This window comes from Nocardia sp. NPDC052112 (assembly GCF_040680135.1).
Classification (GTDB): Bacteria; Actinomycetota; Actinomycetes; order Mycobacteriales; family Mycobacteriaceae; genus Nocardia.
Genome location: NZ_JBFAWD010000006.1, coordinates 133,185 through 248,527 on the forward strand (window position 1 = coordinate 133,185; position 115,343 = coordinate 248,527).

A 115,343-nucleotide genomic window follows, 5' to 3' on the forward strand; every position below is an offset into this window, starting at 1 on the left:
GCGATCCGATGACTCGGCAACGCGCCGCACACATCCCCGTCGACATGCTCTGGAGGTACACCCGATGTCAGCCGAACTTTCCGCCCCCGCCTCGGGAGGGCGGACGCCGACCGTCATCCGGGTGCTGGTACTCGCGACCTTCGTGGTGATCCTGAACGAGACCATCATGATCAACGCTATCCCGCGTCTGATGGCGGACCTCGAGGTCACCGAGCGGGCGGCCCAGTGGGTGTCCACCGCATTCATGCTGACGATGGCCGCCGTCATCCCGACCACCGGCTGGTTCCTGCAACGGGTTTCGACCAGACGGGCCTATGCGGTGGCGATGGTGGTGTTCCTGGTCGGTACCGCGTTGTCGGCCGTCGCGCCGTCGTTCGCGGTACTGCTGCTCGGCCGGATCATTCAGGCCGGTGGTACCGCGGTCATGATGCCGCTGCTGATGACCACGCTGATGACCGTGGTGCCCGAGCAGGATCGGGGCCGGGTGATGGGCAATGTCACCCTGGCTATTTCGGTGGCGCCCGCCCTCGGTCCGGTGGTCTCCGGGATGGTGCTGCAGATCGGTTCGTGGCGTTGGCTTTTCGCGCTGGTACTGCCGATCACGGCGGTCGTCACCTGGCTGGGCCTGCGTCAGCTGGAGAATGTCGGTGAACCACAAGCCGGGGCGATCGACTGGTCGAGTGTGGTACTCGCCGCGCTCGGATTCGGTGGTCTGGTGTTCGGACTCAGCCGGTTCGAGAGCGACAACCTCACCAGCCCGGCCCTGATTGTCGCCGCGGGTTCGGCCCTCATCGCTGTCTTCGTATTCCGTCAGCTGCGCCTGCAGCGCACCGGCACCCCGCTGCTGGATCTGCGGGTCCTGCTGTCCGGCACCTACACGAAGGCGCTGGTGCTGATGTCGGTCGCGTTCATGGCCATGCTCGGCTCGATGATCCTGCTGCCGCTGTATCTGCAGAACCTGCGTGGCCTGAGCCCGTTGCAGACCGGCCTGCTTGTGATGCCGGGCGGCCTGGCGATGGGTCTGCTCGGACCGACGGTCGGCCGCCTGTTCGACCGGTTCGGTGGACGCGTCCTGGTGATTCCCGGATCGGTCGGGATCGCCGCCGCGCTGGCCGGATTCACCCGGATCTCGATGTCCATGCCGTACTGGCAACTGCTGGCTCTGCACATCCTGCTGATGGTGTCGCTGGCGACCACCTTCACCCCGGTCTTCACCCTCGGCCTCGGTGCGCTGCCGCAGCATCTGTACTCGCACGGCAGCTCCATGCTCGGCACCCTGCAGCAGGTCGCCGCAGCCTTCGGCACCGCCCTGGTGGTAACGGTGATGTCGGCCCGCAGCACCGGACTGGTCGCCGACGGCACCGATCCGATCACCGCTCACCTAGACGGCATGCGCCTGGCCTTCCTGGTCTCCGCCGCCCTCGCTCTGATCGTGATCGCCATGGCAGTACTCCTGCCGAGCCGGGCGGTCGCCGCCCCGGAGCAGGCCGACGAGCTCGACGCCACTATCCCCGAATTGGTCAAGAGCTGACCGCGATTCGGCACACCGAACCCGGCCCATTTGAGGGCCGGGTTTGGTGTCTCCAAGCCAGCTAGAACTGAAATCGTAACGGTATCAGCCCATTACGCGTCGAACTGCGGGAGTTCACAATCCGATCCGGCGCCGCGTGACAGTGCGGCCGAGGCGGCAGTATCCTCCGACCGGCACGAGTTCCGTCGGACCAAGAGGATGCATCGATGTCGTCACCGATACCGGCAGTCGTGGCCTGGGCGGTGATCGGCTACGTCACGGTTCTCCTGTCGGTTCGGATATGGCTCGGCGGCGGCACGGTTATGGATCGGCTCGTAAACCACACGGGCCTGTGGAGCATCGCGACCCTGCTGATATACCGGTGCGCATCGACCCCCACCATCGATGACCCGGCGAATCAGCTTGCCCTGGGCTGCATTTTCCTGACCGCCACATACCAGTACAGCATCGGCCGGCTCACCAGAGCCGATTCCGAGCCGGATACCGTATGGCGCCACCAGTGCAACGCCGCTCGCCTCGCCTTGGCGGCGACGGCCTCGATAGTCCTGGCCACGGCATCGGCGAGATACTCGGGACGATCGGTCGACCTGCGCCTCGCGGGGGTTGCCCTGGGCATCGGCTGCGCGTTCGCCGTCACCTACAACACGTTTGTGCTCACTCGCAGATGCCTTGGCGCGCTCCGCGACGTCGACACCCCGCGCGCGGCGCGGATCGTTTGTATCGTCCTGATCGGCAGCAATGCCGTTATCTCGGGTGCGCATGCACTCTGGCTCTGCCAGCTGGCCACCGGATGGCCCAACTGCCCACAACTGTCGCTGGTCCAGGCTGCGTTCACGCTGTGGGTCGCGATCAATGCGACACTGCACGCGATGCCACTGGTCGCGGAGTTGGTGCTGCGGGCGGGTATGGATCGCGCCACCAGAACCTGTCGTCGACTGTTGCCGCTGTGGCGTGATCTGACCGCGGCGGTCCCGGAGGTCGTCATGCCCGTCGATGCGCGGCCCGGCTCAGATCCAGCCACCCGTCTGCTGCGGATGACTGTGGAGATCCGCGACGCAATGCTCCACCTGGGCGCTTACCTCCCGGCCGATAACAATGAGACGCAACGTAATACCGTACGAGAGCCCGAATCGGACGGGGGGATTACCGATTACGCCCATCGGCTGATACGGGCCGCGCAGGCCAGAAAGGCGGGCCTACCGCCCGCCGGCACCGGCACACCACCGCAATCACCTTTGGTCGCACACGATTTCGACGCCGAGCTCGCGCACCTGATCGAGCTGGCCCGGGTCTGGCCGCAAGCCAAGGCCGCGATGGAATGAGCCGATCGCGCGGCGATCGCGGGTCGCCATAGGAGTATCCCCAACGCGTTTCAGATCATTCCGCGACAGTTCGACCTGGACATAGCAGGTTCGCCGATGACCGGCTACCTGGCTCGACCGGAACAGGCCGAGCCATTTCCCGCGGCGTTGGTCGGCGCCGATTTGTGGGTTTGACCAACTGCCCTGGTGCGAGCAACTTCGCATCGGGTCGATGACGGTCGTTCGCCGGCAGCCCGCGGGATCCGTGCGCCGACCAGTCTCCCCCCAGATCAGCGAATCACGAATGGATTTCCCACCGGCGCACCGGAATTGATCCACACCGTCTTGGTTTCGAGATACTCGCGGATCGCGTCCGCACCGTTTTCGCGCCCGATGCCGGAATCCTTGACTCCGCCGAACGGTGCCATGAAACTGACGGCGCGGTAGGTGTTGACCCATACGGTGCCGGAGCGGATGCGTTCGGCCATGCGGAGGGCGCGGGCGATATCGCTGGTCCATACGCCGGCGCCGAGGCCGAAGCGGACGTCGTTGGCCAGGGTGACGGCGTCGTCTTCGGTGTGGAACGGTATGACGGCGAGTACCGGGCCGAAGATCTCCTCCTGGGCGATCCGCATGCGATTGTGGACGCCGGTGAAGATGGTCGGTTCGATGAACCAGCCGCTACCGCATTCCGGGCGGGTCGCGACGGCACCGCCCAAAGCCAGTGTGGCGCCTTCCTGTTCGGCGATCCGAAGGTAGTCGAGCACCTTCGTGTACTGCGCCGGTGTGGTGATCGGGCCGACCTGGGTGTCCTCGGACATGGGGTCGCCCATGCGGGCCGTGCGGGCGAGTTCCACTACGCGTGTGACGAATTCGTCGTGGATGCTGTCCTGGACCAGCAGTCGCGATCCGGCGATACAGGTTTGTCCGGTGGCGGCGAAGATGCCGGAGACGGCGCCGTTGACGGCGGCGTCGAGATCGGCGTCGGCGAATACGATATTCGGCGATTTACCGCCCAGTTCGAGGCTCACATGTTTGAGGTCGCGGGCCGCGGCCTCGTTGATCCGGCGCCCGGTGGGATCGGATCCGGTGAAGGTGATCTTGCGCACCAGTGGATGCTCGACGAGGGGCGTGCCGACATCCGCGCCGAAGCCGGTCACCACATTGATTACGCCCGGTGGCAGCCCGGCCTCATGGAACAGTTCGACCAGCTCGAGCGTGGAGGCCGAGGTGAATTCCGATGGTTTGATCACCACGGTGCAGCCCGCGGCGAGGGCCGGGGCGAGTTTCCAGGTGAGCAGCATCAGCGGTGAATTCCATGGCGTGATGATGCCGACGACACCGACAGGCTCATGGCGCGTGTAGGCGAAGTAGCCTTTCTTGTCCATCGGGAGCACCGCCCCCTCGATCTTGTCGGCCAGTCCGCCGTAGTAGTAGAACCACTGCGGCAGATAGCTGAGCTGGCCGTACATTTCGGCGAACAATTTGCCGTTGTCGCGGACCTCCGATTCGGCCAGTCGGTGGCCGTGTTCGGCAATGGTGTCGCCGAGGCGGCGCAGCAGTGCGCCGCGAGCGCTGGCGGTGAGTTCCGGCCAGGGGCCGGAGGTGAAGGCACGGTGTGCGGCCTGGACCGCGACGTCGACATCGTCGGCGCCGCCTTTGGCGATCCGTGCCCATGCTTCGCCCAGATACGGGTTGTCGGTGGGGAACCACTCGCCGCCGATAGGCTGATGGTCCTGACCGTCGATGAACATCGGATACTGCTGCATGGCTGACCTCGGTGTCAGAAGGGGGCGTAACCGTGCGCAGCCCGGAATCGGATCGGCTGTGCGACCCATCGTGGGCGATGATGAACAGTGTTGGAAAATAGAAAAATTTGATGCCCGTATTTCCGGACGTCATACGACGCTGGTCCCGGACCTGATGGCGCACCGGAAGGACCCGGTCGAAATCAAGTCAATCGGCAGCGATTCCACTGCGGTCGACGAGCCGGGCCGACGGCCAGCGCCCCTCGGTCACGCCGCTACGCACCTGGCGAATCAGTTCGGCCGCAACGACTTCGGCGGCAGCGGGTACCCGACCGGTGCGCGGCATGCCGAGGACGATCAGTCGCCACACCTCCGGTTCGCACAGCGGGGCGGCGCTGAGCGTCCCATTCGCGACATCGTCGGCGATGCCGACGCCGGGCAGGATCGTCCAGCCGTGGCCGCCGAGCACGAGTAGTTTCTGCAGACGCAATGAATTGGTCTGGACGGTCACCTGGAAACTCACCTCCGTCTGCGCGGCTGCGCCATCGATGAGTGCCCGCAGCGCATGCCCCGGTGCAGGCATCACCATGGGATGGGTAGCGACCTCGTCCAACGTGATGGGACGGTCGGCATGCAGGTCGTCGCTGGGTGGTGCAACCACCCAGAGCCGTTCCCGCGCAAGCGGTTCGACATTGAGTGACGGTGTGCTGGTCAGGTTGTACAGCAGGCTCAGATCGAGATCGCCGTCGTCGAGCCAGCGCTGCAAATGTCCGGAATAGCCGGTGAGCACACGCAATTCGATACCGGGATGATCGTGGGCCAGCGCCGAAACCAGGGACTCGGCCAGTAGGTCGGCAGCGCTCTCCAACAAGCCGACGGTGATCACCCCGGTGACGACGCCGGGTGCCGGGCGGAGCTCGGCGCGGGCGCGATCCAGTTCGTGTAGCGCCCGCCGCGCCCGCTCGACCATGACGGTGCCGGCCTCGGTCGGGCGCATGCCCTGCCGGGTGCGCTCGAACAGTGCGACACCGAGCTCCTGCTCGAGCATGCGGATCTGCCGGGTGACGGCCGGCTGGACCAGATGCAGCAACTCCGCCGCTTTGGTGACGCTGCCGACCTCGGCCACCGTGACCATGGCCTTCAACTGCTTGAAGTCCATCCGCACCTCCTGTACATCGCGAACCGGCATGGTGATATCAGAACTCGGCATTTCACTCATGTCGGTATTAGCTCTCATGATGGTAGTGCCGTGCGCGTATCGCCGAAGGCCGAGAGGAAGTGGTCATGGACGAGCTCAACGAGGAAGAAACCGCGATCGTCGCGGTGGTGCGCGAATTCGTGGATCGGGAGGTCAAACCGGTCGCGCAGGAACTCGACCATACGAATGCCTATCCGGAGAAGCTGATCGACCAGATGAAGCAGCTCGGGATTTACGGGCTGGCCATCCCGGAACCGTGGGGCGAAGCCAAGGTGTCGACACCGTGCTACGCCGCCGTCACCGAAGAGCTCGCGCGCGGCTGGATGAGCCTGGCGGGGGCGATGGGCGGACATACTGTAGTCGCAAAACTGTTGCTGGACTACGGAACTCAGGAGCAAAAGGACAGCTATCTGCCCCGGATGGCTACCGGCGAGCTGCGTGCGACCATGGCGCTGACCGAACCGGGCGGTGGATCGGATCTGCAGGCGATGCGAACGACCGCCCGTCGGGTGGGCGCGGACTACGTTGTCAACGGGTCCAAGACCTGGATCAGCAATGCCCGCCGGTCGGATCTGGTCGCACTGCTGTGCAAGACCGATCCGGCCGCGGAACCCGCGCATCGGGGGATCAGCATTCTGCTGGTGGAAAAGGGGCCCGGATTCACCGTGTCGCGCGACCTGCCCAAACTCGGCTACAAGGGTGTCGAGAGCTGCGAGCTCTCCTTCAGCGATATGCGGGTGCCCGCGTCGGCGCTGCTCGGGGGAGTCGAGGGGGCGGGATTCGCGCAGATGATGCGCGGTCTGGAGGTCGGGCGGATCCAAGTCGCGGCCCGCGCGCTCGGTGTCGGCCAGGCCGCGCTGACGGATTCGATTCGGTATGCGCAGCAGCGGGAAAGCTTCGGCAAACCCATCTGGCAGCACCAGTCCGTGGGCAACTACCTGGCCGATATGGCGACGAAACTCACCGCCGCCCGCCAGTTGGTGCACTATGCGGCGCGTCGCTACGACTCGGGTGAGCGTGCCGATATGGAGGCCGGGATGGCGAAACTGTTCGCCTCCGAGACCGCCATGGAGATCGCGCTGAATGCCGTGCGCGTGCACGGCGGCTACGGGTATTCGACCGAATTCGATGTGGAACGCTATTTCCGCGACGCACCGCTGATGATCGTCGGCGAGGGCACCAACGAGATTCAGCGCGGTGTGATCGCTCGCCAGCTGATCAGCCGCAATCGGATCAATTGACTTTGTCCGGCACCGACTTTCCCGGAAGGCACCGCATGCGCCGCCCTCTCGAAGACATCACCGTCGTCGCGGTCGAACAGGCCGTCGCGGCGCCGTTCGCCACCCGTCAGCTCGCGGACCTCGGCGCCAGGGTGATCAAGATCGAACGCCATGGTGGCGGCGATTTCGCCCGCGGCTACGACCGAACCGTCTACGGCGAGTCGAGCTATTTCGTATGGCTCAACCGGGGCAAGGAGAGCGTCGAACTCGACGTCAAAGACCCGGCCGACCGTCGGCTGCTCGATGCGATGATCGCCGGGGCCGATGTATTCGTGCAGAACCTGGTCCCCGGTGCGGCCGAACGGCTCGCACTCGACGCCGAGACGCTGCGCGCTACCCGACCAGAGCTGATCCACTGCTCGATCTCCGGTTATGGACCCACCGGCCCGTACCGGTCGAAGAAGGCCTACGACTTGTTGTTGCAGTGCGAAACCGGGCTGGTAATGGCAACAGGTACATCGGACGTGCCTGCCAAGGCAGGATTCTCGATCGCCGATATCGCCACCGGCATGTATGCCTACAGCGGCATTCTCACCGCGCTCTACGACCGGGCGCGCACCGGTGCCGGCGCGAGTCTGCATGTCGCGATGATCGATGCGCTCGGGGAGTGGATGAGCCAGCCCGTCTACTTCTCCCGCTACGGTGACGAACCGCCGCGTCGCACCGCGGCGAAACATCCGTCTATTTCGCCATACGGCCCCTATCGCACCGCCGACGGAACCGTATTCCTCGGTATCCAGAACCAGCGCGAGTGGGCCGCGCTGTGCGAGGCGGTGCTGCGACGCACCGACCTGACCGCGGATCCGCGGTTCGCGACCAATACCGATCGAGTGCAACACGACCGCGAGTTGACCGAGCTGCTCGAGCAGGCGTTTGCCGCATCCGGCACCGACGAGGTCATCGAGCTGCTGGAACGAGCCGGTATCGCGAACGCGCGGCTGCGTACACCAGCCGAATTCACCGAGCACCCGCAGCTCGCGGCCCGCGATCGCTGGCGACCGGTGGACACACCCGGTGGGATGATGCGGGCACTGCTTCCGCCGGTGGTGGGGGACTGGGAACCGGCGATGGGAGCGGTGCCCCGGCTGGGACAGCACACTGCGGCCCTGCGCACGGAATTCACACCGGCAGAACATGTTTCGAAGGAGACGCGGGCATGAGCGAAGTGTTCGAACGCACCGAAGTGCTGGTGCCCGGTCCGGCGGAGGCGCTGAGCGGGCTGCTCGGTGTCCCCGTGCCCGATCTCGCGGCGGGACTTCCGCTGCTGTGGCACTGGATCTATCTGCTCGAACGCCCCGCACAGGCGGATCTGGGGCCCGATGGTCATCCGATTCGCAACACCGTTCCGGAGCCGCCGGGGCCCGGTCGACGCCGGATGTGGGCCGGTGGCAGCGTGCGCACCCGCGGGGCGCTGATATGTGGCGAACCGGCGACGAAGCGAACGAAAGTGCTGTCCACAGCGGAGAAACAAGGGCGCACCGGTGCGCTGACCTTCCTCGTTGTCGGCCATCAGATTCTGCAGGGTGACCGGATCGTCGTAGACGAACGGCAGGATATCGTCTATCGCGACGCTGTCGAGCCGAGCGGACGATCCGGCGAACCGGAACCGGTCCTGGACCCGAAAGTCCCACCCGCCGAGGATGAATGGGCCATCGACACGTCGCCGACCCTGCTGTTCCGATACTCCGCGCTCACCTACAACGGCCACCGCATCCACTACGACCGCGACTACGCCCGAGATGTCGAGGGCTATCCGGGTCTGCTCGTGCACGGGCCGTTGCAGGCGCTGGCCATGGCCGAGGCGGCTCGGGCGGTGCACCGATACACCGGTGACCAGGTCTTCGACTATCGACTCCGGTCACCGCTGTTCGACTACCAAGGGCTGGTTGTCTCGGCGACTCGGCGTGACGGTGTGCTGGTGACCGTCGCACGGGATGGTTTCGGACGGCAAACCGCCACCGGAACATTGCATCCCGCCGACTGACGATGCCCGGTCGACCCCGCACCGGTATCGCTCGCGAATCCCTCGATTCGCTGGCAGTGCTCCGATGAGCGGTGCGGGGCCTCCCTCTCCGGCGTCGCGAACGCGGTCAGGCGTTGGCCTTCTCGTACGCCTGGGCTACTTCTGCCGAAATCCGTCCGCGGGCCGATACCGCGATGCCTTTCGCGCGGGCCCAGTCGCGGATGGCGACGGTGCGGGCGCGATCGTTCGCCGTGCGCGAGGCGTGGCTCTTACCCCGGGATGCGCGGCCGACTTTGCGAGCGCTCGAGGTCCAGGGCTCGAAGATGTCGCGCAGCTGGCCGGCATTGTGGGTGGATAGGTCGATTTCGTATTCGACGCCGTCGAGGGCGAAGGCCACTGTTTCCTCGGCAGGGGATTTGCCATCGTAGTCATCGACGAGCGTCACAACGACCTTGCGTGCCATGGGCATTCCTTTTCGTGGGTGGACAGCGGGCAAAGGATCGTGAGCAGAGGATGGTGATCATAACGAGCGTCCGGACAACGATCGAAGCTGCCCCGAATCGGCGATCACGAACCGGTTCGCGGATGTCCTCGCGGTTGTGCCAGTTGGGCATGGGTTTCCGGCGGTGACGGACAAACCACCCGAACCGGATGGACGCACCCCGGGATTCGTTCCAGGCGATACGGTTTCGACCAAGCGGTCGGTTCAGTGAATTGTCAGCGATCCGCACTCTGATCCCAGATATGCGAGGAATCATCCGTGTTTGTTGCTCGATTCCGAGGGTGACCGGCTAGCCTGGCGACATGGTGGCAAACGACCTGCGGCGAGTTGACCTGCCTGGCAATCGGAGTGGCTCAGGGATGGGTACGAGCCGAAGCGTTCGAGAATCGTGAGTGCGGTCGAAGTCGCCGAACGCTCGGCGCCCCGCAGTGAAGCGCAGATCATCGCTCTGTGCAATCAGAAAGGCGGCGTCGGCAAGACCACCTCGACCATCAACCTGGGCGCCGCGCTCGCGGAATGCGGGCGGCGGGTGCTGCTGGTCGACCTCGATCCGCAGGGGGCGTTGTCCGCGGGTTTGGGCGCGGTGCTGAACGACTTGCGATCGACGGTATACGACCTGCTCGGGGGATCCGCATCGGTGATCGACGAGGTGCTGATGAAAACTCGCGTCGACAACGTCGATCTCCTACCGAGCAATATCGACCTGTCCGCGGCCGAGATTCGGTTGGTGCACGAGGTCGGCCGGGAACATTCGCTGCGGCGGGCACTCGACCCGATCCGGGACCGCTACGACTACATACTCATCGACTGTCAGCCATCGTTGAGCCTGCTCACCGTGAACGCGCTGGCCTGCGCGGACGGCGTGATCATCCCGATGGAGTGCGAGTTCTTCTCGCTGCGTGGGGTCGCGCTGCTCACCGACACCATGGACAAGGTCCGGGACCGGCTGAATCCGCGGCTGAGCCTGTTAGGCATCGTGGTCACGATGTTCGATCAGCGCCTGCTGCATTCGCGTCAGGTATTGGCCAGGGTTACCGAGGTTTTCGGCGACCAGGTCTACGACACGGTGATTTCGCGGACGGTCCGCTTTCCCGACGCAACTGTTGCCGGTGAACCCATCACCACCTGGGCACCCCGATCCGCCGGCGCCGAGCAATACCGGGCCTTGGCCCGCGAGGTCATCCAGCGATCCGGCCGCTGACGCCGCAGCTGCGAGGTGCACGACCATGCCGCATCGGGGTAGGGTCGGCTGCTCGGCCGGTGATCGACCGATTTCGGACGGCGCCGGCGCCGTCGCACCCGACGAGGAGGACCCGGTGAGTCAGAGGGGTGCCCGCCGCGCCGGTGACCATGCGGTGGTACTCGGTGGCGGAATCGCGGGTCTGTTCGCGGCTCGTATTCTGGCTGACCACTATGCGGCGGTGACCGTCATCGAGCGAGATCGGTTGTCGGCGGCGGAAGCCAAACGCCGTGGCACCCCGCAATCGCGGCATTCGCACGGCCTGCTGATGCGCGCGGCGGATATCGCCGAATCGCGGTTTCCGGGCCTGATCGACGAGTTGATCACCGATGGCGCGAAGGCCGTCAGCGCATTCGACGATTTCCGTGCGATTTTCTTCGGAAACGTCCTGCACCGCGCCGATTTGGGCAGAACGTCCGTCGCCGCCAGCCGACCGTTTCTGGAATCCCATGTGCGTGTGCGCGTATCCGCGCTGCCGACTGTGACGATATGCGATGACGTGGTCGTAGCCGGCCTGGTCGCCGCCGAGACCGGCGTCGGCGGAGTTCAGGTGCTGCGCCGGGAGGCCAACGGCGAACCGGAATCTATCCATGCCGATCTGGTGGTCGATGCGATGGGTCGGGGTTCGCGCGCCGGTGTCTGGCTCGAGTTGCTGGGGTACCCGCGGCCACGCGAAGATCAAGTGCCGGTCGATATCGGCTACGCCACTTGCCATTTCCGGCTGCCGCTGGATGCCGTCGGCGGTGATCGGATCGTGCTGGTCGGCCCGATGCCGAGCCGGCCGCGTGGGTTCGGATTCGCGGCACAGGAAGGGGACTCGTGGGTGCTCTCGGCGTTCGGCGTCGGGAAGGACAATCACCCCCCGGCGAGTCCCGACGCGCTGCTCGACTACGCCGCGGAGTTCGCCCCCGACGATGTCGCTGCCGTGCTGCGCCGGTCGAGTCCAGTCGACGACATTGCGACCTACCGGTTCCGAACAGCGGTCTGGCGCCGATACGAACTGCTGGACCGTGTTCCGGGCGGAATACTGTCGATCGGCGATGCGGTGTGCAGCTTCAATCCGATCTACGGCAGCGGAATGACCGTCGCGGCCATCGCGGCCGACCTACTCGATGAGGTACTCCAGCAGGGGACCGACGATCTGCCACGCCGCTACTATCGCCGCATCGGCCGTATGCTGCGCACCCCATGGTGGTTGACGAAGGTCAGCGATATGACGATGCCCCCGGTCGCGCTCGGGTCACCAGCGGTGAAATCACTTGCGCATTCGGGTTTGAACCGGATGTTCCGGGCCGCCGCGGACGATCGGGCGACAGCGGCAAAATTCCTCGATGTGCTGAATATGACGAAATCCCCACTGCACATGTTCGATCCACGCGTCGCCGCCGCGACGATAGGACTGCGGCGCATTCGTGGACGCCGGTCGTCGCCGACCTCGGCTGGGTGACGCGACGAAAAATATCGCGTGACATGCCGAGGCCGGACGACGCGGCCCGCTCGGCCGCGATCACCTCACTCGGCCAAGGCGCGGCGCAGCGCTCCCGCCAGTTCGGCATTCTGCCGCTGTGACACCTCGGCCGACAGAATCGCCTGCGAGCCATGGAATGTGCCCGGCCACTGGTGCAACTCGACCGGCACCCCGGCCGCCATCAGGCGCAGTGCGTAATCGATATCCTCGTCGCGATTCGGGCAGAACTCCGCAGCGGCGATGTAGGCGGGTGGCAGCCCGGACAGATCGGTCGCACGCGCCGGGGCGGAGTACGGCGTGGCAGGCATGGCGCCCAGATAGTGCCCCCACATTTGCGCGACCTTGTCGCGAGTCACGAACGGCGTATCGGTGAAATTCCGCTGCGACCAGGTCTGCTGCCGGTCATCGAGCCCGGCCTGGTGGAGCAGTTGGAAACGGATCGGCGGCCCCTGCTCGTCGCGCGCCCGCAATGCCACTGCGGCCGCGAGGCCGGCGCCGGCGCTGTGGCCACCGATCGCGATGCGCGTCGGGTCGATGCCGAGTTCGGATGCGTGCTCGGCGGTCCAGATCAGCACCGCGTAGATGTCATCGTGCGCGGCGGGGAAAGGATTTTCCGGGGCAAGGCGGTAACCCACCGAGATGACGGTCGCGCCGGAGCCGTTGGCCAGCATGGTGGCCCACGGGTGTTCGGTGTCGAGATCACCCATCACGAATCCGCCGCCGTGCAGCCAGACGATTGCGCCCTGGGCATGCTGTGGGCGATAGATCCGCACCGGCACCTCGGGATCGGCCGGGACCGTGCGATTTTCGATCGCCAGGTTCGCGGTATCGGTAACCGGTACCGCGGCGGCCAGTTCGGCGAGCTGTTTACGCGCCGTGGGTGGGTCGGACAGATCGGACGGTGGGAACAGCGAGACGAATGGTTCGAGTTCGGGATCCATGACAGTTATCCTCGCGAGCCGTCACGTGGAGGTCATCCGCCAACTGTCGGGCATTCCGGCCTAGCTCCGCGACGAGCGCCGCATATCCTCGGGACGTGGATGCCTTGGTGGTTCGATTGTCGCAGTTGGATGTCGAAGCGGAAGGCGCGCTGCGCGTCGTGATGTTCTACGACACTCTGATGCGCCGACGGGTGGATCTCCCGGCGCTCGCTCGTGCTTCTGCGGTCCTGGCCGAGTGTGTGACCGGGATTCGGCTGCACGGCACGGGGCGAGTGATCCGATTCGCACCCGACGGGCGGGAAGCGTCGGGGCCGCCGCCGACCGCGTCCACCACGACGCCGATCACCTTGGACGAGGAGGAGATCGGCACGGTGTGGCTGGAACGCACCGACATGTCCCGCTCGCTCGACGAACTGCTGTTGGAGCGGCTCGCCATCGCCGCGGCGGCGGTGGTCGAGCGGTACGGTCCGGCGCGCACGACCATGGCCGACCCCGCCTTGGTCGAGCTGGTTGTCAGCGCCGACAGTGATGAGGCGGCCAGGGCTCGGGCGTTGCGGCTCTTGGGTTTTGCCGCCGACCTGCCGGTGCGCGTTGTGGCCGTCCGGTCGCCGCTTCCGCTCGATCAGGTGGGCGGTCTGATCTGCCCGGCCCGCCCGGTGAAGGCGGCGCCACTGGCCGATGTGGGCGTCATCCTGGCCACCACCGTGGACCCGGACCGCTTTCCGGCGAGCGTACGCGCGGGCATCGGCGCGGCTGATCGGCCCGACCGGTCCTGGCGAGCAGCCCGCACGGCGTTGCGCTTCGCAACCGTGCGCAGCCCGATCGTCCACTACGACGACCTCGGGGCATTGGCGCTGCTCGCCCAGGTACCACCGGATGCCGTGCGCGAGAACGCCGATGTGGCCGCGATCGCTCGAATGGCAAGCAACCCGGAAGATCTCGCGACCCTCGACGCCTACTGTGCCACCGGCTCCCTGCGGCGCGCGGCCGAGCTGCTGCACCTGCACCACAGCAGCGTCGCTCGGCGCCTCGAACAGATCGGAAGGTTGACGGGTATCGATCTCGCCGCGCCGGCCGGGTTGTTGCGGGCAAGGCTCGCGCTCACCGCATGGCGGCTGCTCGACGACTGACGTCGACCACCGTCTGCTGATGCGGCTGTGCGGATCAGTGCCGATCAGGCGTTCGACGTCCGCATTCCCAGCAGCGAGAAGTTTGCGCTCACGATGCCGGGCATCGGCGAACTACGGTGTGGCGGTGGTAGTGGAACCGAATGACCGGTTTGCTGGATTCGTTGTGCAGGCTCAGCTTGGTCATGGCGGTAGCAGTGATGTGTATCTGGCCGAGGATCCGGAACGGGCGCGGCCGGTCTCGCTGAAGATTCTCGGGCCGGAGGACAGCCGGTCACCCGAGGCGCGTGCGCGATTCGTGCACGAGTTCGATATCCTGTCCGTGCTGCGGCATCCCAATGTCGTGCGTATGTACACGCACGGTGAAACCGACGGCAGGCTGTGGTCGGCGCACGAGTACGTGGCCGGTGCGACGGGAGCGAGGTTGGTACCAGCGCCGCACCGAGATCCGGACCTGCGGCGGGTGCTGCATGTGCTGGCTCGGGTCGCGGCGGGGTTGGATTTCGTACACGCCAACGACATAGTCCATCTCGACGTCAAACCGGCGAATCTGTTGGTGGGTTCGGATGAGCCCGCGACGGTGAAACTTTCGGATTTCGACCAGGCCCGCTGGCTGCACCGACCCGAACCACCCTTGGCCACCAACGGTTTCGTCGTCGTCTCGGTGCCATATGCCGCGCCCGAGCTGCTGCAGGCGGGCGCGGTATGCCCGGCGACGGACCAGTACGCGCTGATCTCCACGGCCATCGAACTGCTCACCGGCCGCCCGCCGTTCCCCCGCGGAAATCTCATGGCGACCGCGCAGGCCCATCTGCACGACCCGGCCCCCGATATCTCCGCGCGTCGCCACTGGATCCCATCCGAGGTCGACACGATCGTGCACCGTTCGCTGGCCAAGGATCCGAGCGCCCGCTACGCCACCTGCTCCGAACCCATCGCCCTACTCACCGAGGCCCTGCACGAAGCCGACCCCCGCCCGCACGTTCCATTTCTGAACCGCTTGAACGCTGCGTTCACCCGATCGCCGCTGGGGCGAACGCCCTTCGGGCGCAATGCCTTCGGCCACGATTTCCGCAGGATTGATCGACACTGACGGAATTCGGTCCACAATCATTGTTGGAATGCGAAGTCACGAATGAGTGCCGCGAGTTCGACGGGGCGGTCGCCCTGGACCGAATGTCCGGCGCCGTCGACGATCACGACCCGTGCGCCGGGCTGGCGGCGGAGCAGTTCCGCGACGTCGGCATCGTCGACGACCGGTGAGCGTGCGCCGCGCACGAGCAGCAGGGGTGCCGGTACGGCGGATACGTCGTCCCATAGCGGGGTGAGGTCGAACGAGCCGTCGGCGGTGGGGCGGAGCCGGTCGTAGCGCCAGATCCAGCGGCCGTCGTCCCGTTGGCGCGCATTGTGCAGTACTCCGCGTCGCAGCGACTGGACCGACCGGCTCGGATTGTGTGCGACGGTACGTTCCAGGATCTCTTCGAAGGAGCCGAAGTCGGTGGGGCCACTGACGAATGCGACTATCGCCGCGGTCTTGTGCGGGCTATCGCCGGTACCCGGGGTGACATCCACCACGATCAGGCGGTGCACCAGATCCGGGTGGCGCGCGGCCAGTCGCAGTGCGGTCAACCCGCCGAGGGACATGCCGACCACCGCCCGCGCCTGCGGCGCCACCGATTCGACGGCGATGGCGACCGCATCGGCCAGCCGATGCGGTGTGTACAGATGATCGGGCCACCAATCGGAATGGCCGTGGCCGGGCAGATCGAGCGCGATGAGTGGGCGGTTCAGCGCCAGCGCCACGGTGTCCCAGGTGTGCGCGTTCTGTGCGCCACCGTGCAGGAGCACCAGCTCCGGCTCGCCCTCACCCCAGCGCAGGCCGCTGATATGGCGACCGGAGCCGATGTCTGTCGAGAACCGTTGCACCTGTGGCGGACCGGACCAGGGCAGTCCGGCCTCGGCTGCGTTCTCGGCGAACAGTCCGAATTCGTCATAGGCCGGTGTTGTCATCTGAGATCGAAACCCTGTGTGTCGAAGATTTCAGCTGAAGTGGACGATCGAGAACAGTCCGACGATCAGTGAGTACGTCGCGAACGGTAGCAGGGTCCGAGTTTGGAAGTGCCGCTCCAGGTAGCGCACAGCAAGCCAGGACGATGTTCCGGACACGATGGCACCGACGAGTACCGGCCCGCGGATGCCGTCGGTTTCCGGTCCGAACAGTTCCGGTATTTCCACGATCCCGGCACCCAGGATTGCCGGAGTGGCAAGCAGGAAGGCGAATTTGGCCGCGTGGGTGTGCTCGAGACCGCGCCACAATCCGCCGACCATGGTCAGGCCCGCGCGGCTGAATCCGGTCAGTAGGGCACCGGCTTGGGCGAAACCGATGCCAACGGCGTCGCGCTTCCCGAGGGCGGCCAGCCGCCGGTCGGTTTGGCGGGACGGATGCGATGCGGCGGTGAGGGCGAAACGTCGCCCGTATTCCGCCAGCGTCGGCTCGTTGCGTCGGCGCAGCACCTCGCCGATTACCAGCACGACGCCATTGAGGGTCAGGAAGATGGCCGCGTCGATGGGCCCCTCGAACAGTGCGTGCAGCGGATGCACGAGCAGCGGTCCGAGGATGGCGACCGGAGTGGAGGCGATCACTATCAGCCACGCCAATCGCTGTGGAACGGTTTCGAGCCGCCTGGTGCGCAGTGTTGTGACGAAACCGATGATTATCGCGTACCAGTCGCGCCAGTAATACCCGAGCAACGCAACGGCTGTCGCCACGTGGAGCGCGACCACGAACGCCAGGTAGGGATTGCCCGCGCCGGAGTCGTTCTGGACCAACAACTTCCGCCAATCACCTCCCACCCACGCGGCGATCAGCACGGAGTGACCGAGGCTGGAGATCGGGAACAGCTCGGTGACCCCCTGCACCGCACCGATAACAGTCGCTTCGAGATAGGTGATCATCGCGACGATTCTTGCACGTGCGCGATAGTCCTTCCGGCTGGGAGTAGCTGATGTCGATTTGTCCGAATCCCGGTTGTCGCACCACCTTTCGGGAGTGGCTTCCGCCCGGGCCGCCGCTGCGACATCGTCGGGTGCCGCTCGCCCGACGGCATGCTGTGCCGTCGGCGGCCGGCACGACTGGAGTCCGCTGCGTCGTGCCGGCGGAGCCCGCCGGTGAGATACGGCGCGGAAAGGCCTGCGGTGCTCAGCAATTCGTCGGCGTGTGTCGGGCGAACTTCGTCCACTGGTTCATGGATCGAGGTGTTCTCCGGGAGTGCAGGTTTCGAATTACCGCGGCCCGCAAGGAATGCCGTGACATAGCAGCGCCGCTGGGCGGGAAAAAGACCATGTGGTGGGCATTTGTTGACCTGCCCGGCGACACTGTGTCTCGCCGGGCAGGTCCCTTCCCCGTTCGCTGCGCATACGCCGCCACGTCGCGCAGCGCTGCCATGCTAGCCCAACCGGCCCGTAGCGCTACGTCGCCACGCCGGGGCAGTAGTGATCGAGTGCGGCCGGAACCAGCTGATCCCGTCCGGATCGCGGTTCTCACGGCAGGATCGCCGACTGGTCACCGCACCATGAGCGGCACGTCGTCCCAGGTATCGATGAGCTGATACCAGTCCTGCGCATCCATTTCGACCAGGACACCATATCGACCGAACTTCGCGTCGGTGCCGAAACCGCTCCAGAGGAATTTGTTGCCGGAGTGGGTGAATTCGCTGTCCGGAGTGACCCAGATCGGCAGGAATGACGCGAATCCGCGGTGCAGGGTGTTCGCCTGGTGCCAGTTCACCCCGAATGGCCGTGCATAGAGATAATCGGCGGCTCCCGAGGCGTCACCGAAGTCGTAGACGGACAGGGTGAACGCGTCGCCGGCACAGGTGATGCCGGCCTTACCGACCGGATGCTCGGACCCGGCCACCGGGGTGCAAGCCGTGCCGCGCCAGTCCCTGCGGTTGTCCGGATCGGAAAACACCTTCGGAAAGGCCTGGATGATCGCTCGCTCGCCGTCACTCCAGCCGCCCGGGTTCGGTGTGGTGCCGGTTCCCGGGGGCGGCTCGATACTTTCCGCGACCGCGTTCGTGTGCCCGGTCCGAATCGCATAGGTCACCCCCGCACCGATCATCAGCAGCACGGCGAGTACTGCCGCCGCTACCGCGATGATTCGACCCCGGCCGTGCCGTGGCGGTGTCATCGACCACGCCGCCATTTCCCGGTCCGGCCATGGTGGCCGCGACTGCCGCAGGACGGGCCGCCGATCCGGCTCGGGTTGGGAAAAGTCCGGGTACACAATGGTTTTGGATGACAGAGATATCGCGGCGGGTTTCCCGGACACCGCGGCGCGCACAGTCGACGCGAATTCGCCGCAGCTGTCGAATCGTTGCTCACGATCCTTGGCCATGGCTCGGGCGAGAACCGCATCCAGCTGGACCGGCAGATCTGGCCGGAGCGGGGCCAGCGCGGGCACCGGTGCACCGAGGTGGCCCGCCACCACCTGCCCGGGATTGTCCGCCGCGAACGGTGATCGGCCGACCAACAGCGCGAACAGGGTGCAGGCGAGCGAGTACTGGTCGGCCCGGTGATCGAGGGGCTGACCGGTCAGCTGTTCAGGTGCCGCGAACGCGAGTGTCGCGGTGAAGGTACCGGTTTCGGTGAGCTTGGTGGCCGCGTCGAGCAGTCGTGCGATACCGAAATCGGTCAGTACGGCGCGTTCCTCGCGACCTGCGTCGGGTGCGGCGAGCAGAATATTGGCCGGTTTGATGTCGCGGTGTAGCACACCGTGGGCGTGCGCGTAGTCCAGCGCGGCGGCGGTGTCGGTGACAATCCGCACGGCGCGGTCGCGGGTCATCGACCTGGCATCGAAAGCACCGACGTCGCCGCCTTGGATGTACTGCATGGCGACCCACAGGTAACCGTCGTTGTTGCCGCGGTCGTATATGCCGACGATATTCGGATGCTCCAGTCGCGCAACGATGCCCGCCTCCCGCTCGAACCGCCGACGCAGTTCCGGAACGCCGGACACCTCACGGTTCAACAACTTGAGCGCGACCGATCTGGGCAGCCGAGGATGCCGAGCGAGATAGACCGTCCCCATGCCGCCCTGCCCCAGTACGCCGTCGATCAGGTAGTCCGCGAACGTCGAACCGATACCGGGATGAACCACGATCCCCCTCGTACTGCAGTGGCGATAGCCACGCCAGCATAGCGAGGGTGTCCGAAAAGGCCGATTCGCTATTCGTGACAGGTAACTTCGGCCACTCGATATCGGCCTGCCGCGACAACTACTGTGCCGCAGCAGGTTCGGTTGCCGGGCGGGGCAGTCCGGCGAGGCGGTGCGGTGCAAGTAGGGATTTCACGGTTTCGGCGGGCAGCAGGCCGAGTTCGATGGCGATTTCTTCGACCGGGCGTCCGGTGTGTAAGGCCTGCTTCGCGATTCGTGCACTGGCGGCGTAGCCGATGTGCGGGGTGAGGGCGGTGACGATCCCGATGGAGCCGTGCACGCCCTGTGCGAGGTGGTCGCGGTGCGCGGTGATACCCGCGACGCATCTGGTCGCCAGGGTGTCGATGGCGGCGGTGAGGTGTGCGGTGGTGCGGAGCAGACTGTAGGCGATGATCGGCTCGAAGGCATTGAGCTGGAGTTGGCCCGCCTCGGCGGCCATGGTGACGGTCATATCGTTGCCGACGGCCGCGAAGGCGACCTGGTTGACGACCTCCGGGATGACCGGATTGACTTTGCCGGGCATGATCGATGATCCGGCTTGCACTGGGGGAAGGGAGATTTCCCCCAGACCGGTCGTCGGACCGGAGGACATGAGCCGCAGGTCGTTGCAGATCTTGGACAGTTTGACCGCGACGCGTTTGACGATGCCGGAGATCTGCACGAACGCGCCGCAGTCCTGGGTGGCCTCGATGAGGTCGGCGGCCGGGGTCACCGGAATCCCGGTGATGTCAGCGAGATGGGTGCAGGCCAGTGCCGGATAGTCCGGATGGCCGTTGATCCCGGTGCCGATCGCGGTGCCGCCGAGATTGCATTCGCGCAGCAGGGCGGTGCCCTCGTCGAGGCGGGCGCGGTCCTCGCGCACCATGATTGCGAAGGTGCCGAATTCCTGCCCGAGTGTCATGGGCACGGCATCCTGGAGCTGGGTGCGGCCCATCTTGATGACATCGCCGAATTCGATTGCCTTGCCATCGAATTCGGTTGCCAGTCGACCCAGCGCGGCGATCAGATCGTGGATGTGGTGCACGATGGCGAGTTTCACCGCGGTCGGGTAGACGTCGTTGGTCGACTGGCCCAGATTCACATGGTCGAGCGGGTCCAGTTCGGCGTAGCCGCCGCGGCCGTGGCCGAGCAGCTCCAGCGCACGGTTGGCGATGACCTCGTTGGCGTTCATATTGGTCGAGGTACCGGCCCCGCCCTGGATCGGGTCGATGGGGAACTGGTCGTGCAGTGCGCCACCGCGGATCTCCTCGCAGGACGCGTCGATGGCGTCGGCACGGCGCGTATCGAGCAGCCCGAGATCCCGGTTGGCGCGGCAGGCGGCCTGTTTGACCGCGGCGAGCGCGGTGATCAGAGCCGGGTAATTGCCGATGCGGTCGCCCGTGATGGCGAAATTGTCCAGCGCGCGGGCGGTGTGGGCGCCCCAGTAGGCCGCGCGTGGTACCGCGCGGGTGCCGAGGGAATCGCGTTCGGTACGAGTGCTTTCGGTCATCGGGTTTCCTGTTCAGTTGGGTGTGTGCGGGATCGGCTGTGGCACGGGATGATTCGATAGCTCTCCGAGCAGGTTCGTGGTCATCCACCGGCGCAGCTCGCTACCGGGCAGGCCGCGGTGGACCAGGTAGCCGAGTTTCGCGAGCGCGGCCTCCCTGGTCATATCGCCGCCACTGATGGCACCGGCATCGCGTAGGGCCCGGCCGGGTTGATAGCGGTCCAGATCGACCGCGCCGCTGTCACAGTGGGTGATGACGACCACCGGTGTCCCACGCGAGGTGGCGGCGCGGATTGCCTCGACCGTTGCCGAACCGTGCAGCGGTAGCGTGCCGGAGCCGTAGCACTCGAGCACGAGCCCGCCCCGGTAGTGACGCAGCGCCGCGTGGAGCAGGTCCGGCTGCATTCCGGGAAAGACGGTGAAGAGTCCGACCGGTGGGCTGTCGACATGCGGCCGCGTTTCGGGGAGTCGGGGCGCTGCGGGCGGTGGTGTGCAGTCCCGGACCGTGGTGAAACCGTCGTAGTCGTCGCAGGCCCGTTTACTGGCGCGCACGGCCGGATGCAGCGAATTACCGAAGGCGATGAAGGTTCCCGTAACCGATTGGGCGCCAATGCTGTTCAGTGTGAGCGTGAGATTGCTCCGGGCGTCGCTACCAGGAAGACCCAGCGGGATCTGCGCGCCGGTGAGCGCGACCGGCACATCGACATCGCGTAGCTCGAATGCCATCCGGGCGCCCACATAGGCCATCGTGTCGGTGCCGTGCACGACGACGACCCCGTCCGGCCGGCGCTGCGCAATTCCGGACCGGACCCGTTCGGCGATCCGCCTGGCGGTATCGGGCCCGGCATCGGCACTGTCGATGACCTGCTCGAGTTCGGCATAGTCGAACCGAACCGCGATGCCGTTCTCGCGCTCGAATCGTGCGATGACATCGGTGATTTCGCTACCGAGACCCCGGCGCGGCCGCAGTCCGTCACCGTGATCGACCATCCCGAACGTGCCACCGGTGTAGAGAATATCGACGGTGATCTGCGAAAGATGTCGGGGCGCACTGGCGACCGAGGTCACGGGAGCTCCGCACCGCTGTCGGAGCCCGCTACCGGAGCGAGCACATCCGGATCCAGCCGTCCGCGCACCCGGAACCAACCCGCCACCATCGCCGCGACGACCAGCAGGAATGCCGCCAGTGTGATGCGCCCGATCTCATCGTCGAAGAACATCAGCACAATCACCGCGAGCAAGAAGCCGAGCGTGAGGATATTGAGCACCGGCGCGAAGGGCAGTCGGAAGGCGGGCCTGCGATGGTGCCCTTGCGCGGCTCGGCGGACGAAGATCCAGTGACAGATCATGATCGACGCCCAGGTGCCGACGATGCCGAGTCCGGCCAGGTTCAGCACGATCTCAAAGGCCTTCTGCGGCATGACCAGATTGAGCACCACGCCCGCGATGCCGACCACGCTGGTGATCAGAATGCCGCCGTACGGTGCGCCATTACGGTTGAGGCGCTGGGCGAAACGCGGTGCGGCGCCGGCCACCGCCATCGAGCGCAGGGTGCGCCCGGTCGCGTAGAGCCCGGCGTTCAGGCTCGACATCGCGGCGGTGAGCACCACCAGATTCATGACATCACCGGCGTGCGGAATACCGATCGAACTCATCACGGTGACGAACGGACTTTCGCTGGAGGAGTAGGCCGTCCACGGCAGCAGCAGTGTGAACAGGATGACCGAGCCCGCGTAGAACAGGATGATCCGCCACATGATGGAGTTCACCGCACGCGGCACCACGAGTCTCGGATTGTCGGCCTCGCCCGCCGCGACGCCGATCATCTCGGTGCCGCCGAAGGCGAACACCACACCGAGCGCGATGGTCAGCATCGGCGCCAGACCGCGGGGGAACAGTCCGCCGTTATCAGTGATCGTCTCGATCCCGGGGGTGTGCCCGCCGACCGAGGTGCCGGTGACGATGAATCCGATGGCCAGCGCCATGAATACGACAATGGTGCCGACCTTGACCAGCGCGAACCAGAATTCGAGTTCGCCGAACAGTCGCACCGACATCACATTGAGCGCCACAACGACCGTCAGCGCGATGAGCGCGAGCACCCACTGTGGCACCGGCACGAAGAACGACCAGAAGTGCGCGTACAACGCGACCGCCGTGATGTCGGCGACGAGCGTCGTGGACCAGTTCAGGAAGTACAGCCAGCCCACCGAATACGCGCCGCGTTCACCGAGGAATTCACGGGCATAGGACACGAACGCCCCGGACGAAGGCCGGTACATGACCAGTTCGCCGAGCGCGCGCACCACCATGAACGTGAAGATTCCGCACACGATGTAGACCAGGGCGAGGGAGGGGCCGGCCAGCGACATCCGGCCGCTGGCTCCCAGGAACAGCCCGGTGCCGATCGATCCGCCGATCGCGATCATCTGCATATGGCGCTTGCGCAACCGCTTCTGGTAGCCGAGGTCCCCGATATCGATCCGCGGTGCGGGCGTGGGGGTGGCGATCGACTGGTGGTCGTGGTGTTGCATCGAAAACCTTCCATGGGCCGAATCCAGCCCCTGAGAAGTAAGGCTGTCAGGCTGTAAGACAGGTTGACTGTAATGGGGGTCACAGCGGCTGTCAATGCCATACTGGGTCGCGTGACGGTCGAGGAAGGGTATGTGCAGCGCATCGGTGCCACCGAAGCGGTCTTTCGTCGGCTTAAGAGCCTCATCCAGAGCGACGATTACGCGGTGGGCGATCGCCTGCCCGCGGAGTTGGCACTGGCAAAGCAGTTCGGGGTGAGTCGGCCGGTGGTCCGCGAGGCGCTACATGCCTGTGCCATCCTCGGACTCACCGAAACCCACACCGGCCGAGGCACTTTCATCGTCTCCAAGAACGCCGATACCCAGCCGACCTTCGCGGGTGTCGGCGCCGGTGACCTGATCGAGGCGCGTCGGCTCGTCGAAATACCGGCCGCCGGATTCGCCGCCGAACGCCGCACATCGGAGCAGGTGCACCAGCTGTTCGAAATCCTGGACAAGCTGGCGGCGGCCCCGGATGCCCACGAGTGGGTGCGCTACGACGGCGAATTGCACACCGCGATCGCCGCCGCGAGCGGCAATACGATGCTGACCGCCATGGTCGCCGATACCCGGCGCGCCCTGGACCTGCAATCGGAGTTCTTGAATCTGACGCAGGATCGCCGCACCGATTCCGATCGCGAACACGAGGCCATCGTGCGGGCCATCGAGGCCGGTGCGCCGGAGACCGCGCGTGCGGCGATGGCCGATCACCTGGAGCGAGTCGCCGAAACGGTTGCCCGCATCGGCGCTTGAGCGGCCTAACGGCCTACCGTCGCGGTTCGGCGGGTTGGTGGGTGCGCTGGATGGTCAGTGATGCGGCGAGCAGGCGCGAGTTGTTCGGGTCGGTGGGATCGATGCCGGTGAGTTCGGCGATCCGGCGCAGTCGATAGCTGAAGGTGTTGGGGTGCACGTGAAGTCGTGCGGCCGCGGCTTTGCGGTCGGAGCCGTGGCGCAGATGTGCTTCCAATGCCTCCAGCAGATGCGGGTTGGTCAGCAGTGGGGTGATCCGTTCGGCCAGTCGGTCGCGGGCGTGGCCCGGTCGGGTGAGTTGGTACTCGAGCAGCAGATCGTCGAGTCGGTAGGTCCCGGTCGGGCGGCCGAGCAGGCGTGCGAGCGTGGCGAGTTCGGCGACCTCGGCCGCGGCATCGGGCAGTTCGGTGCGCGGGACCGCCAGGCATTCCGCGAGATGTGCGGCCGCGCCGAACTGTTCGGCCAGATCCGTCGCCAGCCCGACGTAACGGGTCAGCTCGGGTTCCTCGGAATACGCCGGGAGCAAGGCGATTCCGGTGGATCCGTCGAATGTCACCAGGGCGGTGCCATTGCTCATCGTGTCGAGGGTGCGGTGCAGGATCCGTATCCGTCGTCGGGCCAGTAGATCGGCGACGGAGGAGGGCTGGTCTTCGGATGCGATCTGGATGCCGAGCACCGTATATCGGTCACTGAGCGGGGTGTCGGCGCGGGCGGCTTGGTCGTCGGCTGATTGGCCGCGCAGCAGCGCCGAACACAGTTCGCGACGGGCTTCCCGCTCGGCGTTGTAGATGGATTGTTCGACCGCCGTGTAGGTCTCGACGACGATGATATTGATGTGCTTGAGCAGATCGAGCAGTCGGGAGCCGACCTGGACCAGATCGGCCATTTCTTCGGGCGTCGCCAGTGCGGCGGCCTCGGCCAGGACCGACTGCGCCGAACCGTGGATCGCCTCGATCAGGATCGACAGCGGAAAGCGGTCTTCGGCATGGCGCTCGGCAACCGGTGCCACGAAGGTCGCGACTTCGGGGCCGGTGAATTCACGGCGTTCTCCTATGGCCTGCAGGACGGCGCGGCCGCAGGCGTAGATGGCGGGCAGCACCTCCGCGGTGAAATGTCCTTCGGGCAGATCGGGCGCAGTCGCACCGAGGCCATCGGCGAGCATCCGCTCGGAGATCTGCGGCCAACGGGTCAGTAGCCGGGTCACCAAGGGAGCGTCTCGGGTGGCCGAGGTCGTAGCGATTGCCATGGGCCGATTGTTACCGACGACAGTGGTCGGTTCAACGTTTCGGTTTTATCAACCAGAACTTTGTCGTCGAGGACAAAACAGTGCGGAGTTTATTCGTCATGGCGTGTAGTGACGTCGACTAATGAGCCGACCTACATTTCGAATACCGCGTAATCACAATGGCGGCCATCACATTTCGTGCGATCTGTGACCTGTGGCATAGCGACCGGCGTGGGGCGGAACCGATCGGAATGGGAAGTACGAAATGTTTGCAATGAAGCAACGCGGCTGCCGCGCCTTCGCGGGTGCCGCCCTCATCGCCGGACTGGCGGTGGCACATGGGCTCGGAGTCGGGGTGGCGGGCGCGGACCCCAGCGAATCCGATCAGCAATTCCTCGTCGAACAGATCAACGCGGGGTTGGCGCCGGCTCCGGACGGGCGGCAGCCACAGGCGATCGTGGACACTGGAAGCGGCTCTGGCTGGGCGAAGAGCATCGCATCCAACACCGTCGGTGAAGGGCCCGAAATGTCGGTTGCCCTTGCGGCTTTCGCGTACGGCCTCACGCACCCGGACGCCGCGCCCGCGGGCGCGAATCGGTGGGATTGCAAGCCGAGTTCCGAACATCCGAACCCGGTGGTGTTGCTGCACGGCACCTGGCTCAATGCCTTCGACACCTTTGCCTATCTCTCGCCACAGTTGGCGCGGGCGGGATTCTGCGTGTTCGCCTTCAATTTCGGGCGATCGGGGTTGATGGACGGCGGCGGGATCGGTGCGGTGCTGCCCGGTCGCTACGGAGTCGGGCCGATGGCCGAATCCTCGCGGCAGCTGGCGGATTTCGTGGAGCGGGTGCGGGTGGCCACGGGGGCGGAGAAGGTCGATATCGTTGGTCATTCGCAGGGTGGCACGGTGGCCGATCAGTATCTGAAATTCGACGGGGGTGCCGATAAGGTCGGCAAGCTGGTCACCTTCGGTGCGACACACCACGGGACCTCGTTGATGGGCATCGCGTCGCTGGGGCGGGCCATCAATAACCTCGGTGTGAATATCCTCGGTTTCTACGAGCCGATCGTCGGGCTGTCGAATATCGAACAGGCCGTGGGGTCTTCGTTCTATGCGCGGCTCAATGCGAACGGCGACACCGTGCCCGGTGTCGAATACACCGTTGTCGGGTCACGATACGACGAGGTCACCAATCCGTACAACTGGACATTCCTGCAGGCTGGGCCGGATGCCACGGTGGACAACATCACGCTGCAGGACGGCTGCGAACAGGATCTGTCCGACCACCTGACCATGATGTACTCACCCCGTTCGGCGTCCATCGCGTTGGAGGCCCTCGATCCCGCACACCGTTCGAACCTGGACTGCAGCTTCAACCCATGGTTGATCGGAGGTGCCAGCTGAATCGATCGTTGAACCCTGCACGAATCGTTCGAGCCGGGCAAGGTGTGGACTTCCCAATCTCGGGAGGTTTGGCGATCTGAGTGAAAATTGACTGTGCCACTGTCCGTGCTCGGGTCCATGCGAAGCGGACCGTGGTTACGGGTCAGCACACCCGGTTGCACCTGACCGCGGTAACGACACAGCAGGAGACCTCGGTGAATCAGCGGTCGCGGTTCGACCCGGTCGAACTGCGGGCGATGGTCACGAGGCTCGAACGCCTCATCGCCGAAGCAAACCGATCCGTCATAGAGCTGAAGGCCGCGATCGAATTCGCGGAGGGGCAGTCGATCGACGTCTCCGGAGAGGTGCGCTCGGACGTGGCATCCGCGCCGGCGCATTCGGTCGGTGGATCCGTAGAAGTGCAGTCAGATGGCGGATCTGCGCAGGTGCGTCCGGTCCGCGCATCTGCGGGGGTGCAATCGTTCCGCGGGTCAGCGGGGGTGCGGTCGAGCGACGTATCCGCGGAGGGGCGGTCAGGGGTATCCGCAGCGGCGCATTCGAACGTCCCGTCCTCGGCGGTGCATTCGGATATCACGGCTCCAGTGGTGCGGTCGAATATCGCGTCGGATCAGTCGGCAGCAGAGCAACCCACTGCGAGACAAATCCGCCCGCTTGTGCGCGAGCCCGCACCGACTCCATGGTCCCGTCGCCGAGTCGACACTCCATGGTCACAACGCACAGTCCGGCCGCGCCCGGCACGATCGAACGGATCCGCCCAAGCCCCCACATCCCCGGCGCCGGAACAGATCCCACTCGCGGCGTCACCCCCGCCGACCAGCCAGCGACCCCAGCCTCGACAACCCACCGTGGCCTTCGCCGGCCACGACGCGGTATCGGCGCCAACTGATCCGCCGCGCTACGCCGCGAAGCCGATCGCACCGCCGACGGATATTCGAGCACCAGAGGCAGTTTCGCCATCGGTGGATGTTCGGCCGCCAGATCGTCTGCCATTTTCGGCGGATGCGGGGCCGGTGGCGGCCGCGGTGCCGGTGGATGTGGGCGAGCCTGCCTCAGCGCCGTTACCAGTCACTGTTCCGGACCTCGATTCCCTACACCCGCCGGTGAATATCGAGGCACCCGAAGCGGGGCTGCTACCAGCGCCGCCCGCGGCCGCGCCGTTACCGGCCGGTGTTCGGGAATTGGACGCTGTATCGGCACCGACTGGTCCGCCGCGTGATGCCGCGGCCACGGAGGCGATCCTGCCGCCGACGAATGTTGAAGTGCCGGAGCTGGTTTCGTCATCGGTGGACGTTCGGCGACCGGGTCCTCCGCGGCTGTCGGCGGATGCTGCGGAGTTGGCGACGTCGCTGGATGTTGGCGCACGGCCGCTGCCCGACGATGCTCGGGAACCCGAACCGGTACGACAGCAGGCCTCGGATGTCCGTGCGTCGGAGGTGGCGCCGCCGTCGGTGGATGTTGCCGAAGCTGCAGTCACGCCGCAACCGATGGAGCTACGGGAGCCCGACTCACCGCTGTCACCAGCCGATGTTTCGGAACCCGAGACGATGCGCCCGCCGGTGGAGACGAAGCCGCCCGCGGCTGCGCTGTTACCCGCAGGTGTTCGGGAACCGAAAGCTGTATCGATATCGACCGGTCCACTGGACGATGCCGCGAACGCGGAGGCAATCCAACCGACGATGGATGTTGAAGCGCCGGAGTTGGTTTCGTCACCGGTGGATGTTCGGCGACCAGACGATGTGCCGCTGTCGACAGATGCTGCGGAGCCCAGGGTGCTGGATGCTGCAGCAGGCCAGGCTTCACCCATGCCGGTCGACGCTCGGAAACCCGAAGCGGTACCACAGCGGCCCGCGGATGTCCGTGCGCCGGAAGCGGCGCCGCAATCGGTGGATGTTGCGGAGCTCGAGGCGATGCGTCGGCCGGTGGAGACGGAGCCGCCTGCGGCTGTGCCGTTGTTGACAGATCCTGCCGAGACCGCAGCAGTCGCGCCGTCGGCAGAGGTTCCTGAACCCGAGACGGTAGAGCTGCCGGCGGCCGTTGGTTCGCCCGAGGGGGTGTCCTCGCCAGCGGATGTTGCGGAGCCCACGCCACTTGCGCAATCGGCTGATGCTCGACAACCGCGGACAGTGCCGCCGTCGGCGGATGCTCGGGGATCCCGGACCGTTGAGTTGCCGGCGGACGTCGTAGTGCGGAATGCGGTACCGGGATCGGTGGATGTTGCGCCGCCTGCGGATGTTGCGGGGTGCACGGCCGTGGTGTCACTGGCAGCCGCTTGTGAGCCGGATGCAGCGCCGGTGCCGGCGCGTATTCAGGAACCCGAGGCGGAAGAACCGCCAGTGGGTGTCGGAGCGCCGCAGGGGGCTGTCACGACGTCCACGGCGGGGGCGCTACCGGCAGATTCTCCGGAAACAAAGGATCTACACCGACCGGCGAATATCCGTGATCCGGAGGCAGTGTCGGCGCTGGCGGATGTTCGAGCGCCCGAGACGGTGCAACTGCCAGAGGTTGTCGCAGTGCCGCAAGGGGGGTCTGTATCGGCGGATGTGGCGGAGCCCGCGGCCGCGGCGCGCCCGGCCGATGTTCAACAATCACAGGCAGTGCCGCCATCGGCGCATGCTCAGGAACCTGAGACCGTAGAGCTGCCAGTCGATGTCGGACTGCTGGACGCGGTGCCGGTATCGGCGGGTGTTGTGGCGCCCACAGCGGTGGCGCTACCGGCGGATGTCGGGGACCTCGGGACAGTGTCGCAACCGGTCGATGTTCCGGCACCCGAGACGGCATGCCCGCCGGTAGATGTTGGAGTGCCGGAGGGGGTGGCACTGCCTACCGATGTTTCGGGATACGACACGGTTCGGCCGCCGATGGAGATCGGTGTGTCCGTGGCGCAGCAACCGAATAGTGCGGGGCCCGCGGTGCTACCGGCCGATGTTCGGGGGCCGGAGGCGGTGCCGGTATCGGCGGACGTCCACGAGCCCGACGCGGCGTCGCCGGCGGTCTACGGGCCGGGACCCGATTCGGCGCCGCTCTATGTTCGAGAGCCTGAGGTGCTGTGGCCGCCGGTGCAGGAACTGGAGCCGGAGACAGTAGGGCTTTCGGCCTATCCCGATGTCGAGATGCCGCGCTCGCGTGGGGATTCCGCGGATTCGTCGGCACCGCGGACGGCCGTCGAGTTGGCGGCACAGCATGGTCTGGACATCATCGGGTTCGACGGGCCGAACGTCGACACATATGTTGTCCAGGAGGTCACGGCGGCGGTCGACGATATGCTCACCAGGTATCCGATCGCCTTGCGCGGCATACGGATTACCGACCCGGACGAAAGCGCGGCCGCTGTGCGCGGGCGGTCTCCGGCGCTACCGCAATCGGAGGCGTCGGCGATCTGGATGGTGCTCGACGGCGGGGCTTTGGCCACCCTGGTCCCGGCGGCCGGGAACGCGCGGCCGCGCAGGTGGTTGCGCCGTCGGCGCAATACCGAGCGTCCGGTGTACGCCGCGGTCGTGCGCGAATACGCTTGTGCCCTCGATGTCGCGGGTGACTTTCGCGCCCGGCACGAGGCACAGCGCCGACTGATCACCGAATCCCTGCGTGGCAGTGCGGATCTCGCCTACAACCCGCTGGATCCGAGCCTCGCACTGCTCGATGCCTTCACCGATGTCGCGCTGCGCGGGGATCGTGCGGGAAAGCTGGCAAAGGAGTTGCACGACATGCTGGTGAAAATGGCACGAGCCGAGTCGACGGATCCCGCGGCCTGAAGCGGGCCCGCAAAGCGCACCGGGCTCGGATCGCTTGTGCCGACGACGAGATTCGGTGTGCTCGACGCTATTCGACGGTGGGGCTTCGGCGTTCGATGAGGATGACATCGCGCCAGCGACCGTGGTGGCGGCCGATGCGCTCGCGGATGCCGACAATGCGGAATCCGGCTTTGGTGTGCAGGGCGAGACTGGCGGTTTTTCGGGGAAGATGCCGGATTGGATGGTCCAGACGCTGGCGGCGTCGGTGGACTCGACCAGCGCAGTGAGCAGTGCGTGGCCGATATGGCGGCCGCGAGCGGCCAGGTGCACATAGACGGAGTGCTCGACAACTCCGGCATAGGCACATCGGTCGGACACCGGCACCGCAGCGACCCAGCCGCGGACCTGGTCGTATTCGTCGACAGCGACGAAGCGCTGGTCGGGGAGTTTGGCAGCGTCGAAGTGTTCCCAGCTGGGCGCTGGCGATCGGCGGGCTCGCCTTCGTCCTCGGCTTGCGCTACTAGCACCTCGGCAGGCCGTCGGAATGCGATCGCCTTGGCCTGGGCGGCGTGGCGTTGTCTACCGTGAGCCTGTTCACCGCATTCGTCTTCACCGTATCGATCACCCTGTGGGATGAATTGCACTGGTCCGCACTGCGCACCGGTGTGGCGATGGCACCGTTCGCACTCGGCCCCTGGCACTGCCCGCACCGGCACGGGAATCCGCATAAGGTCAGGCCGAACCCAGATCACCCAGTGGCGACGGAGCGCCGGGCTCGGATCCGATGAGCAGCCGTTTGAGGATCTTCCCGGTTTCGCCGCGGGGGAGTGCGTTGAGAAAGGTGACATCGCGCGGTACCGAAAAACGGCTGAGCCGGTTGCGGATGTAGGACCGGATCATATCCGAATCCAGCCCGGCGCCTTCGCGTTTCACGACGAAGGCGGCCAGCCGCTGCCCGAATTCGGAATCCGGGACCCCGACCACCGCGACCTCGCTGACCTGCGGCAGATGCGCAAGTGCCTCCTCGACCGGACGCGGGAAGACGTTCTCACCACCGGAGATGATCATCTCGTCATCGCGTCCGGCAACGAACATACGGCCCGCGACATCGAGATAGCCGAGGTCCCCGGTGTCGAGCATGCCGTCGGACTCGGCGGGCGGCGCGGAATTGACATAGCCGTCGAACAACATGTGGTTGCCGACGAAGATATGCCCGGTGACACCGATCGGAACCGGACGCTGATCCGGACCGAGCACCGCGACGCGGGTGCCGAGCGGCGGTCGTCCCGCGGTGGTCGGTGCGGTGCGCAGATCGTCCGGGGTCGCGATGGTGGCCCAGGAGACCTCGGTGGAACCGTAGACGTTGTAGAGGATTTCGCCATAGGTGTCCAGGAACCGCAGCACCGTCACCCCGGCCAGCGGTGCGCCGCAGCTGATCACGGTGCGCAGACTGGACGTATCGTAGCGAGCCCGAACGGCGGTGGGCAGATCGAGGATGCGGTTCACCATTGTCGGCACGACGATCATGCTCGCGATCTGGTGTTCGGCGACCAGGCGCAGACAGTCCTCCGCGTCGAACCGCTCCGGCAGCACCACCGTTGCGCGCAGTGCCGTGCTGAGTTGCAGTCCGGCCAGCCCCCAGGTGTGGAACAGCGGGGCCGGGATGAGCATCGCCGCATCCATTACGAGCGGAATCCGCGACAGCAGGGCCGCGATGGTGCCGAAACCCTTCGGATGGGGGCGGCGCGCGCCCTTCGGAGTGCCGCTGGTGCCCGAGGTGAGGACGATCAGTCTGCCGGGCTGTGCCGGGATGCGAAATTCACACTGCCCCATGGCGATCAGGTCGTCGATGGTGGGTCGCCCGGGTACCGGTGGCCGACCGTCGGTATTGAACCGGGGCAGGTCGGTATGCAGATAGCGCACGAGCTGTTCGAGATCGCCGTCAACGAACAGCGCCGAAAGGCGGTGGCGTTGCACGATTTCCTCGATGCGCCGTCCGGACAGCCCCGCATTGAGCAGCGCCACGTCGACACCGAGTTTCCCGGCGGCGACCATAGTTTCGACCATGCCCGCATGGTTGCGCGAGAGCAGCCCCACCGCGTCACCGGACGCGAGACCGAGCGTAGCCATGGCGCCGGCCAGCGCATTCGTGCGCTCGTGCATCTGGGCGAAGGTGCGGGTTCCGGCGTCGTCGACGACGGCGATCCGATCCGGTGAATGTGCGGCACCCGCCGCATAGCCGCCCGCCAGGTTGAAACCCCATTTCGCCAGGGAGCGAACCTGTTTGATGCTGGCCGCGGGGTTGGTGGGCCGCGCGACACCGGTACTCATGATCTGCTTGGCCACGCTCACCTGCCGCCACAGCGGTGAGTTCTCGGCATTGACCACCACCGATGTGTGCGCGCCCCGAACGACATCGACCACGCGCCGCAATCCGCTGTTGACCCACGCCACCACCGCGGCATTGGACTGCTCCGGCAGCAGCGGATGCATCCGTGCCACGGCGAACAGGGTGATGATGATCGTGGTGCGCTCCTCGTCGCCGCGCAGGCGGACCGAGGCGAAACTGCCGGTGCCCTGGCATTCCAATTCGAAGCTCTCATACCAGCGCCGCACCCGGAACCGCAGCTGATGGGTGCGAATTCCGGATTCGGTGGTACCGACCCGCACCTCCAGAATGCCATTGTCGGTACGGGACTCGACGCGTTCGCACCCTCCGATGCCGACGAATAACCTTGGATAGGTCTGCGGTTCGAGCAGCAGATCCCAGAGCACTTGCCGGGCGATCGTGAATTCCGCGCCCACATCGATGATGTCGGTAACCAACTCATGCACTTCTCGTCGGCCGGTTCGAACAGCTCGGGTCGGCGGGTAACCCCTGTATACGCAAGTATGCGAGGCCCCACCCGTGTTGCCCACCATTCACTGCGAAGTTGGGTCCGCGCCCAACCGATCACCGGCACCCATGTGAATGACTCCAATAATCGCTGGAATCCACCCGCCGGGCACCGCGCACCCACCTAGGATCGATCACAACCTGGGCGCGGACCAATAATGTTGTGCCCCAATCGGATTGCCCAAACGTTCAGGCAACCCCGAGCTCACCGGGCACGGTCGCCGACACCGTGTCTCGAACACTCGCAGGCACGACACCCAGGCCGCAGTCGGTGCGGGTGCCGCTGATGCAGCAGTGTTCGAGGGCAGGCCGCGCTCACCCGGTTCCGGTAATCCGATCCTGCCCCGGGTCTGCGTGGGTGCGTCCTGCCGGTGCGGTCAGGTTCCGAAGGCGAAGACCGCGCTGGCCAGAGTCAGGCAGTACCAGTAGGTATAGAGGAGGTAGGTGGTGTGATCGGCACGGCGATCACGGCGCCGGAGCACGCGATAGGCGATGACGAAGGACAACAGCGCCGCGGCGACTCCGAGCAGCGCCGCGGGGGCCGGTGCATTTCGATAGACGAGGAAATGCATGGCGACCGGATAGACGGCGAAGGCCGCCGCGAAGAACCGTCGGCAGGCCATCTCGCCGAAAACCACTGCTGCGGTGCGTCTTCCGACCGCCATATCCCCGTCGATATCGCGCAGATCCTGCAGGGATACCAGCACACCCAGGGGGATGGCGATCGCGGCGATCCACGTCCAGGCCGCGGGCGTCAAGGGAGTAACGATTTGCCAGGCCGCCGCGAGCTGAGCGATCGTGCCCGCGACCATCGCGGCATTCTTGCCCAACAGCGCACGGGCACCACCGAGGTGATTGTGGAAGGCCCACGCCGCTATCCAGAGCACCGTCCATTCCGGGACCTGCAGGACCGCACCCAGCGTGAGGAAGGCGGCAGTGGCCCAGACCAGCCGCCACTTGGCACCCAGCGGGGTGACGAGTCCGACGACGAGCGGCCGGTGCGGTTTGTTGAGACGGTCCTCCTCGATCCCGGTCAGCTGGTTGGACAGGTTGAAGGTGTAGATGTAAAGCCAGAAGTAGAGCAGACATTCGGCCAGCACCTGTGGCAGTGTCGCGATACTCGCATGAGTGCTCGTCCAAGCCGCGACGGCGAAGGTCGTCGCGGGCACAACGGTTGCCGTCAGATCGCCTGCGCTGAAGGACCAGCAGATGTGGAATTCACGCAGCAAGCCATTGGTCAGCGCGCCCACTCTGCGGCACGTGGGCGCTTCGGCTGGGGCGGCCATATCGGCTACCCCGGCCGCGATGTGGTCGCGTCGACGGCCACCGGATCTCGACGCCACACCCGCATACCGAGTTTCGTCGGTGCGGGCAGATGTGCGAGAGAAACGGAGACGGGTCGAGGCGACAGCGGAGCCACGCGCCAGCGTGCCGCGATTGTCGCCAGTGCCAAACTGGCCTCGACCAGCCCGAATTGGTCACCGATGCAGCGGCGGGCACCGGCGCCGAAGGGGATGAACAGGGCGCGGTCCGGCTCCATGCCGATCCAGCGATCGGGCCTGAATTCGCCTGCCCGATCATAGATTTCATCGCGCCGATGAATGACGTGCGGACTGACCGCGACGGTCGTGCCCGCCGGGAGCGAGACGCTGTCAAGGGTGGTGTCCGCCGAAACCACCCGGGTGAGCAACCATCCGGCCGGATACAACCGCAGCGTTTCGGTCACCACCCGGTTGACGACCGGCAGATTCGGCAGATCCTGGTAGCGAGCCGTGTTATCGCTCAGCACGGTATCGACCTCCTGCTGCACCTGGCGTCGCATTTCGGGATCACGCCCCAGCAGATAGAGTGCCCACGTCAATGTGCTCGCGGTGGTTTCCGCACCCGCGAACAGAAACGTGAACACCTGGTCGATCAGTTCCTCGTCGTTCATCGCGACCTGCGCGCCGGTGGAATCCGGATCGCGGGCGCGCATCAGCGAGGACAGCAGGTCACCGTGGTCGCGATTATCGGCCCGCCGCTGTTCGATGAGTTCGGCGGCCACCGTCCGCAGCCGGTGTCGAGCCTGGTAGTAGCGCCGGTTCGCCGGTGTCGGCATTCGATTGACGGTCGGTGGCAGCACCATTCGCCGGAATATATTCCCGGCAATGGTCGCGAAATCATCGGCGACCTGCTGAACCGAGGTCTCCGGAAACGACGAGGAGAACATTGTCCGAACCGCCGCTCGCACAGTGAGTTTCGACATTTCCACGCCGAGCTGGATCCGCTGTCCGTCCTGCCACGAACCCACGACGTCTTCGATCGAGTCGATCATGGCCGCGGCATAGCCGGGCAGACGAGCCGACTGGAATGCGGGCTGGCTCAGGCGGCGTTGGCGGCGGTGCCTGCTGTGCGGACAGGTTCCGATACCGTCGCCCGCGACCTCGCGGGAGCGGTCGTAGAGTGGGCCGCCGCGGTCGAAGGTGCGGTCGTCGAGCAGTACCACCCTGGCCAATTCGGGATCACAGACCACCACAACCGGCAGCGGACCCAATTGGACTCGGCTCAAGCGCCCATGGTGGGAGAGTGTCGAAAGAAATCCGATCGGGTCGGTGAGGAAACGTAGGCCGTGCCCGAGGAGTGGCACGGCATGCGGAGCTAGCGGGATCGACTCGATCGGGTTTTTCATGCGGGCCTGCTCGTCATCATCGCGGCAAGTAGTCGAAGATCCTCGGTGGCCTCGTCGGCGGCGATGCCGGTCAGGCAGTCCAGCGCGGCACCGAGCTGCCGATCGGCCTCCCGTTCGGCCCACTCGCGTGCGCCGGTGAGTTCGATCAGGCAGGCGATCCGATGCAGCGTTTCGTGATCTCGTCCCGCATCGCGATACAACTCGCGCAGTACATCCGCGGTGGGACCGGTCGAATCCAGTGCGCGTGCGATCGGTGAGGACTTCTTGCGGTTGGCGAGGTCCGGGTACAGCGACTTGCCGGTCACACCCGGATTGCCCCAGATGCCGAGTACGTCATCGATCAATTGGAATGCGATGCCGAGATGGTGTCCGAAGTCGGCAAGTGCGCTGGCTTGTTCGGGGTCGGCGCCACCGGCGATCGCGCCCATCTCGCAGGCACAGGACAACAGCGCCGCGGTCTTCGACTCGATCATGGCGAGGGATTCGTCGAGCCCGACGGGCTCGTGGTGTTCGGAGTCGATATCGGCCGACGGTCCGTTGCACAGGGCGACGAGGGCTTTCGACAGCAGCGTGATGCCGGGACGGCCGACCATCTCGTTGATCGCCATGGCGAGTAGCGCATCCCCGGCGAGCTGGGCGCCGCGTTCACCGAAGACCGACCAGGCCGTTCGGCGGTTGCGCCACTGCTCATCGCCGTCCAGCAGATCGTCGTGGAGCAAGGAAAAATCGTGCACGAGTTCGACCGCGACCGCCTCGGCGACACCCTGCGGTGGCTCCGCGGCCGCCACGGCTTTGGCGGATGCGAGTACCAGTGCCGAACGGACCGATTTGCCGACTTGTTTGCTCGGCCGACCTGTGGCGTCCAACCAGCCGGCGTGGTAGCCGACGATCATGCGGATCGGTGGGGCAATGCGGTCCAGGGAGGAACGGTATGCGGGCTCGACCAGCCGCTTGGCCTCGTCGAGCACCGTGGCCGCGGTTCGCGACCCGGATTCGTACCTGGTAATGCCCACTACCCGTCCTTCGATGCCCGCCTCGCTCGTACTCGGTCGCACGTAGCATTGAGATGGTATCAACATTTGGATGGTATGCGCATCTGTAAACGAACAGAACGGTTGGTGGAGAACCGATGAGTCGTCAGAGCAGAGCCGCATTGCAGCAACGCAATCGCGACCGGGTCCTAGCGGCTGCCAAGGCCGAATTCGCCGAACGCGGTTTTCGCGGGGCGACGGTCGACGACATCGCCGAGCGCGCGGATCTGACCCGCGGCGCGGTGTACTCCAACTTCGCTGGTAAGCGGGCGTTGTATCTGGCCGTGCTGGCCGCGGAAGCCGAAGCGGCGCCGGAGCTCCTCGATGGCCGACCGGCGCGCACCCCGGTGGTGGCCATCGGCCGATTCGCGCGGACCTGGGTCGAGCGCCTCCCTGGTTCGGCAAACCATCCGGTGGGTGGCATGGCGCAGCTGCGCTCGCCGATGCTGGCACACGATCTCATTCCCGAACTGGTTGTCGACGAATGTCTGCGCGGCTCGTTCGTGCAGCTGATCAAACTGGACGCCATCCTGCTCGGCCTGGCCCTCGCGGGCCTCGAAGGCGGTGGCGAATCCGTACTGCCGGGTCGTTGGCTCGGCATCGCCGAATCGGTGATCACCCTGCTGTACGGCGCGACCCAATTGTCCTTCGTCGCACCGGAATTCGTGGACGGGGTGAAGGTGATCGCCGCCTGTGAGCAGATGGTGCACCATCGGATCGACGAGGCCGCGCGGGCCGCGGCGCATACCGTCGCGGTGGCGGACATCGACGAACCGTGGACGCCACCGCCGTGCCGCGATCTCGTCCATACCGCGACCGCGGACCTTTCGGGCGGAAATGTCGTTGCGGTACTCGGGATGAACAAGCTCGGCGCCGTCGCGGATATCCTGCGTGACCAGCCCGATGGAGGGCGCACCACGGTCGCGATGGTCACCGCTGACGTGCGTGAGGTGGCACAGCTGGCGCGCCTCGCGGTCAGCGATATCAGCCGGTCGCTGCGCGCCGCGTTTCCGTGCCCGGCAGTTCCCGGCATGCAGGTGGTACTCGATGAATCCGGTGAACTCGCACGGGCTTGCGGGGTCGATACCGTCGATGACGATACCGAGTGCGCGGTAGTCGTCGACGGTGAGCGGGTGCTGGCGCGGGCGGCGGGGACGGGTGCCTGTCAGGCGCTGGCGAAAACGCTCGGCACCCTGGATGACTCACGCTCGATCCGAAGTCGTTGAACTCGTATATGCGGTTGCCGCGGCCTTGGCTGCGCCCCGCCCCTCGGCCCGCGCCGTGATGTGACCGTTCTCGACGATGACAGCAAGCTCGGAATTGTCTTCGACCCGGTCGAATCCGCATGCGGCCGCGAGTGTTCCGGCATCATCGACGATCACCTGCAGCCGAGGTAGCGCCGCCGCCGGGAAAGCGTGGCGCAATGACCGGCAGATATCCGCGATCGCCAGCCGCGCCAGCGGTGCGAGTTCCGCGGGGTGATCGCTCACCAGCGCCAGCGTGATATCGGTGTGCTCGGGCCAGATCGACAGCGCCGCTTCGATAGTGCCGATCCGGTGCATGCCGAGGACGGCGATCAGGCCGTCGCTGTCGAGCCGGGCCGAGTCGGCGCGTATCCGATCGGTACAGCTCGGTGGCTCCCAGGGCTCGTCGACCGGGGTGACGTGCGCGTGGACGTGCGCGGGCGGCGTCGGCGTCTTCACGCCACCGAGTAGTGCGACCTGCTCGCACAGCGCGATGGCCCGTGCCGGATCGGTGAATTCGGGCGCGACGTAGGACAGCTGGGTCGTCCCGTACAGGATCGTCAGTACGGATTCGGCGCTGGCGATGAAACTCTCCAGTGGCGCGGCGGTCGGTTGGCTGATTGCCCGCAGCGATGCGGCGAGCAGTAGCGCGTCGAGCGCGAGCAGTTGGGCGAACGGTCGCCGGATCTGTTCGCTCATCAGGACTTCGGGAACGAAATCGACGCTGAGCGCCGGGGAGGTGAACTGTTCGTCCTCGCTGTATTCGTACTGGCTCGACTGCGGGAGTTGCTCGAGCCAGGTACTCGCGAACGCGCCGAGCGCGGCGGCCGGTGTGTCGGCCGGCGCGGGGCCGGCGGCGGGTGGGGGAGCCTGTTCGGCCTCGTGTGCGAGCACCGCGAGATAGAGCGCCCGCTTGCCCGGAAAATTGGAATAGACCGCGCCACGTGTCATATCCGCGCGCTCGGCAATGCCGTCGACCGTCGCGCCGCGGAATCCGCGCTGCGCGAACTCGGACTTGGCCGCGGCCAACACCTTTCTGCGGGTGGCGTCCTGCTGCTGTGCCCTCGTCAGACGAACCATCGGTCCCTTCGCTGTTCCCTTGCTTCCTGCGGCACCGCGCAGCGTACCGGTTCGATACTCGCGCGCGGCGCTACAAATGGCCGAGATGTAGCTGGTGGCGCGGCGATCGTGCCCTGTTCGGCGTTGTCACGCACATTCGGATGCGTCTATCATCCAAATGGTATCAACATCTCGACCGCCGATGTCCTCGCGCGTCAGTTGCTGCCGTCTGACCGCGGAGGGGACGGTCAGACGGCATCCGGGCATAGGGCGCCTGCCAAGGGGATTCGAGCTGTCCAGCACCGTGTCGGGTCGATGCGTATCGCACCGACCACCTGGTGAAATTCGCCGTCGAGAAGGCCCCGCCCGGATACCGGATGTAGAACCACCGCAGGTGTGGTCGATACCGGGTGGCGCGGCGAGCGCTGACGCGATCACGCAAATTCTGGCGGAGTGCTTCCGCGTCAACGTGATTCGAACCTACTTGCGGCACGGACAGTGCCGTTTGCCGAGCGGAGGTGCCGGGGTGCAGGTATGGTGTGGCCCACGTTTTGCGCGCTGGTCCTGCGCACGGTGCTGGTCCCCGCGACCGTGTGGCTGCTCGGTGACGCATGCTGGTCGGCGCCCGCCTGGCTGCGGCGCATCCAGCGGAAGTTATTGTCCGCGAACCAATTCCCGACGATGCGGGCCCGATGCCGACGCCGGATCGCCGACCGGAATCGGACCCGAGTTCGGTCTGACGCTGCTCAACTCGCCATATCGGTGAGCTGCGGCTTGCGGCCGGATTCGGCGGCCCGCACCGCGGCGGCGATCGCGACCAGAGGCGGTACCCAGCGCGCCTCACTCGGGGAAATCCCCCAGCAGGCCGATCCGGCCGACAGACGGGTCGGCGGGAGCGGGATGCTCGCGCCGACGGTGTGCACGATCGCGCCGACGGCACGCAGTGCGCCGATCGCCATGGCTGACTTGGCCGCGCCGACGACCAGATGGATCTCGCGACGCTGCGGACCCGGAATTTCGATCACCGGACCGGACAGGTTGTTGGCCCGAAGGTACCGGCGCACGGTGGCCGCCAGCGCGTCGGTGAGTTCGACGGCCGATATCCGCTCGTCGGTGATCATGCAGACACCATTGGTCGTTTCCACGACCGTCCAGCCGCGTCGGCGGTAGTCCTGCACCGTGTCCGACGTGGTCTCGGTGACGGGACTCGGAAACGTCGTCGGCACTGTCTTCTCCGTTCTCGGTTCGAATCTGCGACCATCAGCGTCACATCCGTACCTGGACATCAAATCTGTTCGGGCTTAGAGTTTCCCAACAGATTTCTTACGGCCCTGATTCTGCGTTGTTCCCATCTGCGGTCACATCGCTCCGAGGTAGCGGTCGCTGTCCTCCTTTGGTCGGACCCGAATATCAGGGTCATTCGGGCAAACCCCAAAATTGCCCGTGCAGTCCTACCTGTGCGGAATAGGCTGCGGCGGACGAGGAATCGCGCCTGTTATACCCGGATTCCATGCGCCCGGCGTACCAGTTGCTGGCAAGTCGCCACAGCGTGGCGAGGTCCATCACACAACCCGCTGCCTGCCCGGTCTTCGTCAGCCAGGTATCGACACAGTCGGTCGAGCAGAACAGACGCTGATTGGCGCAGGTGTGCACGTCATCGTCCCAGATCCGGGGGACCGGGGTCAGGAAGTGCGCCACTTGATCCCCCGTCGGCGGCGCCGCTCGACCGACCACCCAGGCGTGCGGCGAATCACAGGCTGGACAGCGGGTGGCGACCAGAACGTCCGGCTCTTCGGGGAGCAAATGCGCGATAGCGAACGAATCCCACGCGCACTCACCCCACCACAAGGCCCGCGCACCCATGACCGAGAAGCCGAGCGGAATCGATGCGAAGGGGTGCGCCATGAGGATCCTGTCGCGATCCTGCCCGTCCAGCACGACATCTCGGTGCTCGTGCAAGGCGGCCAACGCACTACCCACCTCGTCCGGCGGGAGCCCGGTCACGACCGCCGGATCCGTGGGGGAAGGTGCGTCGCCGGTGCGTGCGAAGTGGGAGTAGACCGCAACGCGAATCTGTTCTCGGGTGTGAGCGGCGGCATCATTCATCGCCGAACTCCTGGCGGTAACTGTGGACATCGGTGTCCCAGCCTCTGCCCAGGGAGTTCGGAAGTCTTGAACGGTGGTGCGACCGATCAGGTCCCGGTACCGCACTGTGCTCGCGGCCCGGCGAGCCGAGAAACTAATCGAGTCGTCGGGCGACCTCGCCGAGACCGGTGGCGATGGCCTCTTGTTGTTCGGGTGTCAGCACATCGATGAGTACGCGGCGGACCGTTTCGACGTGGCCGGGAGCTATCTGTTCGAGGCGTTCGCGGCCGTCCGCGGTGAGCTTGGCGATGACGCCGCGGACATCGGTCGGGCACGCTTCGCGGCGCACCAGACCGGCCTTCTCCATCTGGGTGATCTGGTAGTTCAGGCCGCTTTTCGAGGTGTAGAGGGCATCGGCCAATTCGGTCATACGCAGCTGGCCCTCCGGTGCCGCGGCGAGACGAACCAGCACCTCGTACTGGGTGTGTGAGAGCCGCTCCTGTTTGAGGTGCTGTTCGACCTGTCGACCGACGAGCGCTCCCGCCGCCAGGAAACCCTGCCAGGTGCGCATCTCCCGCTCGTTCAGCCATTTCGCGTCAGCCACGGGAGCCATCCTACCCAGGTTGTTCAAATTTGAACATCGAGCTATAGTCGGTTCGCGTTCAAATTTGAACTACTTTCGACGGAGGACAGTGATGGCCGGACGTATGCCGGTGCTCTACCTCTCACATGGCGCACCACCGCTGGCCGATCACCCGCGGTGGCCCGCTGAGCTGGCCGCGTGGTCGCGCGAATTGCCGCGTCCCACGGCGATTTTGATGATTTCCGCGCACTGGGAGGCCGCGCCGATCGCACTCGGTGCCACCACGACGGTGCCGCTGGTCTATGATTTCGGCGGTTTCCCGGAGCGTTACTACCACGTGCGATACGCGGCACCGGGTGCGCCGGAGTTGGCGGATAAGGTGCGCAAGCTGCTCGGCGGCGGTGTCGTCGATGTACCCGATCGGGGGTTGGATCACGGCGCCTATGTGCCGCTGAAGGAGATGTACCCCGACGCCGATGTCCCGGTACTGCAGCTATCGATGCCAACACTGGATCCGCAGCGGCTCATGGAATTGGGCCGTCGGCTGGCGCCGCTGCGCGGCGAGGGTGTGCTGATCGTCGGCAGCGGCTTCTTCACCCACAACCTGCGCGCCATCACCACCGATGACGAGCACGTCTACAACTTCACGGCGGAATTCGACGACTGGGGCCGGGAAACCCTCGCGGCCCACGATCTCGACGCCCTGCTCGACTTCGAAAACAAGGCCCCCGCGGCACATCTCGCGCATCCGCGCACCGACCATTTCGCGCCACTGTTCGTCGCGCTCGGTGCGGGCGCGGACGATTTCGCCAACCACCGCACCGTCATCGACGGGTTCTGGCTGGGCATGGCCCGGCGCTCCATCCAGCTCGGCTGATCCACCCACCACGAAAGGTATCCCATGACCGCGACCATCACGGCCCCCGCCGCGCAGCGCGAATCCGCCACGCCTACACACACTTACGACCTCGGTCTACTTGTCCTGCGGCTGGCCGTCGGGCTCACCATGGCCGCACACGGCGCCCAGAAACTCTTCGGCTGGTTCAATGGTGGTGGCCTGGACGGCACCGGCAAGTTCTTCGAGATGAGCGGCTACCCCGCGGGTAAGGCGATGGCCCTTGTCGCCGGTCTCAGCGAAACCTTCGGCGGACTCGCCCTCGCCCTCGGTCTACTCACCCCGCTCGCCGCCGCGGCACTGGTCGGCACCCTGCTCAATGCGATCGCGGTCAAATGGGGCGGCGGCTTCTTCGCCCCCAAGGGCATCGAATACGAACTGCTGCTCACCCTGGCCGCCGCATCGCTCGCGCTCACCGGTCCGGGCCGATACGCCGCCGACCGAGTGATCCCGGCCGTGCGCAACCACCGCCTCGTCTTCGGCATCGCCGCGATTGTGCTGGCCCTGGTGGTCGCGGGCGGGGTGCTGCTTGTGCGCAACTGACGCGATGCCCGTGTGAACCCGCCTGGCGGCAGTGCCGGGCGGGTTTCAGCGTCCGCGTCCATCGCTGTTGCCGGCCAGGCGCGGCCGGCGAGCTCAGCTGGCGGCGGACTTGTGGGTGCGGAGTTCGACGATCGGGAGGATCAGAGCGGCGGGGGCATCGGCGGGGACGACCGGGTTGTTGGGGGCGATGGGCTGGATCTGTTGGTAGGCAACGTCCTGTGCGGGTCGCAGGTCCTGCTCGCCCTTGTTGGGCCAGTAGGCGGCGCAGCGTTCGGCTTGGGCGGTGATGGTCAATGACGGGTTGACGCCGAGGTTCGCGGAGACGGCGGCGCCATCGACGACGCTGAGCGTCGGGTAACCGAAAACTCGGTGGTAGGCGTCGATTACGCCGGTGTCGCGGTCCGCCCCGATGGGAGCGCCGCCGAGGAAGTGGGCGGTGAGTGGGATATTGAAGACTTCGCCCCAGCTGCCGCCCGCGACGCCGCCGATTTCCTCGGCGACCTTGCGGGTCACCTCGTTGCCCGCCGGAATCCAGGTCGGATTGGGTTCGCCGTGGCCCTGTTTGCTGGTGAGCTTGCGGCCGAACAGTGTGCGCTTGGTGTAGGTGGTGATCGAATTGTCGAGGTGCTGCATCACCAGCGAGATGATGGTGCGCTCACTCCAGTTCTGCACGCTCAGGAAACTGATGAGTGTGAACGGATTTCGCGCCACCTGCCCGAGGAAGCGCAGCCAGCGCGGCATCCGGCCGCCGCCGTCCACCATCAGGGTCTGCAACAGCCCCATCGCATTCGAACCCTTGCCGTAGCGGACCGGCTCGATATGGGTGTCATGGGTCGGGTGGATCGATGACGTGATCGCGACACCACGGGTGAAGTCGACATCGGGATTCACCTTGCGGGTCGCCGCGCCCACAATGGATTCGGAGTTGGTGCGTGTGAGTTGGCCCAACCGGTCGGACAATTCGGGGAGTACGCCGCGATCGCGCATGGCGTGCAACAACTTCTGGGTGCCGAGGGTGCCAGCGGCGAGCACGACCTGGCCCGCGGTGTAGGTCTGCGGGCGCTTTCGGAACCACGCACCGGTGCGTTCGGTAGAGACATCCCAGGTGCCGTCGGGCAGCGGGCGGATCGAGGTCACCGTTGTCATCGGAATCACCTGCGCACCAGCCTTTTCCGCGAGATACAGGTAATTCTTCACCAGAGTGTTCTTCGCGCCGTGGCGGCAGCCGGTCATACACTCACCGCATTCGAGACACCCCGTGCGGTCCGGGCCCACACCGCCGAAGTACGGGTCCGCCACGGTCTTTCCCGGTTCACCGAAGAAGACGCCGACCGGGGTCTGTACGAAGGTATCGCCGAAGCCCATATCGTCGGCGACCTTCTTGAACACCTCGTCCGCCGGTGTCAGATGCGGGTTCTGCACCACCCCGAGCATCGTCTTCGCACGCTCGTAGTATGGGGTGAGTTCGGCGCGCCAGTCGGTGATATCACGCCACTGCTGATCCTGGAAGAACGGCTCCGGCGGGACGTAGAGCGTGTTGGCGTAGTTGAGCGAACCGCCGCCGACACCCGCGCCCCCGAGGATCAGCACATTGCGCAACGGGTGGATGCGCTGGATGCCGTAGCAGCCCAGCTTCGGCGCCCACAGGAATTTACGCAGGTCCCAGCTGGTTTCGGGCAGTTCGTCATCGGCGTAGCGCCGACCGGCCTCGAGCACACCGACCCGGTAACCCTTCTCGATCAGCCGCAGCGCCGTGACGCTGCCGCCAAATCCCGAACCGACCACGAGTACGTCGAAATCCTTGTCTCGCTGGTCCATGTGGTGCTCCTCGATCCGTGTCGCCAGTGACACCGGTAACACTACTACCGAGTAGCTAAGGGTCAGAGCTGGGTCCGCCACCAGGCGACGGTGGCCGCGATGGCCTCGTCGATCGGTGTCGGGTGCAGGCCGAGGCGCTCCTCGCTGGTGGCGGAGTCCAGCACGAACGGCCGTGTCACCTGATAACTCATCTCGGCCAGCTCGCGCATCGCCTCGTTGGTGAGACCCATCACGCGCAGCAGGGCGGCCGGCGCCGCGAAGACCTTGGGGGCCGCGATACCCGCGGCGGCGGCGATCGCGTCGAAGAGTTGCTGCTGGGTGATCGGCGGCGCGGTAGGAGCATGCAGGAAGGAATTCCAGACCGATTCATCGGCGGCCGCGCCGATCATGGCGGCGGCGAGGTCGGGCATATAGGTGTAGGAATGCGGGAGGTTCAGCTTGCCGAATGCCTGCACCCGCTTGCCGGTGAGGATCGGGACGAATACCTGCTCCCCGGCGAGCGACGCTCGCACATACGGGCCGAGGAAGTCCGCGGCGGCGACGCTCACCGTCGCGGCGGCGTGGGCCTCACGGGCGCGCACCAGTTGGGTGCGAACGCTGGGTTTACCGAAATCGGCATTGCGGGGCAGGTCTTCGGTGATCGGACCGTCGACCTTGCCGTAGGAGTAGATGTTCTCCGCGAAAACCACTACCGTGCCAGCCTTTTCGGCCTCGTCCAGCACGGTGCGTTCGGCTGGCGGCAGCTCCGCGCGCCAGACCTTCGCCGTATATTCCGAACCGCCGAGGCAGTGGTAGACGGCCGTCGCGCCGTCGAATTCACCCGAAAGCTGTTCGGGCAGTGCCGCATTGACCTTGCGTCGCTCGACCAGGGGATGATCGGGGCCGCTCCCGGAGCGAGTGAGCACCCGAACCTGTTTGCCCGCCGCGGCCAATTGCTCGGCGACCGTGGTCCCGGTAGGTCCGGCTCCGGTGACGATATGCAGCTCCGGCATGGTAGGTCCTTGTCTACTTTGGTGAGCGGTGCTCTCTGTTGGATCCAAGCATGCGGCCGGGGCGACGCAAAGTCAAGAGCAGTGCTCGCATTAGTTGACATCGCTCTCTGCGGCGCGCATGGTGATCGGTATGGCGACGACACCACGTGCCCGTGCCAGGGCCCAGACCATGAACGATATCGTCCGGATCGGCCGCGAACATCTGGCCACCGACGGTGCGGCCGCCCTCTCACTGCGCGCGGTCGCCCGGGATCTCGGCGTGGTGTCATCGGCGGTATATCGATACGTGCGCAGCCGTGATGAACTGCTCACCCTGCTGGTGATCGACGGCTACAACGCACTCGGCGACGCCGTCGACGCGGCACTGGCCGCTGCCCCCGACGACGACCCGATCGAGGGCCTGCGCATCGTCGGCCGCACCGTCCGCAGCTGGGCGCTGGCCGAACCCGCACGCTACGGACTTCTATTCGGCACTCCGGTGCCGGGTTACGACGCCCCCGCGGAACAAACCACTGTCCCCGGCACGCGGGTCATCGCCACCATGCAATCCCTCTTCGCCCGCGCCTACCGTGCCGGCCTGCTCGCGGCACCGATCGTGCAGCGCCCGTTGTCCCGCGCGCTCGCAGCCAATTTCGCGGGCATCAGGGCGGTATTCGACCATGATCTCCCGGACTGGCTTGTCGCCCGCGGCATCACCATGTGGGTCGGCATGTTCGGCGCCGTAACCTTCGACGTGTTCGACCAATACGGCACCGACACCTTCGCTGACCGTGCCGAATTATTCGAACTGCAACTCGACGGTCTTCTCGAACAAGTCGGCTACCGGGGTTAGTGCCGCAGGCGAGGCGGGCAGCAGTTGCTACCGTAAATCCCGCCGCGATGCTGCTGGTCGCACCGAATCCGTTGGCGCGGTCAGGTGATCAGGCTCGTCGGGGGTGCGCCGTGCGGGAGGTGGGGGCCGATGGCGAGCAGACTGCCCGCGGTGCGGCCCTTGCCCCAGCCGATTTTCTCGCGGTAGCGGCCGATCTGGTCCTGGGCGATCGGGCTGCCGGGCGGTAGCGCGGTCGATTCGGGGCGACGTAGAGGGCATCGGTGGGGCAGTAGGCCTCGCACATGAAGCAGGTCTGGCAGTCGGATTGCCTTGCGATGACCGGGACTCCGGATTCGGTGCGGTCGAATACGTTGGTGGGGCGGGCATCCACACATTTATCACAGCCGATGCAGGCGTCGGCGAGTACGACTTCGATCATGACGCCACCTCGGCGGTCTTGGTCCACACGGCGTCGAGACCGCCGGACAGAATGTGATGACGCTGTGCCGGATCCTGTTCCGGATGGTCGGCACGCTTGCTCATACCGCGAGTCTCGGTGCGCGCCAAGGTCGATTCGTACATCAACCGGCCGACCGCGGTAATGGCGGCAGCCTGCCTGGCTCGGATGCGATCGTCACCGGTGCGGCCACCGAGCTCCCGACCGGCACGCTCCCAGAGTGCATCAAGCGCGTCGAGTGCGGGCCGCAGCCGCTCGCCGTGGCGCAAGTAGTTCTTCTGGAACGGAATCAGCTCGGCCTGCGCGGGCTTCGACAACCTCGGCGACCCGAGAGCGTGAGGGAGTCGCTGGGCCGCAAGCCGGTTCGTCCCGCACCGCGCAGGGCGGCGTCGTCCGGGCGAGCCGAGCCGAGCGCGAACCGTGCCGCGCCCGCGCCCGCCCAACTCCTGTCCACCAAGGTCACCTCGGCACCGGTCGCACGCGCGTGGATGGCCGCCCATGCGGCGGCCGGACCGCCGCCGATCACCAGTACATCGGTGCTGGTCTGCCAGAGTTCACTCATGCGTCTGCTCCTGAGGCGTCGGGATTGCGGGCGAGAAGCGGCAATCGTCGGCGGAATGCGGGGTCAGCGCGGAATTCGATTCTGTGCGCGTCGTCGGAAACGGAAAACCGTTCGAACCAGCGCGATTTTGACGCCATGGACATTGCCGCGCGAGGAATCGGCGCAGCGGGCGCAGAACCATTGTCGCGCCCGGATCACCCGGCGATAGTTCTGGCCACATCCCGATCGGTAGAAATATCAGGAGGAACCATGACTGCCGCCGATCAACCCCGTTCGGGTGCCCAAGCGGTCGACCGCGCGATTCACGTACTGAACTGCTTCGAGGGCGATGATCCCGAGCTGTCGGTGAGCGAATTGGCCCATCGTGCCGGACTTCCGGTCAGCACCACTTATCGGCTGGCCCAGGCATTGGTGCGGGGCCGGTTGCTGGAGCAGGATCCGGCGACCGACCGCTACCGCATCGGACACGGGCTCGCCTCACTGGCCCGACCCGCGCTGTCGCGGCTCGGCATCGACGCGGCCGCACCGCACCTCTACGCGCTGGCCGCGGGCATCAAAATCACCGTCAGCCTGAGTATCGCCGACGACCGGGACGCGGTCACGGTCTTTCAGGCGCGGCCGCCGGTGTATTTCTGCTCCAACCAGTTGCCACAGGCCCGTCAGCCGCTGCGCTCGAGCGCGGTCGGCCAGGCCCTGCTGGCCTTCACACCCGTTGTCGACGGACTCGATCGACGCCCGACGCCGCTACCGACAACGGATCTGGATCGTGTGCGGCGCAGCGGATTCGCCGTCGAGATCATCGAGCGCGAAGACCCGGTCCGCTCGGTGGCGGTGCCGATTCTCGGCCCGGACAGGCAGGTGTGGGGCGCGCTCGGCGTGCAGGCCCGCTCGGCACGGCTGAACGAGGAACTCCTGCGGGGCATCGTGCCTGCTATGCGGCAGATCGCGGGCCGGATCGGGCCGCTGTTCCAGTCCACCGCCGCCATCACCGATACGCCGGTGGAGTTGTACTCACGGTGATTTTCACAATGTGAAATCGGCATTGTCGTCCATGGCGGTCGACCCCACCATGGACACAAAGCCGCGGGGTCGCCGCTTCTCTCCGATATCCAACGAAGGTCGTCGACATGATCGAATCCATTGCGCTGATCCGCCGTCGCACGTTGGATTTCATGCGCCTGCCACACGGAGTCTGTCGCGCCTGAATCCGCGGTCGTCCGACCAGGTCGCCGCATTAGCCGAATCAGGTAATCCTCCGCGCTTACCTGCCGTTGTGGCGTGCCCTATCGCGCTGCGGCAGTGCGCATTCCGTGAAAGAACTGCCATGACGTTGTCCCATAAGACCAGGCCACGGTTCTTCCGTGCGGTGGCCGCTGTGCTCACCATTCCCATCGTGGTCGCGTTGCTCGCCGGTTGCGGCAAATCCGAGCCGGGCACCGATGCCGACGGCAAGGCCGTCCTGCGCTACCAGGGCGCGACCGGGCAGGTCTCGGCCTACGAACTGGCCGACGATCTCGGCTACTTCAGCAAGATCGCGCTGCACTGGGAAGGGGACACCACCAGTGGACCGGCGAATATCCAGGCCGCCGCAACCCATCAGATCGAGTTCGGCAGCGCCTTCAACGGCGCGGTTGTCAAGCTGGTCGCCGGCGGTGCGCCCGTGACGTCGGTGCTCAGCTCGTACGGTGCGGATGAGCAGTCGTTCACCGGCTACTTCGTCCGCGACGATTCGGGCATCAAATCGCCCCGAGATCTGATCGGCAAGAAGGTGGGCATCAATACCCTTGGCGCACACCATGAATTCATCACCCGGGAATGGCTGCACCAGCAGGGATTGACCGAACAGGAGATCAAACAGGTCGAATTGATCGTGGTGCCACCGGCCAATACCGAGGACGCGCTGCGCAAGGGTCAGATCGATGTCGGTGCGCTGGGCGGAGTCTTTCGGGAGAGCGCGGTGGGCCGCGGCGGTATCCACGCGCTCTACACCGATAAGGACCTGTTCGGTCAATTCGACTACGGCACTTATGTTTTCCGCAAGGACTACATCGCCCAGAACCCGGAGGCCGTCAAGGACTTCGTCCAGGGGACCGCGCGGGCGACGCGCTGGCTGCAGGTGACGCCGCGCGACGAGGTGGTCGCGCGCTTCGCCGCGATCATCAACAAGCGCGGGCGCAATGAGAACACCGACCTGCTGAAATTCTGGCGGAGTCCGGGCATCCCGGTTCCCGGTGCGGTGATCGTGGAGAAGGAACTGCAGATCTGGATCGATTGGCTGGTCCGCAATGGTGATGTGCCCGCCGGGAAGCTGTCGGCGAAGGATCTGTTCACCAACAACGACAACCCGTACGCCAACGGAACCTACGGTCCGACCACCGGACCGACCGGAGAGGCGGTCGCGGCGAAATGAGTCAGGTGAAACTCGCACTGACCGGAGTGCGCAAACAGTTCCCGGTCCGTGCGTCGAACGAGGAGTTCACCGCGATCGAGGATATTTCGCTGGAACTGCGCGATGGCGAGTTCCTGGTACTCGTCGGCCCGAGCGGTTCCGGGAAGTCGACGCTGCTGGATCTGCTCGGCGGACTGAGCAAGCCGAGCGCCGGGCGAATCCTGTTGGATGGCAAGCCGATCAGCGGGCCCGGTTTGGATCGTGGCATCGTCTTCCAGCAGTACGCGCTGCTGCCGTGGCGGACCGCCCGCGCGAATATCGAATTCGGTTTGGAGGCAAAGGGTGTCCGGCGCCGGGAACGTCGGAGGATCGCCGACGAGTATCTGGAGTTGGTTGGCCTGGCCGGATTCGGCGACCGCTATCCACATGAGCTGTCCGGCGGTATGAAGCAGCGGGTCGCCATCGCGCGCAGCCTCGCCTTCGATCCGGAGGTGCTGCTGATGGACGAGCCGTTCGCCGCACTCGACGCCCAGACTCGGGAGTCGTTGCAAGACGAACTGTTGCGGATATGGCGGGCCACCGGCAAAACGATTCTGTTCATCACTCACGGCATCGATGAGGCCGTCTACCTCGGCCAGCGAGTCGCCGTGCTGACCTCCCGCCCTGGGCGGGTCAAGGCGGTGCTCGATCTCGATATCGACCGGAACTCCGGTGCGGACGTGCGGTCGAGCGAGGCCTTCCGGGAGGCGCGGCACCAGATCTGGTCGCAGTTGCAGAGCGAAGTCACCCGAGCGCAGGGACTCGAACGCGAGTCGCTGTCGGCCACGAGCATCGAGAGGAAGCCGGTTCATGTCTAGTGCGGTGCGAGTCGTCGAGAAGTCACGGCCGGTTGTCGTCCGACGCCGGGCCGAGTCCGTGCCGACACCGAAAGTCGACGCATCGCGGGTCTTGCGGACGGTCGCGCTGGTGGCGTGGCGAATCTTCAAACCCACCTTTGCCATCGGCCTGCTCATCGCGGTATGGGAGGCAGCGCCGCGGCTCGGCTTGGTCGACGAGGTCTTCCTGCCGCCGTTTTCGACCGTGGCGCAGGCCTTCGTCGATCTGGTGCGCAGCGGCGAGATGTGGGAGCACGTCTCGACCAGTCTGATCCGGTCGGCGACCGGATTCTCACTCGCGCTCGCGGTGGCCATTCCGATCGGCGTCGCGATCGCCTGGTATCGGCCGGTGGCCGACTTTCTGAACCCGATCCTCGAGTTGTTCCGCAATACCGCGGCATTGGCGCTGTTGCCGGTGTTCATCCTGATCCTCGGCATCGGGGAGACATCCAAGATCGCGCTCGTGGTGTACGCGAGCTTCTTCCCGATCCTGCTGAACACCATCACCGGTGTCCGCACGGTGGATCCGCTGCTGATCAAATCCGCTGTCTCGCTCGGCTTCTCGCCGATTCGGCTGTTCACGAAGGTGATCCTGCCCGCCGCTGTGCCATCGATCTTCACCGGCGTGCGAATGGCGGCGGCGTCATCGATCCTGGTGCTCATCGCGGCCGAAATGGTAGGTGCCCGAGCCGGACTCGGCTATCTGATCACCGCGGCCCAGCAGAACTTCCAGATTCCGAATATGTATGCGGGCATCCTCGCCATCTCGCTGCTCGGGCTGAGCTTCAATGGCCTACTCGTCGCCCTCGAACGCCGCCTCTCCCGGTGGCGCACCTCCCACTAAGGACTCCGATGTCTTTGCGTCCGAAGCAATTCCATCTCAATGCCTTCCTCATGGGGGTAGGCCATCATGAGGCGGCCTGGCGGCATCCCCGGACCGAGGAGTACCGGGTTCTGGATGTGCGGCACTTCCAGGAACTCGGCCGGATCGCCGAACGCGGCAAACTCGATTCGGTCTTCTTCGCTGACGGGTTGGCGGTGGGACCCCGGATCAAGCGCAATGCCTTGGCCGTATTCGAGCCGGTCACATTGCTTGCCGCGATCGCCGCGGCAACGGAACGGATCGGGCTGATCGCGACGGCGTCGACCACCTACAACGAACCGTTCAATCTGGCGCGCAAATTCGCCTCGCTCGATCACATCAGCAGCGGTCGGGCGGGCTGGAATATCGTCACCTCGGGCAACGAGGACGAGGCCTTCAACTTCGGCTTCGACGCCATTCCCGAACACGCCAGGCGCTATGAACGGGCACAGGAGTTCGTGGATGTCACCGTGCGGCTCTGGGACAGCTGGGAGTCCTCGGCGATCGTGCTCGACCCGGATGACGGTATTTTCGCCGATCCGGAGAAGGTGCACACCATCGACTACGTCAGCGATCGGTTCCGGGTGCGCGGCCCCCTGAATTCGCCGCGCAGCCCACAGGGACGTCCGCTGCTGGTGCAGGCCGGATCGTCGGAAAGTGGTAAGGAGTTCGCCGCACGTTACGCCGAGGCCGTGTTCACCGCACAGCGCTCGCTCGCCGAGGGGCAGGCGTTCTATCGGGATCTGAAGGCACGGCTGCCGAAGTATGGTCGCTCGGCCGATGAGCTGAAGGTGCTACCCGGTCTGGTGCCGTTCATCGCCGACACCCGTGCCGAAGCACTGGCCCTCGAGCAGGAATTCACCGATCTCATCTCGCCGGATTACGCCCTGCGGCAACTGTCCGCGCTACTCGGCGTCGATCTCACCGAACACGCCCTCGACGCACCACTGCCGCCGCTGCCCGCCGTGAGCGAAATCGAGGGCGGCAAGAGCAGATTTACCCTGGTCAAGGAGCTGGCCGAGCGTGAGAACCTCACGGTGCGCCAGCTCATCGGCAAATTGGGCGGCGGGCGCGGACATCGGACCTTCGCGGGCACACCCACCGAAATCGCCGACGAACTGCAGTCCTGGTTCGACAGCGGTGCCGCCGACGGCTTCAATATCATGCCGCCGTACCTGCCGGGCGGCCTCGAGGACTTCGTGGACCGGGTGGTCCCGATTCTGCAGGAGCGCGGCCTGTTCCGCACCGACTACACCGCGACGACCCTGCGCGGGCACTACGGATTGGCGCCGGTGGAAAGCCAATTCGCCCAGGTGCGAAACGAACTCGGCGCATGAGTACCCGGCTGACCAGGCGGCGCGCCGTCGACTTCATGCGCATGGGCAGCAGTGGCTGTCGCCCGTGCTCCGCCGCCCGTCCCCATCCATGCCCGACGAAAGTACGACCATGACTGCAGTCAGCGAGAACCCCACCACCACCCTCCGGATCACGCCCGTCGCAGGGCATATCGGTGCCGAGATCACAGGTGTCGACCTGCGGGCCGAGCTCACCGATCCGGAGGTCGCCGACATCACCGCGGCTCTCTACGAGCACAAGGTGCTGTTCTTCCGCGATCAGCACATCGGCCACGCCGAGCACATCGCCTTCTCCCGGCGATTCGGCGCCGTCACGCCGTCACATCCGTACGACGACGACGCGCCGACCGAATTTCCGGAAATCCTGGCCGTCGACAGCCGACTCTACGAAAAGCGTTTCGGTGTCAAGAAATTCACCTATACGAACTACTGGCACACCGACGTATCCCCACTGATCAACCCGCCCGCCGCCTCGCTGCTGCGGGCCGAGATCGCACCGGAACGCGGCGGCGACACCAGTTGGACGAATCTCGCCGCAGCATACGCGAACCTGCCCGAGTCGCTGCGGGAGTTCGTCGACGGGCTGCGGGCCGTGCATCGGTTCGGCGGCAACCGTCCACAATGGAACCAGGAAAGCGACTACGCGAAGAAGGTCGCCAATGCCCCGTTGGTGACCGAACATCCCGTCGTCCGCGTGCATCCGGTAACCGGCGAGAAGGCGCTCTTCGTCAACCCCGGCTTCACCACGCACATCGTCGGCTTGAGCCCGGCCCAGAGCGATGCCATACTGCAGTTGCTGTTCGACGAGCTGTCCAATCCGGCCTACACCGTCCGATTCCGTTGGGAGAAGGGCAGTCTGGCATTCTGGGACAACCGTGCCACTGCCCATCTGGCCCCGGGCGACCTGAACCACCTCGATGTCACGCGCGTGCTGTACCGCACGACACTCGAGGGTGATATCCCCGTCGGCGTGGATGGTGAGAAGTCGCGTTCGATCTCCGGTGGACAGTTCACCGGCTCGTGAGACCGACGGGGTCGGCACCCAGGGTGCCGACCCCGTCGTCCGGCCTATGCGGTACCGATGGTGAGGATCCGCTTCCCTCGGGCGTGGCCGGTTTCGAGGATGCGGTGCACCGCGGCGATCTCGTGCAGGGATATCGGCGGTGCACACGACTTCGAACACGCACAGGTGTGAGTCCGGGGACTTGGACCGAAAACGCCCCTGTTGGCAGTGGTCGGTTCCTCGATCCCGGACTCGAGGCGCAGCCCCTGTCCCACTGCGGCTGATCTCCGGGAACCCCCGAAGCCGCTCCAACTCCGCGTCCGTGAAGACCTGCGTCGCCACGAAACCCAACCTCCAGCACACCGACCAACCTCATCGGCAGCCGAGCCAACAACCGGCAGACCCGCAGCCCGAACCGATACATCATCTTCTACCAGGTGGATGGCTACGGCGACCTGCCGGCATTGTTCGTCGATCAGCGCACCGCCGGGCCGGTGCGTGCCGGACTCATCAAGGTGGCCGGTGCATTTCACCACCTCGACGAGCGCACCAGGCACGTGCTGGCCGCAGCGGCCGACGCCCACCATGCCACCGGTGCACCGATCGGCGTCCACCTCGAGGGTGGCACCGCGGCCATGGCGATACTCGACGAGCTCGCCGGAACCCACGATGTGCCGCCGCACCGGATCATCCTCGGCCATCTGCATCGGTTCCTGGACAGCACAATCCACACGCGGGTTGCTGCCGCCGGGGCCTTCGTCGGATTCGAAGGCCGTCCCTGGGCGCAGCACGCCATCGACTGGCGCCTCATGAATATCATCGCGGATGGACCGGGTATGCCATTCCTGCTGCACACCCTGCGCCCTCGCGTCGAAGACAAACTCGGAACCAAGGCCGCCACAGCAATTTTCCGCACCGACCCCGCCCGTGCCTTCGCTGTGGAATGGCGGAACCGGTCCGTTCGCCGCGACCCTCTTGTCCAGCCGGTTTCGGCCGGGCTGGACCAGCGCCGGGCAATGCCGTGACCTGCCGCATACCGTGCGGTTGACGCACTGCCCGAGAAACTTTTCGGCGATTACCCCGGAACTGATGCTGGGGGTGACCCTGGCCGGGGGAGTGGGGCGGCACGCGGATGTGGCGCGCAGGCTAGGGGAGTTGGGAAACAAGCTGGGACACAAGAGAATCCGCGCGCGGTTTATGCCAACTCGGGATATTACTGCGGGTCTGAGACCAGTCTTCCTGAAGTCCATCTAGATACGTAGATATGCGCATCTATACATGTATTCAGCTATCCACAAACCACCTACCGAACCAACGTCCAGCATCCAGCCAACACAACAAGCCAAGAGGGGAGGGGCCGAAGTCGTTGCGCGACAGAGATGTCGACCGTGTCCCGGAGGACTGGTTGCCACTTGACTTCGAGTGCGCTCTAAATTCTAGCGTGGTGACATGGCAGCAATATTGATCACCGGAGCGAACAAGGGTCTCGGCTTCGAGACTGCCCGCCGACTCGTCGCGGCGGGTCACACCGTGTACCTCGGTAGCCGTGACGCCGAACGCGGTAGACGCGCGGCGGCGGAGCTGGATGCGCGGGCGGTGCAACTCGATATCACCGATGATGTGTCGGTGGCAGCCGCGGTGCAGACCATCGAGGCCGGCGGCGGTCTGGATGTGCTGGTCAACAATGCCGGTATTCAGGCAGAGATGACCGGCCGCAACGACGTCGTCGGCGCCGCGGACGTAACCGCTGACCTGATGCGAAAGACGTTCGATACGAATGTCTTCGGCACGGTACGCGTCTTGCACGCCTTCCTACCGCTGCTGCGGCGGTCCGCCGCGCCGGTTGTGGTCAATGTCAGCAGCGGTCTGGCATCGCTGACCAGGGTCTCGACACCGGGCACCCCGGCATACGCCTACCCGGGCGTCGCTTATCCAGCGTCGAAGACGGTGGTCAACATGCTCACGGTGCAGTATGCGAAGGCCTTCCCGGATATCCGGATCAATGCGGTGGAGCCCGGCTTCACGAAGACCGATCTCAACGGGAATTCCGGTACCCAGACGGTCGAGGAGGGTGCGGAGGTCATCGTGCGCATGGCGCAGATCGGCGCCGATGGACCCACCGGAACCTACGTCGATGCCGCCGGCGCGCTGCCCTGGTGATCGACCACGGTAGTAGCGACGATGTAGCCCTTGGGGTCGCGCCACGTCCGTCCGGGATGGTGGGCGAACCAATCTTCCACATCCTCGCGCAGGTCGTTCAGAATCGCCTGTCGCCGTGGATGATTCGGGGTGACGCCGTAGAAGCTGAACAGCGCCTCGGCGAAACGCACCAGCGGATCCGGGGTATCGAAGACGAGCGCGTTGTCGGTTCGCCGGATTCGCACCTCGCCGAAAACATCGGACATCAGCGCCGGCAAAGTGTCGGAATCGACGGTCATGGTCACCGTCTCGGCCGCGCCGATGCCGTACGTCGCGGCATGCGCGGCGACGAGTTCGGTCGTGTGCGGGCAGGTTCCGGGATGATTGACGACCACGGCAACCGTGCCGCCGGGTTTGGTCGTGCGCCGGAATTCCCGCAGTGCGGCGACCGGATTCGCGAGGTGGTACAGCATATGCCGGGCGGTGACCGTGTCGAAGCTGTTGTCGTCGAACGGGATCCGGTCCGCACTGCCGTAAACGCCGCGTACCCCGGGCACGGCATTCGCGGCGGCGACCATCGCAGGAGAGGTGTCGATACCGACCAGCGGACCTTGGTGACCGCTGCCGGCCAGTTGGGCCAGGAAGCGGGCGTCTCCGCAGCCGATATCGGCTAGGTGCTCGGTTCCGGTGAGGTCGAGCGCGGCGAGCACATCGGCGGTGGGGTCGTCGGGCTGCTCCGAATAGCGTTCGTGGGTGTCGATCCGCACCTTCAACGGTGTCGAATCGGCATACTCGGCATGGAGACGGTAGCTGCACATCGCGGTCGTCCTTCGGTCCAGTTGGCCGGTGGTTGACCAGGTCGCCGGCTCGGCGATCGGGTCCGCGGGCTTTCCGGCGGTGAGCGTACCTCCCGAGGCGGCGCGCGGCGTTCCCTTTGGTGGGGCCGCTACGAACCGTCCGACCGTCCAGCGGTGACGGTGGGGAGCCGTAGCGTGATCGGAGTGGTATCGATCGGGTCGCGCATGTCCTCGGTGCCCTGGCGTTTGATGTCCAGAATAGGTTCGCCGAGTCCGATTTTCTCCTGGAGACGCTTCATCCAGGCCGGTGCCCACCAGCAGTCGTCGCCGAGCAGTTTCATGACCGCGGGTACCAGCAGCATCCGCAGCACGGTCGCATCGATGAACAAGGCGGCGATCATGCCGTAGGCGATGTATTGCATCATCACCAGGTCGGAGAAGGCGAAGGCGCCGGTCACCACCAGCAGGATGAGCGCGGCGGCGGTGATGATGCGGCCGGTGTGCGCGGTGCCGGTGCGCACCGCGTCGGTGGTGCTCGCGCCCCTGGCCCTGGCCTCGACCATGCGGGAGAGCAGGAAGACCTCGTAGTCGGTGGACAGGCCATAGATGATCGCGATGATCAGCACCAGCACATTCGACTGGATCGGTTGCGGAGTGAAGTTCAACAGTCCTGCGGCGTGGCCGTCGACGAAGATCCAGGTCAGGATGCCGAGGGTGGAGCCGAGGCCGAGCGCGCTCATCAGCGCGGCCTTGATCGGCAGCACGAGCGAGCCGAAGGTGAGGAACATCAGGAGCGTGGTCACGAATAGGACCACGGCGATCATGACCGGTATGCGGTAGAGGAGTGCGTCGATGCTGTCCTTCTGCATGGCCGGAATACCGCCGACGTACATGGTGACGTCCTCGGGTAGTTCCATTTTGCGCAGGTATTCGATGGTTTCCCCGCCTTCGTTCGGGTTCACCAGTGTTGCCTTGGAACGGTAGACGTTGTCCTGGGTCAAGGATTTGGACGGCAGCTCGAACGGACCGGCGAGTCCGGGTGCGTGCCCGGCCGCGCGCCACGCGGTGCCGACCTGGGTGCTGCTATCAGCGACGAAGACGAGTTCGATGGGATCGGATCGGCGCTGTGGGAAGAAGGTGTCGATCTGTTCCTGTGCGACGCGAGTCGGGTTGTCCGGTGGTAGATATCGCTCACTGAAGCCGCCGAAGATGAGGTTCTTGACGGGGATGATCAGCAGGAACAGCACGATGACCAGCGGGATCGCGACGGTGAGTGGTCGCTGCATTACCCAGCGGGTGCTTCTACCCCACAAACTGTCCTCGATTTGTTCGGCGGTCTTGGTGCTGCGGAACCGGCTGAGCCCCAAGGTATCCACGCGCGGACCGAGGACGGCCAGGCTGGCGGGCAGGATAGTGATGGCGGTGAAGGCGGCCAGTAGGACGGTTGCGATGGCGCCATAGGCCATGGATTTGAGGAAGCCCTGGGGGAACAGCAGCATGCTGCCCAGGCTCGCGATGATTATGGTCGCGGAGAACACCACGGTGCGTCCCGCGGTCACGACCGTGCGGCGCACCGCGGCACGCGTGTCGTAGCCCGCGGCGAGTTCCTCGCGGAATCGGCTGACGATGAACAGACCGTAGTCGATGGCCAGGCCGAGGCCGATCATCGAGAGCACCGAGGAGACAAAGGAATTCACCTCGGTGAAGCGGGTCAGGAACATGATGACGCCGGATGCGCCGATTACCGTGAGCGCGCCGACGAGTAGCGGTAGTGCGGCCGCGACGAGGCCGCCGAAGATGAAGAACAGCAGCACCGCGACGGCGGGGATGGCCAGGACTTCCATGCGGTGCACATCGTCGGCCATGGTGTCGTTCAGCGTGCCCGCCACTGCCTGCAACCCGCTGACCTGTACGTCGACGCCGGGTATTGCGAAGGCGTCCTTGACCTTCCGGAAGTTGCGCACGGAGTCGGTGTCGTTATCGCCCGCGATGGCGATTGCCGCCACGGCGCGCTCCTTTTGTCGGTGGCCGCCTTCGCGCCGCTGATCTTTGCGCCGTCGACGCGCCAGTAGGAGGCATTGACCCCGGTGATCTCGTTCGGATACTTGTGCGGCAGGCTGTTGAGACTGTCGATGATCGGCTGGCTGTATTCCGGATCGTCGACGGTCCTTCCGTCCGGTGCGGTGTAGAGCACGACGACATCGAAGTCGTGATTGCGCCCGAAGGCGGTATCGGCGAGACGTGCGGCCTGTGCGGATTCCGACGTGGGATCATCCATGCCGCCGGAGCTGAGGTGGTCCTCGAGCCCGAAGCCGTATGCACCGAGTGCAAGGAGTGCGCCCACCACGATTCCGAGTACGGCAAAGCGCAGTCGGTACACGAGATTCCCCCAGCGCGTGAACATCAGCTGGCTCCTTGCCGGCGGGAGAATTGGTGTGGTTTCTGGTTTGCCGCGCCGATCGCCAAGGGGCTGCATCCTTTCCGGGGTGCACGCTCGATGTGCCTGTAATCAAAGGTACAGATCAGTATGAAATGGTAGCGTTTCAGAAATGCCACCGCCGCGTTCGCGGATGTGACGCGGATTGCATTGACTGCCATAGTGATTGAACCGCGACAAGGTGCAGTCTTGCGGATTATGAACTGCGCGGGGTGCGATCGCGAGATCGGTCGGGCCGAGGATCTTGCCGAGGGTCGCGGCGAGCGTGTGCAATTCGTCCGGATCGAGCTTGTCGGCGAAGTGTCGCTCGATGCCCGCGAGGTAGCCGGGCTTGGCCGCGTGCAGACGCTCGCGACCGGAACGCGGTCATTGTGACCTGGTGTTCCAACAATGCGTGCCAGAACAGCGAGCTGGTCGCAGGCAAACTGCGCGCCCTCGGTTATACGAACGTGCGCGCCTACCGCGCGGGTATACAGGACTGGACCGAAGCAGGCATGCCCATCGAATCCGAATAGTGAGTTCGCGTGCTGCGGATCGGGCGGTGCGCACCGCCCGATCCGCTGTCGGTGCGAAAGGAATGAACCTGTCGGTGGAGCGGGCTACCGTGGGTTGATGACTACGCATCTGTCTCATTGGGGAGTGTTCGAGGCCGACAGCGATGGGGAGCGGTTGACTGCGGTGCGGCCGTGGCACGGGGATCCGGAGCCGATGCCGTTGATCGAGAACGTCGCTTCGGCACAACATCATCCGACGCGGATCGATCAGCCGTATGTGCGGCAGGGGTGGTTGGAGCGGGGGCCGGGTGCGGCGGGGCGGGGCGATGAGCCGTTCGTTCCGGTGTCGTGGGAGACCGCGGTGGAACTGCTGTCCGGTGAGTTGACTCGGGTGTACGGCGAGTATGGGGCGGAGGCGGTGTACGGCGGGTCGTACGGGTGGGCGAGTGCGGGGCGGTTTCATCACGCGCAAAGTCAGGTGCATCGGTTTCTGAACTGTCTCGGCGGTTATGTCCGGGGTGTGAACAGCTACAGCCTGGGCACCTCGCAGGTGCTGTTGCCGCATGTGATCGGCTCGATGGGGCTGTTCGACGGGCACGCGACCGCGAAGAGCGTGCTGGTCGCGCATACGGAGTTGGTCGTGGCCTTCGGGGGGCTGTCACCGAAGAACTCCGCGGTGTCACCGGGTGGTGTGTCGCGGCACAACACCAAGACATGGATCGCGGCGGCACGGGCGCGCGGCTGCCGATTCGTTTCGATCAGCCCACTGCGCGATGACATTCCGGCAGCAGCCGCGGCCGAGTGGATTGCGCCGCGTCCCGGTAGTGATACGGCGCTGATGCTGGCCCTTGCGCAGGTGCTGGATGCGGATGGGTTGGCGGACAGGGAGTTCCTGGATCGGTACACGGTCGGATTCGAGCGGTTCATCGGTTATGTGCGTGGCGAAACCGATGGCGTCGTCAAGGATCCGGCGTGGGCGGAACGGATCACCGGAGTATCGGCCGAGCGGATCCGGTCGCTGGCGCACGAAATGGCTGCCGCGCGCACGATGATCAATGTCAGCTGGTCGTTGCAGCGTGCCGAGCACGGCGTGCAACCGCTGTGGCTCGGGGTGGTGCTCGCGGCGATGCTGGGTCAGATCGGGCTGCCGGGTGGGGGATTCGGGCACAGTTACGGGTCGTGCGCGCATGTCGGTGAACCGGCGCGTGGGCAGTCGGTGCCGCGATTCCCGCAGGGCGGCAATGCTGTTTCGACATTCATTCCGGTTGCCAGGATCGCCGATATGCTGCTGAATCCTGGGGAGCTCTTCGATTTCAACGGTATGCGGTTGGTGTATCCGGATATCAAGCTGGTGTACTGGTGCGGCGGGAATCCCTTTCACCACCACCAGGACCTGGCCCGGTTGCACGCGGCGTTCGCCCGGCCGCAGACGGTGGTCGTGCACGATGCGTTCTGGACCGCTACCGCACGCCATGCCGATGTCGTTCTCCCCGCGACGATGAGCATCGAACGCGACGACTTCGGCTCCGGACAGAACGATCGTGAGTTCTTCCCGATGAAGGCGCTCACTCGGCCGCACGGTGCGTCCCGGGACGACTACGCGATCTTCGCCGAATTGGCCGAACACATCGGTGTCGGTAAGGAATTCACCGAGGGGCGCACCGTCGAGGAATGGTTGCGGCATCTGTATGAGCAATGGCGCGCTGGGCTCGACGATCCGACGGTCCCGGAGTTCGACGAGTTCTGGAGCAGCGAGTCGATCACGGCCGCGGTGCCCGATCCGGAGCAAGTGCTGTTCGCCGATTTCCGCGCGGATCCGGAGCGTTTCCCGCTCACCACACCCAGTGGCAGGATCGAGATCTTTTCCGAAACGATCGATGGATTCGGGTATGCCGATACTCCGGGCCATCCGGTCTGGTTGGAACCGGAGGAATGGCTGGGTGCAGCGGCGCGTTTCCCGCTGCAGCTCGTGGCGAATCAGCCGCGCACCAAACTGCACAGTCAGCTCGATGTCGGCGCACACAGTCGATCGGTGAAAATCGACGGGCGGGAACCGGTGCGATTGCATCCCGACGATGCCGCGGCCCGTGGCCTGCGCGCCGGCGATATCGTGCGGATCTTCAACGATCGGGGCAGCTGCCTGGCCGGGCTGGTCGTGGACGATGCGGTCCGGCCACAGGTCGCGCAGTTGTCCACCGGAGCCTGGTACGACCCGGATCCGGCCGATCCCAGCTTCTGTCGGCACGGCAACCCCAATGTGCTCACCGCGGACCGTCCCGCGTCGACCTTGAGTCAGAGCTGCTCGGGACAGTTGGCGCTGGTCGAGGTCGAGCGCTACGCGGGTGTGCTACCGCATGTGGCCGTCTTTCGGCCGCCGGCCACGGTCGAATCGGTGTCGTCATGGCGCGGGTGAGGCTGGTCTCAACGCCGGGTCCCGGCTGTGGTCCGGTGTGGGATTTCTGTCAGGATTTCGAATTATGGTGTCGAATCCGCTGCCCGCGCTAGCTCGCCGGATCGCGCAGAGACGCTGGGTGATGCGCACGGCGCCGATAGTGCTGCGGCTGGAACGGTTCGTTCGGTGGATCAGCCGTGGTCGGCACGGTGTGCTCGATCTTGCGGGTTTGCCATCGATCGAGATCACCGTCCCGGGCCGCAAAACCGGGATCCTGCGGACCACCTCGCTGCTGTATGTGCCGCGTGGTGACGACTTCCTCGTCGTCGGCTCCAACTGGGGCAGCCGCAAGCATCCGGTGTGGTCGGCGAATCTGCGTGCGGTCGGCACCGCGAGCGTCCGGTTGAAGGGGGAGCAGTTCGAGGTGACCGTCACCGAGGTCGCCGGTATGGATCGCAAACGTGCGTGGGATCTGGCGGTCGAGTTCTGGCCGGGCTACGAAATGGAATGCGAACTGTCCGGCGGGCGGGCCTTCCGCATCTTCGAGTTGCGCCGGGGCTGAATTCATTCGGCGGCAGGCACGATCGGCGCGCCCGGATGCGGGACCGGCGAGGTCGATGCGGCGTGCGAGCGCAGGCTGACCGGCCCCATACCGGCATGGCGGGACGGCGTTCGAGCTGTTCATGTTGCGATCTCCGCGTTCGCGTTGCCGTCGAACGATATCCGCCGTCCCGGTGGGCCCTTGTTGACGGGTCGCTTGTCCAAAACGGTGCGTGTTCGGTGTGGCAGCGCGCAGAATCCGGGTATGCGATTCCATGCCTTCAACGACGATGTGCTCGCCGACCACGACGCGGTGGCGATTGCGGAACTGGTGCGTCGCGGGGAGATCGGTGCTGCCGAGGTCGCCGAGGCGGCGCGGGCGCGGGCCGCGCAGGTCGATCCGACATTGCGCGCCCTCGTGGTCTCGGCGGAATCGGCGCGGTCGGCTGGTGATCCGGATGCGCCGTTGTTCGGTGTGCCGACGTATGTCAAGGACAACACCGATGTGCGTGGGCTGCCGACCAATCACGGCACCGCGGCGTTCGCGGGGCGGCCAGCCCACGCGGATGGACCGTATGCGAAACAGTTTCTGAGCACCGGGATGTCGGTGCTGGGCAAGAGCCGACTACCGGAGTTCGGTTTGAATGCGAGTACCGAATTCGCCGCTGCCGAACCGACCCGCAATCCCTGGCATACGGACTACTCGCCGGGTGCGTCATCGGGTGGCGCGGCGGCTTTGGTGGCGGCCGGTGTGGTGCCGATCGCGCACGGAAATGACGGCGGCGGCTCGATTCGGATTCCGGCCGCATGCTGTGGTCTGGTCGGATTGAAGCCGAGCCGAGGCCGGCATATCGACGGTCCGCAGGCGCGCTCGATGCCGATCAACCTGGTCTCCGAAGGCGTTCTCACGCGATCGGTGCGCGATACCGCGACGTATTTCGCTGCGGCCGAATGCCATTGGCGCAATCCGAAGTTGCCGCCGGTCGGTTTGGTCCAGGGACCGGCGCGCCGGCGGCTGCGGATCGGAGTGATCGCCGATTCCATCACCGGTACCGAAACCTGCCCGCAGACCCGGGCCGTTCTCGACGACACCGTCGCGCTGCTGGAGAAGATGGGTCATGAGGTAGGTCCGATCACCGTGCCGGTATCGCAACGCTTCGCCGACGACTTCACCGCCTATTGGGGACTATTGGCGTTCCTGATCGAGGCGGGTGGGAGATTGGCGATCGATCCGGGGTTCCGGGCCGGTGATCTGGATGCGTTCACGCGCGGGCTCGCAACGCAGTATCGCAAGTCCATGGTGCGCACACCGGCCATCCTTTACCGTCTCGCGCAAGTGCGTCGCGCCTACGCGGGCATGTTCCGCGACCACGAACTGATCCTCTCGCCGGTCCTGGTCCACACCACTCCCCAACTCGGTCATCTGAACCCGACAATTCCCTTCGACGAACTCTTCGCGCGCCTGATCTCCTGGGTCGCGTTCACCCCGTTGAACAATGTCGCAGGTACACCGGCGATCTCACTGCCCATGGGTGCCTCGCGCGAAGGGCTCCCGATCGGCATGCAATTCTCCGCCGCCCACGGCGACGAACGCACCCTCCTCGAAATCGCGTTTGCCATCGAAGCCGAACGCCCCTGGCGGCGCATCCAGGACTGACCCCGGCTACCGGGGAATCGCGTGCCAATCCTCGCCGAAGGGGCCGGCACGACGTGCGACCATGTCCAAGGCCTCGTCGCATGCTGCCTCGATCGCGCGCTGCCACTGTTCGGGCACCAGCCCCAACCGAATGGCGAGCGCGTATTCGTCCTCGTCCTTCCAGTGATAGCTCAGATCCGGTTCGACGATGAGATCCAAGTGCAGATCGCTGGTGTCGACGCCGTCGGCGGTCCGTGTGAACGGCAGTTGGAAATTGACGTACCACCACAGGAATTCGCCGTGCTCATCCCATATCGGGGCAATCGCGAAATAGCGATCGGCATACATGATCGCCAGCCGAGTGGTGCGCTGCCACACCCATGCCCCCATTTCCCACTCCCGCCGCGCATACGCCTCAAGTAACCGGCCCCGCGCCCCCGGATCGTCCTCACGCATGGACCTGATCCACAACTCCGGCCCCACCCCCTGCGTCCCCGGGGTCAACAACACCCGCAACTCGTCGCCCCGATCGGCCACCACCCGCTGCGGCCACTCGGTGAATGGCCGCCCGAAGATCATGTCTCGCACCATAATCGTTCGACCCACAGCGAAAGACGTCACCGTGCCAGCCTAGTTCGCCGATCCGTGTGCATGCCCCGTGCGGGCCTTGGTGATTCGGTCGGTGTTCGCGCGGCGGGGACTGTCGTGGGTCGAGTCGCCCTCGCTACCCGGTCATGTCGGGCAGCGGGTGGGTGATCACCCATTGACGGTCGCTAGACGATCGTCTAGCCTCATTTTTCGAGGAGAGATCCGTTAACAACGCTTAACCCGTGTTCCCGTCGCCCTCGCAAAGCCGGGAGCGTATTTGTCGCATGCTTCCGATTCATTGATCATGTGCTGGTTCCGGCCCGCCGATTTCTCGGAATGCCCGCGATTCACGAGAGGAAGTGAGCCGATGCGGCGCACTGATGGTGAGTTGATTCTGTTCTGGTCATTGCCGGTGCTGGCGGTGCTGTGGATTTCGGCGTTCTTTCTGTTTCCGGGTTTCATCCATCCGATGTCGCCGACGATGTCGCCACAAGAGGTCGCCGATTTCTATCGTGACCCGGGTAATCTCACGCGCATCCGGTACAGCATGATCATGTTCAACTGGTTCGGTATCTGTCTGATACCGGTGGTGATGCTGCTCGTGGTCCAGATGCGGAGAATGGCGCACCGGACACCGATCTACTCCTATTGCATGCTGGCATGCGCTGCCGGCGGGCCCGCGATATTCCTGTGCGCCAATCTGTTCTGGCTGCTGGCGGCGTTCCGCCCGGACCGGCCCGCGGAGCTGACGCAGCTGTTCAACGATCTCGCGTGGGTGACGTTCACGGTGCAGGTTCCGTATCTGATCATGCAGAGCCTGCTGCTGGCATTGGCGATCTACACCGACCATCAACCCCGCCCGGTCTTTTCGACCTGGGTGGCTCACTTCAATGTCGTCATCGCCATAGCACTCGCGCCCGCGACGTTTACCGGGTTGGCGCTCACCGGTCCGATGGCCTGGAACGGGCTTCTCCCGTTCTGGGTCAAGAACATCGCCATCGCGGTCTGGATCGTGGTGATGGGCGTGCTCATCGGCCGGAAGGTCTATCAGCGGCGCGACGAACAGGCAGTCGCCGAACACCCGGTCACTGATGAGCGTGTCTCCGACGAGGTGACGGCATGAGCGCTGCGGCCACACCGACCGGAACCCCTCTTGCTGTTCCGCCGCTTCCGGATTCGCGGTTGGCACGTTTCGTGTGGCACTGCCGCCGCAACCCGAAACGTGAACTCTGGTTCGCGTGGTGGCTGACGGTGATCTTCTACCAGCTCTACACCGTCGCCTACTTCATCCTCTCGCGCACCCAACCGCCTCCGCATCCGGGATGGGACGCCGACCGGGTCGTGCGCTGGTTCCACACCCACCACTGGGGCATTCTGATCGGCTTCGGCCTCATCCTGCTCGTCACCGGTATGACCGCACAGCAGAACGCGCTCATTGCCTATTCGATGCGCCGCATGTCGGTCAGTCGCGCATTCGCCTACTCCTACCTCGTGCTGTACGCACTGGCCGCGATCCCCGGCATGGTGCTGATGTGCATTGTGCTGACCGTGGGCGCCATGCGCCCCGATCGCGATCCCGAACTGCAGTACTGGCTCTACGACCTCGGGTTCCTGTCGTTCACCGGAACAATGGGCGTCTTCCTGATCGGAAGCCTGATCTGGATGACCGCGATACTGCTGGACAACAATCGTGTATTCCCGAAATGGTTCGCCTATCTCAACCTCTGCAACGCGCTCACCGAAATTGTTGTCGCACCCGCATGGATCTTCAAACGTGGTGTATTCGCCTGGAACGGCGCGATCGCATTCTGGATCAACATGGTCGTCTTCGGTGTGTACACCGTTGTCTTCATCACCCTGCTCAAGCAATTGATCGAACGCGAAGATTTCGGCACCGGCCCGCTACCCGACCCAGTAGCCGAGCAACACCCAGCACCGACCGAACTGGTGAGGACCCCCGCATGACCGACCTTGCCGGCACCGCCACTACCGGACAGTCCACGGACCAGCACACCACAGATAAACCGGCGCGCCACCTTCCCGGTCAACCGGATATGTGGGCCTTCGTCCTGTTCGAAACCCTCATATTCACGGCCTATCTCGTCGTCTACCTGATCGCGCGAATCCGCGACCAAGACAACTACCTGCACGACCAGGCGCAGCTGGATCTGCGCTTCGGGATATTCAACACCATCGTGATCCTGAGCAGCTCCTGGTCGGTGGCCCGCTGCGTCCAATCCGCCCGTGCGGGCCGCTACCGCCCAGCCCTTGTCAACGCCGTGCTCACGCTGTCGTTCGGAGTCGTATTCCTGGCTTCGAAGATCGTCGAATGGCACACCGAACTTCGGTTGGGCAACGGACTAACCACCAGTGACTTCTTCAGCCACTACTTCTTCCTCACCGGAATCCACGGCGCCCACGTCCTGATCGGCATCGTCGTGATGAGCGTGGTGATCCACGAAATCCGAAGCCCCGCACGGCGGTCACAGCAGCTCATCGAGACCGGAGCCACCTACTGGCACACGGTCGATTTCCTCTGGGTCCTCATCTTTTCCCTGCTCTACATCGTGAGGTGACCGGGTGCGAACAGTATTCAACAACAGACTTTTCGCGGTATGGCTGCTGCTGTCGGGCTTGACGCTGACCTACCTCGTCATCGCCCACTCCGCCGACAACGGTGGAACCATCACCGCCAGCAGGGCGGCCACCGTCGCCGCCATTGCCATCGCCATCGTCAAGGTGCGCATCATCTTCCGAGAATTCATGGAGGTCGGACACGCACCCGCCATCTTGCGCCGCCTCACCGATCTGTGGATCGTGATCATGTCGGTGAGCCTGCTCGGGACCTACCTCGTCGGTACCTGGCTCGTCGACACATGAACCAGGCAGCCGCCCGTCACCCATCCGGATAGGTGATGACTGAAACCACTGATCACCCGGCTACGCTCGACAGCGTGTCCACCGGCGTCCCACCCGCGAGCAGCCTGCAACGGAAGCGATCCGACGTGCAGCATCGGACCCTCGATGCCGCCCTGGAACTGTTCGCCCAGCACGGGGTCAGCGGCACATCGTTCCAGATGATCGCCGACGCGCTCGGGGTCACCAAAGCAGCCGTCTACCATCAGTTCAAGGCCAAAGAAGACCTCGTCATCGCCGTCACCGAACGAGAACTCGCCGCCCTCGAACCAACCCTCGACGCCGCCGAGGCCGAACCCGACAGCGACCGTGCCCGAGACGTACTCCTCGAGCGCGTCATCAACCTCGCCATCCGCGACCGCGGTCTCGTCGGCACCCTCCAATTCGACCCCGTCATCGTCCGGCTGCTCGCCGAACACCAACCCTTCCAGGACTTCCTGACCCGCCTGTTCACTGTCATGGCAGGCGACAACACCACCGACACCCGCGTAACGACAGTCATGCTCTCCGGCTCCATCGCGGTCGCCGTCATGCACCCACTCCTGGCCGACATGGACCCCGAAACGCTACGCACAGAAATCACGAAAACCGCGCGCAGAATCCTGAACACCACCGGCGCGGACTGAATATCTCGGTGCCCATGTCGCCGTCTTCGCACAGCCTCGGTGATTCAGTCGGTACCGTGGCGGCGAGCCGGTCATAGGCTCCGTAGCTGCCGTGGTTGTATGCGCCGCCGGAGGATCCGGCCAGGACTAGAGGCCGAGTTTGGTGACGGCATTGTCTTCCAACGGGTTGGCGGTGCGAATGTAGTTGTGCACGGTGCGGGGGTTGGACCAGCGGCCCTGTCGCATGATCTCGCGGTCGCTGGCTCCGCCGAGCGCGGCCTGGGTGGCGAATCCGGCGCGCAGTGAGTGTCCGGAGAAGAGGTCCGGATCGAGTCCGGCGCGCGCGGCATAGCGTTTCACGAGTTCGGCTATCGCGCGACCGGACATGGCCTCGGTGCCGATACCGCCGTGGCGGGTAATGGTGGGAAACAGTGGGAGGGTGTCGTTCTCGGCCAGGGCTGTACCACGGTAGCCGTGGCAGCGGTGGATCTCCGGCGACGGCGACGACGCCTCGGCCAGCCAGGCACGTACATCGCCGTGCACGCGATGCACTTCGAGTAGCTGGATCCAGTCGGCGAAGGCGCACACCGGGCAGGTGTGCGGGCGCTGGCCGCGGGGGAGTGCGACGCGTTGTTCCGCGATACCGGTGGGGTCGGTTTTGGTGGTCGGAAGTTGAACGAGCAGTAGCGGTTCACCGGTGCCGTGGTCGATGTCGACCCGCACATCGGCGATCCGCAATCCGGCGAGTTCGCTGCGGCGTAATGCCCCCGCGAATCCGACGAGCAACGCCAGTGCGTCGCGGCGTCGCGCGGGCTCGGTCGGCCAACCCGGCTCCGGCAGCCCCGCGAGCAGTTGTTCGAGGGTATGCAACAGCACCGGACGTTTGCGTTTCGGCTGGGTGCGACGGGTCCGGCGGATACCGCGCAAGGTCAGGCGAACGACATCCGAACGCGTCGGTGACGGTAATCCGTTGGCGGCGTGCACCGCCGCGATGGCCGCCGACTTGCGTTCGAGCGTGGCCGCACTGAACGCCCACCGCTGCGAGCCATCATCACTGCGACGCAACGCATCCGCCGCGGCAGCCAGGTAGACCGCGACATCGAGCGGATCCGCGGGCAGCGCCTGCCGTCCCTCCGCCGTGCACCATCCGGCCCACGCGATCCAATCGGTTCGGTACGCCCGCAACGTATTCGCCGACTGCGACGCCTCCAGATACCGCCGCAACGCCCCGGCCTGCTCATCATCGAACCGCTCCCGCACCAACCGCAGCGCCACGGTATCGACCAGCACACTGCGCACGCCACGGCGCAACTGCGTGCGCACCGACTCCGGCATCGCGACCACCACATCGCCCACCACATCGCCCACCGCTCGCTCCCATCCACCCGGATCGCCCCTGACCTCCGACGACCAAGACTATGCGCTCTCCGGGCCTTTCCGAGCGGCCGCGACAACTCGGCCAATCCGGTGTGGCCGCGACAGGCCTCAGTCGGGCAGGGGTACCAGCCGCTGGGCATCGTCGAACAGATAGGACTCGGCGACCCGTGCCGCGGTGAGCGCGGCAAGCGCGGTGGCCGCGAGCAACATGTACATGACCACGATCTGGTAGCGAATGGCAGTGAGCGGATCGACACCGGCGAGGATGAGTCCGGTCATGGCGCCGGGCAGGCTGATCAGCCCGACGACCTTCGTCGCGTCGATCGTCGGAATCAGCGCGGTGCGCAGCGCGGATCTGCGGTGCGGCAGAAAGGCCTCGCGCGCCGAAAGACCCAGACACAGGCGGGCTTCGATGGCGGGACGAGCAGTGCGGGCGTCCTCGTGCAGTCGGCGCAGGGCGATACCGGTGGCCTGCATGGCCCCGGAGACGATCATGCCGCCGACCGGAACGACCACGCGGGCCTGGGTGGAGATCACCTGGAACAGGATGAGTGCGCCCAGCGTAATGGCCGAGCCGGTGCCGACCCCGATGGTCGCGGCTCGCCGCGCCCGCGGCACACCCTTTCCGCGTCGGCCCGCCACCTGCCCGGCGACCAGAACCATCAGGACAACCCAGGCGAGTGCGCCCGGTAATCCGGTGTGCCGGAACAGGATCAGCAGAATAGCGCCGACCGTTACCAATTGGGCGGCGGCACGGGCGGCGGCGATGAGCAGCTCGCGGGTCAGATGCAGCCGCTGCCGGTAGGCGATCGCGGCGGCGAGCGCGACGAGCACCAGCGAGGTCGCTGCACCCGGCCAGCTGGGGACGGAAAGCTGTTCTGTCACTGGGTTTTCCGTTCATCGCTGGGCGAAAGGTGTCCGTGCTGCAGTGTCCAGATGTCGTCGGCCACCTCGGTCACGAAGGCGGTGTCGTGGCTGACCAGGACGACGCCGCCGTTGGCGGTGTGGTCGCGAATGAGAGTTGCCACCGCGGCGGCGGATTCGGCGTCGAGTGCGGAGGTCGGTTCGTCGAGCAACAGAACCTCGGGTTCGACGGCCAGCGCGCGCGCCAGACACACCCGCTGCGCCTGACCACCGGACAGTTCCAGACAGCGCCGAGCACGGAACTCCGGCGGCAAACCGACTCGGGCGAGCAGTGTATCGATGCGTTCGGCGGTGAGATCGGCACGGCCGACGCGGATCTCGTCGGCGACGATATCGGTGAGCAGCGTCGGTCGCTGTGGTACCAGTCCGACCCGGCGGCGTAGCTCCGGCGCGGGGAACCGGGTTATCGGGATGTCATCGAGCAGGATCGTGCCGCCACTCGGTTCGTCGAGCCGGTTGAGCAGCCGCAGCAGTGTGGTCTTGCCCGTGCCGCTCGGCCCGATCACCGCAGCGCATCGACCTGCTCGAAACGTCACGGAGGTATCGGTGAGTATCGGCGTTTGCGCGTGGCTCGCGCTGACCCGATCCAGACTGATGTTGGGCACCGTCCCACCATTCCCTATCCGTGGCAGTGCGGCCTGGCCGGGCCGGAAACCGCGGGCCGATGTCGAACCGGGCGAGTGGACGCGGCCATCGCCCATAGTCGACCATGGGGCGATGTCGCTCAGTACCCACGAAGCCGATCTGTTCGAGAGCACCAGGGGCCGTTTGGAGGCGATCGCCTACCGACTGCTCGGGTCGGCCGCTGATGCCGAGGACGCGGTGCAGGATGTATTTCTGCGCTGGCAGGCGGCCGACCGGGACTATGTCGAGACGCCCGTGGCGTGGCTGACCAAGGCGCTCACCAATCTGTGCCTCAACCAGCTCACCTCGGCGCGAGCCAGGCGCGAGACGTATGTGGGCCAGTGGTTGCCTGAACCCGTATTCGCCGGGGACCGGATGCTCGGCCCGGCCGACACCGTCGAGCAGCGGGAATCGGTGTCGATCGCGATGCTCACCCTGATGGAGCGGCTCTCGGCCAAGGAACGCGTGGTGTATGTGCTGCGCTCGGCATTCGGATACGCGCACAACGAGATTGCCGAAATGCTCGATATCACCGAGTCGAACTGCCAGCAGATCTATCGGCGCGCCAAGCAGCATCTGGCCGTCGACCGGGCTCGGGTGGAGGTCGACGAGGTCGCCGCCCGCAAGATTGTCGAGGAGTTCCTCGCCGCGGCGGTCAGCGGCCGGACCGAGACGCTGATCAGCCTGCTGACCGACGACGCCATCAGCATCGGCGACGGCGGTGCCTTCATCCGGACCCTCAGCAGGCCGCTCATCGGTGCGCTGCGCGTGGCGCGGTTCCTGAGTCTGGCCGTCAAGCCGACCGACACGAAACGGAACATGCTGGGTGGCAGCCCCGCCATGTTCGCGGCGGTCGCCAACGGTGGGCCCGCGCTGGTGATGGTGGTCGGTGATCGGGTGGTCGGCATCGTGTGCCTCGAGATGACCTCCGACGGCATCGCGGCCATCCACGGCCAGGCCAACCCGGAAAAGCTCGAACGTGCCACCCGCCGGTGGGCGACCTACGGACACGGAGCACCCCTCATCGAATCCTGGTGACTCACATCACAGTCCACTCCTGTCAGTATTCGTGCCGCTGTCCGGTTCAGGAAGCGAACCCCACCGAGACAGGAGTCAGACCATGAAGCACCGCATCGTCGTCCTCGGAGCCGGATACGCCGGAGCCATTACCGCCGGACGCCTCGCCAAGCGGCTGCACCGCGACGACGTCGAGATCACCCTGGTCAATGCCGACCCGGAATTCGTCGAACGGGTGCGTATGCACCAGCTCGCCAGCGGGCAGGATCTGCCCGTCCGGCCGCTGCGCGAGGTGTACGCGGGCACCGGCGTGCAGGTCCGGACGGCGCGGGTCACCGGCGTCGATGTGGACCGCAAGACCGTTGATCTCATCGGCGAACACGGCGCGGAAACCCTCGGCTACGACAACCTCGTGTATGCCCTCGGTAGCACCATCGCCGACTACGGCATCCCCGGTGTCTCCGAGTACGCCTACCACGTCGCCGGGAAGCAGGCCGCGCTGCGTTTGCGGGCGCGCTTGCACGAGTTGGCGCCGGGTGCGCGGGTGCTGATCGTCGGCGGCGGTCTGACCAGCATCGAAGTGGCCACCGAGATCGCCGAGACCCGCCGTGACCTCGAGGTCGCCATCGCCGCCCGCGGCGGCGTGGGCGACTGGCTCGACGAAAAGGCCCAGCGCCATCTGCGCGGCGCCTTCGACCGGCTCGGCATCGCGGTCCACGAACACGCCGACATCACACGCGTCGAAGCGCACGGCGCGCTCACCGCGGCGGGGGAGCTCCCGGCCGAAATGACGGTGTGGACCGCCGGTTTCACCGTGCACCCGATCGCGGCGGCCACGACCTTGACGGTGTCCGATACCGGGCGGATCGTCGTCGACGGCACCCTGCGCTCGGTCTCGCATCCGGATGTGTACGCCGTCGGCGACGCGGCGTACGCCGAAGGAGTCGGCGGGAAACCGCTGCGGATGGGGTGCGCCACGGCAACGCCGATGGCGTGGCTGGGTGCCGACGCCCTTGCCGCGCGCTTGACCGGTCGCAAGGTTCCCGAGACCCCGATCGGCTATGCCACCCAGTGCATCAGCCTCGGCCGTCGCGATGGCATCGTCCAGAAGGTGACTCCGGACGATCAGCCCACCTCGACCGTGATCACGGGCTGGGCCGGCGCTCGCATCAAGGAGCTCATCTGCGCGAGCACGGCCTGGAGCATCTCCCACCCGACCATGCTGATGCCCAGCCGTCGCCGCCACCTCGTGGCCACCGGCGATCTGGAGCCCCGGTTCGTCACCCGGTGACGGGGCCGCGGCGTCGTCCGAGCTCGAGCCACCGGTCCGCCGACCGGTGGCTTGTTGCGCGGAGCAGCTGAATGTTGTTGCGGCAGAGCTTCAGCGCATGGCATCCCCGAACCATGTCGGCAGGTGCTCGACCAGATCCCGCTGATCGTCACCGACCCAGGCCACATGGCCATCCGGCCGCAGCAGCACCGCGGGCACGTCCAGTTCCGCGCTCACGTCGACGACGTGGTCGACCCGATCCGCCCAATCCGCCACCGAAAGCAGGCCGGTCTGGTCGAGAAGTAGTCCGCGGCCGCCGCGCATCAGCTCGTAGAGGCGTCCCCGCTGCAACGCCACGTCCCGCAGCCGTCGGCCGAGCAGTTCGTGGCCTTCGCCGAAGTCGTAGCGAACGCTGATCGCGGTGACCTTCTCGATCAGGTAGCGGTTCACGTTCTCGAAGTCCATCAGTTCCGCCACCAATCGGCGCACTGCCTGCGGGCCGGGGGCGAGGGATATCAGCTCCATCTGCGCGCGGGTGTTGTTCAGCACGTCGGCGGCCACTGGGTGCCGTTCGGTCTCGTAGCTGTCCAGCAGCCCTTTCGGAGCCCAGCCGTCGATCGCGGCGGCCAGTTTCCAGCCGAGATTGAATGCGTCTTGAATGCCGAGGTTGAGGCCCTGTCCGCCGATCGGCGGGTGGATATGCGCCGCGTCGCCGGCCAGCAGCACGCGGCCGATCCGGTAGCGCTCGGCCTGCCGGGTGGCATCGCCGAAGCGGGACAGCCAGCGCGGTGAGTGCACGCCGAAGTCGGTGCCCGCGGTCGCCAGCAGTTGCTGTTTGAGCTCGTCCAGGGTCGGCGCGACCGTGCGGTCCTCGGCCACCCCGTCGGCGGGCGCGACGACGCGGAATACACCGTCCCCGACAGGCATGGCGCCGAACCGGTGCTGAGTCTTGCGGACTTCGGTCATCACGGCGGTCAGCTCCTCCGCCGACGCGGTCAGCTCCACCTCGCCCAACAGTGTGTCGACCGAGGTGGGTTCGCCTGGAAAACCGATGCCGAGCAGCTTGCGCACCGTACTGCGGCCGCCGTCGCAGCCGACGACGTAACGCGAACGCAACCGCGTGCCGTCGGCCATTTCGACACTGACCCCGTCGTCGTCCTGGCTCAGCCCGACCACTTCGCAGCCGCGCCGGATCTCGACGCCGAGTTCGGTGGCGTGCTCGGTCAGCAGGCGCTCGGTGACGGTTTGCGGAATGCCGAGGACATACCAGTGTGCGGTGTCCATCCGGCCCGGCGACGGCTTGCGGATACCGGCGAAGAAACCACCGACCTCATGCCGCTCGCCGGCCGCGAGGAAGCGTTCCAGCAGACCGCGCTGGTCCATCACTTCGATGCTGCGCACGTGCAAGCCGAGTGCGCGGACAACCTTGGTCGGCTCCGCCGCCTTCTCGAGCACGAGCGCGTGCACTCCGCGCAGCCGCAACTCGCTGGCCAGCATCACGCCGGTCGGTCCGCCACCAGCCACGATCACATCAATCACGAAAACCCCTCACTCGACAAGATTGCACTTGGGTCGGCCGCTGCGCGTCGTCGGTGGTTCCACGACCGGCTGGACCGGTACGTCGCGAAGCCACACGCTTCGGGCAGAACTCGTTTCCGCAGGTAGCGGCTTCGGCTTGGAGATTCTGCAGCACACCCGGGGTCTTGCCGCAAGACCCCGGGTGCGTTATATGTTGAGTAGGTAAGGAGTGAGTAGCCTCCATGCCTCCGTTTACTTCGTCCGCTGAGGATGAGCAACCCTCCTCGTGCAGCCGCACCAACGCTGGTCATCGGTTGTTCTGCGCCGTCACGACATTCGCAATCGCTTCGACACATCGAGTTTGTGGGTGGCCAGTTGAGGTGTGTCGCAAACCGTGGCAACCACCGTCTGCGATCGTCGCCACCCTGCAGGGCGGATATCTCCGCGCCCGCGCGGACGGCACCAGCGAACCCTTCGACCAGGCGATCGCATCCCCGCACTTCTGGCCGCACACACCCATCTCGACCAGCCGCTGCCCGCGCCGCTTCTCACACACCGGGTCGAGATCCGGCGCATCACCATCGCGCCCGACTATTCCGGCGGGTTGCACGTCCACAACGGCTGGCTCGGTGATCTATCAGATCGACGGCCGACCGGAATCCGTGCTCGGCCCGGGGGATGTGTTCTACGAGCCCGAAGGCGCGAAGCCGAGTCCGCCGGAACTGGGAGATCGCTCCGCCAGCCAGCGGATGGCGGTCAAGGCCAGCGTGATCGTGACGCCGCCGAGAACGGCGGTACGCCCACTGGTGTCGGGCAGGGCCACCGCCGCGACGGTCGCGGCCAGGCTGTAACCGATAGCTCCTGCCGCGTACATCACCGAATAGCCTGCGGCTGCCAGATCGGCTGGAAGGTGCTCGCACAGTGCGATATTGCGGGCAATCATGACACGGGACTGCAGCAGCCCGGCCGCGGTCAGAGCGATCGCGATGCCGACACCCGGCATGACCACTACCGATCCGACACAACCCGCCATCGCGATCAGCAAGACCAGCCCTTGGCGCCGTACCGTTCCCGGCCAGGGACGCAATCCGTAACAGAATGCGCCGAGGGCACTTGCAATGGCGAAGGCGATCTGTAGCGGTGCGGCCGCCACTCGGCCCAGTGCCAGCCCGGCGAAACCAGCTGCTCCGATGGCCAGATGCGGGCGAATCCCGTACTGGCGCAACCACATTCCCGCACCGGCCGCGCCCGTTACCTCACCGAGGACATAGGCGGCGGGCAACGTTGCTCCGAGTGCATACCCTTGCGACCGGACCAGAAAGACCAGAGCCAACGGAGCCATGGCGATCGGCGACTTCCCTGCCAGCGACACGATCGACCAGACCAGCAGGTCCTGGGTGACAAGCCGTCGGTAGCCCATTGGTTGTCTCCATGTTCGGCCGCTCTGGTTGCGAGTGCGCTGGCCACGCGCGTTGTCAGTTCTTGAATGATGTGTTGTTCGGCTGTCTGGACTGGATCACGTTGTGGCCTTGTGGACATGATCGGTGTTCCGGGCGGTGCGGATTGGCACGACGTCCGTTATTCGGTATGCGGCAGGTCCAGGGTGTCGAACTGGTGCGAAGACCAGATGCGGCGCGAGCGTTCCTCGGGGTAGGGCTGGGTGGTTGGGGCGGCGCTGTAAACGCGGGTGGCTCGGGTGTGTGGATCGTAGGGTGCCCATCCCGGATTTCCTGTGGTCGCAAAGTCCACCCAGCCGGTGCGCATGCGGTCGGAGACGTAGGTGATCTCGTTCGCGGCGCTCGGGTGGGCGGACCGGTGGGCGCGTACGTCGTCGATGCCGAGAGTGCCGAATACGAGCAGGAAGTCGAGGCTGTGCGAAGCGCCCTGCTCGTGGTTGAAACTCCAGCACAGTTCATAGAGCCAGGCGGGTCCGCCGCCCGCATGCTGAGCGTCGGCAAGATGCAGGCTTGGCATGCGGAACAACCAGTCGGCGTGGACGAGTTCGTACAGCTGGGCGGGAGTGGCCTGGGGGTACATGGTGCGGTAGCCGTGGCTGGCGTCGGCGCCGGGTGCGAGCCACTCGAGGGTGGTGTTCACCTGTTCGTGCGTCATCTCGGTGCCGAACCGGGTGTTGAACAGCCGGTATTCGTCCTGGGTATGTCCTACGAGCAGGTCGATGTCCCGTGCGGCACCAGCGGCGAGCGCCTGCCACGGCGCCTCGGGTAGGACGGTACCGTCGACGACAGGTGAGAACGGTGACGGCGTCAATGCCATAGGCCTCCAGGTTTCGACGAACTCGGGCATCTTTTGCAGGATCGTGTCCTTGGCGTCGATCAGCGCGCGTGGGGCGATGCCGGCCAGCTCCTCGACGGTGGCTCGCGCACCGACTTCGGCCGCGATCGCCCCGGAGATCGCGGCAGCGAGCTGCGGGGTGAAGAAGGTGCCCGGCACACTCTGTGGGATGGCGCGGTGGAACAGCCCGGCGGCTGTCGGCATGGTGAGCAGCGCGGCGATACATCCCGCGCCGGCGGACTGGCCGAAGACGGTGACCTTGCCCGGGTCCCCGCCGAAGGCGGTGATGTTGTCCTGAACCCACTGCAGGGCGGTGGCCTGGTCGAGGATGCCGCGGTTGGCCGGGGCGCCGATGATGTGGGCGAAACCCTCCACACCGACGCGATAATTCAGACTGACCACCACCACACCCGATCCGGCAAGCGTTGCCCCGTCGGCGTGCGGATTGGCGGAGCCACCCTCCTGGTAGCCGCCCCCATGAATCCACACCATCACCGGTAGCCCCGCGGTGCCGAGAGCGGGTGACCAGACATTGAGCGTCAAACAGTCGGCGGAACCGTCAGCGGCGCTGCCGGATGCGGTCGACATCACCGCACCCGTATGGGCCACTTGGGGAACCGGTGGGCCGAACTTCAGCGCGTCACGAATGCCATCCCACCGCTGGACCGGAACGGGCGCGCCGAAACGGTATGCGCCGACGGGTGGCTCGGCGTAGGGGATACCGCGGAAGACCGCGACGGCCTTCTCCCACCGGCCACGTACAACTCCGGCAGCCGTACGGATCTCAGGTCCGATATTCACTCGGGCACTCACTTCCTTCAGAAGCTCGTATGCTGCCTGGCCTATCAATCTCGTCACCGACCGCCCGCCGTTCAACCGCACCGGTGGCCGCGAACTCGTCAGTTTGCCCGATTGGTCTTTGATCCCATTGTCTCTCAACAGTATTCAGCACCCGGTCCGGTCTTCACACCGCTGTCGGTATACCCCACGTTTTCTGGTGGATCACACGGGAGTCCGACCCGACGCGTGAGAGCTGACGCTCGTTGTCAGTTCTCAGACGAGCTGGCGGAGCGCGAGCGTCTGACCTGCGGTCCGCCATGTGCGATAGGGCGGCCGCCCGTGGGGGCCTCTCAACCTGAGTGGCGGTTTCTGCGGATAGCGTCCGCTTTATGACGATTCGCGATTTTGTGGATCAGGCGGTGGCGATCGGGGCGACGCTGGGCGCTCCAGCGTCGGAAGCCGAGTTGGCTGCGGCTGAAGCGCGCCTCGGGGTCCGCTTCGATGCCCAGTATCGGGAGCTGATGTCGATCGGCAGCGGCATCGAGGGCTTGGGTTCGTGGTTCCTTTATCCCGTGTCCGAACTCGGTGTCTCGAAGCGGTGGCAGGAGACTGAGGCATTCCTGGTGGGCGAGTATTTCGTTCCGGCGGATGAGCCATTCCGCAACGGCGATCGGGTGGGCCAGCCACGGTCCGGCGTCCGCCCCGGGCCGAGGAACGCCGCGTGCGAGGTGCCGGCCGCGCGCCGGTCCGCGTCCGTCGCCGCCGGGTCGTCGTCGGTGACGGCCGTGGGGCTGCCGCCCCGGCCGTCGCGCCGCACGCACGCATCAACCACCGTGACATCCGGCCAGGACATCGGCCCACCTTTGACACTCAACGAACCGGCAACCGCGAACGGCGTTCCGCCGATAGCCGGACCTGGCCGCAACGGCCGACCGAACGCGTCCCGGAACGTACCGTCCTGCCTCAGCCGGTGCCGTCCTGCACCGGATAGTCGATGACGACCACACCGCCGGTGGCGTAGTTGGCGACATCGGCGGCCACCCGCTGGCCTTGCGGCGACGCCCGCGCCGCGGCCATGGCGGCGGCGTCAGCGAAGTCGCCTTCGAAGACCGCGAAATACGGCGCTTCTCCCTTGGTCGCCGCCACGTCGAAGCTGTAGCGCCACGCAAGCAGGCCGGGCCAATTCATGACCAGTGGAAGGTGGTTGTTCACGTAGTAGTCGCGGAAGTGGTCAGGGTCGGCGGGCTTGGAATATAGGACCAACAACCTATGCATGACGACCTCCGTCCAGAGACGAGACCGTGACACTCCGGGTGACCTGGGAGCTCCTGCTAAGAACTGCCGCCGACCTCGCCAGGTGCGGAGCATCGTGATTTTGGTGAGGACGGAGGTGGTTTCGAGGAGCGCGTGGGAGTCGGTGGCCAGCCACAGCGGGAGGTCGCCGACGAAGGCTACGACATCGGGGAGGGTCCGGGTGGGTCGGGTCGCGCCAGAGTCCATAGTCGAGCACACCGGGCTCGGTGGCCGCCGCCTTCGCGAGAGCCGTAAGGGTGGACTCGAAATCGGCGGTGTGCGTGAGTGTGATGTCCAGTACTGCGGTCGGTTGAATCGTCATATGCGCAGGTTAGGGCTTGATATGTGGTCGAGGGAAAGACCGGGACGGGATAGACTCAGAACGGATCGTTATCAATCGACAGGGAGGGCACGTGGCGCCGGATACGGTGAGCCTGCGGTACTTCCTGGTGCTGGCGCAGGAGTTGAACTTCACCCGCGCGGCCGCACGGATCGGTATCGCACAGCCCGCACTCAGCGCCCGGATGCGCCGATTGGAGGCCGAACTCGGTACGAGCCTGCTGGTCCGCAACACGCGCAGCGTCGTATTGACCACGGCCGGTACGACTTTGGCGGAGTCCGCGCCGCCCGCGCTGGCGGCGCTGGACCGGGCATGGGACACCGCCCGCAGCGCGGGGGCCGGTGAACTGGGCACGCTGCGCATCGGATACAGCCTCAGCACCGGCGCCGAGACAGCACCGGCCCTGGTGGACAGACTCATTCGCAACAGCCCGGGACTCGAGGTCGGCGCGGTCCCGATGACGACACCGGAGATCTCCCCCGCGGTCGCCGACGGCCGCATCGATGCCGGGATCACCCGCGGTGAACAACCCGGTCGTGGCGTGCGCCGGTTCCTGCTGCGGCGTCAGCGCATAGGGGTCCAACTGGCACAGCATCATCCGCTGGCCGAACACCCGGAGATCGAGATCGCCGACGCGGCCGCGTATCCGCTGCGACTCCCCGACCGTACGGCCAACCCCGTGATCCACGACCAGCTGTCCGCACTGTTCCGCGACACCCGACCACACCCCCGATTCCACACGCCCCCAGTCTCTTTCGACATGTCTCAGCACGACCTCCACGACGGGCTCACCCTCGCCCCGGCCGGAGAAGCCGCGGTCACGACACAACCGGCCGGTCTCACCTGGCGACCACTGCGGGGCGCACCCAGCCTGACGATCCACCTGGTCCTCCCACGCGAGCAGTCACCACTACACCACCGCATCCGTGCCGTCGCCAAAACCCTGGCACACGAGCTGCACTGGCTGCCGGACTGACGCGCAAGAGCTCAAGCGAGACAGACGTCTGGTGGCGAGGCCGAAGACCTTGCGCCCGGCGGACTTCGCGGTGATGACGACGACGGCGGTCTTGCTGAATGTCGGACACGACCTCGCTACGCCGGCGGATCAGCATCCGATGATGGCCCCGGGGCGGGTCCGAGTCGTACACCGCGACGACGTCCTCGCCCAGCCCGAGATCTAGAGCACCGGCAACGTCTCCAGCGGGTCACCGGCGATCTCGGCACCGTCCATCAACGGACAGGGGCTATCGAAGGCGGCCACCAATCGATCGGCGACGTGCTCGGCGAAACAACGCGGATGCCGGTATCCCGATAACCAGCGATGATTGGCCGCGGTCACCGGATCGATCCGATCGCACACCGCGTACCGCCACTCCACAAACCGACATGCCCTGCTCATCGCAGTGAAGGCAATCCTGTCGCGGTCGCGGATCAACTCGAACGGCCTCGAATCGAGAACCAGTACGCCGCCGTGCTGAGCTGAACCAGGAAGTCCGGGGCATGTCGGCGCGGTTTGCGGTTCTCGTCCAGCCACGACAACCAGAAGGGCAGAGACACGATGCCGACCACTGTCGGATCGAAGCCCAATGCCACCAAGTGGTCTCGCTCGACCCATGATTCGAACCCGATGCGCTGCCCTTGCGTCGCGGACCAATACCATCCCGGAAAACTGCGCTGACCTCGATAGGAAGGAAACGTCCGCACAGGCCGACGCAGCTCGGGAAGAACCTCCGGAAGCGATACCAAGGGAACCCGACGCTCGACACCAGCAGCCGTCACGTACGTCGCATTGAACTGCCCGACGTCTTCGGTCAACCCCTCATCGGCCTCCCGCACGCACCCATCCTCGCCACATTGGATGAGAACTCGCCACGCTTTCGCCAGATTGGTTGAGAATCCGCCACTTTAGGTGAGACATCACCCTCGTCCAGGATTTGGTCCGGGTACCCGGTTTTTCGCCGGTTACGTTGATGATTCGTTGCGTATGTGCAAACCAAACGAAAACAAAACTCCCGCAGATGGTTTGCTGCGACTCAGAAGAGCGTGACCGCCGATAATGTTCACTTATCGGAGGTCAGATGTGCGGGTTCGTGAGTTGGAGATGTTGGGGTGACGTATATTTCGTTTCGTGTGAATACGTTTGATTTCACGAAACCAACGCTACGATTCTCTGGTGTCCAACGTTTGCAACTACCCCGGATGTGTCCGACCGATTACGCGCGGGGGTGGGCCGGGACGGCCCTCGGAATACTGTGATCATCCGGAGCACACCCGGTGGCGCGCTTGGCGGGAACGGCAACGGCAGCAACAGGAGTCGCAGGCACCGGAGACTGCTGTCACTGTGACGCAACAGGGACCGGTGACGGTGGCTCGGTTGCGCGCGGATGAGCTGCTCACGCAATTCCGTGGACTGGCGGATCAATTGGGGAACACGCTCAATGCGGCGGTGGCCGAGTTGTCCACGCTGGCCGATCCGGCAATCGCCGAGGCGCAGGTGCAGGCCGTGCAGGCGGATGCGGCACGACGCATCGCGGAGGCGGAGGTCGCCACGGTCGCCGCGGACCAGGCGCGACGTCAGGCAGAGGAGGCGCGCGCGGCCGCGGAATCAGCCGCCGACGATGCGGCCGGCGCCGCCGAACATGCGGAATCGCTGGTCGCCGAGGCGGAATCGGCGCGATCGGATGCGCTGCGCGAGGTCGAGCGGGTGACCAAACAGGCCGCCGACGACGTGTTCGCGGCGCGCAGCGAGGCCGACGCCGAGATCCGCACCATCCGCCGCGAAGCCACCGACGATGTGGAACGCGCCCGGCAGCAGGCCACCGAGGACGTGGATTCGGCACGTCGGAAGGCGGCGACGGAAATCGAACAGATCCGGCGCGAATCCGCCCAGCAGATCACCGCGGCCGGTGCGGAACGCGATCTGGCGCTACAGCGCGCCGCCGATGCCGAACGCGCCATCGAACGCGCCGAACAGGCCGTGGCCGAACGCAATCAGGCCGTCGCAGAGGCGCGCGAGGAATTGAACCGCCTGCGAGAGGAACTGGATCGCACCCGCGCCGAACTCGTCGAGGTGCGTCGCGCCGCGAGCGCGGACCTCGCAGCCGTACGCGCCGAATCGACGGCCGCACTAGAGCAGACGCGGCGCGAAGCCACCGAACGCCTGGCCACACTCGACGAAGCCCGCGCCCAAACCTTGGCACGCGCCGAACGCGCCGAACGCCAGCTCGACCAGCTGGTCGCCGAATCCCGCCCCAGCCGAGCCGAATCTGCACCCAACGGCGCTCCCGGCTAGTGTGCGCAGTCAGCGAGCACCCCTTGTTCGAACCGGGCACCCTTTGCAGAGGGTGCCCGGTTAACAGACGGGGTGCCCGGTCGAAGTCACGAGACCGAGCGCGCGATGCGGTGGGTGTCGAAAATGGGGGGTCGGCTCCCTGACCGGCAGCGTGACGAAGGAGGACCATCATGAAATACCTGCTGCTGAAGCACTACCGAGGTGCCCCGGCTTCGGCCAACGATGTGCCGATGGACCAGTGGACACCGGCGGAGGTCGACGCGCACGTGCAATTCATGCGTGACTTCGCAGCCCGGTTGGAGGTGACGGGAGAGTTCGTCGACAGCCAAGCGCTGGCGCCAGGAGGTGCTTTCGTACGGTATGACGGTCAGGGGCGCCCACCGGTGACCGATGGTCCGTTCGCCGAGACCAAGGACCTCATCGCCGGCTGGATGATCATCGATGTGGCGTCCTGGGATCGCGCGGTCCAGTTGGCCGGGGAGTTGTCGGCCGCTCCCGGTGCCGGCGGCGAGCCGATCCACGAGTGGCTCGAGGTTCGACCGTTTCTCACCGAGTCGCCCACGGTCACCGAATGAACGAGGCGCTGCTGCGCGAGCTCGTGCCCGCGGTGATCGGCATCCTCGTCCGGCGCGGAGCCGACTTCGTATCGGCCGAGGATGCCGTGCAGGAGGCCCTGATCCGCGCACTGGAAACCTGGCCGGACGAGCCACCCCGCGATCCGAAGGCATGGCTCGTCGCGGTCGCGTGGCGCAGGTTCCTCGATGCCGCCCGCGCCGAGGCATCGCGACGGGGGCGGGAGATCGCCGTGGAGGCAGAGCCCCCCGCCGGTCCCGCGCCCGCCACGGACGACACGCTGCGGCTCTACTTCCTGTGCGCGCACCCCAGCCTGTCCCCGGCCTCGTCCGTCGCCCTGACACTGCGCGCGGTCGGTGGCCTGACCACGCGCCAGATCGCGACGGCATACCTCGTCCCCGAGGCGACCATGGCACAGCGGATCAGCCGGGCGAAGCGGCGGATCGCGGGGCTGCCGCTCGACCGGCCCGGTGATCTCGAAACCGTGCTACGGGTGCTCTACCTAGTGTTCAACGAGGGGTACGGCGGCGACCTCGACCTCGCGGCCGAGGCGATCCGGCTCACCCGCCAGCTCGTCGCGTTGACCGATGAGCCCGAGGTCGCGGGGCTGCTCGCGCTGATGCTGCTGCACCATGCACGTCGCGCGTCTCGCACCGGTCCGGGCGGTCGCCTCGTGCCGCTTGCTGAACAGGATCGATCGCACTGGGATACCGGCCTGATCAGCGAAGGAGTGACGATTCTGCAGGCCGCGCTGACCCGCGATCGGCTGGGTGAATACCAGGCACAGGCCGCGATCGCCGCCCTGCATGCCGACGCCAGGAGCACCCCCGAGACGGACTGGGTGCAGATCGTGGAGTGGTACGACGAACTGCTGCGTCTCACCGACAGCCCGGTGGTCCGGCTCAACCGGGCAGTGGCGGTCGGGGAGGCCGACGGACCGTGGGCAGGTCTGGCGGCGCTGGCCGAGGTGAACCCCGACCTGCCCCGTTACCCGGCGGTGACGGCCTACCTGCGCGAGCGCGCCGGCGACCTCGAGCGTGCCGCCGAACTGTATGCCGAGGCCGCCCGCGCCGCTACCAGCGTGCCGGAGCGCGACCACCTGACGCGAGAGGCGGCGCGGGTGCGGCGACTGCTGCGTCCGTGAGTGCGATATCCGCCCCGAACATCCCAGTTGTCCGGACCGCCCCGAACGCTTGGTGGTCCGAACCCGCCGGACGAGTGAGCCCGGACCACTGGGTGTCGGAACCGCCGGTCGTGCTGGCCGCGCGCACCGCCGAGGACACCCTCGATGGCGCCGCGTCCTGGGCCTCGACCGGCTGGGCGGTGGGTCACGTCTGTGTGATCATCGGCCTCATCTTCGTTCCGCTCGGCTGGGCCGCGCTGCGAAATCACTTGGTGAACAGCAGAACCCAGCGGCTCGCCTACATCGCCGCCACCCCTGGCTACCTCGGTTCGGCACTGTCGATCTCGTACTACGGCGCGGAGGTGTACGGGCTCGGGGCCATCGGTCACGAACCGTTGCCGACGGCGACGCCACCCTGACCCGAATCGGTGCGGACTTTCGGATGAGTCCGATCGCGGCGACCGTCTTCGCCATCGGCCTCGCCCTCATCGCCGTCGCCGCGATCCTTGCCGCTGTCGCCATCTGGCGGTCGGGGACATTGCGGCGTTGGAGCGGAGTCCCGCTGGCCCTGGCGATGGTGCTGTACCTGCCGCATTTCTGGCTGCCGCAGGCGGTGCGCATCGGCTGGGGCGCACGGTGACCGTCGGCGCGGTACGGATCGCGGTCGAGCGCTGGCGGGCGTCGTCGCGCGCGCCCGAACTCGAGGTCGCGTGAAGTCTCCGCCCTTCGTCGAAAGATAGAGTGCCCCATGGCTGTTATTCATCGCACGACCATGTCGCCCGGCAAGCTCGAACTGCTCACCGCCTGGTTGCCGACCCGGCCGTGGTATCGAGACAACGGACGTGCGCCGGAGCTGAGCAGGGCAGGTGGCTTCCGACTCGACGATCCGGCGGGTGCGGTCGGCATCGAATTCGTGTTGGTGAACGACAGTGCCGGACCGGAACCGATCACCTACCACGTCCCACTGACCTACCGCGGCGCACCTCTCGACGGCCGCGAAGACGCGCTCGTCGGCACCTCGATACACGGCGTGCTCGGACAACGCTGGATCTACGACGCGACCTGGGATCCGGTAGCGGTCGCTCAGATCATCGCGCTGCTGGCCGGGCAGGCACAGCCCCAAGCGCAGAGCGCGAGTGATACCCCGGATCTCTCCGTGGTCGTCTCGGTCGGCGAGGCCCTCTCCGCTGCAACGGAATTCCGCTCGGCCCTTGATACACCAACCCATACCGATATCGCGGTGAGCGGTGGTCGCAGCGTTCGGGTCGAACGGGTCCTGTATCCCGAGCCAACTGCACCGAACTCGACTGCGGCACCACTTGGACCGGCATCAGGCAGCCCGCACTCCGAGGCGTCCGTTGCCGCACCGGACTCCGGTACGGCGGGTCAGAAATCCGCAGCGGGCAGCCGACCGCGCGCTGGTCAAGCACCAAAGACGCCCTCGAACTCGACACATGCCGAAGACCAGCGCTCCGCCGCAGCGGCTTTCGATGCGACCGGTGGCACCCGAGTAACGGCACCCTGGCAGACCGACAATGGTTCCACCGTCCGCGGCATGGTCCTGGCGATCGGTGCATGACCGCATCCGAGCGGCGGTGGTCCTGCACGATCCTCACCGGAGCGACCCCCGGATCACCTGTCGAACCGGAGGTTTGGCGCGATCGCGTGGTCGCGGTGCGCCGGAACGACATCCGCGTGGAAACCGTCGACGTGCCGACGGTGGCCTTCGGCGCCGCGATCGGCGTGGCACTCGTAGGGTTCGGCCGTGCGCTGCTCGGCATCGGCATTCGGGTCGTCGAGCGGGAACCGTTGGGCCCGGCGGCCGTCGAGGCGGCGCTGGGCAAGGGGTTCGCGGTGATCGTCGCGGGCCGGCTGCCGATGCGAGACCCGTTGCACGAGAGCCTGCTTGCCTGACGCGTGCCACGGACGCTGATGGCCGGGACAGTGCTCGCCTGCGGTGTCGCGGCGCTGGTGCAGTACCGCGATCCAGCGCGACACGCCCAGTCGACACAAAAAAATCGAGACCCCCCGAAGCAAACATTCGGTTATTCGCATCCTCCGGCCATACTATGTAGCTATGCCCGAAAACGAGAGTGCGGGTCGTGGGGGTTCGCTTGCCGACGGGGCGCGGCTGGCGGTATTGGTCGCAGGTGTCGGCTCCGTGGTTCTCGGAGTGCTGATAGCCGTGTGGCCGGACAAGACCGAGCGGCTGGCGGAGTTGTTATTCGGCCTCTATCTACTGTTGAGCGGTGCGATTCAGCTGATCATCGCGATGGGCGCCCGGTTCGGGATGGCGCTGCGGATGTTCGTATTCTTCGGCGGCGTCGTTTCGGTGGCCTTGGCCGTCATGGCGTTCCACAGCGCGAATTCGATACTGCTGCTCGCGGTGTGGACCGGCCTCGGCTGGACTGTGCGCGGGATCGTGCAGGCGACCGTGGCGGTCTGGGCCGACGAGTTGCCCGAAGGTGGCTGGCAGGAGATATTCGGGCTGCTGACCATGATGGTTGGATTCATCATGATCACCCTGCCGTTCGATTCGCTGGACGGCCTCGGCATAGCGGCCGGCGGCTGCGCGATCGTGATCGGCGTGCTGGAGATCCTCACTGTCGCGCGCGGGCGCGGCGAGGTCGCGCGGATCGCGCACATTCCGGCGGCACCGAACTGAACTGGCGCACATCGGAGTTCGCGCTGGCGCGATGATCATGGGGCGGGTTAACTGTCGGTCATGGCACGCACCGATAGTGGTTCGGAACTGATCGTCGTCACCCACGGTGCCCTGGCGGGTATCGATCCGACTGCCGTGCGCGAAAGTCTCGCGGCGCAATCGCGTCTGGTCGAGCTGCTGCCGGAAGGCGGTGCGCCGGTGCGCATCTTCGGGCCGCCGAATCGACTGCCGGAGCGGATCGCGGGCACAGCTCAGGAGCAGGTCGGCGCGGAATATCTGAACTACTTCGCCGTACGCGGAGTGCGAGATGAACTCGAAGCGGTCGCGGACCGACTGCGTGCCGACGACGCGGTCGAGGCGGCCTATGTCAAACCGCCCGCGGAACCGCCGATCGCGCCGTCGGTCGTGCTGGCCGAAATCGCGGCCCGTCAGTTGGTGGATGCACCGCCCGTGACACCGAATTTCGAAGCCCGGCAAGGTTATCTGGAAGCCGCACCACAAGGTGTGAACGCTCGCTGGGCCTGGAACCGACCCGGCGGTCGCGGTGCGGGCGTGCGCATTGTGGATGTCGAGGGCGCGTGGCGGTTCACCCACGAGGACCTGCTCGCGAACCAGGGTGGCGTGATCGGCGGCGCGGCGTCGACGGATGCGGGCTGGCGCAATCACGGTACCGCGGTGGCCGGGGAGATCAGCGGTGACGTGAACACCTTCGGTATCACCGGCATTGCCGCCGATGCCGCCATCCGCGCGGTCTCGGTATTCGGGTCGGGCTCCGCGGCCGCCATCCGCACTGCCGCCGACGCACTGGACGCGGGCGACATCATCCTGCTCGAACTGCATCGGCCCGGACCGCGCTACAACTTCCAGAACCGAGACGACCAGGCCGGATACATCGCCATCGAATGGTGGCCCGATGACTGCGCGGCCATCCGCTATGCGATCGGCCGCGGTGTCATCGTGGTCGGTGCGGCAGGCAACGGTTCCGAAGACCTCGACAGCGCCCTGTACGACACCCGCCCCGCCGACTTTCCGGCATCCTGGCGCAACCCGTTCCGCGGCGGCGCGGTCGACTCCGGCGCCATCCTGGTCGGCGCGGGCGCACCGCCGCCCGGATTCCACGGTCGCGACCACGGACCCGCACGCTCCCGGCTCGCGTTCTCCAACTATGGATCCCGCATCGACGCACAGGGCTGGGGCCTCGAAGTCACCACCACCGGATACGGTGACCTGCAGGGCGGCGCCGACGAAGACTACTGGTACACCGACACTTTCAGCGGCACCTCCAGCGCATCCCCGATCGTTGTCGGCTCCGTCGCCAGCTACCAGGGTTTGGCCGCGGCGGCAGGCGGCCGCAAAACACCAGCCGAGGTACGGGCGCGACTGCGCGCAACCGGTTCCCCCCAAGTCGATGCGCCGGGTCGACCAGCGACCCAGCGGATCGGCAACCTGCCCGACATCCAGGCCATGATCACACCGTAGACCCGCGCATACGCCGGAGTAGCGAAAAGGGTTGCTGCGCCGCCCGGTATGATTCCTCGGCATCCGCCTCATATGACACGTTCGTGACACCTGGTGGCGCCGAATTAGCACCTGCCCGACAGGCCCCGGCCTGGAGCCATCGCGCCCAGGTCGAATCGCTCGCGAGTTCGGTCGGCCCGCCCCGGCCGCGGGCCGACCGACTGATCTGCCGCATACCTTCCGAACCTCGCGCATACAGACGCGGCGCAGGGCACGGCGTGCGCTATCCCCGATGGTATGCGCACGGCCTGGCACGCGAAGCTGGGCATTGGTGGGGTACGCGAAGGTTGATGTCGACGCGAACCGGTGGTTGGCGGGCCGCACGCGGGGTGAGTGGAAACCCGCGGACAACGTCAGGTGGCGAAAGGTGAATGGCGCGTTGAACTTTCGGTGCCAATTGCGGCGCGTTCGGTGGCGGTTCGAGGGCAGAGTCGATCATCGGCGAGATGGCTGGCCCGACTGTAGTTGAACGGGCTGACCTGGGCATAGGCAATGTGTAGTGATCAACTGTAGATGCCGACCGGCACAGTCGAAATGCGGTTCGCCCGCCAGCGATGGGGGGTTGCACCGGTGCGGTACCGACCGAGAATTTCGGTAGGGTTCGGCGGCGCGGGCAGGGGTGTTGGTGCCGTCGCGACCGGAGATCTATGTGACGCCGAGGAGACTGTGGTGGGTGTCGTTACTGTCCGCGAAGAGCAGGCAATTCAGCGCTTGACCGACCGCCTGGTCGACAACTATCCGGCCGATCAGGTCGAAACTGTGGTGGGCACGGCACGGCAGCGGTTCGAAGGCCATCCGGTCCGAGAATTCGTTCCGATTCTTATCGAACGGATCGCGCGCAGAGAACTGGAGGCGGCGACAAAGGCGGGCGAGCCGGAAAGCGTTGCCGCGCAAGCGGACCCGACTCATAGCCCCGATCCGATGCGGACGACGGGTGGAATCGGCGCCGCCGGCGGTAAATTCGTTGCCGACAAGCGGCTCATGGCACTCGCGGCAGCGGCTGTCGTCGTCGTCCTCGCACTGGTAATCGCCTTCGCGGTGCGACAGCCCGACCGGTCCGCCCCGGCCGGTACGACGCCACCGCTGACTGCGGTGCACGGGGTGGTCGGCTCGGAGAAGATGGCCTTCTTCGAAGACCCGCGCGTCGTGGAAGCCTTGGCCCGCAAGGGTGTCGAGGCGGAGGTCGATCCGGCCGGATCGCGGCAGATCGCGACCTCGATCGATCTCGGGAAGTACGACTTCGCATTTCCGTCGAGTGCGCCTGCGGCGGAACGGATTCAGCGGGCGCGCAATATCAGCACGAAGTACACGCCGTTCTCCTCACCCATGGCGATCGCGACTTTCCAGCCCATCGCCGACCTGCTGACCGCGGCGGGGGTGCTGCGTCCCGGTCCGGTCCCGACCTTCGATATGGCCCGCTACCTCGAACTCGTGCGCACCGATGTCGAGTGGGACAAACTCCGCGACAACACCGTCTACCCGGTGCACAAGAACATCCTGGTCTCCACCACGGACCCGCGGACCTCCAACTCCGCCGCCATGTACCTGGCCATCGCCAGCCACGTCGCCAATGACAACACCATCGTGCAGGGCCCGGCCGCCGAGCAGGCGGTGCTGCCCACCGTGTCGCGGCTGTTCGTGCGCCAGGGCTACACCGAGAACTCCACCGACGGCCCGTTCCGCGAATACCTCGCCGCCGGTATGGGCCCGACGCCCATGGTTTGGATCTACGAGGCACAGTTCGTCGAGGCGACCGTGCACGGCCAGATCAAACCCGGCATGGTGCTGGCCTATCCGTCCCCCACCGTGGTCTCCCAGCACACTCTCGTGCCGCTCACCGCGCCCGGCGACCGCATCGGCCGCCTGCTGGCCACCGACCCGGACCTGCAGCGCCTGGCCGCCGAACACGGCTTCCGCACCAGCGACCCCAGCCAATTCGCCAAGGTCACCGCTGATAACCACGTTTCGGTGGCCGGGGATGTGATCGACGTGATCGACACCCCCACCATCGACACCCTCGAACACCTCATCGACAGCGTCACCAAGTCCTACAACTGACGCGGCAGCCGAAGTACCGGGTCGTCGCTCCGCAAGCCGGCGCGGCCACCGAAGCCCAGGGCCTCGGTGGCCGCGCCGCCTTTGTGCTGCCGTTTTGTCAGGGCATCGACCGGCGACGCATATGTCCAGGTCGTGACCGATTGCCGAGACGGCGCGATCGGAGGATCGTGGACAGTAAAGCGGACATATCGGATCGGGGAGGCGAGTAGCGCGGGGTGGGGATTCGAGTAGCCGGACACGCGTGGCAGTGCGGTGTACTCGGGCCAGGCTGGGGGGAGGGGATGAAGAAAGGAGCGTCCTCATGAGCGGGATGTTCACCAGGACCGCCAGGTATGCGGGTCGATCCAGATATGCGGGTCCATATCGGTCGTCACCAACGGTCGGCACACACGGGATGGTGGTCTTCGGGACCGGCACCGACTGTTATTTCTCGCACCGGCCGATGTTCTTCTCACCGTACGACTTTCAGGTGCTGCTCGATATCGAGTTGGACGAGCGCGGCAGCCGGGCACTCGGCGCCGACCGGCGCACCGGATTCCGCGGCGGCCATGCCTTCGAACCGGCCGACCTCTCGCTCGCCGACCTGGACCCGCGCGCGGACCATCCGCGAACGACATTCCGGGGCAACCTGATTCGCGGCCGTCTGGATCGCGGCGGCATCGTGATCGCGCGCGAGGTCGTGGCGACGGTGCGCAACGTCGTATCCTTCGCCCAGCTCGATCCACATCCCCTGCGCACCGCGGAATTGCTGACCCATCTGTGCTTCGGCCGGGCAGGCAAAATGTATGTGGCGCACCGGATCGGGCGGCGCCCCAGCTTCGATCAGATCGTCTCGGCCCGGCTCATCCCCGGCACCGTCACCGACCTGCTCGGCGCCCCGCTGCCCGAGGATGCCACCGAATTGGTATTCGATCAGGCGCAGCCGATCATCCTCGGACAGCGCGAATTCACCGGCCAGCGATTACGGGTCGGCGAAATCGCGGTGGCGGCATTCCATACCACCGACACCGCGGACGGGCACCCCGGCTTCCTCGTGGACATCGCCGTCGAGCGGCAGCTCTATCTGGAAGTCGCCGACCTGGTGTGATGTCAATACGCCGGAAGTAGCTGTTCGGGGCGAATCCGATCGGGGCGCGAATCGGTCAGCGGGAGGACGACCGCTCGAGGTCCGGCCGTTTACCGTCGGATCATGTCCGAAACGGTCCTGCCCGCAACCACATCACAGCGGATAGTCGAAGTCGACACACTCCGAGGATTCGCGCTGTTCGGAATCCTCATCGTGAATGTCACTGTCGCCACATCGCTCTGGTCGTTCGGCGGCACCACCGACGAGCCGCGACTCGGTTTCGACGGCCCGTTCGACCACGTCGTGACTGCGGTGGTGGAGGCGCTGTTCAGCGGCCGGTTCTATCTGCTGTTCGCATTACTGTTCGGCTATTCGTTCACCCTGCAGATTGCGGCGGCACAGCGGGCGGGGATATCGGCGAATCCGCGGCTGCTGCGCCGCTGCGCCGCGCTGATGGTGATCGGATCGGCGCATGTTTACCTGCTGTGGATCGGCGACATTCTGACGCTGTACGCGTTTCTGTGCCTGTTTCTGATTCTGCTGCGGTGGTTGGAGCCGCGGACCGCGCTCATCGGCGGCGCGGTGCTGTATCTCGCGTGGTCGATGTGGGCGTTTCTGCCGGGTTCCGGCGGAATCGGCGAGCTCGCGGAGCTGCTCGATGTGGTGGCACTGCACGAAGGCTATACGGGCAGCTTCGGCGATACCTTCACGATGCAGGCGTCCGAGGCGCTGTGGTGGATCATCCTGATCTGGTTCACCCAGGGTGTCCCGGCGCTCGGCATGTTCCTGATCGGGATGGCGGCCGGTAAACGCAAGCTGTTCACCGAACCGGAGCTGATGCGGCGCTGGGCACCTCGGGTGTTGATCGGCGCGCTGGTGGTCGGACTGCCGGTGTCGGCGGTGACATTCTCATCCGGGATGAGTTGGCTGGAACCGCCGTCGTACTGGGACGGGATCCAAGAGGTGGTCAACCCGTTCATGACGTTCGCCTACATCGCGGGGATCATCATGCTGACCCGATCGACCCGCACCGCACGGTATGTCGCCTTGCTCGCCCCGGCCGGCCGGATGGCGGCGTCCAACTACATCATGCAGTCGGTGGTGTTGATGGTGATCTACACCGGCTACGGATTCGCCCTGGCCGATGATGTGCCACCGGCGGGTGTCATCGGGATCGCGTTGGTGACCTTCGGCGCGCAGCTCGGATTCAGTCGCTGGTGGCTGCGCGGTCATGCGTATGGACCCGAGGAGTGGGTTCTGCGCGCTGCGACATATCTGTCGGTTCCAGCTTGGCGGCGTCCGGAATGTGTTGCGGTACAGCGGGTTCAACCAGGTCCGGGCCGCTGTTCTCGACCGACCGCAAAGCCAAACCGTCTGTGGCCCTTGATGATGTCGATCCGGGCACCGGCCGCGCGCGGCTGTCCTATCGTCGTGCGGCGACCCTGCTCGAGGAACACACCGCGCAGATGACGCGTAGCCCGTTCACGCTGCACCAGCTGCGCCACTCCCGACTCACCCACGCCGCCGAACAGGGCGCGTCAACACCGATGCTCATGGCGTTGTCCGGACACACTTCCGTACGCAGCCTGACCAAGTACGCGAAGGTGTCGGCAAGAGGCCCTGGGGCGTTGGCAGGCCGAGACCGATGAGACCGATCCCGCCTCCCGCCGAAACGGCCGCTGACTGGGAGGCGGGCGCCTCCTCGGTTACGTTGTTCGTCGACGGTGCCGATCCGGACTGCCGCTGCGGTATCGGCGACCGGCCCGCAGCCAGCCGCCGATACCTCTCACATCAGGCCGGTGACATGGCGGCCTGGCCAAGGTGCCGGGTGAAGAACCTGGTCGCGCTGTCGACCTCGAACCTGGGCACCTGGAAATGCCCGCCCGCGTTGGCGTGCAACGTCTTATCCTTCGAGGCGAAGGCGTCGAACAAGGCCAGACCGGAGTCGCGGTCGACCATCTCGTCGTCCCACTGGAGCAAGAATTCGATCGGGACCGTGATCCGTGCCGCGGCCTCGGTCAGGGATTCATGTCCGAGACAGCCTAAGACCGCCGCGGTGATCCTGGGTTCGACCGCGGTCAACGGCACCCCGATCCCGGTGCCCTGCATGATGCCCCAGAAGCCGACCGGCCCCTCGGCGCCGATCTGCGGCAGTTCCTGCAGGGCGTCCAGGGTCGCTTGCCATTCCGGCACGGCACGTTCGGCCAGGTAGGTGTGCAGACCGGCGATGATCGGCCCGATCGGCTCGCCCGCCGATTGAGCCTGCCGAAGGACGGCGATGTGCTGCTCGTACTCTGCCGTTCGGGGCCGGTCGCCGTGTCCGGGCGCGTCGATGGCTGCGACGGCGAAGCCGCAGGTGGTCACGAAGTGATGGGCCCGGCCCACGATTCCCGGTGCTCTCTTGTGTTGGCCGCCGCTGTGTGCCATCAGCACCAGGGGCGCGTGATCGGAGCCGGATGCGAAGAGTACGCCGGGGACCTCACCCACCGTGAAGTCGCGTTCGACGACACCGTTCGACGATGTCTCCGCAGTGAAATGCACAGAATGCATAGGTTATTGCCTTTCGGGATTGCCTTGTTCGCGGCGCTCCCGGCGACACCTACGTCAATCGCCCAACCGTGAAGAGGATGGGGAGCACCCAATCGATACAGCGCTAATGGGTCTCACCTCCTAATGGGATGTCACGGACGCGTGCACGCTACCCGCCCGCGCGCCCGTGCCGCAAATCCCTTCCTGCCCGGCCATCAGTGCATTCCGGGCGCACATCCCAGTGTGAGCAACAGTATCGATATCGATGTACTCCGCCGTCGTGGGTCGGCGAACGGCCGCTGACCAGCGGCAGGCGCCATCACTCGTCGCCGGGTGCGTCGGGATCGGGTAGCGGCCGGTGGCCACCGGCGAGGTCGGGCAGATGCAAGGCATAGTGGCCGTCGATGCCGATATGGGTGCGGATGAACGCCGACAGTCGCTGCGCGTCCTCATCGCGCACCGGATAGCCTTGCGCGCGTAGCTGTTCCAGAGTGCGGTTGGTGTATAACGTATTCCACAGCACCGTGCAGTTGAGCACCAGCCCGAGCGCGGAGAGCTGATCTTCCATACCCTCGTAACAGGTGCGGGTCATCTCTCCCTTCTTCCCGTGGTAGATCCGCCGCCCCAGGTCGTGGCGGCCTTCGGTGAGATCGGCCTGGGCCTTGCCTTCCCGGCGATACGGTTCGTCGTCGGCCAGGCGCAGAATGTGCACGTGTTTGCCGGGACGTGTGGGTCAGCGATCAGCGGTGACCGTCAGCGTTTCCAGCAGAGCACGAGCGAATTCGGTGGGGGTTTCCCGGACACCGCTGTGCCCGCTGGGGAACTCGACGAGCGGTCGTTCCAGCTCGTTCGCGAGGGTTTCCGCTGTGCGGTAGGGGAGTTGGCCACGGGTTTCCCGGCCCGCGGCCAGCACGAGGCGGTCCACGACAGCGGCGAGTGCGGCCGTGTCGGGCCGATAATCGGTGACCGCGCGCAGTTCGTGAGCGAACATCAGCGACGCGTTGCCCATGAGACGTCCGAGCATCTCCGCGGTGCGGACCGGGACGTCGGCCGCATGCGGCAACGGCTTCGAGGTGACGCCCACTGCCTGCATGAAGCGTCCGCCGGCGACGGCGGGGCCCTCGTCACGGGCGAGTTCGACCACTTCCTCGACCATGGCCCGGTGCAGGTCCGCATCGGGCAGGACCGCGAAGCAGGGCGGCTCGTGGGCGACCACCAGGTGCAGTCGTTGCGGATGACGGGCGAGCAGGTCGAGCGCGACGACCGCGCCACCACTGATACCGGTGACGTAGGCGAATTCGCCTGCGGGCGTGAGGTGTTCGAGTAGGCGGTGGGCGTCGTCGCTGAAGACTTCCATCCGCTGGTCCACGGGTTCGGGAGCATCCGGAACGCTGCGTGAGTAACCACGCGGGTCGGCGGCGACGACGGTGAAGTGCTCGGCGAGCGCGTCGGCGATCGGGTCGAAGATCCCGGCGTCGCCGCCGCTGCCCGGCAGTAGAAGCAGTACCGGGCCGTTGCCGCGCACCTCGAAATACAGGGTGGCGCCGGGCACTTTCAAGGTTTCGGATCTCACTGCGCTGTCGCTTTCTCGTCGGTCGGCCAATGGGTGAGAGTGATGTGCAGAGCGTCGACAATGCGGTCCCAGGAGGCGTCGGTGGAGCGGGAGTGTCCGAAGCCGCCGCTCGCCTCCAGGTTGGCATAACCGTGAAAAGTGCTGCGCAACAGGCGAACCGCATCGGTGACATCGGGTTCGTCGAGGCCGTAGGCGCGCAGCATCCCGTAGGTCAGGTCGATGGCACGCCACCCGCCGCGCCGATCGGCGGCGACGGCGGGGTTCATCGGCATTTGGGTGGCGGCATAGCGGCCGGGATGTTCCCGTGCGTAACGGCGCCACTCGTCGGCAAAGGCCGCGAGCGCATCGCGTCCGGCGCGTCCGGCCACCGCTGCGGCGATGCGCTCGGTCTTCTCGTCGGCGGCCGACATGGCCACTCGGTTGCGCAGGTCTTCGAGGTTCTTGATGTGCGAGTACAGGCTCGCGTCCTTGACGCCGAACCTCCTGGCCAGCGCGGCGACGGTGATGTTGTCGAAACCGACCTCATCGGCGAGCTCCGCCGCTGCCAGCGTGATCCGCTCGGCGGTCAACCCGGCACGTGGCGACATCGCATTCCACCTCCCAAACTAGGGTATCTAGTTTATATCCTAGTCATCCTAGGTTTGCAAGCGCCCACTGCCTTGCCAGCTGTCCTCTTCATTGATGGCGCCCTCGCGGCGTACCGGGATCGGCGTCCGCGTGGAGTTCCGGCCGACCAGAACTCCCGCCAGGCGAGCATGCACGACAAGGGCAAGTATTCGAAAGAAAGTTGGTGGCGGACCGATTAATTCGTGCGACTTGGCCGGTCCATATTCTCGCCGGACCCACGACTACCGCTCGAGGAGATCTCGATGACCCCGACTTCGACCGCCACCACGCATACCCTCGACGTGCCCGGGGCGCGACTGCACTACGAGGTGCGCGGTACCGGACCGCTGATCGTATTGGTCGGCGCCCCCATGGATGCGGCGGCCTTCGCGCCGCTGGCCGAGCTGCTTGCCACCGACCACACGGTGCTCACCACCGACCCGCGCGGCCATCAGGGCAGCGTGCTCGACGATCCGGAGCAGGACTCGACACCGCAACTGCGCGCCGATGATCTGGCCCGCCTCATCACCCATCTCGGCGTCGGACCTGCGGTGGTATTCGGCTCCAGCGGTGGCGCCGTGAGTGCATTGGCCCTGGTCCAATCCGAGCCGGACCTGGTCACCACGGTGATCGCCCACGAACCGCCGCTGGGTGAACTGCTGGAGGACCGCGACCAGGTGCGCGCCGGAACCGAGGATGTGATCGCGACCTACCGCAGCGGCGATGTGCTCGGTGCGTGGCGCAAGTTCATGGTCAATGCGAACATCGTGATGCCGGAGCCGATGCTGCAGCAGGTGTTCGGCGGTGACCGCGATCCGCGGCAAGTGGCGGGCGAGCGCTACTGGTTCGATCACGAACTGCGCGGGACCGTTGCGTGGGAGCCGGATATGGCTGTGCTGCCATCGATTCCGTCCCGGATCATCATCGGTATCGGCTCCGAATCGACCGGCCAACACTGCGACCGCACATCGCGGGCGCTCGGCGCAGCCATCGGCGTGGCCCCGACCGTATTCCCCGGCGGGCATACCGGATTCGTCGAGGATCCGGCCATGTTCGCCGTCCGGTTGCGCGAGGTACTCGGAGGCGCTTCGTAAACTCGGGCCCGGATTGGTCGCTGTAGTGGAGCATTCCCAAGATCGGCGTGTTCTGGATTGCGGCCGCCGCTGCATCGGATTTCCCGCACCGCCGCCGAAACCTGCTGCTGCGCCCTTACCGCGTCGCCGCCGCGCGGACGATAGCGCGCCCGATCACAGGACTCGGAATGCGTGGGCACACCGGCAGGAAACAGCAGCCGGCAACTCACATGCGTCACCGTCACGGGTGGCCAACTGCCATGGCAGGGTGAAGGGATGACTCGTGGTGTATTGGTGACAGGGGCTTCGCGGGGAATCGGGCGGGCGGTTGCGGTGGCGTTCGCCGAGCATGGTGATCGGGTCGCGGTGCATTACTCCTCCCGGCGGACCGATGCCGAGCAGACCGTGCGGGAGTTACCGGGTACCGGGCATGTACTCGTCGATGGGGATATCAGCTCGCCGGACGCGGCCGAAGCGATCGTCGCGGCGGCGGTCGAGGGGCTCGGCACCGTGCACGTGCTGGTCAACAATGCGGCGGTGAACCTTGCGCATCCCCTCGCGAAAACCTCGTACGCGGACTGGCAGGAGGTGTGGCGCAAGACCATGGACGTCAACCTTTTCGGCACGGCCAACATCTCCTACTGCGCCGCCCGCCACATGATCGATAACGAGGTGCCCGGCCGCATCATCAATATCGGTTCCCGCGGCGCATTCCGTGGTGAACCCGACCACCCCGCCTACGGTGCCACGAAGGCAGCCGTGCACGCCCTCGGCCAATCCCTCGCGGTCCACTTGGCCCCGTACGGAATCGCGGTCGCCTCAGTGGCACCGGGCTTCGTCGCAACCGAACGCGTCGCAGCCCGCGTCACCGACGAGGTCCGCGCCCAGAGCCCCTTCGACCGCGTCGCCCAACCCGAGGAAATCGCGTCGGCCGTCCGCTATCTCGCCTCACCGGAAGCGACGTGGAGCTCCGGTGCGGTCCTGAATGTCAACGGGGCCTCATATCTGCACTGAACCGGTAGGGGACACGTGACACAGCTGCTGCCACCTTGGCCCACGATGCCACCGACCTGCGGCCCGATCATCCTGCGGGAGTTCACCGAAGCCGACAGTCATCTGGCGATCGAGCTCGGCGCCGACCCGTATATCCCATTGATCGGCAGCTTGCCTGCCTTCCCGACCCGCACCGAGGCAATGGACTGGGTCCACCGCCAACGCGGCAGGCACGCCGAAGGAATCGGTTTCTCTTTCGCCATAGCCGACAGCGAAACCGGTGACGCCGTCGGCGCGATCGGTCTTTGGCTGCAGAACCTGGCGAAAGGCCGAGCGGCAGTGGGCTATTCGGTATCCCCGGCGCACCGCGGCCACGGATTCGGGGGAGCCGCGATACAAGCTCTGACAACCTTCGCGTGGACCATCCCCACCCTGCACCGCATCGAGCTCTATATCGAGCCATGGAATACCGGCTCGATCCGTGTCGCGGAATCCGGCGGATACCGTCGTGAAGGTCTGCTGCACAGCTATCAGGAGATCGGCGGTACCCGACGCGACATGCTCCTCTACGCGACCACGCGAGACACGCCTTGAACACGACACCGCCGCACCCGACTCGGGTGCGGCGGTGTCGTCGGGACTCAGCGGACGAAAGTCGAAGCGCGGTCGGACAAGTCGAGCAGCATTTGCGGAATGACGCCGAGCAGGACGGTGGCACCCGCGGTGAATGCGACGACTGTCGTGGTGAGGAATGGTCCGGCCACCGTCGGGGCAGCCGTGGGCGGGTCGGTGAAGAACATCAGGACAATCACGCGGATGTAGAAGAAGGCGGCGATGGCGCTGGAGATGACGCCGACGATCACCAGATAGCTGGCGCCGCCGGAGGCGGCGGCCTGGAAGACCGCGAACTTGGCGACGAAACCACCGGTGAGGGGCAGGCCCGCGAACGAGAGCAGGAACAGCGCGAAAACCGTTGCCAGCCAAGGGGAGCGGCGGCCGAGGCCAGCCCACTGGGACATGGCGGTGGCCTCTTCACCGTCGGCATCACGAACCAGGCTCACGACCGCGAACGCGCCGAGCGTGCCAAGGCCGTACGCCAACAGATAGAACAGGATGGCCGAGGTACCCGCCTCATTCGCCGCGACCAGACCGGTCAGAATGAATCCGGCGTGCGCGACCGAGGAGTAGGCGAGCATGCGCTTGACGTCGGTCTGGGTAATCGCCATGACCGCACCGATCACCATGGTCGCGATGGCAACGGCGGCGAGCACCGGACGCCAGTCGTCACGTAGACCGGGCACCGCGATCTGCAGCACCCGCAACAGCGCACCGACGGCGGCGATCTTCGTGGCCGCGGCCATGAATCCGGTCACCGCGGTGGGGGCGCCCTGATACACATCCGGCACCCAGGACTGGAACGGCACCGCGCCGATCTTGAACAACAGGCCCACCGCCAGCATCGCCACCCCCAGCAGCGCCAGCGTGGTGTTCTGCGGATGCTGGGTTATCGCATCGGCGATCCCAGCGAGCTTGACCGTCCCCGCCTGCCCGTACAGCAGCGCGACGCCGTAGAGGAAGAACGCGGACGAAAAAGCACCCAGCAAAAAGTACTTCAGTGCCGCTTCCTGCGAGAACAGCCGCTTGCGCCGCGCCAGCCCGCACAGCAGATACAGCGGCAGCGACAACACCTCCAACGCCACGAACATCGTCAGCAGATCATTCGACGCCGGGAACAGCAGCAGTCCACCGATCGCGAGCATGGCCAGCGGGAACACCTCGGTGGTCGCGACACCGGCACGGACCGCGGCCATTTCACCCGCACTGCCGGGGACCGCGGAGGCCTGCGGGGTGAACGTGTCCACACCACCACCGCTGACGGCGGCCGCGGCGACACTCCATGTTCCGGGACCGGAACGCAGCTGCGGTCGCGGCTCGGCACCGCGCTCCGCCATGAACAGCAGGGCCAGAATCGACACCACCAGAATCGTGCCCTGCAGGAACAGCGTGACACCATCGATCGCCACCGCACCGACCATCACGGTCGCCTCGGTCCCGGACAACCGCACCACCGCAACCAGCGCCGCGACCAATCCGGCCAGCCCGAGCGGCACCTGGATGGCATACCGGTGGCGGCGCGGCGCGAACGCCTCGACGAGCACCCCGAGCACCGCCACCCCGAAGACGATCAGCATCGGTGATAACTTGGCATATTCGATGCTCGGCGCGGGCATACTTGCCGCGAGCAGACTGCTCATTTGTGGGCACCTCCGTGATCGGCCCCCGCTGCGGGGATCGCGGGCGTCTTCGGCGCGGGATCATGAACGCCGATGGTGCTGAGCGTCTGCCCCACCGCGGGATTGATGAAGTCCAGCACCGGTTTCGGATAGATACCGAGGAAAAGCAGCGCCGCGATCAACGGCACCACCACGGCCAACTCGCGCGGCACCAGATCATAGAGACGCTCGTTGCCCTCCTTGACCGGCCCGGTCATCATCCGCTGGTACATCCACAGCACGTACAACGCGGCCAACACCAGCGCTCCGGTCGCGATCACCGCCGCGAATCCGTAACGGGTGAAGGTGCCGAGCAGCACCAGGAATTCGCTGATGAACGGCGCCAGGCCGGGCAGGGACAGGGTGGCGAGACCGGCGATGAAGAAGGTGCCCGCCAGTACCGGCGCCACCTTCTGCACCCCGCCGTAGGCGGCGATGGCCCGAGTTCCGCTGCGCGATACCAGGAATCCCGCGATCAGGAACAGCGCCGCGGTCGAGATGCCGTGATTGACCATGTACAGCGTGGCCCCGGTCTGTCCCTGACTGGTCATCGCGAAGATGCCGAGAATGATGAATCCGAAGTGCGAGATCGAGGTGTAGGCGATCAGTCGCATCACATCGGTCTGTCCGATGGCCAGCAGCGCACCATAGATGATGCCGATCACCGCGAGCGTGATCACCAGGGGCGCATAGGTTCCCGAGGCATCCGGGAACAGCAGCAGACAGTACCGCAACATACCGAAGGTGCCGACCTTGTCGACCACCGCCATCATCAGCACCGCACTCGACGGCGTCGCGGCCACCGCCGCATCCGGCAGCCAGGTGTGCAACGGCCACAGCGGCGCCTTCACCGCGAAGGCGAACATGAACCCGAGGAACAGCGCATTCAGCACGGCTGGACCGGCGCCGAGCTGCCCGGCATTGGCCGCGGCCACCACGGTGCGGAAATCGAAGGTGCCCGTCGATCCGGATCCGAGCCCCTGCCGCGCGGTGAGCACATACAACCCGATCACCGCGGCCAACATGATCAGACCGCCGAACAGGTTGTACAGCAGGAATTTCACCGCCGCCCGCGAGCGTTGCTGGCGATGTGCGAGATCGGCACTGCGCGGCCCGAATCCGCCGATGAGGAAGTACATCGGGATGAGCATCGCCTCGAAGAACACGTAGAACAGCAGAATGTCGAGCGAGACAAAGGAAATCAGCACCATCGCCTCGACGAGCAGCGTCAACGCGACATAGGTGTGCGAGACCCGACGCCCGCTGCCGACCTCGCGCTCATCGTTCCAACCCGCCAGGATCAGCAGCGGTACCAGCGCCGCGGTGAGCAGCACCAGTACCAGCGCGATCCCGTCCAATCCCAACGTGTAGCCCGCGCCGAAGGCCGGAATCCACTCGTGCGATTCGACGAACTGATACTGCGCCCCACCGGGTTCGAAGCGCACGGCCAATACGATGCCGAGCACCAGCACCGCCAACGCGATGCCGAATGCCAGCACGCGCGCGAGGGTGCGCCACGACGCGGGCAACAGCAGCACCACCACCGCGCCGACGACCGGCAATAACCACAGCGTGGTCAACCAGGGAAAGTCACTCACCAGAGCCTCACTGCCAGCAGGGCTGCGGCCACCAGGGCCGCGCCGGTGAACATGGACAGGGCATACGACCGCACGAAGCCGGACTGCACCTTGCGGATCCGCCCGGACAGTCCGCCGATCAGTGCGGCGGTTCCGTTGACGATGCCATCGATGCCGCGATTGTCGAGGAAGACCAGCGACCGGGTGAGATACGCGCCGGGACGCATGAACACGCCCTCGTTGACCGCGTCGCCGTAGAGGTCTTTGCGTGCCGCGATGGTCATGGCCGACACCTGTTCCGGTGCGGTCTCGGGAACCGCACGCTGCGCGAACTGGTTGTAGGCGATGCCGATGCCGACGGCGACCACGAGCAGCGCCAGGACGGTCACCACACCCGCGGGCACGACTTCTTCGCCGTGATGCGCCCCGACAACGGGTTCGAGCCAGTTCTGCAGCGACGACCCGAGGACGAACAGCCCACCGGCGGCGACCGAACCGATCGCGAGCAGAATCATCGGGCCGGTCATCACCACCGGTGCCTCGTGTGGATGGGTATCAGGCTTCCAGCGACGCTCGCCGAAGAACGTCAGCATCATCACCCGCGTCATATAGAACGCGGTCAGCCCGGCACCCAGCAGTGTCACCGTGCCCAATGCCAAACCGCTTGCGCCGCCTTGGTTGAACGCCGCCTCGATGATCCGATCCTTGGAGAAGAATCCGGCGAACGGCGGTACCCCGATGATTGCCAGATAGCCGAGCCCGAATGTGATGTAGGTGACCGGGAGCAGTTTGCGCAGTCCGCCGTAGCGGCGCATATCGGTCTCGTCGTCCATGGCGTGCATGACCGATCCGGCACCGAGAAAAAGTCCGGCCTTGAAGAAGCCGTGGGTCAGCAGATGCATGATGGCGACCGCATATCCGGCCGGTCCGAGGCCCGCGGCCAGCACCATGTAACCGATCTGGCTCATGGTGGACGCCGCCAGTGCCTTCTTGATGTCGTCCTTCGCGCAACCGACGATCGCGCCGAACAACAGCGTCACCGCACCCACCAGCAGCACACCGAGCCGCGCATTGGGTGCGAGATCGAAGATCGGTCCGGAGCGCGCGATCAGATACACACCCGCCGTCACCATGGTGGCCGCGTGGATGAGTGCGGAGACCGGTGTCGGACCCTCCATCGCGTCACCGAGCCAGGACTGCAGTGGCACCTGCGCGGATTTGCCGCACGCTGCCAGCAGCAGCAGCAACCCGATCGCGGTGAGCGTGCCCTCACCCGCCTGCGGCGCGGTCGCGAATACCGAGCCGAAGTCGATCGAACCGAACGTCGCGAACATGGTGAACATGGCGATCGCCAGCCCCATGTCACCGACCCGGTTGACCACGAACGCCTTCTTGGCCGCGGTCGCCGCGGTCGGCTTGTGGTACCAGAAACCGATCAGCAGATAGGAGGCCAGGCCGACGCCCTCCCAGCCCAGATACAGCACCAGATAGTTGTCCGCCAGCACGAGCAGCAGCATGGCCGCCAGGAACAGATTGAGGTAGGCGAAAAACCGCCGTCGTCCCGGATCGTGGTTCATATAGCCGACGGAGTAGATGTGGATCAGCGATCCGACGCCGGTGATCAACAGTGCGAAACACACCGACAGCTGGTCCAATTGGAGGCTGAAGTCCACCTGCAACCCGTCGACCGGCACCCAGCTGAACAGGTTCTTGTGGATTGCGCGGTCGGCGTCGGCCCGGTCGAGCATGTCGAAGAATCCGACGACGGCGAAGCCGAACGAGGTCAGCGCGGTGGCGCAGCCGAGCAGCTGCCCCCACGTATCGCCGTAGCGCCCGACCAGTAGCAATACGACGGCACCGGCCAGCGGCAGTGCGGGCAGCACCCAGAGCGTTGCGGTATCCACGTCAGAACTTCAGCAGGTTGGCGTCGTCGACCGAGGTCGAACGGCGGGTGCGGAAGATGGTCATGATGATGGCGAGTCCGACGACCACTTCGGCCGCGGCCACCACCATGGTGAAGAACGCGAACACCTGACCGTCCAGATTCGAATGCAAGCGGGCAAAGGTGACGAAGGCGAGATTCACCGCATTGAGCATCAACTCGATGCACATGAACACCACGATGGCGTTGCGCCGCAGCAGCACACCGGCAGCGCCGATGGTGAACAGCAGGGCGGACAGGAACAGGTAGTTCTCAGGATTCACCGCTTGCCTTCCTCGTCTGCCTCGCGGGCGGGGGTTTCGGGCTCGTCGACCTCCGAGGCGAAGGTCGGGGCCGTACCGACCGAGATGACCGCGGCCTCGGTGAGGGCCCTGGTGCGCCGGTGCCGCAGGATGGTGCTGACCGACAGCTCCTCGAAGGATCCATCCGGCAGTCGCGCCGGAATATCGACCGCGTTGTGCCTGGCGTACACACCGGGTGTCGGCAGCGGGGTGGCGCGATCGGAGGGCCGGGCCGGGTCGTAAGCGCCGCGGAACCGGCGGCGCGAGAGCTCGCGCTGATCCTGGCGCGGCCCGAAATTCTCCCGGTGCGCCAGGATCATCGCGCCGATGGTGGCGGTGATGAGCAGCGCGCCGGTGAGTTCGAAGGCCCACACATATCGGACGAAGATCAGTTCGGCGAGTTGGCCGATCACGTCTTGATATGCGAATCCCTTTGCCGGATAAGTGATTCCGGAGTTGCGGATGCCGTCGGCGATACCGCTGATCAGCAGCATTCCGAAGCCGAGTCCGACCGCGGCCGCGGCGAGGCGCTGCCCGCGCAGTGTTTCTCCGAGCGATTCGGGGGAGTCGACGCCGACCAGCATGAGCACGAACAGGAACAGCATCATGACCGCGCCGGTGTAGACGACGATCTGCACGACGCCGAGGAACAGCGCGTCCTGAGCCATATAGAAGGTGGCGAGCACGATCATGGTGGCCGCGAGGCAGATCGCCGAATGTACGGCTTTACCCGCGAAGACCATGCCGAGCGCACCGATTACGGCGAGCGGGCCGAGGATCCAGAATTGGACGGTCTCGCCGGTGGAGGTGTGGGTCAGCGGCTCCGCTGCTAATGTCTGGGCGGCCAGGATCAATTCGGTCACCGCGCGCCTCCTTCCGCGCCCGCGGCGGCGGGCTCCCTGGTGCCGGAACCGCTTTCACTGCCCGGGACTTTGCCGCGGTAGTAATCGCCTTCCGTCGCACCGGGATACATCGCGTGCGGCGGTGGGGTCATACCGGGCTGCAGCGGAGCCAGCAGCCGGTCCTTCTCGTAGATCAGATCGGCGCGGTTGTCGTCGGCCATCTCGTATTCGTTGGTCATGGTGAGCGCCCTGGTCGGGCATGCCTCGATACACAGGCCACAGCCGATGCAGCGCAGATAGTTGATCTGGTAGACCTGTCCGTAGCGTTCGCCGGGCGAAAAGCGTTCGGTCTCGGTGTTGTCCGCACCTTCGACGTAGATCGCATCCGCCGGGCAGGCCCACGCGCACAGCTCGCAGCCGATGCACTTCTCCAGACCATCCGGATGGCGATTGAGCTGGTGGCGCCCGTGATAGCGGGGCGCGGTCGGCACCTTCTGTTCCGGATAGGATTCGGTATTGGGCTTCTTGAACATGGTCATGAAGGTGACCGCGAAGCCCGTCAATGGTTCCAGCAGTCCCGGCTTGGGTTCCGGACGCCGCGTCGATGGATCCGGCAGCGGTGGCGTCGGGAATCCGAGGAAGACCGCGGTGCCCGATTCCGCCGGGGCGGCTTCCTCGATCGTCGGCGGCGCATCCGGTTTGCGGCCGGCCCGCAGGAACATCAGCACCATCAGTCCGGAGATGATGATTCCGCTGATCACCAGCAGTGGCGTCTGGACGTGGTAGCCCTCGTTCTGCAGCACCCTGGCGGTGGCGACCAGCATGACCCACAGCAGCGAGGTCGGAATCAGCAGCTTCCAGCCGAGATTCATGAACTGGTCGTAGCGCAGGCGCGGCAGCGTGCCACGCAACCAGATGAAGACGAACAGGAATGTCCACATCTTGGCGATGAACCACAGCGCGGGCCACCAGCCGGAATTCGCGCCTGCCCACAGGTTGATCGGGAACGGTGCGTGCCAGCCGCCGAGGAACAGCGTGGTGGCGAGTGCCGAAACCGTTGCCATATTGATGTATTCGGCCATCACGAACATGGCGAATTTGAGCGAGGAGTACTCGGTGTGGAAACCACCGACCAATTCGCCCTCGGCCTCGGGCAGGTCGAACGGCGCACGGTTGGTCTCACCAACCATCGACACGCAGTAGATCAGGAACGACGGCAGCAGTAGGAAGACGTACCAGGTGCCCTCCTGCGCTTTGACGATGCCGGAGGTGGCCATGGTGCCGCCGAGCAGGAACACCGTCGCGAAGCACAGCGCCATCGCGATCTCGTAGGAGATCACCTGCGCCGTCGAGCGCAGCCCGCCCAGCAGCGGATATGTCGAACCGGATGACCAGCCCGCCAGCACGATGCCGTACACGCCGATGGAGGTGATGGCCAGGATGTAGAGCACCGCGACCGGCAGATCGGTGAGCTGCAGGGCGGTCCGGTGGCCGAAGATCGACACCTCCGGCCCGATCGGGATGACCGCGAACGCCATGAATGCGGGCACCACCGAAATGACCGGCGCCAGAATGAAGATCGGCTTGTCGACGATGGTCGGGACGATATCTTCCTTCAGCGCCATCTTCACGCCGTCGGCGACGGCCTGCAGCGTGCCCTTGGGGCCGACCCGGTTCGGGCCGATACGCATCTGCATCCAGGCCACGATCTTGCGCTCCAGATACACCGCCATCATCGGCGTGAGCAGCAGGAAGGCGAAGATCGCCAGGGACTTCCCGATGACGAGCCACAGCGGGTCGTGGCCGAAAAGAGAGAGATCACTCATGGCGGTGTTCCTTCATCCTCTCGTCGGCGCGATGCAGTTGCACCACAGCGCCCGGCTGGGCGGCGAGTTGTTCGTTGACCGAGCAGCCCGGCGAGTTCAGCGGCAGCCACACCACCCGATCGGGCAGATCGGTGATCAACAGGGGCAGCGTGATGGTGCCGTGATCGGTGGCGAGGACGATCGGATCGTCGTCGGCGGCTCCGATTTCGGCGGCGCTGGCGGGTGAGAGCCGCACCACCGGCGGCCGAGCGACACCCGCCAGATTCGGCTCGCCGTCCTGCATACGCCCCTGATCGAGCAGCATCCGCCAGCCGGAGAGGATGGCGGTACCCGGACCGGGCTGGGCCACCGGATGCGGCCGGTGTGCGGGCGGGGGTACCGGCGAACCGTCCCAGGCACCGAGTGCGGCGAGTTCGGCGCGCGCGGATTCGGTATCAGGGAGGCCGAGCGCCACCTTCATCTCACCCGCGATGGCGTGCAGCACCCGCTGATCCGACAGCGGTGCGGGTTCGCGGCGCACCATCGAATCGCCGAGTGCGGCATCGAATTGCCGTGGCCGCCCCTCCCAGGTGCGATAGGTCCCGGATTTCTGCATTGCCGAGGCCACCGGGAAGACGACATCGGCGCGATCGGTGACCGGGCTGTGCCGCAGTTCCAAGCTGACCACGAAACGGGCGGTATCTATGGCCGCCAGCGCCGCCCTGGGGTCCGGCAGATCGGCGATATCGACACCGCCGATCACCAGTGCGCCCAAGGTCGACGCGGCCTCCAGCATCGCTGCCGTATCGCGCCCCGCGGTGACCGGCAGTTCGTCGATATTCCAGATTGTGCGAACCTCCTGGCGCGCACGGGGATCCACGACCGGGCGACCACCGGGAAGCAGGCCGGGCAGCGCACCCGCCTCGACCGCACCGCGTTCACCGGCCCGCCGCGGCACCCAGGCCAAGGCGGCGCCGGTTTCGTCGGCGAGCCGGATGGCCGCGGACAGTGCGCCCGGAATCCCGGCCATCCGCTCACCGACCAGCACGACCGCGCCCGGTTGCCGCAACAGCTGTGCGGCCGTCGCCAAAGCGGCTGCGTCCGTAGTTATCTCACCGGTGCGCAGCGCGTCGAGCACATGGGGCTCGGCTCCGGGCACGGTTTGCAGCAGTGTGCCCGACATTCGATCCAGCCCGCGCGAGGAGTAGGCGGCGAGCGAGAAGATCGGCATACCGCGCTTGCGTGCCGCCTTGCGCAGCCGCAGATAGATGATCGGCGATTCCTCTTCCGGCTCCAATCCGACGAGTATCGCGACCGGGGCGTTCTCCAGGGCGTCGTAGTCGACCGTGACACCCTGTCCGGCGATGCGGGCGGCCAGGAAGTCGGCCTCTTCGGCCGAGTGCATCCGGGCGCGGAAGTCGATATCGTTGGTGCCCAAGGCGACTCGGGCGAATTTTGCGTAGGTGTAGGCATCTTCCTCGGTGACGCGACCGCCCACCAGCACGCCCGCATTGCCGAAGGCCGACGCCAGCCCCTCGGCCGCGGCGGCCAAGGCTTCGGACCAGGATGCGGGGGCGAGGTTGCCGTCCCAACCGCGCACCAGCGGTGTGGTGAGCCGGTCGCGTTCGGTCGCGTAGGTGAATGCCCACCGGCCCTTATCGCAGTTCCACTCCTCGTTGACCTGTGGATCGTCTCCTGCCAAGCGGCGCAATACTTTTCCGCGCCGATGGTCGGTGCGCTGTGCGCAGCCCGATGCGCAATGCTCGCAGACGCTCGGGCTGGACACCAGATCGAACGGTCGGGCCCGGAACCGGTAGCTGGTGCCGGTGAGCGCGCCCACCGGGCAGATCTGCACGGTATTGCCGGAGAAGTAGGAGTCGAATGGTTCGGCCTGTGCGGTGCCGACCTGTTCCAGGGCGCCGCGATCCATGAGTTCGATGAACGGATCCCCGGCGACCTGCTGGGAGAATCGGGTGCAGCGGGCGCACAGCACGCAGCGTTCGCGGTCCAGCAGTACGGCCGTGGAAAGCGGAATCGGCTTGGGGTAGGTACGTTTCACGCCGTCGAACCGGGTTTCGGGCCGACCACTCGACATCGCCTGGTTCTGCAGCGGGCATTCACCGCCCTTGTCGCAGACCGGACAGTCGAGCGGATGATTGATGAGCAGCAACTCCATCACCCCCTCCTGCGCCTTGGCGGTGGGCGGTGAGGTCAGCTGGGTGCGCACGATCATGCCGTCGGCGACGGCCATGGTGCAGGAGGCGACCGGCTTGCGCTGCCCCTCCACCTCGACCAGACACTGGCGGCACGCGCCGACCGGGTCGAGCAGCGGGTGGTCGCAGAAGCGCGGGATCTGGATGCCGATCAGTTCGGCGGCCCGGATCAGCAGCGTGCCCGCAGGAACACTGACCCGGGTGTCGTCGATGGTGACGGTGACCAGGTCAGCGGGTACGAGCCCGCTGGTATCGGTATTCACGGTGGCGGGCCTGCCCGTCACCCGGCCACCAGCCCCCATCGAATCGCTGCGCGATGCTGGACGCCCACCCGTCGCCCGACCGCCGCCCCCCACGGAATCGCTGCGCGATGCTGTACTCATTTCGCTCCTTCCGCCCATGCGGTGGATCGCGCGGGATCGAACGGGCAGCCGTCGAGCCGCAGATGATCGACGTATTCCTGGCGGAAGTACTTCAGCGAGGAAATGATCGGGCTGGCCGCACCGTCGCCGAGTGCGCAGAACGATTTGCCGTTGATGGTGTCGCTGATATCGAGGAGCTTTTCCAGATCCGATTCGGTGCCCCGCCCGGCCTCGATCCGCTTCAGCAACTGGACGAGCCAGTAGGTGCCCTCGCGGCAGGGTGTGCATTTGCCGCAGGATTCGTGGGCGTAGAACTCGGTCCAGCGCAGCACCGCACGCACCACACAGGTGGTGTCGTCGAAGATCTGTAATGCCTTGGTGCCCAACATGGATCCCGCACCGACGACACCCTCGTAGTCGAGTGGCACATCGAGGTGTTGGTCGGTGAACAACGGCGTCGACGAACCGCCGGGCGTCCAGAACTTCACCTGATGTCCGGCTCGCACGCCCCCCGCATAACCGAGCAGTTCCCGCAATGTAATGCCCAGTGGCGCTTCGTATTGCCCGGGCCGGGCCACGTGCCCGGACAGCGAGTACAGCGTGAAACCCGGGGATTTCTCAGTGCCCATGGACCGGAACCAGGACGTGCCGTTCAGGATGATCGGCGGCACACTCGCAATGGATTCCACATTGTTGACGACCGTCGGGCAGGCATACAGACCCGCGACGGCCGGGAACGGCGGCCGCAATCGAGGCTGACCGCGCCGCCCCTCCAGCGAATCCAGCAGCGCGGTTTCCTCACCGCAGATGTACGCACCGGCACCGGCGTGCACGATGAGTTCCAGGTCGTAGCCGGAGCCGAGAATGTTCTTCCCGAGGAATCCGGCCGCATACGCCTGCGCGACGGCTGCCTGCAGCCGCCGCAATACGGGCACGACCTCGCCGCGCACATAGATGAACGCGTGCGCCGCTCGAATCGCATACGCGGCGATGATGACGCCCTCGATGAGGATGTGCGGGGTGGCCAGCATGAGCGGAATGTCCTTGCAGGTGCCGGGTTCCGACTCGTCGGCATTGACCACGAGATAGTGCGGCTTCGTGATGCCGTCCGGCCCCGTCCCCTGGGGGATGAAGCTCCATTTCATCCCGGTCGGGAAGCCTGCGCCGCCGCGGCCGCGCAGGCCCGCGTCCTTGATGGTCTGGATGACCTGATCCGGTTCCATCCGCAAGGCCTTGCGCAACGCCCGATAGCCGTCGTGGCGGCGGTAATGCTCGATGGTCCAGGACTGCGGGTCGTCCCAATACCGGGTCAATACGGGAGTCAGTGTCATCACACGCCCTCCGAATTCGGCTCCGGCGCTTGCATATTCTGTTCCTGCGCAATCCGCAGACCGGCCAGCGTCGCCTCGCCCGGCGCACCGTCGAGCGCCCCGGGACGTTCGTCCGGGAATCCGGCGAGGATGCGCGCGGTCTGCTTGAACGTGCACAGCGGCGCCCCGCGGGTCGGTGTCACCTGCTCACCGCGGCCCAGCGAATCCACCAGTGCGGCAGCCGATTCCGGGGTCTGGTTATCGAAGAACTCCCAATTGACCATCACCACCGGCGCGAAATCGCAGGCCGCGTTGCATTCGATGTGCTCGAGGGTGATCGCGCCGTCCGGGGTGGTCTCGCCGTGTCCGATGCCGAGCCTGCGCTGCAGGGTCTCGAGAATGGCATCGCCGCCCATTACCGCGCACAGCGTATTGGTGCAGACACCGACGTGGTAGTCGCCGGTGGGGGTGCGCCGGTACATCGAATAGAAGGTCGCTACCGCGGTGACCTCCGCGCCGGTCAAGCCCAGCTGGTCGGCACAGAATTCGATGCCGGTGCCGGTGACGCAGCCCTCCTCCGCCTGCACCAGATGCAGCAGCGGCAGCAGCGCCGAGCGCGGCTCGGGATAGCGGGCGATGATTTCCTTGGCATCGACCTCCAATCGCTCGCGCACAAATGGCGCGAACGGCTCCGGCCGGGTGGACAGCTTCAACAGGATCTCGGTCATCGGTCAACTCCGCCCATCACCGGGTCGATGCTGGCGACGGATGCGATGACATCGGCGACCATCCCGCCCTCGCACATCGCCGCCACCGCTTGCAGATTCGTGAACGAGGGGTCGCGATAGTGCACCCGATACGGTCGGGAGCCGCCGTCGCTGACCATATGCACACCGAGTTCGCCGCGCGGCGATTCCACCGCCACGTACACCTGCCCCGCCGGCACTCGAATGCCCTCGGTGACGAGTTTGAAGTGGTGGATGAGCCCCTCCATGGATGTGCCCATGATGCGGCCGATGTGCTTGGGGGAGTTGCCGAGTCCGTCCGGACCCAGCTGCAGATCCGCGGGCCAGGCGAGCTTCTTGTCATCCACCATCACCGGGCCCGGCCGCAATTTGTCCAGGCACTGCTCGACGATCTTGAGCGACTCCTTCATCTCCGCGACCCGAATCCAGTAGCGGCCGTAGCAATCGCAGCCGGTGGTCGTCGGCACGTCGAATTCGTAGTTCTCGTAACCGCAATACGGTGCGGCTTTGCGCAGATCGTGCGGCAGACCTGTCGAGCGAAGTACCGGGCCGGTGATGCCGAGCGCCATGCAGCCGGCGAGATCCAGGTAGCCGATGTTCTTGGTGCGTGCCTTCCAGATCGGATTCTGGGTGAGCAGATGATCCATATCGCGCAGCCGCTTGGGCAAGAGCTGCAGCAGTTCGCGGACCTTGGTGACGCCGTCGTCGGGCAGGTCCTGGGCGAGGCCACCTGGCCGGATATACGCGTGATTCATGCGCAGGCCCGTAATGGTCTCGAAGACATCCAGGATCAGTTCGCGTTCCCGGAAACCGAACAGCATCGGGGTGAGTGCGCCCAACTCCATACCACCGGTCGCCAGCGCGACCAGATGTGAGGAGATCCGATTGAGCTCCATGAGCATGACGCGAACGATGGTGGCGCGCTCGGGAATCTGGTCCTCGATATCGAGCAGCCGCTCGACGCCGAGGCAGTACGCCGTTTCGTTGAAGAACGGGGACAGATAATCCATCCGGGTCACGAAGGTGGTGCCCTGTGCCCAGTTCCGGAATTCGAGATTCTTCTCGATACCGGTGTGCAGATAGCCGATGCCGCAGCGAGCCTCGGTGACCGTCTCGCCCTCGATTTCCAGGATCAGTCGCAGCACGCCGTGCGTGGACGGATGCTGCGGACCCATGTTGACGACGATGCGTTCCTCACCAGCGCCGTCGAGGGTTCCGGTGACCGTATCCCAGTCCTGGCCGGCCACCGTGACAACAGCGGGCTCGGGCCCGGTGTCGTTGTGGACGCCGGGCCGGGTGTCGATGTCGTTCATTACTTGTACGCCCTCCGCTCGTCGGGCGGCGGAATGCGCGCGCCCTTGTACTCGACCGGGATCCCGCCGAGCGGGTAGTCCTTGCGCTGGGGGTGGCCACGCCAGTCGTCGGGCATGGTGATGCGCGTCAGCGAGGGGTGGCCGTCGAAGAGGATGCCGAAGAAGTCGTAGGTTTCCCGCTCATGCCAGTCGGTGGTCGGATACACGCCGAACAGCGACGGGATATGCGGATCGGCGTCCGGTGCGGCGACCTCGACGCGCAGGCGCCGATTGTGGGTGATGGACATGAGGTGATAGACCGCGTGCAATTCGCGGCCCGCGTCGTCCGGATAATGCACGCCGTTGACGCCGAGGCAGAGCTCGAAACGCAGTGCGGCAGAGTCACGTAACGCCGCGGCGACGGTCACCAGGTGTTCGCGCCGCACGTGCAGGGTGAGTTCGCCGCGGAAGACGATCACCTTCTCGATGGCGGTCTCCCAGCCGGTGCCGACCGCGCCGAGCGCGGCATGTAATTCGGTGACGACCTCGTCGAAGTAGCCGCCGTAGGGCGCCGGGGTGCTGCCGGGCAGCGTCACCGGGCGGACCAGGCGGCCGTAACCCGAGGTGTCGCCGGTGCCGGTGACACCGAACATGCCGCGGCGCACGCCGATCACCTCGGTCGGTGCCGAATCCGCTTCCGGCGGTGTGCCTTCCGGGCCCGCGGTGGCCGCGGCATCGACGAACTCCTGCGGCGTCCTGGTTTCGGTATTGTCGGGGGAGTCGAAGGTCATCGCAGCAGACCCTCCATTCGGATGGTCGGCGTCGACGCCAGCGCCGCCTCTTCGG

General features: G+C 65.9%; 103 protein-coding genes and 6 pseudogenes (1 of these 109 only partly in view). 55 read left to right on the forward strand and 54 right to left on the reverse strand.

The genetic code is table 11. The annotated features are described in order from the left end of the window. Positions 1-64: 64 nt before the first annotated feature. On the forward strand, positions 65-1,531 hold the full coding sequence (locus AB0L58_RS13235) for an MDR family MFS transporter (RefSeq protein WP_364385979.1): 1,467 nt from the start codon (positions 65-67) through the stop codon (positions 1,529-1,531). Positions 1,532-1,737: 206 nt separating this feature from the next. Further along, positions 1,738-2,853, forward strand: coding sequence for an MAB_1171c family putative transporter (locus tag AB0L58_RS13240; protein ID WP_364385982.1), 1,116 nt, complete (start codon positions 1,738-1,740; stop codon positions 2,851-2,853). Positions 2,854-3,122: 269 nt separating this feature from the next. On the opposite strand, the gene AB0L58_RS13245 is transcribed toward AB0L58_RS13240, so the two are convergent. Then, positions 3,123-4,601: an aldehyde dehydrogenase gene (locus AB0L58_RS13245; RefSeq protein ID WP_364385985.1), complete on the reverse strand. Its 1,479-nt coding sequence runs from the start codon at positions 4,599-4,601 to the stop codon at positions 3,123-3,125. Between the two features lie 187 nt (positions 4,602-4,788). Beyond that, positions 4,789-5,799, reverse strand: a complete 1,011-nt coding sequence (locus AB0L58_RS13250; protein WP_364385988.1) for a LysR family transcriptional regulator — start codon at positions 5,797-5,799, stop codon at positions 4,789-4,791. A 65-nt stretch (positions 5,800-5,864) separates the two neighbouring features. Between AB0L58_RS13250 and AB0L58_RS13255 the strand changes: the two genes are divergently transcribed. The 3 genes from AB0L58_RS13255 to AB0L58_RS13265 are packed head-to-tail and all read left to right on the forward strand — an operon-like array spanning position 5,865 to position 9,042. Further along, positions 5,865-7,019, forward strand: coding sequence for an acyl-CoA dehydrogenase family protein (locus AB0L58_RS13255; RefSeq protein WP_364385991.1), 1,155 nt, complete (start codon positions 5,865-5,867; stop codon positions 7,017-7,019). Positions 7,020-7,054: 35 nt separating this feature from the next. After that, positions 7,055-8,218 (forward strand): CaiB/BaiF CoA-transferase family protein, encoded by a 1,164-nt coding sequence (locus tag AB0L58_RS13260; protein ID WP_364385994.1) that lies wholly within the window; start codon positions 7,055-7,057, stop codon positions 8,216-8,218. Then, entirely contained in the window at positions 8,215-9,042 is an 828-nt protein-coding gene (locus AB0L58_RS13265; RefSeq protein ID WP_364385997.1) for a mesaconyl-C4 CoA hydratase, read from the forward strand. The genes AB0L58_RS13260 and AB0L58_RS13265 overlap by 4 nt, the downstream gene beginning before the upstream one ends. Before the next feature lie 106 nt (positions 9,043-9,148). On the opposite strand, the gene AB0L58_RS13270 is transcribed toward AB0L58_RS13265, so the two are convergent. Next, entirely contained in the window at positions 9,149-9,484 is a 336-nt protein-coding gene (locus AB0L58_RS13270) for an Lsr2 family protein (protein ID WP_364386000.1), read from the reverse strand. A gap of 427 nt (positions 9,485-9,911) precedes the next feature. Between AB0L58_RS13270 and AB0L58_RS13275 the strand changes: the two genes are divergently transcribed. After that, on the forward strand, positions 9,912-10,724 hold the full coding sequence (locus tag AB0L58_RS13275) for a ParA family protein (RefSeq protein WP_364386003.1): 813 nt from the start codon (positions 9,912-9,914) through the stop codon (positions 10,722-10,724). Positions 10,725-10,839: 115 nt separating this feature from the next. Continuing rightward, positions 10,840-12,210 (forward strand): FAD-dependent monooxygenase, encoded by a 1,371-nt coding sequence (locus AB0L58_RS13280; RefSeq protein ID WP_364386006.1) that lies wholly within the window; start codon positions 10,840-10,842, stop codon positions 12,208-12,210. 65 nt (positions 12,211-12,275) lie between these two features. On the opposite strand, the gene AB0L58_RS13285 is transcribed toward AB0L58_RS13280, so the two are convergent. Then, positions 12,276-13,172 (reverse strand): alpha/beta hydrolase, encoded by an 897-nt coding sequence (locus AB0L58_RS13285; RefSeq protein WP_364386009.1) that lies wholly within the window; start codon positions 13,170-13,172, stop codon positions 12,276-12,278. A gap of 95 nt (positions 13,173-13,267) precedes the next feature. On the opposite strand from AB0L58_RS13285, the gene AB0L58_RS13290 reads away from it, so the two are divergent. Further along, positions 13,268-14,302 carry a helix-turn-helix domain-containing protein gene (locus tag AB0L58_RS13290; RefSeq protein WP_364386012.1) on the forward strand — a complete coding sequence of 345 codons (1,035 nt, stop codon included), beginning with the start codon at positions 13,268-13,270 and terminating at the stop codon, positions 14,300-14,302. 124 nt (positions 14,303-14,426) lie between these two features. Beyond that, entirely contained in the window at positions 14,427-15,392 is a 966-nt protein-coding gene (locus tag AB0L58_RS13295) for a serine/threonine-protein kinase (RefSeq protein WP_364386015.1), read from the forward strand. Between the two features lie 17 nt (positions 15,393-15,409). Here AB0L58_RS13295 and AB0L58_RS13300 read toward each other — a convergent pair whose 3' ends face one another. The 6 genes from AB0L58_RS13300 to AB0L58_RS13325 form a co-directional block, all read right to left on the reverse strand. Continuing rightward, a complete protein-coding gene (locus AB0L58_RS13300; protein ID WP_364386018.1) occupies positions 15,410-16,309 on the reverse strand; it encodes an alpha/beta hydrolase in 900 nt (299 codons plus the stop codon). Between the two features lie 30 nt (positions 16,310-16,339). Further along, a complete protein-coding gene (locus tag AB0L58_RS13305) occupies positions 16,340-17,254 on the reverse strand; it encodes an undecaprenyl-diphosphate phosphatase (RefSeq protein WP_364386021.1) in 915 nt (304 codons plus the stop codon). A 607-nt stretch (positions 17,255-17,861) separates the two neighbouring features. Next, positions 17,862-19,457, reverse strand: a complete 1,596-nt coding sequence (locus AB0L58_RS13310; protein WP_364386024.1) for a serine/threonine-protein kinase — start codon at positions 19,455-19,457, stop codon at positions 17,862-17,864. A gap of 118 nt (positions 19,458-19,575) precedes the next feature. Beyond that, a complete protein-coding gene (locus AB0L58_RS13315) occupies positions 19,576-21,003 on the reverse strand; it encodes an aspartate ammonia-lyase (protein WP_364386027.1) in 1,428 nt (475 codons plus the stop codon). A gap of 12 nt (positions 21,004-21,015) precedes the next feature. Then, complete coding sequence (locus tag AB0L58_RS13320; RefSeq protein WP_364386030.1) at positions 21,016-22,068, reverse strand: asparaginase; 1,053 nt, start codon at positions 22,066-22,068, stop codon at positions 21,016-21,018. Next, positions 22,065-23,534: an amino acid permease gene (locus AB0L58_RS13325; RefSeq protein WP_364386033.1), complete on the reverse strand. Its 1,470-nt coding sequence runs from the start codon at positions 23,532-23,534 to the stop codon at positions 22,065-22,067. Before AB0L58_RS13325 ends, AB0L58_RS13320 begins: the two co-directional genes overlap by 4 nt. Positions 23,535-23,645: 111 nt before the next feature. On the opposite strand from AB0L58_RS13325, the gene AB0L58_RS13330 reads away from it, so the two are divergent. Next, entirely contained in the window at positions 23,646-24,323 is a 678-nt protein-coding gene (locus AB0L58_RS13330; RefSeq protein WP_364386036.1) for a FadR/GntR family transcriptional regulator, read from the forward strand. Between the two features lie 13 nt (positions 24,324-24,336). Here AB0L58_RS13330 and AB0L58_RS13335 read toward each other — a convergent pair whose 3' ends face one another. Beyond that, positions 24,337-25,566, reverse strand: coding sequence for a helix-turn-helix domain-containing protein (locus tag AB0L58_RS13335; RefSeq protein ID WP_364386038.1), 1,230 nt, complete (start codon positions 25,564-25,566; stop codon positions 24,337-24,339). A 244-nt stretch (positions 25,567-25,810) separates the two neighbouring features. On the opposite strand from AB0L58_RS13335, the gene AB0L58_RS13340 reads away from it, so the two are divergent. Then, positions 25,811-26,950, forward strand: coding sequence for an alpha/beta fold hydrolase (locus AB0L58_RS13340; RefSeq protein WP_364386041.1), 1,140 nt, complete (start codon positions 25,811-25,813; stop codon positions 26,948-26,950). A 2,870-nt stretch (positions 26,951-29,820) separates the two neighbouring features. Beyond that, entirely contained in the window at positions 29,821-30,699 is an 879-nt protein-coding gene (locus AB0L58_RS13345) for a hypothetical protein (protein WP_364386044.1), read from the forward strand. 309 nt (positions 30,700-31,008) lie between these two features. Here the strand turns inward: AB0L58_RS13345 and AB0L58_RS13350 are convergent. The 5 genes and pseudogenes from AB0L58_RS13350 to AB0L58_RS13370 all read right to left on the reverse strand — a co-directional run. Continuing rightward, a pseudogene (locus tag AB0L58_RS13350) lies at positions 31,009-31,224 on the reverse strand (hypothetical protein); the annotation flags it as partial. 186 nt (positions 31,225-31,410) lie between these two features. Continuing rightward, complete coding sequence (locus tag AB0L58_RS13355; RefSeq protein WP_364386667.1) at positions 31,411-33,504, reverse strand: AMP-binding protein; 2,094 nt, start codon at positions 33,502-33,504, stop codon at positions 31,411-31,413. Between the two features lie 447 nt (positions 33,505-33,951). Beyond that, on the reverse strand, positions 33,952-34,860 hold the full coding sequence (locus tag AB0L58_RS13360) for a UbiA family prenyltransferase (protein ID WP_364386046.1): 909 nt from the start codon (positions 34,858-34,860) through the stop codon (positions 33,952-33,954). A 5-nt stretch (positions 34,861-34,865) separates the two neighbouring features. Further along, positions 34,866-36,242 carry a cytochrome P450 gene (locus AB0L58_RS13365; protein ID WP_364386049.1) on the reverse strand — a complete coding sequence of 459 codons (1,377 nt, stop codon included), beginning with the start codon at positions 36,240-36,242 and terminating at the stop codon, positions 34,866-34,868. Further along, the gene (locus tag AB0L58_RS13370; protein ID WP_364386052.1) at positions 36,239-37,255 is read right to left on the reverse strand and encodes a polyprenyl synthetase family protein; all 1,017 of its coding nucleotides are present in this window, start codon (positions 37,253-37,255) and stop codon (positions 36,239-36,241) included. Before AB0L58_RS13370 ends, AB0L58_RS13365 begins: the two co-directional genes overlap by 4 nt. Before the next feature lie 116 nt (positions 37,256-37,371). On the opposite strand from AB0L58_RS13370, the gene AB0L58_RS13375 reads away from it, so the two are divergent. Then, positions 37,372-38,499, forward strand: a complete 1,128-nt coding sequence (locus AB0L58_RS13375; RefSeq protein WP_364386055.1) for a helix-turn-helix domain-containing protein — start codon at positions 37,372-37,374, stop codon at positions 38,497-38,499. On the opposite strand, the gene AB0L58_RS13380 is transcribed toward AB0L58_RS13375, so the two are convergent. The 4 genes from AB0L58_RS13380 to AB0L58_RS13395 all read right to left on the reverse strand — a co-directional run bounded on the left by AB0L58_RS13380 (position 38,476) and on the right by AB0L58_RS13395 (position 42,274). Continuing rightward, a complete protein-coding gene (locus AB0L58_RS13380) occupies positions 38,476-39,597 on the reverse strand; it encodes a helix-turn-helix domain-containing protein (protein WP_364386058.1) in 1,122 nt (373 codons plus the stop codon). The genes AB0L58_RS13375 and AB0L58_RS13380 overlap by 24 nt on opposite strands. Before the next feature lie 725 nt (positions 39,598-40,322). Further along, a complete protein-coding gene (locus tag AB0L58_RS13385; protein ID WP_364386061.1) occupies positions 40,323-40,802 on the reverse strand; it encodes a hypothetical protein in 480 nt (159 codons plus the stop codon). A gap of 190 nt (positions 40,803-40,992) precedes the next feature. After that, a complete protein-coding gene (gene merB, locus AB0L58_RS13390) occupies positions 40,993-41,682 on the reverse strand; it encodes an organomercurial lyase (RefSeq protein ID WP_364386064.1) in 690 nt (229 codons plus the stop codon). 133 nt (positions 41,683-41,815) lie between these two features. Next, positions 41,816-42,274, reverse strand: coding sequence for a MarR family transcriptional regulator (locus AB0L58_RS13395; RefSeq protein ID WP_364386067.1), 459 nt, complete (start codon positions 42,272-42,274; stop codon positions 41,816-41,818). Positions 42,275-42,356: 82 nt separating this feature from the next. Between AB0L58_RS13395 and AB0L58_RS13400 the strand changes: the two genes are divergently transcribed. Then, complete coding sequence (locus AB0L58_RS13400; RefSeq protein ID WP_364386070.1) at positions 42,357-43,121, forward strand: class III extradiol ring-cleavage dioxygenase; 765 nt, start codon at positions 42,357-42,359, stop codon at positions 43,119-43,121. A 24-nt stretch (positions 43,122-43,145) separates the two neighbouring features. Then, the gene (locus AB0L58_RS13405) at positions 43,146-43,682 is read left to right on the forward strand and encodes a DoxX family protein (RefSeq protein ID WP_364386073.1); all 537 of its coding nucleotides are present in this window, start codon (positions 43,146-43,148) and stop codon (positions 43,680-43,682) included. A 93-nt stretch (positions 43,683-43,775) separates the two neighbouring features. Here the strand turns inward: AB0L58_RS13405 and AB0L58_RS13410 are convergent, their stop codons facing one another. After that, entirely contained in the window at positions 43,776-45,500 is a 1,725-nt protein-coding gene (locus AB0L58_RS13410) for a GMC family oxidoreductase (protein WP_364386076.1), read from the reverse strand. Positions 45,501-45,562: 62 nt separating this feature from the next. Further along, positions 45,563-46,492 carry an NAD-dependent epimerase/dehydratase family protein gene (locus tag AB0L58_RS13415; protein WP_364386079.1) on the reverse strand — a complete coding sequence of 310 codons (930 nt, stop codon included), beginning with the start codon at positions 46,490-46,492 and terminating at the stop codon, positions 45,563-45,565. A gap of 130 nt (positions 46,493-46,622) precedes the next feature. On the opposite strand from AB0L58_RS13415, the gene AB0L58_RS13420 reads away from it, so the two are divergent. Beyond that, on the forward strand, positions 46,623-47,324 hold the full coding sequence (locus AB0L58_RS13420; RefSeq protein WP_364386081.1) for a WHG domain-containing protein: 702 nt from the start codon (positions 46,623-46,625) through the stop codon (positions 47,322-47,324). 80 nt (positions 47,325-47,404) lie between these two features. Here AB0L58_RS13420 and AB0L58_RS13425 read toward each other — a convergent pair. The 3 pseudogenes from AB0L58_RS13425 to AB0L58_RS13435 form a co-directional block, all read right to left on the reverse strand. Next, a pseudogene (locus AB0L58_RS13425) lies at positions 47,405-47,742 on the reverse strand (ferredoxin family protein). Beyond that, a pseudogene (locus AB0L58_RS13430) lies at positions 47,739-48,205 on the reverse strand (pyridine nucleotide-disulfide oxidoreductase); the annotation flags it as partial. The pseudogenes AB0L58_RS13430 and AB0L58_RS13425, both read right to left, overlap by 4 nt. 6 nt (positions 48,206-48,211) lie before the next feature. After that, positions 48,212-48,322 (reverse strand): annotated as a pseudogene (locus AB0L58_RS13435) (FAD-dependent oxidoreductase); the annotation flags it as partial. Between the two features lie 249 nt (positions 48,323-48,571). Here AB0L58_RS13435 and AB0L58_RS13440 point away from each other — a divergent pair. The 8 genes from AB0L58_RS13440 (at position 48,572) to AB0L58_RS13475 (ending at position 56,966) form a co-directional block, all read left to right on the forward strand. Continuing rightward, complete coding sequence (locus tag AB0L58_RS13440) at positions 48,572-49,342, forward strand: IclR family transcriptional regulator (protein ID WP_364386084.1); 771 nt, start codon at positions 48,572-48,574, stop codon at positions 49,340-49,342. Between the two features lie 304 nt (positions 49,343-49,646). Continuing rightward, positions 49,647-50,732: an ABC transporter substrate-binding protein gene (locus AB0L58_RS13445; protein ID WP_364386087.1), complete on the forward strand. Its 1,086-nt coding sequence runs from the start codon at positions 49,647-49,649 to the stop codon at positions 50,730-50,732. Beyond that, on the forward strand, positions 50,729-51,568 hold the full coding sequence (locus tag AB0L58_RS13450) for an ABC transporter ATP-binding protein (RefSeq protein ID WP_364386090.1): 840 nt from the start codon (positions 50,729-50,731) through the stop codon (positions 51,566-51,568). Before AB0L58_RS13445 ends, AB0L58_RS13450 begins: the two co-directional genes overlap by 4 nt. Continuing rightward, positions 51,561-52,430 (forward strand): ABC transporter permease, encoded by an 870-nt coding sequence (locus tag AB0L58_RS13455; RefSeq protein WP_364386093.1) that lies wholly within the window; start codon positions 51,561-51,563, stop codon positions 52,428-52,430. The genes AB0L58_RS13450 and AB0L58_RS13455 overlap by 8 nt, the downstream gene beginning before the upstream one ends. An 8-nt stretch (positions 52,431-52,438) precedes the next feature. Beyond that, complete coding sequence (locus AB0L58_RS13460) at positions 52,439-53,785, forward strand: LLM class flavin-dependent oxidoreductase (RefSeq protein ID WP_364386096.1); 1,347 nt, start codon at positions 52,439-52,441, stop codon at positions 53,783-53,785. A gap of 109 nt (positions 53,786-53,894) precedes the next feature. Then, a complete protein-coding gene (locus AB0L58_RS13465; protein WP_364386099.1) occupies positions 53,895-54,827 on the forward strand; it encodes a TauD/TfdA family dioxygenase in 933 nt (310 codons plus the stop codon). Positions 54,828-55,243: 416 nt separating this feature from the next. Further along, a complete protein-coding gene (locus AB0L58_RS13470) occupies positions 55,244-55,831 on the forward strand; it encodes a hypothetical protein (protein WP_364386101.1) in 588 nt (195 codons plus the stop codon). A 424-nt stretch (positions 55,832-56,255) separates the two neighbouring features. Then, the gene (locus AB0L58_RS13475; RefSeq protein ID WP_364386103.1) at positions 56,256-56,966 is read left to right on the forward strand and encodes an SDR family NAD(P)-dependent oxidoreductase; all 711 of its coding nucleotides are present in this window, start codon (positions 56,256-56,258) and stop codon (positions 56,964-56,966) included. Here the strand turns inward: AB0L58_RS13475 and AB0L58_RS13480 are convergent. Both AB0L58_RS13480 and AB0L58_RS13485 read right to left on the reverse strand, forming a co-directional pair. Beyond that, positions 56,933-57,763, reverse strand: a complete 831-nt coding sequence (locus tag AB0L58_RS13480) for a class I SAM-dependent methyltransferase (RefSeq protein ID WP_364386105.1) — start codon at positions 57,761-57,763, stop codon at positions 56,933-56,935. The genes AB0L58_RS13475 and AB0L58_RS13480 overlap by 34 nt on opposite strands. Before the next feature lie 230 nt (positions 57,764-57,993). Beyond that, positions 57,994-60,146, reverse strand: a pseudogene (locus tag AB0L58_RS13485) (MMPL family transporter); the annotation flags it as partial. A 195-nt stretch (positions 60,147-60,341) separates the two neighbouring features. Between AB0L58_RS13485 and AB0L58_RS13490 the strand changes: the two are divergent. The 5 genes from AB0L58_RS13490 to AB0L58_RS13510 all read left to right on the forward strand — a co-directional run bounded on the left by AB0L58_RS13490 (position 60,342) and on the right by AB0L58_RS13510 (position 65,262). Then, complete coding sequence (locus AB0L58_RS13490; RefSeq protein ID WP_364386107.1) at positions 60,342-60,554, forward strand: hypothetical protein; 213 nt, start codon at positions 60,342-60,344, stop codon at positions 60,552-60,554. Next, complete coding sequence (locus tag AB0L58_RS13495; protein WP_364386109.1) at positions 60,551-60,694, forward strand: hypothetical protein; 144 nt, start codon at positions 60,551-60,553, stop codon at positions 60,692-60,694. The genes AB0L58_RS13490 and AB0L58_RS13495 overlap by 4 nt, the downstream gene beginning before the upstream one ends. A 97-nt stretch (positions 60,695-60,791) precedes the next feature. After that, a complete protein-coding gene (locus AB0L58_RS13500; RefSeq protein ID WP_364386111.1) occupies positions 60,792-63,086 on the forward strand; it encodes a molybdopterin guanine dinucleotide-containing S/N-oxide reductase in 2,295 nt (764 codons plus the stop codon). 64 nt (positions 63,087-63,150) lie between these two features. Then, positions 63,151-63,627, forward strand: a complete 477-nt coding sequence (locus AB0L58_RS13505; protein WP_364386113.1) for a nitroreductase family deazaflavin-dependent oxidoreductase — start codon at positions 63,151-63,153, stop codon at positions 63,625-63,627. A 243-nt stretch (positions 63,628-63,870) separates the two neighbouring features. Continuing rightward, on the forward strand, positions 63,871-65,262 hold the full coding sequence (locus tag AB0L58_RS13510) for an amidase (RefSeq protein ID WP_364386115.1): 1,392 nt from the start codon (positions 63,871-63,873) through the stop codon (positions 65,260-65,262). Positions 65,263-65,268: 6 nt separating this feature from the next. Here AB0L58_RS13510 and AB0L58_RS13515 read toward each other — a convergent pair whose 3' ends face one another. Further along, entirely contained in the window at positions 65,269-65,820 is a 552-nt protein-coding gene (locus tag AB0L58_RS13515) for a DUF402 domain-containing protein (RefSeq protein WP_364386117.1), read from the reverse strand. A gap of 376 nt (positions 65,821-66,196) precedes the next feature. Between AB0L58_RS13515 and AB0L58_RS13520 the strand changes: the two genes are divergently transcribed. From AB0L58_RS13520 to AB0L58_RS13540, 5 genes are all read left to right on the forward strand, one after another. Further along, entirely contained in the window at positions 66,197-66,952 is a 756-nt protein-coding gene (locus AB0L58_RS13520) for a hypothetical protein (protein ID WP_364386119.1), read from the forward strand. Next, a complete protein-coding gene (locus AB0L58_RS13525; protein ID WP_364386121.1) occupies positions 66,949-67,794 on the forward strand; it encodes a hypothetical protein in 846 nt (281 codons plus the stop codon). Before AB0L58_RS13520 ends, AB0L58_RS13525 begins: the two co-directional genes overlap by 4 nt. A gap of 89 nt (positions 67,795-67,883) precedes the next feature. Continuing rightward, positions 67,884-68,405: a cytochrome c oxidase subunit 3 gene (locus AB0L58_RS13530; RefSeq protein WP_364386669.1), complete on the forward strand. Its 522-nt coding sequence runs from the start codon at positions 67,884-67,886 to the stop codon at positions 68,403-68,405. 4 nt (positions 68,406-68,409) lie between these two features. After that, the gene (locus AB0L58_RS13535; RefSeq protein ID WP_364386123.1) at positions 68,410-68,709 is read left to right on the forward strand and encodes a cytochrome C oxidase subunit IV family protein; all 300 of its coding nucleotides are present in this window, start codon (positions 68,410-68,412) and stop codon (positions 68,707-68,709) included. Between the two features lie 35 nt (positions 68,710-68,744). Next, the gene (locus tag AB0L58_RS13540; protein WP_364386125.1) at positions 68,745-69,371 is read left to right on the forward strand and encodes a helix-turn-helix domain-containing protein; all 627 of its coding nucleotides are present in this window, start codon (positions 68,745-68,747) and stop codon (positions 69,369-69,371) included. Between the two features lie 126 nt (positions 69,372-69,497). On the opposite strand, the gene AB0L58_RS13545 is transcribed toward AB0L58_RS13540, so the two are convergent. The 3 genes from AB0L58_RS13545 to AB0L58_RS13555 form a co-directional block, all read right to left on the reverse strand. Further along, positions 69,498-70,718: a site-specific integrase gene (locus tag AB0L58_RS13545; protein ID WP_364386127.1), complete on the reverse strand. Its 1,221-nt coding sequence runs from the start codon at positions 70,716-70,718 to the stop codon at positions 69,498-69,500. Positions 70,719-70,835: 117 nt separating this feature from the next. Then, entirely contained in the window at positions 70,836-71,612 is a 777-nt protein-coding gene (gene fetB / locus AB0L58_RS13550; protein WP_364386129.1) for an iron export ABC transporter permease subunit FetB, read from the reverse strand. Next, positions 71,609-72,256, reverse strand: a complete 648-nt coding sequence (locus AB0L58_RS13555) for an ATP-binding cassette domain-containing protein (RefSeq protein WP_364386131.1) — start codon at positions 72,254-72,256, stop codon at positions 71,609-71,611. The genes fetB and AB0L58_RS13555 overlap by 4 nt, the downstream gene beginning before the upstream one ends. 112 nt (positions 72,257-72,368) lie before the next feature. On the opposite strand from AB0L58_RS13555, the gene sigJ reads away from it, so the two are divergent. Both sigJ and AB0L58_RS13565 read left to right on the forward strand, forming a co-directional pair. Next, positions 72,369-73,313 carry an RNA polymerase sigma factor SigJ gene (gene sigJ, locus AB0L58_RS13560; protein WP_364386133.1) on the forward strand — a complete coding sequence of 315 codons (945 nt, stop codon included), beginning with the start codon at positions 72,369-72,371 and terminating at the stop codon, positions 73,311-73,313. 82 nt (positions 73,314-73,395) lie between these two features. Next, positions 73,396-74,583 (forward strand): FAD-dependent oxidoreductase, encoded by a 1,188-nt coding sequence (locus AB0L58_RS13565; protein ID WP_364386135.1) that lies wholly within the window; start codon positions 73,396-73,398, stop codon positions 74,581-74,583. Between the two features lie 90 nt (positions 74,584-74,673). Here the strand turns inward: AB0L58_RS13565 and rox are convergent, their stop codons facing one another. The 3 genes from rox to AB0L58_RS13580 all read right to left on the reverse strand — a co-directional run bounded on the left by rox (position 74,674) and on the right by AB0L58_RS13580 (position 79,173). Beyond that, a complete protein-coding gene (gene rox, locus AB0L58_RS13570; protein WP_364386137.1) occupies positions 74,674-76,101 on the reverse strand; it encodes a rifampin monooxygenase in 1,428 nt (475 codons plus the stop codon). Between the two features lie 664 nt (positions 76,102-76,765). Continuing rightward, positions 76,766-77,500: a hypothetical protein gene (locus AB0L58_RS13575; RefSeq protein ID WP_364386139.1), complete on the reverse strand. Its 735-nt coding sequence runs from the start codon at positions 77,498-77,500 to the stop codon at positions 76,766-76,768. Positions 77,501-77,658: 158 nt separating this feature from the next. Further along, positions 77,659-79,173, reverse strand: coding sequence for a carboxylesterase family protein (locus AB0L58_RS13580; protein WP_364386141.1), 1,515 nt, complete (start codon positions 79,171-79,173; stop codon positions 77,659-77,661). Positions 79,174-79,541: 368 nt separating this feature from the next. Between AB0L58_RS13580 and AB0L58_RS13585 the strand changes: the two genes are divergently transcribed. Beyond that, entirely contained in the window at positions 79,542-80,150 is a 609-nt protein-coding gene (locus AB0L58_RS13585; protein ID WP_364386144.1) for an SMI1/KNR4 family protein, read from the forward strand. Here AB0L58_RS13585 and AB0L58_RS13590 read toward each other — a convergent pair. Continuing rightward, positions 80,116-80,427: an EthD family reductase gene (locus AB0L58_RS13590; RefSeq protein ID WP_364386146.1), complete on the reverse strand. Its 312-nt coding sequence runs from the start codon at positions 80,425-80,427 to the stop codon at positions 80,116-80,118. The two genes, AB0L58_RS13585 and AB0L58_RS13590, sit on opposite strands and share 35 nt — an antisense overlap. A 431-nt stretch (positions 80,428-80,858) precedes the next feature. On the opposite strand from AB0L58_RS13590, the gene AB0L58_RS13595 reads away from it, so the two are divergent. Together AB0L58_RS13595 and AB0L58_RS13600 are read left to right on the forward strand one after the other, a co-directional pair. Then, complete coding sequence (locus AB0L58_RS13595) at positions 80,859-81,761, forward strand: LysR family transcriptional regulator (protein ID WP_364386148.1); 903 nt, start codon at positions 80,859-80,861, stop codon at positions 81,759-81,761. 31 nt (positions 81,762-81,792) lie between these two features. Next, positions 81,793-81,966: a hypothetical protein gene (locus AB0L58_RS13600; RefSeq protein WP_364386150.1), complete on the forward strand. Its 174-nt coding sequence runs from the start codon at positions 81,793-81,795 to the stop codon at positions 81,964-81,966. On the opposite strand, the gene AB0L58_RS13605 is transcribed toward AB0L58_RS13600, so the two are convergent. Both AB0L58_RS13605 and AB0L58_RS13610 read right to left on the reverse strand, forming a co-directional pair. Further along, positions 81,963-82,184 carry a hypothetical protein gene (locus tag AB0L58_RS13605; RefSeq protein WP_364386152.1) on the reverse strand — a complete coding sequence of 74 codons (222 nt, stop codon included), beginning with the start codon at positions 82,182-82,184 and terminating at the stop codon, positions 81,963-81,965. The two genes, AB0L58_RS13600 and AB0L58_RS13605, sit on opposite strands and share 4 nt — an antisense overlap. A 32-nt stretch (positions 82,185-82,216) precedes the next feature. Continuing rightward, positions 82,217-82,621 (reverse strand): TnsA-like heteromeric transposase endonuclease subunit, encoded by a 405-nt coding sequence (locus AB0L58_RS13610; protein WP_364386154.1) that lies wholly within the window; start codon positions 82,619-82,621, stop codon positions 82,217-82,219. A gap of 505 nt (positions 82,622-83,126) precedes the next feature. Here AB0L58_RS13610 and AB0L58_RS13615 point away from each other — a divergent pair. From AB0L58_RS13615 to AB0L58_RS13675, 13 genes are all read left to right on the forward strand, one after another. Then, positions 83,127-84,077, forward strand: a complete 951-nt coding sequence (locus AB0L58_RS13615; protein ID WP_364386156.1) for a hypothetical protein — start codon at positions 83,127-83,129, stop codon at positions 84,075-84,077. Positions 84,078-84,244: 167 nt separating this feature from the next. Further along, positions 84,245-84,652 (forward strand): YciI family protein, encoded by a 408-nt coding sequence (locus AB0L58_RS13620; protein ID WP_364386671.1) that lies wholly within the window; start codon positions 84,245-84,247, stop codon positions 84,650-84,652. After that, positions 84,649-85,794 carry a DUF6596 domain-containing protein gene (locus AB0L58_RS13625; RefSeq protein WP_364386158.1) on the forward strand — a complete coding sequence of 382 codons (1,146 nt, stop codon included), beginning with the start codon at positions 84,649-84,651 and terminating at the stop codon, positions 85,792-85,794. The genes AB0L58_RS13620 and AB0L58_RS13625 overlap by 4 nt, the downstream gene beginning before the upstream one ends. 92 nt (positions 85,795-85,886) lie before the next feature. Beyond that, positions 85,887-86,192 carry a hypothetical protein gene (locus AB0L58_RS13630; RefSeq protein WP_364386160.1) on the forward strand — a complete coding sequence of 102 codons (306 nt, stop codon included), beginning with the start codon at positions 85,887-85,889 and terminating at the stop codon, positions 86,190-86,192. A 23-nt stretch (positions 86,193-86,215) separates the two neighbouring features. Then, positions 86,216-86,413, forward strand: coding sequence for a hypothetical protein (locus AB0L58_RS13635; protein ID WP_364386162.1), 198 nt, complete (start codon positions 86,216-86,218; stop codon positions 86,411-86,413). A gap of 108 nt (positions 86,414-86,521) precedes the next feature. After that, positions 86,522-87,352, forward strand: a complete 831-nt coding sequence (locus AB0L58_RS13640; RefSeq protein WP_364386164.1) for a hypothetical protein — start codon at positions 86,522-86,524, stop codon at positions 87,350-87,352. Continuing rightward, on the forward strand, positions 87,349-87,687 hold the full coding sequence (locus tag AB0L58_RS13645) for a hypothetical protein (RefSeq protein ID WP_364386166.1): 339 nt from the start codon (positions 87,349-87,351) through the stop codon (positions 87,685-87,687). Before AB0L58_RS13640 ends, AB0L58_RS13645 begins: the two co-directional genes overlap by 4 nt. A 163-nt stretch (positions 87,688-87,850) precedes the next feature. Further along, a complete protein-coding gene (locus AB0L58_RS13650; protein ID WP_364386168.1) occupies positions 87,851-88,438 on the forward strand; it encodes a DUF308 domain-containing protein in 588 nt (195 codons plus the stop codon). Positions 88,439-88,498: 60 nt separating this feature from the next. After that, entirely contained in the window at positions 88,499-89,917 is a 1,419-nt protein-coding gene (locus AB0L58_RS13655) for a S8 family serine peptidase (protein ID WP_364386170.1), read from the forward strand. A gap of 708 nt (positions 89,918-90,625) precedes the next feature. Beyond that, a complete protein-coding gene (locus AB0L58_RS13660; RefSeq protein ID WP_364386172.1) occupies positions 90,626-92,014 on the forward strand; it encodes a three-helix bundle dimerization domain-containing protein in 1,389 nt (462 codons plus the stop codon). A gap of 301 nt (positions 92,015-92,315) precedes the next feature. Then, entirely contained in the window at positions 92,316-93,101 is a 786-nt protein-coding gene (locus AB0L58_RS13665) for a hypothetical protein (protein ID WP_364386174.1), read from the forward strand. A gap of 102 nt (positions 93,102-93,203) precedes the next feature. Further along, positions 93,204-94,550: a DUF418 domain-containing protein gene (locus tag AB0L58_RS13670; protein WP_364386176.1), complete on the forward strand. Its 1,347-nt coding sequence runs from the start codon at positions 93,204-93,206 to the stop codon at positions 94,548-94,550. Continuing rightward, on the forward strand, positions 94,547-94,729 hold the full coding sequence (locus AB0L58_RS13675; RefSeq protein ID WP_364386178.1) for a tyrosine-type recombinase/integrase: 183 nt from the start codon (positions 94,547-94,549) through the stop codon (positions 94,727-94,729). Before AB0L58_RS13670 ends, AB0L58_RS13675 begins: the two co-directional genes overlap by 4 nt. A 142-nt stretch (positions 94,730-94,871) precedes the next feature. On the opposite strand, the gene AB0L58_RS13680 is transcribed toward AB0L58_RS13675, so the two are convergent. The 4 genes from AB0L58_RS13680 to AB0L58_RS13695 all read right to left on the reverse strand — a co-directional run bounded on the left by AB0L58_RS13680 (position 94,872) and on the right by AB0L58_RS13695 (position 97,769). Then, positions 94,872-95,621, reverse strand: a complete 750-nt coding sequence (locus AB0L58_RS13680; protein ID WP_364386673.1) for an alpha/beta hydrolase — start codon at positions 95,619-95,621, stop codon at positions 94,872-94,874. A gap of 307 nt (positions 95,622-95,928) precedes the next feature. After that, positions 95,929-96,321, reverse strand: coding sequence for a Tn3 family transposase (locus AB0L58_RS13685; protein WP_364386180.1), 393 nt, complete (start codon positions 96,319-96,321; stop codon positions 95,929-95,931). A gap of 21 nt (positions 96,322-96,342) precedes the next feature. Then, complete coding sequence (locus tag AB0L58_RS13690) at positions 96,343-97,182, reverse strand: alpha/beta fold hydrolase (RefSeq protein WP_364386182.1); 840 nt, start codon at positions 97,180-97,182, stop codon at positions 96,343-96,345. Next, a complete protein-coding gene (locus tag AB0L58_RS13695; protein WP_364386184.1) occupies positions 97,179-97,769 on the reverse strand; it encodes a TetR/AcrR family transcriptional regulator in 591 nt (196 codons plus the stop codon). The genes AB0L58_RS13690 and AB0L58_RS13695 overlap by 4 nt, the downstream gene beginning before the upstream one ends. A 282-nt stretch (positions 97,770-98,051) precedes the next feature. Between AB0L58_RS13695 and AB0L58_RS13700 the strand changes: the two genes are divergently transcribed. The 3 genes from AB0L58_RS13700 to AB0L58_RS13710 all read left to right on the forward strand — a co-directional run bounded on the left by AB0L58_RS13700 (position 98,052) and on the right by AB0L58_RS13710 (position 100,448). Further along, positions 98,052-98,882 carry an alpha/beta hydrolase gene (locus AB0L58_RS13700; protein ID WP_364386186.1) on the forward strand — a complete coding sequence of 277 codons (831 nt, stop codon included), beginning with the start codon at positions 98,052-98,054 and terminating at the stop codon, positions 98,880-98,882. Between the two features lie 273 nt (positions 98,883-99,155). Next, positions 99,156-99,875, forward strand: coding sequence for an SDR family oxidoreductase (locus AB0L58_RS13705; protein ID WP_364386188.1), 720 nt, complete (start codon positions 99,156-99,158; stop codon positions 99,873-99,875). Positions 99,876-99,920: 45 nt separating this feature from the next. Beyond that, positions 99,921-100,448 carry a GNAT family protein gene (locus tag AB0L58_RS13710; RefSeq protein ID WP_364386190.1) on the forward strand — a complete coding sequence of 176 codons (528 nt, stop codon included), beginning with the start codon at positions 99,921-99,923 and terminating at the stop codon, positions 100,446-100,448. 47 nt (positions 100,449-100,495) lie between these two features. Here the strand turns inward: AB0L58_RS13710 and nuoN are convergent, their stop codons facing one another. From nuoN to AB0L58_RS13775, 13 genes and pseudogenes are all read right to left on the reverse strand, one after another. Continuing rightward, positions 100,496-102,109 carry an NADH-quinone oxidoreductase subunit NuoN gene (nuoN, locus tag AB0L58_RS13715; protein ID WP_364386191.1) on the reverse strand — a complete coding sequence of 538 codons (1,614 nt, stop codon included), beginning with the start codon at positions 102,107-102,109 and terminating at the stop codon, positions 100,496-100,498. Continuing rightward, entirely contained in the window at positions 102,106-103,725 is a 1,620-nt protein-coding gene (locus AB0L58_RS13720; RefSeq protein ID WP_364386193.1) for an NADH-quinone oxidoreductase subunit M, read from the reverse strand. The genes nuoN and AB0L58_RS13720 overlap by 4 nt, the downstream gene beginning before the upstream one ends. Then, a complete protein-coding gene (gene nuoL, locus AB0L58_RS13725) occupies positions 103,722-105,608 on the reverse strand; it encodes an NADH-quinone oxidoreductase subunit L (protein WP_364386195.1) in 1,887 nt (628 codons plus the stop codon). Before nuoL ends, AB0L58_RS13720 begins: the two co-directional genes overlap by 4 nt. Position 105,609: 1 nt before the next feature. Continuing rightward, complete coding sequence (gene nuoK / locus AB0L58_RS13730) at positions 105,610-105,909, reverse strand: NADH-quinone oxidoreductase subunit NuoK (RefSeq protein WP_062982135.1); 300 nt, start codon at positions 105,907-105,909, stop codon at positions 105,610-105,612. After that, a complete protein-coding gene (locus tag AB0L58_RS13735) occupies positions 105,906-106,790 on the reverse strand; it encodes an NADH-quinone oxidoreductase subunit J (protein ID WP_364386197.1) in 885 nt (294 codons plus the stop codon). The genes nuoK and AB0L58_RS13735 overlap by 4 nt, the downstream gene beginning before the upstream one ends. Then, positions 106,787-107,386, reverse strand: coding sequence for an NADH-quinone oxidoreductase subunit NuoI (gene nuoI, locus AB0L58_RS13740; protein WP_364386675.1), 600 nt, complete (start codon positions 107,384-107,386; stop codon positions 106,787-106,789). Before nuoI ends, AB0L58_RS13735 begins: the two co-directional genes overlap by 4 nt. Beyond that, positions 107,381-108,595 (reverse strand): annotated as a pseudogene (gene nuoH, locus AB0L58_RS13745) (NADH-quinone oxidoreductase subunit NuoH); the annotation flags it as partial. The gene nuoI and the pseudogene nuoH, both read right to left, overlap by 6 nt. Continuing rightward, complete coding sequence (locus AB0L58_RS13750; RefSeq protein WP_364386677.1) at positions 108,588-111,089, reverse strand: NADH-quinone oxidoreductase subunit G; 2,502 nt, start codon at positions 111,087-111,089, stop codon at positions 108,588-108,590. The gene AB0L58_RS13750 and the pseudogene nuoH, both read right to left, overlap by 8 nt. A gap of 77 nt (positions 111,090-111,166) precedes the next feature. Next, on the reverse strand, positions 111,167-112,480 hold the full coding sequence (gene nuoF / locus AB0L58_RS13755) for an NADH-quinone oxidoreductase subunit NuoF (protein ID WP_364386199.1): 1,314 nt from the start codon (positions 112,478-112,480) through the stop codon (positions 111,167-111,169). Then, the gene (gene nuoE, locus AB0L58_RS13760) at positions 112,480-113,187 is read right to left on the reverse strand and encodes an NADH-quinone oxidoreductase subunit NuoE (protein WP_364386201.1); all 708 of its coding nucleotides are present in this window, start codon (positions 113,185-113,187) and stop codon (positions 112,480-112,482) included. Before nuoE ends, nuoF begins: the two co-directional genes overlap by 1 nt. Next, positions 113,184-114,518, reverse strand: coding sequence for an NADH-quinone oxidoreductase subunit D (locus AB0L58_RS13765; RefSeq protein WP_364386203.1), 1,335 nt, complete (start codon positions 114,516-114,518; stop codon positions 113,184-113,186). The genes nuoE and AB0L58_RS13765 overlap by 4 nt, the downstream gene beginning before the upstream one ends. Continuing rightward, positions 114,518-115,288, reverse strand: coding sequence for an NADH-quinone oxidoreductase subunit C (locus tag AB0L58_RS13770; protein ID WP_364386205.1), 771 nt, complete (start codon positions 115,286-115,288; stop codon positions 114,518-114,520). The genes AB0L58_RS13765 and AB0L58_RS13770 overlap by 1 nt, the downstream gene beginning before the upstream one ends. After that, on the reverse strand, positions 115,285-115,343 hold the 3' end of the coding sequence (locus AB0L58_RS13775) for an NADH-quinone oxidoreductase subunit B family protein (protein ID WP_364386207.1). It continues 496 nt past the right edge of the window; 59 of the gene's 555 nt are visible here — the last part of the coding sequence; its start codon lies beyond the right edge, outside the window; the stop codon is at positions 115,285-115,287. Before AB0L58_RS13775 ends, AB0L58_RS13770 begins: the two co-directional genes overlap by 4 nt.

Excerpts from the sequence above, each read along its gene's own strand:
- AB0L58_RS13235 (WP_364385979.1), top strand. The coding sequence starts at position 65 with ATGTCAGCCGAACTTTCCGCCCCCGCCTCGGGAGGGCGGACGCCGACC.
- AB0L58_RS13240 (WP_364385982.1), top strand. The coding sequence starts at position 1,738 with ATGTCGTCACCGATACCGGCAGTCGTGGCCTGGGCGGTGATCGGCTAC.
- AB0L58_RS13245 (WP_364385985.1), bottom strand. The coding sequence starts at position 4,601 with ATGCAGCAGTATCCGATGTTCATCGACGGTCAGGACCATCAGCCTATC.
- AB0L58_RS13250 (WP_364385988.1), bottom strand. The coding sequence starts at position 5,799 with ATGAGTGAAATGCCGAGTTCTGATATCACCATGCCGGTTCGCGATGTA.
- AB0L58_RS13255 (WP_364385991.1), top strand. The coding sequence starts at position 5,865 with ATGGACGAGCTCAACGAGGAAGAAACCGCGATCGTCGCGGTGGTGCGC.
- AB0L58_RS13260 (WP_364385994.1), top strand. The coding sequence starts at position 7,055 with ATGCGCCGCCCTCTCGAAGACATCACCGTCGTCGCGGTCGAACAGGCC.
- AB0L58_RS13265 (WP_364385997.1), top strand. The coding sequence starts at position 8,215 with ATGAGCGAAGTGTTCGAACGCACCGAAGTGCTGGTGCCCGGTCCGGCG.
- AB0L58_RS13270 (WP_364386000.1), bottom strand. The coding sequence starts at position 9,484 with ATGGCACGCAAGGTCGTTGTGACGCTCGTCGATGACTACGATGGCAAA.
- AB0L58_RS13285 (WP_364386009.1), bottom strand. The coding sequence starts at position 13,172 with ATGGATCCCGAACTCGAACCATTCGTCTCGCTGTTCCCACCGTCCGAT.
- AB0L58_RS13300 (WP_364386018.1), bottom strand. The coding sequence starts at position 16,309 with ATGACAACACCGGCCTATGACGAATTCGGACTGTTCGCCGAGAACGCA.
- AB0L58_RS13305 (WP_364386021.1), bottom strand. The coding sequence starts at position 17,254 with ATGATCACCTATCTCGAAGCGACTGTTATCGGTGCGGTGCAGGGGGTC.
- AB0L58_RS13315 (WP_364386027.1), bottom strand. The coding sequence starts at position 21,003 with ATGACCGAAAGCACTCGTACCGAACGCGATTCCCTCGGCACCCGCGCG.
- AB0L58_RS13325 (WP_364386033.1), bottom strand. The coding sequence starts at position 23,534 with ATGCAACACCACGACCACCAGTCGATCGCCACCCCCACGCCCGCACCG.
- AB0L58_RS13335 (WP_364386038.1), bottom strand. The coding sequence starts at position 25,566 with ATGGCAATCGCTACGACCTCGGCCACCCGAGACGCTCCCTTGGTGACC.
- AB0L58_RS13340 (WP_364386041.1), top strand. The coding sequence starts at position 25,811 with ATGTTTGCAATGAAGCAACGCGGCTGCCGCGCCTTCGCGGGTGCCGCC.
- AB0L58_RS13360 (WP_364386046.1), bottom strand. The coding sequence starts at position 34,860 with ATGGCCGCCCCAGCCGAAGCGCCCACGTGCCGCAGAGTGGGCGCGCTG.
- AB0L58_RS13365 (WP_364386049.1), bottom strand. The coding sequence starts at position 36,242 with ATGAAAAACCCGATCGAGTCGATCCCGCTAGCTCCGCATGCCGTGCCA.
- AB0L58_RS13375 (WP_364386055.1), top strand. The coding sequence starts at position 37,372 with ATGAGTCGTCAGAGCAGAGCCGCATTGCAGCAACGCAATCGCGACCGG.
- AB0L58_RS13380 (WP_364386058.1), bottom strand. The coding sequence starts at position 39,597 with ATGGTTCGTCTGACGAGGGCACAGCAGCAGGACGCCACCCGCAGAAAG.
- merB (WP_364386064.1), bottom strand. The coding sequence starts at position 41,682 with ATGAATGATGCCGCCGCTCACACCCGAGAACAGATTCGCGTTGCGGTC.
- AB0L58_RS13395 (WP_364386067.1), bottom strand. The coding sequence starts at position 42,274 with ATGGCTCCCGTGGCTGACGCGAAATGGCTGAACGAGCGGGAGATGCGC.
- AB0L58_RS13400 (WP_364386070.1), top strand. The coding sequence starts at position 42,357 with ATGGCCGGACGTATGCCGGTGCTCTACCTCTCACATGGCGCACCACCG.
- AB0L58_RS13405 (WP_364386073.1), top strand. The coding sequence starts at position 43,146 with ATGACCGCGACCATCACGGCCCCCGCCGCGCAGCGCGAATCCGCCACG.
- AB0L58_RS13410 (WP_364386076.1), bottom strand. The coding sequence starts at position 45,500 with ATGGACCAGCGAGACAAGGATTTCGACGTACTCGTGGTCGGTTCGGGA.
- AB0L58_RS13415 (WP_364386079.1), bottom strand. The coding sequence starts at position 46,492 with ATGCCGGAGCTGCATATCGTCACCGGAGCCGGACCTACCGGGACCACG.
- AB0L58_RS13420 (WP_364386081.1), top strand. The coding sequence starts at position 46,623 with ATGGCGACGACACCACGTGCCCGTGCCAGGGCCCAGACCATGAACGAT.
- AB0L58_RS13440 (WP_364386084.1), top strand. The coding sequence starts at position 48,572 with ATGACTGCCGCCGATCAACCCCGTTCGGGTGCCCAAGCGGTCGACCGC.
- AB0L58_RS13445 (WP_364386087.1), top strand. The coding sequence starts at position 49,647 with ATGACGTTGTCCCATAAGACCAGGCCACGGTTCTTCCGTGCGGTGGCC.
- AB0L58_RS13450 (WP_364386090.1), top strand. The coding sequence starts at position 50,729 with ATGAGTCAGGTGAAACTCGCACTGACCGGAGTGCGCAAACAGTTCCCG.
- AB0L58_RS13455 (WP_364386093.1), top strand. The coding sequence starts at position 51,561 with ATGTCTAGTGCGGTGCGAGTCGTCGAGAAGTCACGGCCGGTTGTCGTC.
- AB0L58_RS13460 (WP_364386096.1), top strand. The coding sequence starts at position 52,439 with ATGTCTTTGCGTCCGAAGCAATTCCATCTCAATGCCTTCCTCATGGGG.
- AB0L58_RS13465 (WP_364386099.1), top strand. The coding sequence starts at position 53,895 with ATGACTGCAGTCAGCGAGAACCCCACCACCACCCTCCGGATCACGCCC.
- AB0L58_RS13475 (WP_364386103.1), top strand. The coding sequence starts at position 56,256 with ATGGCAGCAATATTGATCACCGGAGCGAACAAGGGTCTCGGCTTCGAG.
- AB0L58_RS13480 (WP_364386105.1), bottom strand. The coding sequence starts at position 57,763 with ATGTGCAGCTACCGTCTCCATGCCGAGTATGCCGATTCGACACCGTTG.
- AB0L58_RS13500 (WP_364386111.1), top strand. The coding sequence starts at position 60,792 with ATGACTACGCATCTGTCTCATTGGGGAGTGTTCGAGGCCGACAGCGAT.
- AB0L58_RS13505 (WP_364386113.1), top strand. The coding sequence starts at position 63,151 with ATGGTGTCGAATCCGCTGCCCGCGCTAGCTCGCCGGATCGCGCAGAGA.
- AB0L58_RS13510 (WP_364386115.1), top strand. The coding sequence starts at position 63,871 with ATGCGATTCCATGCCTTCAACGACGATGTGCTCGCCGACCACGACGCG.
- AB0L58_RS13515 (WP_364386117.1), bottom strand. The coding sequence starts at position 65,820 with ATGATCTTCGGGCGGCCATTCACCGAGTGGCCGCAGCGGGTGGTGGCC.
- AB0L58_RS13520 (WP_364386119.1), top strand. The coding sequence starts at position 66,197 with ATGCGGCGCACTGATGGTGAGTTGATTCTGTTCTGGTCATTGCCGGTG.
- AB0L58_RS13525 (WP_364386121.1), top strand. The coding sequence starts at position 66,949 with ATGAGCGCTGCGGCCACACCGACCGGAACCCCTCTTGCTGTTCCGCCG.
- AB0L58_RS13530 (WP_364386669.1), top strand. The coding sequence starts at position 67,884 with ATGTGGGCCTTCGTCCTGTTCGAAACCCTCATATTCACGGCCTATCTC.
- AB0L58_RS13540 (WP_364386125.1), top strand. The coding sequence starts at position 68,745 with ATGACTGAAACCACTGATCACCCGGCTACGCTCGACAGCGTGTCCACC.
- sigJ (WP_364386133.1), top strand. The coding sequence starts at position 72,369 with ATGTCGCTCAGTACCCACGAAGCCGATCTGTTCGAGAGCACCAGGGGC.
- AB0L58_RS13565 (WP_364386135.1), top strand. The coding sequence starts at position 73,396 with ATGAAGCACCGCATCGTCGTCCTCGGAGCCGGATACGCCGGAGCCATT.
- AB0L58_RS13575 (WP_364386139.1), bottom strand. The coding sequence starts at position 77,500 with ATGGGCTACCGACGGCTTGTCACCCAGGACCTGCTGGTCTGGTCGATC.
- AB0L58_RS13585 (WP_364386144.1), top strand. The coding sequence starts at position 79,542 with ATGACGATTCGCGATTTTGTGGATCAGGCGGTGGCGATCGGGGCGACG.
- AB0L58_RS13590 (WP_364386146.1), bottom strand. The coding sequence starts at position 80,427 with ATGCATAGGTTGTTGGTCCTATATTCCAAGCCCGCCGACCCTGACCAC.
- AB0L58_RS13605 (WP_364386152.1), bottom strand. The coding sequence starts at position 82,184 with ATGAGCAGGGCATGTCGGTTTGTGGAGTGGCGGTACGCGGTGTGCGAT.
- AB0L58_RS13625 (WP_364386158.1), top strand. The coding sequence starts at position 84,649 with ATGAACGAGGCGCTGCTGCGCGAGCTCGTGCCCGCGGTGATCGGCATC.
- AB0L58_RS13635 (WP_364386162.1), top strand. The coding sequence starts at position 86,216 with ATGAGTCCGATCGCGGCGACCGTCTTCGCCATCGGCCTCGCCCTCATC.
- AB0L58_RS13640 (WP_364386164.1), top strand. The coding sequence starts at position 86,522 with ATGGCTGTTATTCATCGCACGACCATGTCGCCCGGCAAGCTCGAACTG.
- AB0L58_RS13645 (WP_364386166.1), top strand. The coding sequence starts at position 87,349 with ATGACCGCATCCGAGCGGCGGTGGTCCTGCACGATCCTCACCGGAGCG.
- AB0L58_RS13650 (WP_364386168.1), top strand. The coding sequence starts at position 87,851 with ATGCCCGAAAACGAGAGTGCGGGTCGTGGGGGTTCGCTTGCCGACGGG.
- AB0L58_RS13655 (WP_364386170.1), top strand. The coding sequence starts at position 88,499 with ATGGCACGCACCGATAGTGGTTCGGAACTGATCGTCGTCACCCACGGT.
- AB0L58_RS13665 (WP_364386174.1), top strand. The coding sequence starts at position 92,316 with ATGAGCGGGATGTTCACCAGGACCGCCAGGTATGCGGGTCGATCCAGA.
- AB0L58_RS13670 (WP_364386176.1), top strand. The coding sequence starts at position 93,204 with ATGTCCGAAACGGTCCTGCCCGCAACCACATCACAGCGGATAGTCGAA.
- AB0L58_RS13675 (WP_364386178.1), top strand. The coding sequence starts at position 94,547 with ATGACGCGTAGCCCGTTCACGCTGCACCAGCTGCGCCACTCCCGACTC.
- AB0L58_RS13695 (WP_364386184.1), bottom strand. The coding sequence starts at position 97,769 with ATGTCGCCACGTGCCGGGTTGACCGCCGAGCGGATCACGCTGGCAGCG.
- AB0L58_RS13700 (WP_364386186.1), top strand. The coding sequence starts at position 98,052 with ATGACCCCGACTTCGACCGCCACCACGCATACCCTCGACGTGCCCGGG.
- AB0L58_RS13710 (WP_364386190.1), top strand. The coding sequence starts at position 99,921 with ATGCCACCGACCTGCGGCCCGATCATCCTGCGGGAGTTCACCGAAGCC.
- nuoN (WP_364386191.1), bottom strand. The coding sequence starts at position 102,109 with ATGAGCAGTCTGCTCGCGGCAAGTATGCCCGCGCCGAGCATCGAATAT.
- AB0L58_RS13750 (WP_364386677.1), bottom strand. The coding sequence starts at position 111,089 with ATGGGGGCTGGTGGCCGGGTGACGGGCAGGCCCGCCACCGTGAATACC.
- nuoF (WP_364386199.1), bottom strand. The coding sequence starts at position 112,480 with ATGACACTGACTCCCGTATTGACCCGGTATTGGGACGACCCGCAGTCC.
- nuoE (WP_364386201.1), bottom strand. The coding sequence starts at position 113,187 with ATGACCGAGATCCTGTTGAAGCTGTCCACCCGGCCGGAGCCGTTCGCG.
- AB0L58_RS13765 (WP_364386203.1), bottom strand. The coding sequence starts at position 114,518 with ATGAACGACATCGACACCCGGCCCGGCGTCCACAACGACACCGGGCCC.
- AB0L58_RS13770 (WP_364386205.1), bottom strand. The coding sequence starts at position 115,288 with ATGACCTTCGACTCCCCCGACAATACCGAAACCAGGACGCCGCAGGAG.